Source organism: Nocardia harenae NBRC 108248 (assembly GCF_001612885.1).
Lineage (GTDB): Bacteria > Actinomycetota > Actinomycetes > Mycobacteriales > Mycobacteriaceae > Nocardia > Nocardia harenae.
The window spans coordinates 223365-338707 of sequence record NZ_BDBH01000002.1 but is presented as its reverse complement, the minus strand read 5'-3'; the positions used below and the strand labels follow the sequence as shown (position 1 = coordinate 338707).

Below are 115343 nucleotides of genomic sequence, written 5' to 3'. Positions count from 1 at the left end.
GAGCGGGTCCTGGAAGACCATGCTCACCGTGCTGCCGCGCAGCTTGGAGAGCTCGCGGTCGCCGAGGCCGAGCAGCTCCCGGCCGCGCAGCCGGATCGATCCGCGCACCCGCGCCTGGTCGGGCAGCAGGCCCATGACGGCCAGCGAGGAGACCGACTTGCCGGAGCCGGATTCGCCGACGATGGCGAGTACCTCGCCGTCGGAGACGGTGTAATCCACCCCGCGCACCGCGTCGATGCGCCCCTCTTCCCCGGGAAACGAGACCTGCAGATCCCGCACCTCGAGCAGCGGCTCACTCATGCTGTGCTCTCCGGGCATGGACGAGGGCCCTCCGTGGCTACGCTGCGCTCCCGCCTCCGGGCCTGACTCGCTCATGCTGTCTCCACTTGGCACGAGCGAGGGCCCTCCGTGGCTACGCTGCGCTCCCGCCTCCGGGCCTGACTCGCTCATGCTGTCTCCACTTGGCACGAGCGAGGGCCCTCCGTGGCTACGCTGCGCTCCCGCCTCCGGGCCTGACTCGCTCATGCCGCTTTCTCCGACTTCTTGGACCGCGCCCGCGCCGCGGTGGGATCGAAGGCGTCGCGGAGGCCGTCGCCGACCAGGTTGGCGCAGAGCACGACGAGGATCAGCAGCCCGCCGGCGAAGAGGAAGAGCCACGGGTAGGTGAGCGCGGAGCGAGTGCCCTCGGCGATCAGCGAGCCGAGCGAGACATCCGGCTTCTGCACGCCGAACCCGAGGAAGCTGAGCCCGGTCTCGGCCATGATCGCCGCGCCGACGCTGAGCGTGGTGTCGATGATCAGGATCGAGGCGATGTTCGGCACGATGTGGCTGATGATCACGGTCCAGGTGGAGGCGCCCATGTACCGTGCGGCCCTGACGAATTCGCGATCCCGCAGGCTCAGCGTGAGCCCGCGCACGATGCGCGCGCTGATCATCCAGCTGAACACCGCGAGCAAGACGATGAGCAGCACGATCGAGCCGCTGCCCTTGGTCCGCGGCGCGAAGATCGCGACGATGATGAAGCTCGGCACCACCAGCAGCAGGTCGACGAACCACATGATGGCCCGGTCGGTCCAGCCGCCGAGCAGCCCGGCCAGCGCCCCCGCGATGGCGGCGATGGCGGTGCTGAAGATCGCCACGAAGAAGCCGATGGTCAGCGATTTCTGCAAGCCGCGCAGGGTCTGCGCGAGCACGTCCTGGCCGATCTGGTTGGTGCCGAACGGGTGGCTCGGGCTCGGCGGCTGCAGCAGCGCGGTGTAATCGAGCTGCTGGTAGTCCCACTTCAGCAGCGGCGGCAGCGCGAAACTCGCGATCACCATGAGGATCAGCACGACTCCGCCGACCACCGCGGGCTTGTTCCGCAGGAAGCGGCGCAGCACCAGCTTCTTGCGCCCGGCCGCCGCGGCCGGCTCCGGCGCGCCCTGGACGATGAGCTCGGCTTCGGTCATCCCACACGCACCCGTGGATCGAGGACGGCGTACACGACGTCGGAGAGCAGCCCGGAGATCAGCACCACCAGCCCGGCGAAGGCGGTCACCGTCACCACTACGTACAGATCCTGGGCATTGATCGAGTCGACCAGCCACTCGCCCATGCCGTGCCAGCCGAAGATCTTCTCGGTGAAGGCGGCGCCGGTGATGAGCCCGCCGAAGCTGTAGGCGAAGAGCGTCGCCATCGGGATCAGCGCGGTGCGCAGCCCGTGCTTGTACAGCGCGCGGCTCCGGGTGAGCCCCTTGGCCCGCGCGGTCCTGATGAAATCGCTCTGCAGCACGTCGAGCATGGCATTGCGCTGGTAGCGGCTGTACCCCGCCATGCCGCCGAGCGCCAGTGCCAGCGTCGGCAGCACCAGGTGCTGCACCCGGTCCAGCAGCTGCGGCCCGAACCCGACGATGGCGTTCGCCGAGGTCTCGCCGGTGTAGAGGAAGATCTGCGTGCCGGTGGCCGTATTGATCTGTAGCGCACCGTACTTGAGCAGCGTCGCGAGCAGGAAGATCGGCGTGCTGAGGATGAGCAGCGAGACGATGGTGGTGAAGTAGTCGCTGAACTTGTACTGCCGGATCGCCCCCGCCGCGCCGATCAGCACGCCGAGCACGGTGCCGATGATCGAGCCGATGATCAGCAGCCGCAGGCTGACCAGCACCCGGCGGCCCAGCTCCTCGCTCACCGGCTGCCCGGTGAGGGTGGTGCCGAAATCGCCGTGCGCCACGCCTGCCACCCAGATGAGGTAGCGCTCCGGAATCGGGTCATTCAGATGGAGTTCCTCGGCCTTGGCGTCGATCACCGACTGCGGCGGCCGCGGATTGCGCTGCTCCAGGCTGTCCAGCGGGCGGAAGGTCAGCGAGGCGAGGCTGAAGGTGAGGAACGACGCGAGGATCAGCAGCACGACGTAGTTCAGCGCGCGTCGGAGCAGAAAGCCCGTCATCGGTCCCCTGGGTCACTCGTCGGCCGGATGTTGATCCCCGCATCATAGGGACGGCGGTCCCGGTCCCGCATGCTGTGTATCGGCGACCGCGGCTCCGCGCGATCCGGCAGGATGGGTGGGTGACCCGTCTGCACCTACCCAAGCCCGAGCTGGTGGCCTCCGATGTGGACGGCACGCTCATCGACCACGACGAGCGGGTGACCCCGCGGACCAAGGCCGCCGTCGGCGCGGTCGTCGCCGACGGCGTGCCGTTCGTGCTCGCCACCGGCCGCCCGCCGCGCTGGGTGCACCCGGTGATCGACGGCCTCGGCTTCGCGCCGCTCTGCGTCTGCGGCAACGGCGCGGTGGTCTACGACAGCGCGGCCGACCGGGTGCTGATCAGCCGCACCCTGGACGTCGAGACGCTGGCCTGGCTCGCCGACGTCGCCGAGCGCGCGCTGCCCGGCTGCGGCCTCGCCACCGAGCGGGTCGGGGAGAGCGCGCACGACGCGGTGACCCCGCAGTTCGTGAGCACCCCCTCCTACGAGCACGCCTGGCTGAACCCGGACGACACCGCGGTGGCGCGCACCGAGGTGATCGACACCCCCGCCATCAAGATGCTGATCCGGCTGGTCGGCGCGCGCAGCGGGGAGATGCGGGCGGCGCTGGCGGCCGAGGTGGGGGACGCCGTCGACATCACCTACTCCACCGACAACGGGCTGATCGAGCTCTCCGCGCCCGGGGTGACCAAGGCCTCCGGGCTGGCCGCGGTGGCCGAGCGGCTCGGCGTTGCGCCCGCGTCGGCGGTCGCCTTCGGCGACATGCCCAACGACGTCCCGATGCTGAGCATGGTCGGGCACGGCGTCGCCATGGGGAATGCGCACCCGGAGGCGCTGGCCGCGGCCGACGAGGTCACCGAGACCAATGCCGATGACGGTGTCGCCCTGGTGCTGGAGCGCTGGTGGAGCTGACCCCGGCCGGGGCCCTCGACCGGCCGGGGCCAGGTTCTCAACCCGCCGGTGCCGGTGCTGGTGCCGGGAGCGGCGCGGCGGCCGGGTCCTTGCGCATCTCTTCCTGGTACGTGTCGTTGTAGGTCTTCCAGATCGTCGTCACGATTCCGGTGATCTGGTTCAGGATGAGCGACCCGTGCTGGAAGTCGGCGCGCAGCCCGTCCGGCACCGGGTAGGCATTGGCCAGCGGCAGCCCGAGCACCCCGGCATCGGCCCCGAGTTGCAGAAAGCGGTCCAGGATTGCGCCGAGCACCTCGACCACCTGCCCGGTCGGCGCGGTGTAGACGTAGCCGTTGGTGAACCGGGCGTACTGCTGCCCCTGCGTCGCGGGCAGCGGCTCGGAGACGGCGTCGCCGAGCGGGCTCGCCGCGCCGCCCTTCTCCGCGTAGTACCTGGCGATGATGTTCTCGTTCACCATCTGCAGCAGCTTCCCGGTCAGGTTCGCGAGCGCGTTGAGATCGGCGCTGGAATTGCCCTGCGGCGTGCTCATCTCCGGACCGCCCGCGGCGATATCGCGGATCCGGTCCATCAGTTCGTAGGCGGCATCGCCGGGGCAGGTGGTGTGGCCGACGTCGCGGTGCGCGAAGACGATCGGCAGCGCCACCTCCTCGCCCTCGGCGTACGGGGTGAACTCGGTGCCCTCGGAGTACATGAGCGTCTCGCCCTTCGGGTCGAGCCCGGCGATCCTGGTGCGCCAGCCCACGTACTGCCCGACCGCGTTGATCGCCACGCTGGTCGGCGCCTCGGCCTCGTGGTTGCCCATCAGCGCGACCCCGGCGGTGTTCTCGTTGAAGCCGCCCGCGTGCGCGCCCTGCACCGGCCGCTCCAGCCCGCCGTACCGGCCCTCGAAGATCTGCCCGTACTTGTCGACCAGGGCGTTGTAGCCGATGTCGCACCACTCCAGGGTCTCCGCGTGGTAGGCGTAGATCGCCCGCACGATCCCCGCCGACTCGGCCCTGGTGTAGTCGTTGCGGCCCGCGGTGTGGTGCACGGTGACGCCGCCGAGCATGTCGTCGTAGGTGGGCTCGGAGCAGCGAATCGACTCGTCCGCGCCCCACTGCGCGCGGCCGATCACCCGCGGCCCGCCGTCCGGCAGTGCCCCGGCGATCTCGCTCAGCCCGCCGTCGATGTCGGCGCGGCCGGGGTCGATGAGCACGGCGGTGAGGTCGGGGGTGCCGTGCGCGGGGTCGATCTGCTCGGCGATCGGGGTGATCGACGGGCCTGGCTGCGCCGCCCTGGTGACCAGCACCTGCACCGCGTTGGTGCTGCCGACGTAGACCGGCTCAGTGCCCTCGGTGCGCGGCGGGCCGCTGTGGTCGGAGGCGCCGGTGTCCACCGGCTCGGCGTCGAACCACGGGCCCCAGCTGCCGTCCGGCGCCGCGGCGCGGACCAGGGCGCTGGTGCCCGACAGGTCGGCGGCGGTCAGCGCGACCATGCTGAACGGCTGCTCCCTGGAGATCTGCTTGACGCCTGCGCCGACCAGGTCGGCGTACTCGGCCGGGAGCGCGCCCGGCGTGAGCGCGGGGGTCGCCGGGGAGGTGCCCGGTTCCAGACGGCCGGGGTCGGCGATGAACCGGGTGCCGCCGAGCCGCGGCAGCGGGACCCGCGAGGGCAGCGCGACTCCCGGCGGCGCCGGAATTCCCGGCGGCACCGGGACCGACTCCGGCAGCGGCAGCATGCGCAAATCGGAGAGGCGCAGGTCGGGCAGGTCGAGCCCGGTCAGCTCGGCGAGCGGGAGCACCACGTCGGGGGCGGCGCTGAGCGCCGCCTCGGCCAATTGCGCTGGGATCGCGGCGAGTTCACTTTCGTTCGCTGCGTCGTAGCGGGCGGAATCGCTCAGGGTGAACGTCGCGAGGGGAGCTGCCACCGCCAGAATCGCCACAACCGGGAGAACGTAGGAGCGTTTCGGTTTGCGAGAGGGCACGAGCGTCTCCAATCAGGCGGAACGGTGGATCAAGCTGCGCAATTCGAGGGGTTGCGTGTCAGACGGTTCTGCTATCACACTAGTCACTATTGTCACATATCTAAACCTCTGGTCGAGGTTGAGGTGATTGCTCGAATGTAGCTTCCGATCTGCTAGTGCGGGCGCTACGACATGCCGTTCGAAGGGAGTTCGTCGTGCAGCGAATCCATCGACGCCGGGGGCGGCGCGGCAGCCGCAACCCGGACCCGGCGCTATTCCCGCGCCGGCTGCTGATCGCCTGCGGCGCGCTCGCACTCGCGGCGCTGGTGGCCACCCTCGCCTGGCCCGGCGCGCCCTACCGGGTGACCACCGGCGACGGTCACGGTCGCGGCCTGAGCCAGCACGGCGCCTTCGAGAGCGCGCAGGACGGCTGGAACGCGGAGCGCATCCTGGCGCACTACTACCCGGGCGCCGAACTCGGCCGGATCGCTCCGACGCTGCTCCGGGTCCGGCTGCAGACGCAGGACGATTCCTCGCTCGACACCTACGCCGACGCCGGCGCGATCGTGGCGGGCCGCGCGCTGGAGCCGGGGCAGGTCGCGCACCTCACGGCGCTGCCCGACGGCGGCGCGAACGTCCTGGTCACGCTCGGCTGCGACGGCGAGGTGGTGTGGCAGGGCGCCACCGACGACCCGTGGGTCTACCCGATCGACCTCGGCCCGAACCGGCCGCCCGCCGAGCACCTCAGGCTGTGCGGCGGCACCGGCTACCGCGGCGCGCTCGGCGTGGCGCTGGAGGACGGCGCGGCGCGCACCGTCAACGAGGTGGACGTCGAGGACTACCTGCTCGGCGTCGTCCCCACCGAGATGCAGGCGAACTGGGCGGACAAGGGGGCGGGCGAGGCGCTGCGCGCGCAGGCCGTCGCGGCCCGCTCGTACGCGCTCGCCGAGCAGCGCTACGACTACGCGCAGACCTGCGACAGCACCGACTGCCAGATGTACCCCGGCACCGAGCGGGAGGATCCGCGCGCCGCCGTCGCCGTCGCCTCGACCGCGGGCACCGTGCTGCTGCGCGACGGCCACCTGCTGCGCTCCGAGTACTCCGCCGCCCCCGACGGCGGCGAGCCCGCCGATATCGACACCTTCGAGATCGGCCCGCTCCCGGCCGACCTGCCCCCCAACCCCTACCTGCGTCCCGACCCCGTCCCGCAGGACCCGCGGGTCGACACCGCCATCGACGGCCCGACCGCCATCCAGGTCGAGTACCAGCGGATCGGCGGCGAGCAGAGCGCCGTCGGCGCCCCCGTCGGCCCCGAGCTCGACCTCCCGCTCGGCGCGGGCACCTACCAGCTCTTCGCCAACGGCGTCATCATCGCCACCGAAACCCTCGGCGCCCAGGTCGTCGACTTCGACACGCTGCTCTCGATGATCCCGGAGAATCCTTGACCTTGACGCTACGTCAACGCCCATCCTGATTTCACCGACGAGATCAGGGAGAGTCAGGGACATGGCAGCGGGCACGCGCGACGGCGAATGGTCCATCCAGGACCTGGCCAGGGCGGCCGGGACCACCAGCCGGACGCTGCGCCACTACGGGCAGCTCGGGCTGTTGCCGCCCACCAGGGTCGGGACCAACGGGTACCGCTACTACGACCAGGACTCCCTCCTGCGCCTCCAACGCATCCTGCTGCTCCGCGAACTCGGCATCGGCCTCCCGGTCATCGCCGAGGTGCTCGCGGGCGAGCAGCAACCCGCGGCGGCGCTGCGCACGCACCTGAACCTGCTGTGGCAGGAACAGGATCGGATCCGGCGCCTGATCGACTCGGTGACCACGACACTCGAGAAAACAGAGAGAGGTGAACGGCTCGTGGCATCCGAAGTATTCGACGGGTTCGACAACACGCAGTACCGGGACGAGGTCATCGACCGCTGGGGCAGGGACGCCTACGACAACGGCGACCACTGGTGGCGCTCGCTGACCGCCGAGCAGAAACAGCAGTTCCAGCAGACCCAGCTCGACATCGCCGCCGAGTACGGCCGCCTGCACGCCGCAGGCGCCGACCCCGCCGGCCCCGAGGCCAAGGCCCTCACCGCCAGGCTCCGCGACTGGGTCGCGCTCGGCTGGCAGGGCCGCCCGGTCACCCCGGAGGCCTTCGCCGGCCTCGGCGAGATGTACGTCGCCGACGACCGCTTCCGCGCCAACTACGACGTGCACGGAGCGGGCACCGCCGAGTTCGTCCGCGACGCCATGGCTGCCTTCGCGCTCGACATGTAGGTACCGCACGCCGGGCCAGTCCCTGCTGGTCCGGCGCCGGGACGCGGAGGACCCGGTGCTCACCGCCCCGAGGTCACCGACCGACCTTGCCGGAGGCGAGCAGGGCCGCGTCCAATTGTTCGGGGGTGAGCGGGAGCGCGGGGAGGGGGTGGGCGGCTTCGGCTCGCAGACCGTCCAGGAGCAGGCCGAGGTTGCGGCGCCAGGCTTCGGGGGCGATGCCCGCGGTGACGGCGAGGACGCGGGTGTGCGACCACATGACGAAGGCGAGGTCTTCGAGGGTCCAGTCGGTGCGGAGCACGCCGGCGCGGTGCGCGCGGGCGACGATGTCGCGCATGACGGCGTGGCCCGCCTCGCGGGCGGCGGCGATCTCGGTGCTGGGGGCGGCGCGGACCGCGAGGTCGCCGAGCAGGCGGTCGTCGGCCTGGAGCCGGCAGACACCCTCGACCAGGGCGACGAAGGAGTCCCACGGGTCGGCGACCGCGGCGGCGGCGCGCGCGACCTCGAGCCCGAGCTCCATGCGGTCCGCGACGGCGGCGGCGATCAGTGCGTCGCGGGTGGGGAAGCGGTTGTAGAGCGTGCCGATGGCGACGCCGGCGCGCGCGGCGATCTCCTTGAGCGGCGCGTCCAGGCCCTTCTCGTCGAAGACCGCGCGGGCGGCGGCCACCAGGGCGTCGCGGTTGCGCACGGCGTCGCGGCGGAGCGGCTTCTCGGTGGGCATCTCGCGATTCTACGAAGCGGGCTAGAAGTTGAGCTCGGGTTCAATTTGCTCTACCGTCGAGCAAGTTGAACCAATGCTCAATTTCTTCTGGAACAGGAGCTCCGGGATACCCCGGTGAACATCGGCCTGCTCAATATCGGCTCACTCATCGAGGGCAGTGCGGCCCAGATGATCGTCGACGCGCACCCGGAGGCGATCCCGCCCGGCCTCGAGCTGACCCGGATCAGCGGAGCCGAGCTGGGGGAACACGCCTGGCGGCTGCACACCGAGCGGGAGCTCGTCGAACTCGACGCCGGATTCCCGGCCTGATCGCACCCACCTGCGGTTCGGCGGGAGTTTCGACTGCGCCGGAAGCCGGGGATGGCGTCCGATACGCTGGGCCACCGTGACCGTCGCATCGTCCCCCGGTAACGCATCTGCCCCCTTCGATCTCATCGTCGTCGGCTCCGGTTTCTTCGGGCTGACCATCGCCGAACGCACCGCGAACCTGCTCGGTAAGCGGGTGCTCGTGCTCGATCGCCGCCCGCACATCGGCGGCAACGCCTACTCCGAACCGGAACCCGAGACCGGGATCGAGATCCACAAGTACGGTGCGCACCTCTTCCACACCTCCAACAAGCGGGTGTGGGATTACGTCACGCAGTTCACCGAGTTCACCGGCTACCAGCACCGCGTCTTCGCGCTGCACAAGGGGCAGGCCTACCAGTTCCCGATGGGGCTCGGGCTGATCTCGCAGTTCTTCGGCCGCTACTTCACGCCCGAGGAGGCGCGTCGGCTCATCGCCGAGCAGTCGGCGGAGATCGCGACCGGCGACGCGCAGAACCTCGAGGAGAAGGCGATCTCGCTGATCGGGCGCCCGCTCTACGAGGCGTTCATCCGCGACTACACCGCCAAGCAGTGGCAGACCGACCCCAAGGAACTGCCCGCGGGCAACATCACCCGGCTACCGGTGCGCTACACCTTCGACAACCGCTACTTCAACGACACCTACGAGGGGCTGCCCAAGCACGGGTACACGAAGTGGCTGGAGAACATGGCCGCCTCCGACCTCATCGAGGTCCGGCTGGACACCGACTGGTTCGACGTGCGCGACGAGCTGCGCGCGCAGAGCCCGGACGCCCCGGTCGTCTACACCGGCCCGCTGGACCGCTACTTCGACTTCGCCGAGGGCGAGCTCGGCTGGCGCACCATCGATTTCGAGACCGAGGTGCTTGCCACCGGCGACTTCCAGGGCACCTCGGTGATGAACTACAACGACGGCGACGTCTCCTACACCAGGATCATCGAGCCGCGCCACTTCCACCCCGAGCGCGACTACCCCACCGACAAGACCGTCATCATGCGCGAGTACTCCCGCTTCGCGCAGACCGGCGACGAGCCGTACTACCCGATCAACACCCCGGAGGACCGGGCCAAGGTCAAGGCCTACCGGGACCGGGCGAAGCGGGAGACCGCCGAGGCGAAGGTGATCTTCGGCGGCCGCCTCGGCACCTACCAGTACCTCGATATGCACATGGCGATCGGCAGCGCGCTGAGCAAGTTCGACAACGTGCTGCGCCCGCACCTGGAGAACGGCGCGCCGCTCGCCGACGACCAGGAGTCCTGAATGAGTCTGCTGCACAACGATTCGCACGCGCTGCTGGCGCGCGTCATCCTGCCGCGGCCGGGCGAGCCGCTCGACGTCCGCACCCTCTACCTGGAGGAATCGGCCACCAACGCGCGCCGCGCGCATGCCACCACCCGCACCTCGCTCGCGGTCGGCGCGGAATCCGAGGTCTCCTTCTGCACCTACTTCAACGCGCTGCCCGCCAGCTACTGGCGGCGCTGGAGCGTGCTGGACTCGGTGCTGCTGAAGCTGGAGCTCACCGGCCACGGCCGGGTGGATCTCTACCGCTCCAAGGCCGACGGCTCGCGCATCCACGTGCACGGCGAGGAGTTCTCCGGCAGCGAGCCGGTCGCGGTCATCTTCGAGGCCGACCTCGGCCCGTTCGAGGACGGCGGCTGGCTCTGGTTCGACATCACCACCGACACCGCGGTCGAGCTGCACGCGGGCGGCTGGTACGCGCCGATGGAGGCGCCCGGCCAGGGCACCATCGCCATCGGCATGCCCACCTTCAACCGCCCCACCGACGCGGTGAAGACGCTCGAGGCGCTCGGCTCCGACCCGCTGGTGCTCGAGCGCACCCGCGCGGTGATCATCCCGGACCAGGGCACCCGCAAGGTGGTCGACGAGCCCGGCTTCGCCGCGGCCGCCGCCGTGCTCGGCGACCGGCTCGCCATCCACGACCAGCCCAACCTCGGCGGCTCCGGCGGCTACAGCCGGGTCATGTACGAGGCGCTGAAGACCACCGACGCCGAGTTCATCGTCTACATGGACGACGACATCGAGATCGAGCCCGACTCCATCCTGCGCGCGCTGGCGTTCAGCCGCTTCGCCAAGTCCCCTGTCCTCACCGGCGGGCACATGCTCAACCTGCAGGAGCGCTCGCACCTGCACGTCATGGGCGAGGTCATCGACCGCGGCGTCTTCATGTGGACCGCGGCGCAGAACGTCGAGTACGACCACGACTTCGCCAAGTACCCGCTGCGCGACCGGGACAACTCCAAGCTGCTGCACCGCCGCATCGACGTCGACTTCAACGGCTGGTGGACCTGCGTCATCCCGCGCCGGGTGGCCGAGGAGCTCGGGCAGCCGCTTCCGCTCTTCCTGAAGTGGGACGACGCCGAGTACGGGCTGCGCGCCCGCGCCGCGGGCTACCCCACGGTCACGCTGCCCGGCGCGGCGGTGTGGCACATGGCGTGGAGCGACAAGGACGACGCCATCGACTGGCAGGCCTACTTCCACCTGCGCAACCGGCTGGTGGTGGCCTCGCTGCACCTGCCGGGCAACCCGCGCGCGATGGTGGTGAACACGGTCAAGGCGACGCTCAAGCACCTGCTCTGCCTGGAGTACTCCACGGTCGCCATCCAGAACCAGGCCATCCGCGACTTCCTGGCCGGCCCGGACAAGCTCTTCGAGCTGCTGCCGAGCGCGCTCGGCGCGGTGCACGCCATGCGCAAGAGCTACCCGGACGCGGTGGTGCTGCCCTCCTCGACCGCGCTGCCGCTGGCCAGCCACGCCGACGTCGGCGCGGTCGGCGAGCCGGGCAACCCGCTGGCCAAGGTGGCTCGGCTGGCGAAGGGGCTGGTGCACAGCGCTCGCCCGGCCCGCGCTCAGCACCACGAGACCCCGCAGCTGAACGTCCCGACGCTGGACGCCCGCTGGTTCCTGCTCTCCCAGGTGGACGGCGTCACCGTCACCACCGCGGACGGGCGCGGCGTGGTCTACCGCAAGCGCGACCCGCGCCAGGCGCTCGGGCTGTTCAAGGAGGCGATGCGGCTGCGCAGGGAGCTGCTCGCCCGCTTCCCGGAGATGCGGCAGCGCTACCGGGCCGCGCACCCGCGGCTCACCAGCACCGCCGCCTGGGAGCAGATCTTCGGCATCGGCGATGCGCCGAGCACCGTCCCCACCGTCGAGACCAGCGAGGCGGCGAAGTGAGTGCCGCGAACCCGGCCGAGCACGACGGTCCGGCCCCCGCGAGCGCCGCTGCCGGCGCCGGGCCCGCGTCTGCGGCCGATCGGGCAGCACCGGCCGACCCGGCGAATCGACAGCGGCCCGCGGATCCGGCCGGTCCGGCCCCGGCCGCCGCCCAGGCGAGCCCGCCGGAGGTGGCGATCATCACCGCGGTGCAGTCGGCGATCGGCGGCAACCCCGCGGTGATCTCCGCCGCCCGCGGCCTCTCGCACTTCGGCGAGCACGCACTCGGCTGGGTCGGCATCGCCGCCGCCGGTTGGCTGGTGGACAAGCCGCGGCGCAGGCAGTGGGCCGGGGTCGCGGTCGGTGCGGTGGGCGCGCACGCCGCCTCGATCGTGATCAAGCGGGTGGTGCGCAGGCCGCGCCCGCACGACCCGGCGGTGCGGATCAATGTGAGCACGCCGAGCAAGCTGAGTTTCCCCTCCTCGCACGCGACCTCCACCGCGGCGGCTGCGGTGTTGCTCGGAAAACTGACCGGGCTACCCTTGCCTGCGGTGCTCGTCCCCCCGATGCTGCTCTCGCGAGTCGTCCTCGGGGTGCACTACCCCTCCGACGTGCTCGCCGGGTCCGCGCTGGGCGCCGCGTCCGCCGCCGCCCTGCTCGCCGTCGAAAAGAGACTCGAGAGTGACCGCACGAGAAAGAGCAGTGATTCCAAGTGAGGAAGCGGCCGACATGAGCGAAGAGCCGACAGGCACCGACCTCGCGGAAGGCGTGACCAAGGGCCCGCCCAAGACGCTGGCCGGTGGGTTGATCAAGACCATGCGGCCACGCCAGTGGGTGAAGAACGTGCTGGTCCTCGCCGCCCCGCTGGCTGCGGGGTCGGCGACCGACATCGACGTGCTGATCCACGTCGCCATCGCCTTCGCGGTGTTCTGCCTCGCGGCCTCCGGGATCTACCTGGTGAACGACGCGATGGACGTCGAGGCCGACCGGGCGCACCCGACCAAGCGGTACCGGCCGATCGCCGCGGGCGTGGTCCCGGTGAACCTGGCCTATGTGCTCGCGGTCGTGCTGCTGGTCGCCTCGATCGCCATCTCCTTCGTGGCCGCCTGGCAGCTGGCCGTGGTGATGGCGGTCTACATCGGCATCCAGCTGGCCTACTGCTTCGGGCTCAAGCACCAGGCGGTGCTCGACATCTGCATCGTCTCCTCCGGCTTCCTGCTGCGCGCGGTGGCGGGCGGCGCGGCGGCGAATATCCCGCTCTCCCAGTGGTTCCTGCTGATCATGGCGTTCGGCTCGCTCTTCATGGCGGCGGGCAAGCGGTACGCGGAGCTGCAGATCGCGCTCGGCACCGGCGCCAAGATCCGCAAGTCGCTGGAGTACTACACCCCGACCTACCTGCGGTTCATCTGGACCCTGGCGGCGACGGCGGTGGTGGTGTTCTACGGCCTCTGGGCCTTCGAACAGGGCGACGCGAAGGACACGAACTGGTTCGCGATCTCCATGATTCCGTTTACCATCGCAATCCTGCGTTACGCGGTCGACGTCGACGGTGGCGAGGCCGGTGAACCCGAAGAGATCGCGCTGGGGGACCGCGTATTGCAGTTCCTCGCCATCGCCTGGATCGGAGCGGTAGGTGTCGCTGTCTATCTCGCCTGACGAGAGAGTGGCCGAGGGGGCCGGGACAACCGAAGACGAGCGCGAGCGGGCCGAGGACTCGGCCCGCTCCGCGCCGCGGTACACCCGGTTCTCCCGTCCCATCTTCGTCGGCGGGATCGCGGTGACCGTCGCGCTCTTCGCCATCGGCGGCTGGCAGCGCCGCTGGATCGCCGACGACGGCCTGATCGTGCTGCGCACCGTCCGCAACCTGCTCGCGGGCAACGGCCCGGTCTTCAACGCGGGCGAGCGTGTCGAGGCCAACACCAGCACCGCATGGACCTACCTGGTCTGGTTCTTCAGCTGGATTACCGGCGCCAGGCTGGAGTACGTGGTGCTCGCGCTCGCGCTGGTGCTCTCGCTCGGCGCCGTCGTCTTCGCCGTGCTCGGCACCGCCCGGCTCTGGGGCGGCCCGCGCGCGGCCTTCCTGCTGCCCGCGGGTGTGCTGGTCTACATCGCGGTGCCGCCGGCCCGCGACTACGTGACCTCCGGCCTGGAGAGCGGGCTGGTGATCTTCTGGCTCGGGCTGCTCTGGTGGGCCATGATCAGCTGGGCGAAGGCCGAGCGGGTCCGGGTGCCCGCGCTGCTCGGGCTGGTCTTCCTGGCCGGGCTGGCCCCGCTCATCCGCCCCGAGATGGCGGTGCTCGGCGCCGCCGCGCTCGGCATGATCTTCCTCGCGCCGCTGCCGGGCGAGCGCCCGGTGCTGCTCCGGCTGCTGATCGTCGCGGTGGCCGGGGTGCTCCCGCTCGGCTACCAGATCTGGCGGATGGGGTACTACGGCCTGCCCTATCCGAACACCGCGGTCGCCAAGGACGCGGGCGGCGCCAAGTGGGGCCAGGGCTTCACCTACCTCTGGAACCTGGTCGGGCCGTACTGGCTCTGGCTGCCGCTGCTCCTGCTGCTGCTGGCCGGCCTCGGCGCGCTGCGGCTGGCGAGCGAGTCCACCGCGCGCGGTGAGCGGGAGCGCGGCGAGCGGGTGCACCCGGTGACCCGGTTCCGGCGCTGGCTGCGCTCGCCGAGCGCGGTCGTCACGCTGGTGCTCGGCGGCGCGCTGCTGCTCACCGTCTACGCCCTGCGGGTCGGCGGCGACTTCATGCACGGCCGCATGCTGCTGCCGCAGCTCTTCCTCTTCCTGCTGCCGATCGCGGTGCTTCCCATCCGGGTGCCGCGCGGCGCCTTCCGGCCGTTCTCCCTGCGCGACGTGCGCTACCTGCTGGTCCCCGCGCTCTGGCTGGCCGTGATCGGCTGGGCCTTCTTCGCCGCGGGCACCACCGCCATCACCACCGGCACCAAGATCAGCTCGACCGGCATCGTGGACGAGCGGGTGTACTACGTGCTCAATACCGGGCACGACCACCCGATCCGGGCCGAGGACTACCTGGACTACCCGCGCATGCGGGCCATGGTCGACGGCATCGCCAACACCCCGGACGGCGGGCTGCTGCTGAACTCGCCCTCCTTCATGTTCTGGTACATCGCGCCGCCGCCGCAGCCCATCCCCGAAGGCGGCGCCGGGCACACCGTCTTCTTCCTGAACCTCGGCATGACCAGCATGAACGTCCCGCTGGATGTCAAGGTCGTCGACCCGATGGGGCTGGCCTACCCGCTCGCCGCGCACACCGACCGGCTGGCCGACGGCCGCATCGGCCACGATAAGAGCCTCTACCCGGACTGGGTGATCGTGGACGCGGGCATGGTGGACAGGAAGCCCTGGATGCCCTGGTACCTGGACGAAGAGTGGGTAGCCCAAGCCCGGGTCGCCCTGTCCTGCCCGGACACCCACGCGCTCATGCTCGCGCACCGCGACCCGCTCACCCTCGACCGGTTCAAGCACAACCTGCGCAATGCGCTGAACTTCGCCGCCTACCGGATCGAGCGGGTGCCGAAGTACGAGATCGAGCGCTGCGGTCTGGTGGACCCGTTCCCGCAGCCCCCGCGCTGATTTCTTGACCCTTTCCGACAGTCGCCGCCCGGTCCGCATCGGGCGGCGACGCTGCGTTGGACGGGGCCGCGCCGGACGGTCGTGATCGGGCACAAACAGCCCGCCGAATCTCTATTACATTTCGATAACGGCCACTCCCCGCTCCGCCGTTAGGCTCGGTGCGATTTCCGGACCAGGCACGCAGGAAGGCCCTTTGATGCGAGGCGTGAACATCCGAAGACGGAAGGGCGCCCGGCTCCGCCGGACCGCACTGCTGGCCCTGGCGGCGCTGCTGCCGGTCGGGACCGCGCTCGGCGCGGCCGCTCCGGCCTCGGCGGCATTCGACCCGGCAGGCATCGACGTCTGGGTCGACTCCCCGATGGGGCCGATCAAGTCGCGGGTCTTCCGCGCGGCCGACGGCAATACCGATCGCGTGGTCTACGCCCTGGACGGCATGCGCGCCAGGGAGGACCTGAGCGGCTGGGAGCTGCACACCGGGGTGCCGAGCCGGCTGGCCGCGGCGAATATCAATGTCGTCATGCCGATCGGCGGCCAGTCCAGCTTCTACGCCGACTGGGCGGCCCCGAGCTCGATGGCTGGGCTGCCGCCCGCCACCGGCTCGGCGGGCTCCGCCACCGGCTCCGGCGGGCTGCAGGCGCTCGACGCCGGCCCCGGTAAGAGTTACCGGTACCAGTGGGAAACCTTCCTCACCGGCGCGCTGCCGGACGCGCTGCGCGACCGGTACGGCTTCGCCACCGCGCGCAACGGCGTGATCGGGCTCTCCATGGGGGCGACCGCCGCGCTCGGGCTCGCCGCCTTCCACCCGGAGCGCTACTCCTACGCCGCCGCCTACAGCGGCATGCTCGATGTCAATGCCCCCGGCATGCGCGAGGCCATCCGGCTCGCCATGGTCGACGCGGGCGGGTACAACATCGATTCCATGGCCCCCGCGGCCAGCGAGCTGTGGCGGCGGTTCGATCCGTTCTCGTTCGCTCCGCTGTTGCGGGACAATGGGACACGGCTCTGGATCGCGGCCGCCGACGGCCGCCCGGTGCCCGCCGACGGCGCCGATTTCGACACCCTGAACGCCATCGTGCTGGAGAACCTGGCATCCGCCAACACCAGGTCGTTCCGGGCCCGGCTGGACGCGCTCGGGGTCTCCAACGTCACCTACGACTTCGCCAATGTCGGGGTGCACACCTGGCGGAATTGGGAGTCCGAGGTGGGCCGGATGCTGCCCGATCTCTCCGCCTCGATCGGCTGAGCGCGCGGAGCCGCTGATCGGGCCGGGTAGGCACGGGCCCGCCCGGCCGGGTACGGTCGGCGGTGGCGCCCGGTGGGCGTCCCCGGGACGGTCGGCAACGAATCGGTAGCGTCAGGGTGCGTCGGTTGTGGCTCGGATCACTATCCAGCAACATGGAGGCATGCGCTTCCGATGGATACAGCGGAAGCATGCGCCGAGGTCGCACATGTCCGTTATGCGAGGCAATGACGTGGCCTGGTGCCCGATGAGGGGCCGGTTTCGATAGCTTTCGATTTGCCAACCGGTCGCCAGAGCGAAAGGTTTCGACGAATGCGAAGTGCGCGCTGGAAACGCGGAGCCGGTGCGGGAGCACGCGGCTCCCGGCTCGGGCGGTGGAGTATGGCGCTGGCACTGGCGCTGCTCGCCCCGATGGGGATCGCGGTCACCGGGCCTGCGGCGCCGGCCGAGGCGGCGTTCAACCCCGCGGCCTTCGACTTCTGGGTCGACTCCGGGATGGGGCCGATCAAGTCGCGGGTGCTGCGCGCGGCCGACGGCAACCTCAACCGCGTGGTCTACGTGCTCGACGGCATGCGCGCCCCCGAGACGCTGAACGGCTGGGAGATCGAGACCCCCGTCGCCGAGATGCTGGCGGCCGCGAACATCAACGTCGTGATGCCGGTCGGCGGCATGTCCAGCTTCTACGCCGACTGGAATGCGCCGAGCACCTTCGTCGGTATTCCGGCCGGTACCGGCTCCAGCTCCGGCTCCGGCGCGCTGAACGCCTTCGCGGCCGGGCCGGGCAAGAGCTACCGCTACCAGTGGGAAACCTTCCTCACCAACGACCTGCGCAACGCGCTGCGCGACCGGCTCGGTTTCCGCTCGACCCGCAACGGCGTCTTCGGCCTCTCCATGGGCGGCAGCGCCGCGCTCACCCTGGCGGCCTACCACCCCGACCAGTTCAGCTTCGCCGGTTCGTACTCCGGCTACCTGAATATCTCCGCGCCCGGCATGCGCGAGGCCATCCGGGTCGCCATGCTGGACGCGGGCGGCTACAACGTCGACGCCATGGCGCCGCCGTGGGGCCCGCAGTGGCTGCGCATGGACCCCTTCGTCTTCGCGCCGCAGCTGGTCCGCAATGGCACCCGGCTCTACATCGCCGCCGGTAGCGGCCTGCCGACCGCGGTCGACGGCCCCAGCTTCAACACCCTCAACGCCATGGGGCTGGAGGCGATCGCGCTCGCCAACACCAGGGCTTTCCAGGTGCGGATGGCGACGCTGGGCGGCGGGAACACCACCTACTCGTTCCCGAGCTTCGGCGTGCACAACTGGATCAACTGGACCGAAGAGGCGAAGCGAATGCTGCCCGACCTCTCGGCGAATATCGGCTGACGCCGCCGTTCCCGGACCGCCCGGCACCGCCTACGGTGCCGGGCGGTCCGTCTTTTTCCGCCGTCCCGGAATTGGGGGTGATGCGGGATTCGTCACAGTGAAACCCCCGTATCCGCCCCCCGGTAACCGCGAATTCCGCTGGCGCGTGGCCGCATCTGTGGATAACGGAAACGAATCGGAACCAAGCGACGACATCAACCGGAGAACGCGATATGGTCTCCGCACGATCACAGCGCTCGCCGGTGGGTAAACGATCCCTCCGTCTTGCGAAGGAATCCGGGGTCGAATATCGTCCAGCGAGCGCGAGTGTGACCAGATCGTTGTAGTGCGCTCCGCAGGGCCGGTGGTCGGGATCCGGTCCTGCGGGGCCGCGCGTCTCGTAGGCAACACTGGTGCGGTCCCCGCCGGGGTGGGAGCCGCGCCACGACAGCAGGAAGAGAGCAGAATTCATGCGTTTCGGCAGGGCGGCCGCGCCGAAGAAGACGAAAACGGGATGGCGTGGCCGAATTCTGGCCGTCGGTGCTGCTGCGCTAGCGCTGCCGATCGCCGCCGGTATCGCGGCCCCGACCGCCGCCGTGGCGGCTCCCGCCCCGGCGCTTCGGGCGCCGGCGGGCGGGGTCGAGGACCTCATGGTTCCGTCCGGGATGGGCCCGATCAAGGTTCAGGTGCAGTGGGCGGCTCGCGGCGGTAACGCGGCGCTCTACCTGCTCGACGGCCTCCGGGCGCGGGACGACCGCAATGCCTGGTCGTTCGAGACCAATGCGCTCGAGCAGTTCAAGAACGACAACATCAGCCTGATCATGCCGGTCGGCGGGCAGTCGAGCTTCTACACCGACTGGTACGCCCCCAGCAACACCAACGGTCAGAAGTCCACCTACAAGTGGGAGACCTTCCTGACCAAGGAGTTGCCGGACTTCCTGGCGGGCTACGGCGTCTCCAAGACCAACAACGCGGTCGCCGGCCTCTCCATGGGTGGCAGCGCCGCCCTCGCGCTCGCCGCCTACCACCGCGATCAGTTCAAGTACGCCGCGTCCTACTCCGGCTACCTGAACATCTCGGCGCCGGGCATGCGCGAGGCCATCCGGGTCGCCATGCTGGACGCGGGCCGCTTCAACGTCGACTCGATGGCGGCCCCGTGGAGCCCGCAGTGGCTGCGCATGGACCCCTTCGTCTTCGCGCCGCAGCTGAAGGGGCTGCCGATGTACATCTCGGCCGCGTCCGGCCTGCCCGGCCAGCACGATCGCCCGAACTCGGCGATCGGCGTCTTCAACACCGGTAACGCGATGGCGCTCGAGGCGCTCTCGCTGGTGAACACCCGCGCGTTCCAGGTCCGGCTGAACTCGCTCAAGATCCCGGCCGCCTTCAACTTCCCGGCCGCGGGCACCCACTCGTGGAAGTACTGGGAGGGCGAGCTCTTCAACTCCCGCCAGGGCATCCTCGACGCCACCGGCGCTTGGTGACACCACCCCCGTTCGACGCCGCGGCGCCGTCAGCTTCCTCCGGGAAGCGGCGGCGCCGCTGCCGTTTCCGCGCTCCGCGCAAAGCGGGCAAATCTTGAGCATCGGCCTGCGGTTGGCGCGTCGCGCCGGGAAAAGCCTCGTGAGCAGGGTACAAACAGTGAATGGCAGGGAAGAGCGGGGGCGGTGACGAGCGACGACCGGGCCGTGCGGGCGCGCCGGCAACCAATGCGCGACCGCGCCGCCGCCTGCTGACGCTCGCCGCCGCCGCGGCCATGGCGCTCCTGCCCGCCGCCACCCCGGTCAGCACGGCCCAGCCCGCCACCGCGCCCGGCGGTGCCGCGGTGAGCAAGGTTGTCTGGCTGGACGACCGGCGGGTCGCGCTCTGGGTCGACTCGCCGTCCATGGGCGCGCCGACCCAGGTGCAGCTGCTGCTGGCCAGGGACTGGAACGCGCGCCCGGACGCCACCTTTCCGGTGCTCTTCATGCTGGACGGGCTGCGCGCCGCCGACAGCGAGTCCGGCTGGACCAAGGACGCGGGCGCGGAGAGCTTCTACGCCGACAAGAACGTCACCGTGGTGCTGCCGATCGGCGGCCAATCCAGCTTCTACGCCGACTGGGTGCGCCCGGACAACGGGCACAACTACCAGTGGGAGACGTTCCTCACCAGGGAGCTGCCCCCGCTGCTCGAGCAGCAGTGGCGGGCCACCGGTGCCCGCGCCGTCGCCGGGCTCTCCATGGGCGGCACCGCGGCCATGTTCCTGACCGCCCGCAACCCCGGCTTCGCGAAGTTCGCCGCCTCCTACTCCGGCTTCCTGACCACCACCACGCTCGGCATGCCGCAGGCCATCCAGTTCGCCATGCGGGACGCGGGCGGCTTCGACTCCAACGCCATGTGGGGCCCGCCGACCGATCCGGGCTGGCCGGAGCACGACCCGTACCTGCTCGCCGACAAGCTGCGCGGCGTCAGCCTGTACGTCTCCAGCGGCAGCGGCGCCACCGGCCCGCACGACCTGGCCTCCACCATCCCCGGCATCAGCACCAACTACGCGGGCACCGGGCTGGAGATCCTCTCCCGGCTCACCTCGCAGAACTTCGTCGGCAAGCTGGGCGAGCTGAATATCCCGGTGCAGGCCAACTACCGGGCCTCCGGCACGCACTCCTGGCCGTACTGGGACTTCGAGATGCGGCAGTCCTGGCCGCAGGTGGCCGCGGCGCTCGGGGTCGAGGCCGACAAGCCCGCCTGCGAGGTCGGCGGAGCCATCCAGCCGGTCACCGCGGTCAACCCCTGGCTCGGCGACTGCCTGACCAATGAGTACCCGGTGCCGGGCGGGGTGGCGCAGGACTTCCGCTCCGGCCGGGTGCTCTCCGCCGCCGACACCGGCGCGCACCCGGTGGCGGGCGCGCTGGCGGGCGGGTACATGGCCGCGGCGGCCGGTCCGGCGCCGCTCGGGCTGCCCACCGGCGACGAGGTGCTGCTGCCGGACGGCCGCGGCCGGTTCCAGAGCTTCCTGGACGGCTCGCTGTACTGGACCAGGGAGACCGGCGCGCAGGTGGTGCGCGGCGCCGTGCTCGGGGCCTGGGGCGCGCAGGGCTTCGAGCGCGGGCCGGCCGGCTACCCCGCAGGCCCCGAGGTCCGATTGCCCGATCGCGACGGAATGGTGCAGAGCTTCGAGCACGGCGCCTTCTACTACAGCCCGGCGACCGGGGCGCACCGGGTGCAGGGGCTGATCCTGGGCAAGTACGCGCAGCTCGGCTTCGAGAAGAGCCCGGTCGGGTTGCCGGTCGACGGGGAGCAGCCGGCCAGGGATCTCGGCCGGTACGCCCGGTTCGAGGGCGGCACGCTGTACTGGAGCCCGCTCTCCGGCGCCTGGGCGGTGCGCAACGGCCCGATCATGGACGCCTGGCGGGACGCGGGGTACGAGAACGGCAGGCTGGGCTACCCGATCAGCGACGAGTTCGCGGTGCCCGGCGGGGTGCAGCAGAACTTCCAGGCCGGGTTCGTCACGGTGCGCGACGGGAGGCAAGAGATCCACGGCATCTGAACGGCATCGGGGAGCGGCCCGCTAGCCTGGTGGGCGACCGACCCCCGAACGCCGACAAGCGAGGACAAGAATTCATGCATCGGACCCGTGGAAAGGTGATGGGCGTCGCCGTGGCGCTCGCCGCCACCGGCCTGCTCGCGGCCTGCGGTGACAACGACTCGACGGCGTCGAGCACCCCGTCGCTGAGCACCACCGCGTCGGCCGCGAGCCAGGCGCCCACCTCCGCCGCACAGGCGCCGGACCAGGGCGCGACCCCGTCGGCCGAGGTCTCGGCCCCGCCCGCCGCGGAGTCGCCGGAGCGCCCCGAGCCGGTGCCCACCGATGCCGTCCCGCCCGCGAACACCACGACGCTCGGCGACCGGGACCAGCAGTTCCTCGACGCGCTGGCCGCCAAGGGCGTCACCCCGTCCACCCCCGACATCGCGCTCAGCATCGGCGCCTACGTCTGCCAGGGCAGCGCGGCGGGCGCCTCGGATCAGGACCTGATGACCTTCGTCTCCGCGATGGCAGGCTCCGACCCGTCCTTCGACCCGGCCAAGATGCCGGTCGAGCAGGCCGGGAAGATCTACCTCGATACCGCCAAGCAGACCTACTGCTCGTGAGCGCACGCCGCGGTTCGTCGCCCCGCCGGTCCCGGCCGGCGGGGTGCCTGGTGTTCCTGCTGGTCGTCGCGCTGATCGTGATCGCGGCGCTGCTGCTCTGGTACCTGCTCGCCGGACGGCTGAAGGTGCCCGGCCCCGGCCCGACCCCGCCGGAGCCGCCCGCCTCGCAGCCGGCGGACTGCCCGGACGTGCAGTTCGTCTCGATCCCGGGCACCTGGGAGTCGAACAGCAACGACGACCCGCACAACCCGGTGGCGAACCCGGTGTCGCTCATGATCAATGTCTCCGCCCCCATCGCCGAGCGGTTCCCGGCCGAGCGGGTGGACGTCTACACCGTCCCGTACGTGGCGCAGTTCTCGAATCCCATCGCCATTCCGCCGGACGGCCAGCAGTCCTACAACAACAGCCGCTCCGAGGGCACCACCCGCGCCGTCGAGCTGCTCACCGAGGTGCACGAGCGCTGCCCGCTCACCTCGTACGTCATCGCCGGGTTCTCCCAGGGCGCGGTGATCGCCGGCGACATCGCCGCGCAGATCGGCGCGGGCGACGGCCCGGTCCCGGCGAAGCTGGTACTCGGCGTGACGCTCATCGCGGACGGCAGGCGGGCCCCCGGCACCGAGGGCGCGGCCATCACGATCGGGGCGGAACCGCCCGGCGTCGGCGCCGAGGTGGCGTTGAAGGGGCTGAACGTGCCCGGAATCACCATGACCGGCCCGCGAGAAGGCGGATTCGGCGAACTGGCGGGCCGCGTCTACACCATGTGCGCGCCCGGCGACCTCATCTGCGACGCCCCGCGCGACGCCCTGAGCCCGGCGAACATCATGGGCAGCGTGCTCACGCTGACCAGGGCCGTCGGCAACCCGGTGCACAGCCTCTACAACGGCTACGTCGTCGACGGGGCGGGGACGACCGCCACCGGCTGGACCCTCGACTGGGCGACGGGGTTGATCGAAGGTGCTCCGCGGCCACCTCATTCGTGAGGTCTCACAGCAGTGTGGCGCGCACGTTCGCGTGCTCGCCAGCGGTGCGGCCGCAACCGTTCTCGGGGGTTGCGGGACGCTGTAAAGTGCGCTGGTGATCGCACCTGGCCCCAGAGGAGCATGAGTTCATGACACACGCCGGAGCACCGGCCACCGCCGAGCCGAGCGCAGCGGCAGCCGAGCTGACCGCGCTGGGCACGCCGCTGCGCAGATTCCGGTTCGCGGCCGCGGGCGAGGGCAACAAGCAGGAGGGCGGCGCGCGCAAGTTCGTGCAGACCGCGCAGCAGGCCGAGGAGTACGGCTACGACACCTTCGTCGTGCCCGACCACCTCGGCGACCAGATCGGCCCGATCGCCGCGCTCGGCGCGCTGAGCCAGGCTACCGAACGCATCCGGCTCGGTACTTCGGTACTGGCCAACGGCTTCCGCCACCCCGTGGTGCTGGCCAAGGACCTGGCCACCATCGACGTGCTCTCCAGGGGCCGGCTCGAGGTCGGGCTCGGGGCGGGCTGGAAGCAGGACGAATTCCTCGCCGCCGGGCTGGAGTACGACTCCCCCGGCGTGCGGCTGGCCAAGCTCGACGAGGCACTCACCATCCTCGACGTGCTGCTGCGCGGAAGGGAGTGCACCTTCGAGGGCAAGTATTACCAGGTCAAGGGCATCAAGGGCACGCCGCGGCCGCGGCAGGGGCCCCGCCCGCCGATCTGCACCGGCGGCGGCGGACCGAAGATGCTCCGCCTGGCCGCCAAGCATGCCGACATCGTCTCGGTCGTTCCGGTCACCACCAAGAACGGCAAGGGTCTGCTCTCCGGGATCACCCTGGAGAAGACCGTCGAGAAGGTCGAGCTCATCCGGGAGGCGGCCGGTGACCGGTTCGGCGACATCGAGCTGAACTGGGCCATCACCGCCATCGTCATCACCGACGATCGGGAGAAGACCGCCGAGATGGCGCTCTCCGCCATCGAGCGCGGGCTGCACCCCGACCTCGAGGTGGACACCCAGCTCTCGGTCGAGGACATCCTGAACTCCCCGTACGTCGCCATCGGCTCGTTCGAGGAGATCGCGGAGCAGATTCGCCGGGTCCGGCAGCTCACCGGGCTGTCGTACGTGGGCATCTTTCCCACCCAGATGGATGCCTTCGCACCCGTGATTCCGCTGCTGCGGGAAGAGTGACCCGGTCTTCTCTGTAACATGACTCTGGTTTGAGTACATCTAGCCTTTAGCGGTCACCGCGCAGACCGCGACGAAATCTGCCGCGCCGGTGCTCGGACACGGAGTGCCCGCCCGGCGAAAGCGAGTCGGGGCCTCACAGGTATCAACGGCATCTCGCCGTCGGGCTGTTCGTGCCTCGGAGGAGAAGAAGGAATGGAAACGACTTTCGACGAGTACCTGGACGAGACCGGGAACATCCGTATTCCCGAGGATCACACCCTGGTCGACCACGTCGAGAAGCACACGCGGAACGACGCGAACACGCTCGCGTACCGCTACATCGACTACTCGCGCGAGCGGGACGGTGAGGCACTCGAGCTGACGTGGCGTGAGTTCGGTGTCCGGTTGCGCGCGGTGGCCGGCCGACTCCAGCAGGTGACCAACCCGGGCGATCGGGTCGCGATCCTGGCCCCGCAGGGGCTGGACTACGTGATCTCCTTCTTCGCCGCCATCTTCGCGGGGAACATCTCGGTGCCGCTCTTCGACCCGGACGAGCCGGGCCACACCGACCGGCTGCACGCGGTGCTCGGCGACTGCACGCCGTCGGCGATCCTGACCGCGAGCTCGTCGGCCGCGGGCGTGCGCCAGTTCTTCCGCTCGCTGCCCGCCGCCCAGCGGCCCCGGATCATCGCGGTGGACGCGATCCCGGACAGCGTCGGCGACACCTGGGTGCGGCCGGAGCTCGAGATCGACGACATCGCGTACCTGCAGTACACCTCCGGCTCCACCCGGACCCCGGCAGGCGTGGAGATCACGCACCGCGCGGTCGGCACGAATGTGCTGCAGATGGTGGACGCGCTGAAGATCGACATGAGCTCGCGCGGCGTCACCTGGCTGCCGCTCTTCCACGACATGGGGCTGCTGACGGTGATCCTGCCCGCGGTGGGCGGCAAGTTCATCACCATCATGTCGCCGAGCGCCTTCGTGCGCCGCCCGTACCGGTGGATCAAGGAGCTGGCCGCGGTCTCGGATGGTGCCGGTACTTTTGCTGCCGCCCCGAACTTCGCCTTCGAGCACGCCGCCGCCCGCGGCCTGCCCAAGAACGGTGAGTCGCTCGACCTCTCCAACGTGATCGGGCTGATCAACGGCAGCGAGCCGGTGACCACCTCGTCGATGAAGAAGTTCAACGAGGCCTTCGCCCCCTACGGCCTGCCCAAGACGGCGATCAAGCCCTGCTACGGCATGGCCGAGGCCACGCTCTTCGTCTCGGCGACCAAGCACGAGGACGAGGCCAAGGTCAACTACGTCGACCGCAACGAGCTGAACGCGGGCCGCATGGTCCGCGTCGACCCCACCCACGAGAACGCCATCGCCCAGGTGAGCTGCGGCTACGTCGCGCGCTCGCAGTGGGCCGTCATCGTGGACCCGGACACCGTGGAGAGCGGCGTCGGCACCGAGCTGCCGGACGGCCGGGTCGGCGAGATCTGGCTGCACGGCGAGAACATGGGCATCGGGTACTGGGGTCGCGACGAGGAGACCACCAAGACCTTCAAGAACCGGGTCGGCGAGCGGCAGCCCGGCGACAGCCGCGCCGAAGGCACCGAGAAGGACGCCGACTGGATGCGCACCGGCGACTACGGCGTGTACTTCGAGGGCGAGCTCTACATCACCGGCCGGGTCAAGGACCTGGTCATCGTGGACGGCCGCAACCACTACCCGCAGGACCTGGAGCACTCGGCGCAGGAGGCGAGCACCCAGCTGCGCCCCGGCTTCGTCGCCGCCTTCTCGGTGCCCGCGAACCAGCTTCCCGCCGTGGTCTTCGAGCAGAACTCCTCCGGGCTCCAGTTCGATGCCGACGACGGCTCCGAGCAGCTGGTGATCGTGGGCGAGCGCGGGCCGGGCGCGGGCAAGGCCGATCCGCAGCCGATCGCCGACGCGGTGCGCGCGGCGATCTCGCAGCGGCACGGCGTCACCGTGCGCGACGTGCTGCTCGTGCCCGCGGGCTCGATCCCGCGCACCTCCAGCGGCAAGATCGCCCGGCGCGCCTGCAAGGCCGCCTACCTGGAGGGAACGCTGCGGGGTGGCTACACCCAGCAGGCGTTCCCGGACGCACCCGACGAAGAGTGAGCACCGATTCCCGGCGCCCCGAGCGGCGCCGGGAATCGTCCCGTATGCCGGAGCCTCGGTGCACCGCTCGATTCCGGCGTTCGCCCGGTGCGACGCACGCACCCGAGTAGCTTGAGGAATTGATGGCTGACAACGAGGGCAACCCCACTTCGCCGTCCGGCGGCGCCGAGCGACCCGACATCTCCGTCGCCGAACTGCGGGAGTGGTTGCGCAACTGGGTCGCCGACGCCACCGGCCAGCAGCCCGACCAGATCACGGTCGACCGCCCGATGGAGGAGTTCGGCCTCGCCTCGCGCGACGCCATCGCGCTCGGCGGCGATATCGAGGAGCTGACCGGCGTCATGCTCACCGCCACCGTGGTCTACCAGCACCCGACCATCGCCTCGCTGGCCGAGCGGATCGTGAACGGCGAGCCGGAGGCGCCCGCCGAGACCACCGACGACGCCTTCTACACCTCCTACAGCCCCGGCGCGGCGCACGACATCGCGATCGTCGGGCTCAGCACCCGGCTCCCCGGAGCGGGCGACACCCCCGAGTCCACCTGGGACTTCCTCATCAACCGCGGCGACGGCATCCGCGAGCTGCCGGAGGGCCGCTGGTCCGAGTTCCTCGGCGAGCCGGAGGTGGCGCAGGCCGTCGCGGAGAGCAACAGCCTCGGCGGCTACCTCGATCAGGAGGTGGTGAAGGGCTTCGACGCGGAGTTCTTCGCCATGTCGCCGATCGAGGTCGAGCGGGTCGATCCGCAGCAGCGGCTCATGATGGAGCTCACCTGGGAGGCGCTGGAGCACGCCCGGATCCCGGCCAGCGAGCTGCGCGGCACCCCGGTCGGCGTCTTCATCGGCTCCTCCAGCAACGACTTTCAGCTCATCGCGGCGCTCGGGCTCGGCGCCGAGAAGGACCCGAACGTCCCGGCCTCGGCCGACGCCTACGCCATCATGGGCAGCGTCAGCAGCATCATCGCGAACCGCGTCTCCTACTTCTTCGACTTCACCGGCCCGTCCGTCACCATCGACACCGCCTGCTCGTCCACCCTGGTCGCGGTGCACCAGGCGGTGCGCGCGCTGCGCGAGGGCGACGCCGACCTGGCGCTGGCCGGCGGCGTGAACATGATCCTCGCGCCCTTCGCCAACCTCGGCTTCGACAAGAACGGCGCGGTGGCCAAGGACGGCCACATCAAGGCGTTCTCCTCGGATGCCGACGGCATGGTCCGCTCCGAGGGCGGCGGCCTGGTGGTGCTCAAGCGGCTCGCCGACGCCGAGCGCGACGGCGACCGCATCCTCGCCGTGGTCAAGGGCTCGGCCACCAACAACGACGGCCGCTCCAACGGGCTGCTCGCGCCGAACCCGGACGCCCAGGCCGAGGTGCTGCGCCGGGCCTACCGCGACGCGGGCATCGTGCCCTCCTCGGTCGACTACATCGAGGCGCACGGCACCGGAACCCTGCTCGGCGATCCCATCGAGGCGGATGCGCTCGGCCGGGTGGTCGGCCGCGGCCGGGACGACGACAAGCCCGCGCTGCTCGGCTCGGCGAAGACCAACTTCGGGCACCTGGAGTCGGGGGCGGGCGCGGCCAGCCTGGCCAAGGTGCTCATGGCCTTCCAGAACGACGTGCTTCCGCCGAATATCGGGTACGCCGGGCCGAACCCGTACATCCCGTTCGAGCAGGCGCACCTGAAGGTGGTGGACGAGCCGACGCCGTTCCCGCGGTACAGCGGGGTCGCCACCGTCGGCATCTCCGGGTTCGGCTTCGGCGGGACGAATGCGCACGTCGTGCTGCGGGAGTACACCGGGCCGGAGGGGGTGCCCGCCGCCGGGACCGCAGGCCCCGCGGTCGCCGCCGACTCCGCCGCGGTCGCGGCACAGCCCGCCGTCGCGGTCGGCTCCGCCGTCGCCGCGGACGAGCTGGTCGCCGATGCGACCGGCAACGCGGCCGACGACTCCGTTCTTCCGTCGGGCGGCACGATTGCGGCGCCGTCCGGCAACGGCGCCGTCGTGCCCGGCTCCGGCGACGCCGCCGGGCCGTCGAGCGCCGATGCCGCCGGTGCGATCGGCGCCGCGGCGGGCACCGGCGCTGATGTCGCCGGTGCCACCGGCAGCGATGTGGTCGCCGCCGCGACCGAGATCCTGGTCGAATCCGCCGAGCCCGCCGAGTGGACCGGCGAGCGCGCGGAGCCGCTCCCGGTGATCCTCCCGGTCTCCGCCTACCTCCCCTCCCGCCGCCGCCGCGCCGCCACCGAGCTGGCCGATTGGCTGGAGAGCCCGGCCGGGCAGGCCACCCCGCTCGCCGACGTGGCGCGGGCACTCGCCAAGCGCAGCCACTGGCGCTCGCGCGGCGTCGTGCTCGCCACGACGCACGAGGAGGCGATCGCCGGGCTGCGGCAGCTGGCCGCGAACAAGCCTGGCCCCGGCGTGTTCAGCGCCGACGCCCCGGCCGCGCAGGGCGCCGTGTGGGTGCTCTCCGGCTTCGGCGCCCAGCACCGCAAGATGGGCAAGCAGCTCTACGCCGAGAACGCCATCTTCCGCCGCACCGTCGACGAGGTCGACGAGCTGGTGCAGGACGAGGCGGGGTACTCGATCCGGGAGATGCTGCTCGACGACGGCCAGGATTACGACGTCGGCACCTCCCAGGTCGGCATCTTCACCATCCAGATCGGGCTCGCCGCGCTGCTGCGCGCGCACGGCGCCGAGCCCGCCGCCGTGGTCGGCCACTCCATGGGCGAGGTGGCAGGCGCCTATATCGCCGGTGGGCTCGCGCTGGCGGACGCCGTGCGGGTGATCTGCGCCCGCTCCCGCCTGATGGGCGAGGGCGAGGCCATGATCACCGACGACGACGTGCGCAATATGGCGCTCGTCGAGCTCAGCGCCGACGACGTGGCCGAGCTGCTGCACGACTACCCGGACGTCGAGGTCGCGGTCTACGCCGCGCCGACGAATACCGTGGTCGGCGGCCCGCAGGCGCAGGTCGCCGCGATCGTCGCCAAGGTCGAGGAGGCGGGCAAGTTCGCCCGGGTGCTGCCCACCCGCGGCGCGGGCCACACCTCGCAGATGGACCCGTTGCTCGGCGAGCTCGCCGCCGAGCTGGCCGGGCTGGAGCCGACCGCGCTGCGCGCCGGGCTCTACTCCACCGTGCACAGGGAGCAGTTCTTCAAGGCCGGGCACGATCCCGTGCACGACGAGGATTACTGGGTGAAGAACATGCGGCACAGCGTGTACTTCACCAATGCCGTCAAGCTCGCGGTCGACGCCGGGCACAGCACCTTCCTGGAGCTGGCGCCGAACTCGGTCGCGCTCATGCAGGTGCTCGGCACCACCTTCGCGGCCGGGCTGCACGATGCCCAGCTGATCCCGACGCTCAAGCGCAAGGAGGACGAGTCGGCGGGCGTGCTCGGCGCCTTCGCCCAGCTCTACGTGCACGGGCACCGGGTGAACCTCTCGACGCTGCTGCCCGCGGGCGGCTTCGGCGACATCCCGCGCACCTCGTTCCTGCGCAAGCAGTACTGGCCCAAGGCCGCCATCCGGGTCTCCGGCCCGGCCGGGGCGCCGGGCGCGCACGTCGCGCTGCCGGACGGCAGGCACGTCTGGGAGGTGCCCGCGGGCGCCGTCACCGATGCCGCCGCGCTGGTCACCGCGGCGGCCGCGCAGGTGCTGGCCGATCCGGCGCTCGGCGCGTCCCAGCTGCACGGCGCGCTGCCCGGGTCCGGGTCGCTCACCACCACGCTCACCCCGCACCCCGGCGGCGCCTCGGTGCAGGTGCACGCCAAGGAGGCGAGCGGTTTCCGGCTGGTGCTGGACGCGGTCGTGGTCTCCGGCGCGCCGCTGCCCGCGACCACGCTCGCGCCCGCTCCGGCCGCCGCGCCCACCGGCGATGCCGACATCGAGGTGGTCGAGAGCTTCGGCGACCGCTGGGACCCGAACGGCCCGCAGCCGCTCGAGGACCGGCTCGCCACCATCGTGGCGGAGTCCATGGGGTACGCGGTCGAGGACCTGCCCATGGAGATCCCGCTCATGGAGCTGGGGCTGGACTCGCTCATGGCCATGCGGATCAAGAACCGGGTGGAGTACGAGTTCGACATCCCGCAGCTGCAGATCGCCGCGGTGCGCGACGCCAGCCTGCGCGAGGTCGGCAAGGTGCTGCGCTACGCCATCGACCACCGCGAAGAGGTGCAGGCGATGGCCGACCGGCAGGCCGCGGGCGAGGGTGAGCTCGAGGTCGGCGGCGATTTCGTCGCGGCCGCGCGCGCCGCGCTGGAGGCGGGGGAGGATCCGCTGGCCGCGGCCGCGCAGACCGCGCCCACCGAGCTGTCGGACAGCACGCCGTCCCCCGAGGACACGGCGGCCCGACCCGCCGAACCCACCCCGGCGCAGGCCGCGGCGCCGGAGCCCGACTCCTCCTCGGACGAGGACGGCGTACCGCCACGTGACGCCGCCGAGCGGCTCACCTACGCCACCTGGGCCCTGGTCACCGGCAAGTCCCCCGGCGGCATCTTCGACACCCTGCCGATCCTCGACTCCGACACCGCCGAGAAGCTCGCCGCCCGGCTCACCGAGCGGGTCAAGGCCGAGGTCACGCTGGACGACGTGCTGGACTGCGAGAGCATCGAGCAGCTCGCCGACGTGGTCAGGAACCTGCAGGACAGCGGCGCCGACGTGGAGGGCTTCATCCGCCCGCTGCGCGCCAAGACCGACGGGTCGGTCCCGGTCTTCGTCTTCCACCCGTCCGGCGGCAACACCCTGGTCTACGAGCCGCTGCTCAAGCGGCTGCCCGCGGAGACGCCGATGTACGGCTTCGAGCGGGTCGAGGGAACCATCGAGGAGCGGGCGCGGCAGTACCTGCCCGAGCTGCGCAAGATCCAGGGCGACGGCCCCTACGTGCTGTACGGCTGGTCGCTGGGCGCCGTCTTCGCGCTGCAGGTGGCGCGGCTGCTGCGCGACGAGGGCGCCGACGTCCGGCTGGTCGGGCTGATCGACCTGGCCATCCCGGCCGAGCCCGAGGACAACAGCCCGGACGAGCGGCTGCGCCGCATCCAGCGCTACCAGGAGTTCGCCCGCAAGACCTACGGCGTCGAGGGCGACCTGCCGGAGGAGCAGCTGCGCGAGCTGGCCAATGCCTCGGACGACGAGCAGTACACCATCGTCAGCCAGCTGATCAAGCTGAGCGGCGCCAAGATCCCCGGCGGCGTGCTGGAGCACCAGCGCACCTCGTGGATCGAGGGCAGGCACCTGGCAGGCATGCAGCCCATCCGGTACGACGGCGACGTCGTGCTCTACCTCGCCGACCGCTACCACGACGGCATGATCGAGCTGGAGCCGCGCTACGCCGAGCGCAAGCCGAACGGCGGCTGGGGCGAGTACCTCTCGAACCTCGACGTCATCGAGATCCCCGGCGACCACCTGCAGATCATCGACGAGCCGCGGGTCGGCCGGATCGGTGCCGACCTCAGCGCCCGGCTCGACGTCATCGAAAAGTCGAAAGGGGACGCGTGACCAAAACCGCCGATAAACTCGCCGACCTGCGCAAGCGACTGGAGCTGGCGCAGGAGCCTGCGGGTGAAGCGGGCGTGGCCAAGCGCGCGACGAAGGGGATTCCGAGCGCGCGCGATCGCATCAATATGCTGGTCGATCCTGGCACCTTCGTGGAAATCGGTGCGCTGGTGCGCAAGCCGGGCGATCCGGCGGCGCTCTACGGCGACGGCGTCGTCACCGGGCACGGCCTGGTCGAGGGCAGGCCGGTCGCGGTGTTCTCGCACGACCAGACGGTGTACGGCGGGTCGGTCGGCGAGATGTTCGGCCGCAAGGTCACCCACCTCATGGAGTACGCGGCCAAGGTCGGCTGCCCGGTGGTCGGTATCAACGACTCCGGCGGGGCCAGGGTGCAGGAGGCGGTGACCTCGCTGGCCTGGTACGCCGAGCTGGGCCGCAGGCAGGAGCCGCTCTCCGGGCTGGTGCCGCAGGTCTCCATGATTCTCGGCAAGTGCGCGGGCGGTGCGGTGTACGCGCCGATCAATACCGACGTCGTGGTCGCCACCGAAGAGGCGTACATGTTCGTCACCGGGCCCAAGGTGATCCGCGAGGTCACCGGCGAGGACGTCAGCCTGGAGGAGCTCGGCGGGGCGCACAGCCAGGCCGAGTACGGCAATATTCATCACGTCGCGAAGGATGAGCCCTCCGCCTTCGAGTGGGTGCGCCGCTACCTCGCCTTCCTGCCGACCAGCTGCACCGAGCAGCCGCCGGTGGTGAACCCCGGCATAGAGCCCGAGGTCACCCCCAGCGACCTGGAGCTGGACGCGATCATGCCGGACTCCGACAATGCCGGCTACGACATGTACGACATCCTGCTCCGCATCTTCGACGACGGCGATTTCCACGAGTTCGGCGCCTCCGCCGGCCGCAATGTGATCACCGGCTTCGCCAGGGTGGACGGCCGCAGCGTCGGCGTGGTGGCGAACCAGCCCATGGTCTACGCAGGCGCGCTGGACGCCCGCGCCTCCGACAAGGCCGCGCACTTCGTCCGGATCTGCGACGCCTACGGCCTGCCACTGGTCTTCGTGGTCGACACCCCCGGCTTCCTGCCCGGCGTCGAGCAGGAGAAGATCGGCGTGATCAAGCGCGGCGGGCGCTTCCTCTTCTCCTTCGTCGAGGCCAGCGTGCCCAAGGTGACCGTGGTGATCCGCAAGGCATACGGCGGCGGGTACGCCGTGATGGGCTGCAAGCAGCTCGGCGCCGACGTCAACCTGGCCTGGCCGACCGCCCGGATCGCGGTCATGGGCGCGGAGAGCGCGGTCAGCCTGATCGGCGGCAAGCAGATCGCCGCCGCCCCCGAGGAGCAGCGCGCCGCCATCAGGCAGCAGATGATCGACTTCTACAACGCCACCATGGCGACCCCGTGGGTGGCCGCCGAGCGCGGCTACGTCGACGCCGTGATCGAGCCTTCGGCCACCCGGCTCGAGCTGCGCAAGGCGCTGAAGCTGCTGGCGGACAAGAAGGTCGCGCCGAGCCCGCGCAAGCACCACCTGCTCCCGCTCTGACGCGATCGGCCCGCCACCGGGGTCGGGGGCGGGCCGATTCGGGTTACCGGATCAGGCGAGCGTGGCCTTCTCGATGATCACGTCCGCCTTCGGCACATCCTGGTGCGGCCCCGCGCTCCCGGTCTGCACGCCCGCGATTTTGTCGACCACCTCGGTGCCCTCGACGACCCTGCCGAACACCGCGTAACCCCAGCCCTGACCGGCGGGCGCGGAGTGGTTCAGGAAGTCGTTGTCCGACACGTTCACGAAGAACTGCGCGGTGGCCGAGTGCGGATCGTTGGTCCGGGCCATGGCGACGGTGTACTTGAGGTTCTTCAGCCCATTGCCCGCCTCGTTCTGGATCGGGGCCTTGGTCGGCTTCTGCTGCAGACCCGGCTCGAACCCGCCGCCCTGGATCATGAAGCCCGGGATGACGCGGTGGAAAATGGTGCCGTCGTAGTGCCCGTCCTGCACGTACTCGACGAAGTTGCGCACGCTCTCCGGCGCCTTCGCCTCGTCCAGCTCCAGCACGATGGGCCCGTGGTTGGTCTCGAGATTCACCTTGGTCATACCCCCAGCTTTCCATCCGCGCGGCGCGAAGGGTGTATCCGGGGCCGTCATCGTCGCGGTGTCGCGCGGTAGCATCGGCAACTGGGGGTGGCGACGTCGCGGGTCGCGGTCGGATCGAGGGGGAATGGACGGCGAGCCGGATATCTACTACGAATGCAGTCGCCGATGTGTGCGCACGGCTGATCTGCTGGCGGGATATCTGCAGACACTGACGGCCGAGGTGGCCGAGTCCACTCGAGCCGCCGGTACCGACCCGGTGGGGTCGGAGTGGGGCAGACGTCACGACGCCCTGGCCGACGAACTCTTCGCGTTCCTGCACGGTTCGGTGATCCCCGCGCTCGATCACTATGCCGCGCTCCTCGTCGCGGTCGGCTACAACCAGGCACTCGCCGACCACCAGGCAACGCATCTGCCGAATTCGGCTGCACCGGCCCGACCCGAGTTCCCAGCCGAGCGACACCTGGTACCGCCCCGTTCGATCACCACCCGCATGCGCGACGGCAACGGCGTTATCGATAACGGTTTCAGCTTCGCGGATACGGTTGGTCCGGAGGTGAGCAACGCCCACAAAGATGAACTGGACCAGCTCGCCGGGGCATGGCGCGATGTGGATGCGGCCGCCTTGACCGCCGACCTCTTCGCGGCGGGCTCTCGGGTACAGGGGCTCAACGCCGACGATGCCGACGCCGTTGGCGACGACCTCGACGATCTCGTCGCCGTGATCGAAGGGTGCTGCCGTCGCCTCGCGCAACTCGCGAACTTCTGCGCGCAGCACTCGAAGGCGATCATCGCCCTTCGCGAGGAACGGCTACCCGCCTTGATCCTGGCGAACGCCGTCGCGCTCGGCGGCGTGGATATGTTCATGCACCAGACAGCGCTGGAGGTCCGTTTCCGGCCCGGAATCCTCTCGGCCACGGTAACCGCCCTCGCGAGGCTCGTTGTCGACGACGTGCGCGCGTGGGGTGCGGAGCGTCGTATCGCGATCGAGCGTTTCGCGGCCGAGGACCTCGGCGAAGCGCGGCGGATCACGGACGATATCAACGGGCGTCCGGTTGCCGATCTGGAGGATGGGAATTCCGGCGATTCCGCGGGGGCGACCGATGAGGGCGCCAAGGGCCCGCCGATGCATATCGACAAACGGCAGTTCGGTAAGAAGATCGGCAAGCATGCCGAAGACTTCGGGCTCGATCCGCGGGATCCATCGGCTCGGATCTGGTTGCGCCAGCACTTCGAGGAGGTCAGGAGCTCGCCCGATGAGGTGCGCAGCGGGCCGTACTATCCGGATTCCGGAGGCGGCAACGACTACTGGTTCTACCGTAAGGGGAACGACTTGCTGATAACCAAGGGTGATGGCGAATTCGTCACGTGCTTCCCGCTGACGGGCCCGAACGTGTGGTTCGAATCCGCGGTGCCCCAGTGAGTATCCGCGCGGGCGAGCTCGGTCCGCTGCTGGTCGGCAGAATCGTCACCGCGCTGCGACGCATTCACTATGTCTTCGAAGAAGCCGTCGACGCGGAGGAAGGCGCTATCGAGTTCACCTTCGAGGACGGCGACGTTTTTCTGTTCGACTCCGGTAGCGACGGGTCGGAGCTGCGCGTGCAGCGCGAGCGCTGGGTCGATCCCTTCGAGAGCCCGCTGCCACCCGAGAACGTCGAATACGTGGCGGAGTACGGAAAGTACACCGCGTTCGACGTGAGCTCCTCGACGCCCTACGCCGGGCTGATCGGGGCGTCGATAGACGCTGTGGACGAGATCCTGCTGCCGGACAGCCGGGTTTCCGGACTGGTGGTGACGGTAGGCGGATCGGTCGTGCGGTTCGAAACCCTCGCCGACGAACTGCGGGTGCAGATCACGTCCGGCGTGTGAGGTCGCTGGCTCGAATCTCGGCCTTCCCGATGGCGCGCGATAGCATTGCCTCGGGAGCGCGGAGGGGGATTGATGGCCGATCACGATGGGTTCGCGGTGGTGCCGGAAGAGGTGGCCGCCGTCGGCCGGTTCGCCTACCGCATCGCGAACGAGCTCCGCGACGGTGCGAATTCGCTGGACCGCGAGGTATCGATGCTGATGGATTCCTGGCGGGGTGCGGCAGCACAGTCCTACGGGGGTGGCTGGAACGAGATGCACTCGGGTGCCATGCGAGTGTGGGAGGAGCTACTGCAGCTGGCCGAGAAGCTCGGTGTCACGGCCGACAACTACCTGGCGCAGGAAGCGGAATCCGGAACGGCCGTGAGCCTGCTGAACATGGACCCTCCGCGATGACCGGAGGATATTCGGTCGACCCCGAGCAGCTTCGGAATCTCACGGCGAAACTTCACGGCTATCAGGATTTCCTCTCCGGCTACCTCGCGGAATTGGATCAGCAAGTCCAAGGGCTCTCGTCCAGCTGGTCCGGCGCAGCGGCCGATGCGTATGCGGAGGCGCATCGCGATTGGGCGACGGCATTGGACGATATTCGTGACGGTCTGAGCGCCCTCGAGCAAACGGCGGCTCGGGCGGCCGACAGCTATACGGCCGCGGTGACCGCGAATCTGCGGATGGTGGGGCGCAAACGCTGACCCAACCCACACCCCCTGTGCACAACCCCGGCCTATTGGGGGCGAGCGCCCGCCCGCGCCGACACGCGGGCGGTTAGCATTGCCAACCGTGCCCGACGCCGCTACCGCTGTCTTGACGAAGCCTCCGTCCGCGCCTCAGGTCGCGCCGCAGGATTACCGGATCGCGCGCCTGATCGCGCTGATCGCCGGTGTGCTCGGCGCGCTGCTGGCGCTGGCGACGCCGTTCCTGCCGGTCACGCAGACGACGGCGGCGCTGCAGTGGCCGCAGGGCGGCGTGCTGGAGAGCGTGCAGGCGCCGCTCATGTCGCAGGTGCCGCTGGAGCTGCGGGCCACGATTCCGTGCTCGGCGGTGGAGCAGCTGCCGCCGCAGGGCGGGATGCTGCTCGCCACCGCGCCGCCGCAGGGTACCGGCGCGGCGCTGGAGTCGCTCTTCGTCCGGGTCTCGGAGACCACGGTGGACGTGATCGACCGCAATGCGGTGGTCGCCACGGCGGAGCGGTCGCGGATGGCGGAGTGCGGCACCATCGTGATCGGCTCGGACAGCAGCGCCACCACGGCGGTGTTCGATGGGCTGCTCACCCCGGACGGCAGGCCGGTGGAGGGCACGCTCGTCGGCGACCTGCGCCCGCAGGTGGTCGGCGTCTTCACCGACCTGCGCGGCGACGTCCCGGCCGGGCTCTCCTTCGACATGGAGGTCGACACCAGGTTCAGCACCAGCCCCTCCTGGATCAAGCTGAGCGCGATGATCGGCGCGGTGCTGCTCACGCTGCTCGCGCTCGGCGCGCTGGCCAGGCTGGACGGCAGCGACGGCCGCGGCCACCGCCGCTTCCTGCCGCGCAACTGGCTGAAGCCGACCTTCGCCGACGGCGCCGTGATCGGCACCCTCGTGATCTGGCACTTCATCGGTGCCAACACCTCCGACGACGGCTACATCCTGAGCATGGTGCGGGTGGCCCCGCACGCCGGGTACATGGCCAACTACTTCCGCTGGTTCGGCGTCCCGGAGGCGCCGTTCGGCTGGTACTACTACGTCATCCAGGTCTTCTCCGAGATCTCGACGGCCAGCCCGTGGGTCCGGGTGCCCGCGCTGCTCTGCGCGATCCTCTGCTGGATGGTGATCAGCCGCGAGGTGGTGCCCCGGCTCGGCCGCGGGGTGCGCACCAGCCGGGTCGCGCTCTGGACCGGCGGCCTGGTCTTCCTCGCCTTCTGGCTGCCCTTCGACAACGGCCTGCGCTCGGAGCCGATCGTGGCGCTCGGCGCGCTGCTCACCTGGGTCTCGATCGAGCGCGCGGTGGCCACCGGCCGGCTGCTCCCCGCCGCGATCGCGATCCTGATCGCCGCCTTCACCCTGGCGGCCGCGCCGACCGGGCTCATGTGCGTGGCCGCGCTGCTCGCCGGAATCCGCCCCATGGTGCGGATCGCGGTGCGCACCAGGCGCAGGCTCGGCGGCAGCCTGGCCGCGACGGCCGCGCTGCTGGCGCCGATAGCGGCCTCCGGGCTGCTGGTGCTCACCGTGGTCTACAGCGACCAGACCTTCGCCGGCATCCAGGAGGCGAACCGGGTGCGCCAGGCCACCGGCCCCAACCTGGCCTGGTACGAGGACTACCTGCGCTACTACTACCTCTTCGTGGAGACGGTGGACGGCTCGCTCGCCCGCCGCTTCGCCTTCCTGGTGATGCTGCTCTGCCTCTTCACCACCATGCTGGTGCTGCTGCGCAGGCGCCGGGTGCCAGGCATCGCGGCCGCGCCGACCTGGCGGCTCATGGGCATCGTCTTCGGGACGATCTTCTTCATGATGTTCAACCCGACCAAGTGGACGCACCACTTCGGCGCGTACGCGGGGATCGCGGGCTCGCTGGCGGCGGTCACCGCGGTCGCGGTCTCGGCCTCGGCGCTGCGGGCGCGGAAGAACCGCGCCATCTTCCTGGCCGGGCTGCTCTTCGTGCTGGCGATCTCGTTCTCCGGGATCAACGGCTACTGGTACGTCTCCAGCTTCGGCGTGCCGTGGTTCGACAAGCGGATCTCGCTCTCCGGCTTCCAGTCCAACACGCTCATGCTGGTGCTCTTCGGCGCCGCGCTGGCGCTGGTGGCCTGGCTCTCGCTGCGCGAGGGGTACGCCAAGCCGCCGAGCTCGCCGCGCTCCGTGCGCGGGCAGCGGGTGCGCAGGTTCGCCGCCATCCCGCTCACCGTGGTCGCCGCGCTCATGGTGCTGCTCGAGGTGGCGTCGCTGGCCAAGGGCGCGGTCTCGCAGTACCCGGGGTACTCGCTGGCCCGCGGCAATATCGATGCGCTGAGCGGCGAGACCTGCGGCCTGGCGAACGACGTGCTGGTCGAGCCGGACCCGAACGGCGGCAGGCTGGAGCCGATCGCCGACCCGGCGAACCCGGCCGCCGACCCGCTGGCCGGGGCGAACCCGGTCGGCTTCGACCCGAACGGCGTCCCGGACGATCTCTCCGCGGACAGCGTCGAGGTCAAGCCGGGCACCGGCAATACCTCGACCCAGTCGGTCGGCGCCGCCTTCGCCGAGGGCGAGAGCGCGGGCACCGGCGGCGGCCAGGGCGCGCTCGGCGTGAACGGCAGCACCGTCGCGCTGCCCTACGGCCTCGATCCGGCGACCACCCCGGTGCTCGGCAGCTACCAGGAGGGCGTGCAGCAGCCCGCCAACCTGACCTCCAGCTGGTACCAGCTGGCGCCGCGCACGGCAGACCGCCCGCTGGTCGTGATCACCGCGGCGGGCCGCATCCTCTCGCACGACGACACCGGGGCCATGAAGTACGGCCAGCAGCTCCTGGTCGAGTACGGCACGCGGCAGCCGGACGGCAGCGTGCAGCGGCTCGGCACCTACGAGCCGCGCGACATCGGCCCCTTCCCGTCCTGGCGCAACCTGCGGGTCCCGCTGGACGAGATCGCGCCCGAGGCCGACGCGGTGCGGGTGGTGGCCAACGACCCGATCCTGATCGGCGACCAGTGGCTGGCCTTCACCCCGCCGCGCATGCCCGAGCTGCGCTCGCTCAACGGCTACCTGGGCCGCGAGCAGCCGATCCTGCTGGACTGGGCGGTCGGGCTGCAGTTCCCCTGCCAGCGCCCGTTCGATCACGAGTACGGCGTGGCCGAGGTGCCGAACTACCGCATCCTGCCGGACCGGCCGCTGGCGATCAGCTCGACCAATACCTGGCAGGCCCAGGAGTTCGGCGGCCCGCTCGGCTTCTCGCAGATGCTGGCCCGCTCCACCACGGTGCCCACGTACCTGGAGAACGACTGGGCCCGCGACTGGGGCTCGCTGGAGCGGTACGACCAGTACCGCTCCGCGGCTCCGGCACAGCTGCAGACCGGCACGGTGAGCCGGTCCGGGCTGTGGACGCCGGGTCCGCTGCGAGTGTTCGAGCAGTAGCCCGCCCGCGGGCAGGTACCGACAACGACGAAGGCCGTCGGGCGACGCTGGTTCAGCGCCTCCCCGACGGCCTTCGTCGGTTCATCCGTGCGCCCGGGCGACCCGGGCGTGCAGTCTCTAGACCTTGGTCAACCGCCGCCCCAATTCCCTGCGGAGCACCTCCTGGGGAGGAAGCTTGGACAGCATCCGCAGTACGGCAGGGCGCAGTTCCCGCTGCTCCTCCTCGTTCAGCAATCCGACGAGGTCGCGCAGCTCCATGTCATCGAATTCCGTGGTCATACCGGCCAGGGTACGTATCCATTCGGAAGTTCGCCGGGCATTCCGGCGGGCGGCTGCGAAGATGCGAAACCCTCCCCGGCGACCTGCCAGGACGGTAGCGGTCAGGTCGCCGGAGCCTTCGCACCCTGTGTGGAACGTTCGCTCCGGCAACGGTTTTGCCCCGCTACTTCACCCGGATCGGCGCCTCCAGCTCCAGCCCGGAGCGGGTCACCTCGGTGACCGAGACCACGGCCGGCGCCGCGCTCGGATCGAGCGGGGTGAAGCGCTCCAGCGCGCCCCAATCCCGGCCCCAGTCGTCGTCCAGGTAGGTCGGCACGGTCTGCGCGTCCAGCAGCAGCCCGGTCCAGCCGAGCGGGCCGCCGCCGATATCGTCCTGCCAGGCATTGGAGGCGTCCGAGCCGACCCGGTCCGGCAGGATGCGCCAGCGCGGCACCTCGGCCACCCCGTGCGCGTGGTCGAAGGGCCGCTGGCACGGGAACGCCAGCCCCACGTGCCAGTCCAGCAGCACCGGATCGGTCGTGCCGACCACGCTGCTCAGCGTGGCCAGCTGGGGCAGCCGCGGGGGAGTGACGGCGAGCCACTGCCGCGGCGTGATGTCGTTGTCCACCGCGACCAGCCGCACCGCGTTCGCCTCCGCCGGGATCTCCTCCAGCGGCACCCGCAGGTTCCGCCAGGACGGCGACGGCCCGATATCCAGCGGCAGCACCGAGCCGAGCACGCGCACCGATTCGCCGTCGCGCACCCCGTACTCGAGCTTCAGATCGGAGCCGTAGGTGGCGACGCCGTCGGCGTCGACCGAGCGGATCCGGCCCGCGGCGGTGATCACCAGCGTCCGGTAGGCGGGGTCGTGGCGCATGCTGTCGCCCAGGTTCAGGCCGTACCACTCGGTGGTCAGCGACGCCTGCTGCTGCACGCCATCCTGGAACGAGCCGAGCACCGGGGTGCGGGCGGGGTCGAGGCCGAAGGGCAGCGCGACCGTGCTGCCATTGATCCCGGCCTCGGCGGAGACGCCGCCGCCGGTGCCTGCCCCGGTGGTGTTGGTGGTCTTGTTCTCGGCGCCGCCGTCCACCGAGTTGGCGCCGCCGCTCGAGGTCTCCTCGGCATCGGCGGTCAGATCGGCCGCGACGCCGTCCGGGGTGAAGCCGGTGTTCGTCGCGGCGAGCCCGTCGGCGGGGGCGCCGGTGATCGGGAGCAGCACCGACCCGGCGGTATCGGTCTCCACCAGCACCTCGTCGGCGAGCGCGCAGGGCTGCCCGGCCAGCGCGCGGGCATTGGAGAGCGCGATGCTGTAGGCGGGCGCCTGCCCGGCCGCGCCCTTGAGCAGCGAGGCCACCTCGAAGAGCACGAGCAGCGCCGCCGCGATGGTGAGCGGCGCCGAGGCCGCCCGGTCGAAGCGGCCCGGCGCGGTGCTCGGGCGGAACGGCGCGCGGTAGTGCGCCCACGCCGCGACCAGCAGTGCCACCCCGGCCAGCCCGAGGAACAGCGTGGAGAGCCCGTTGCCCGCCACCAGCGGCGCCTTGTCCCACCACGGCACCCCGTAGCTGGAGACGTACCACCAGCCGTTCGAGCCGGTGAAGGTGATGGCGAGCACGAAGAGCACCGCCGCCGCGAAGAGCGCGCGGTTGCGGGTCTGTTTGATTCCCTGCGCGCCCACCGCGACGGCGGCGAGCGCGGCCAGCGAGGCGGCCAGCCCGGCGTAGACGCCGAAGTGGTGCGTCCACTTGGTCGGGGTGAACATCATGAGCAGCAGCGAGCCGAAGACGATGCCGAGAATCCGCACCGACGGTCCGCGCGAGGTGCCGGGAATACCGTTCTTGCGCAGCACCTGCAGCACGCAGACCAGCAGGCAGAGCAGCATGAGCAGGACGCCGAAGCGGCGCGCGAGCGAGCCGTCGGGTGCCAGCATGAGCAGCGAGTCCCAGCGGGTGCGCTCGTCGAACCAGGCCACATTGGGCCCGACCTCGGTGCGCACCCGGGTGGCCTCGCGCACCGTCGCCAGCGTCTGGTCGGCGAAGACCACCACCAGCACCGCGGTGCCCGCGGCCAGGATCGGCGCGCCGTAGGCCAGGTAGCGCAGCGCGGCGCCTGCCCGGCCGGTCGGGTTCGAGCCGCGCACCCTGCGCACCAGCACCACCAGCGTGGGGCGCGAACCGGCGAGCAGCGCGGCCAGGCAGATGAGCCCGGTCGGCCCGGCGGCCAGCGAGAAGGCGGCGATCAGCACGCCGAGCGCGGCCGGGAGCAGCCTCCCGGTGGCGATGGCGCGCTCGATCGAGCACCAGGTGAGCAGCGCGCCCGCGGCGATCAGCGGCTCCGGGCGCAGGCCGTTGTCGTAGGGCAGCCAGAAGGCGAGGAAGACCAGCCCGGCGGTCCAGAGCGCGATGCGGTTGCGCCGCACCCGCGCCCCGAGCCGGGGCAGCACCTCGCGGCTGATCACCAGCCAGCACACGATCCCGGCCAGTAGCGCGGGCAGCCGCATCCACGGGCTCGAGGTGGAGATCTTCGCCATCCACGCCAGCACCTCGTAGGACCAGCCGAACGGCGCCTCCGGCACCCCGAACCAGCGGTAGTAGTTCGCCAGGTACCCGGAGCGCTCCGAGACACGGGCCATATTCAGGATGTAGCCGTCGTCGGAGGTATTGGCGCCGATCACATGCCAGAGCGCCAGGGTGCCGAGCACCGCCGCGTCGGCGAGGGTGAACCGCCACCAGTGCGCCGGGAGGACGCGGCGCGCCCTGCGGCCGTCGGCCGTGTCCAAGAAGTGCAGCGCCACCAGCGCGATCAGGGTGGCGAGCAGGGCGAGCGCCATGACCGTCAGCTTGAGCGGGGAGGGGCTGGAGGTGAAGCGCGAATCCAGGTCGGCGCGCAGGGCGGCGCCGGTGAGCTGCTGTTCGCTCAGGTCGGTGAAGACGCCGACCAGCTGCGGGCGGATATCGCGGGTGACGGTGTTGCGGAACGGGGTCCCGTCAGCGCGCGTCGCGCCGGTGAACTCGACGGTGGCTGCCCGGTCGTCCGCCGTCAGGGTGATGGCGGTGCAGTTCCCGATCTCGGCCACCGGGGCCGCGAGCATGGGGACGTCGCGCAGCAGCACGGCGAGGGTGCCGTCGCGGACGGTGACGGTGAGCCCCTTTGCGCTCGCGTCCGGCGACTCTGGCGGAATCGTGGAGAGCAGCGTCGTGCCCCGCCCCGGCGCGGAGGTCGTGGTGGCACTGTCGCCCGCGCCGCTGTCGCCCGGTGTGCCCTGCTCGCGCGTGGCGCCGCCGCCGGTCGCCTCGGAACCGTTGGACGCGGCCGGGACGGCTTCCCCCACCCCGCCCGCGGCGGGGGTGCGATCGACCTCCGGCACCGCGCCGAGCAGCGCGCACGGCAGTGTGGCGTCCAGCCGGAGCGGGACGTAGGAGACGAGCGGCGCCTCCACCGAGGCCGTCCCGGCCTGCGGCCAGTCCAGCGCCGTCGCGTCCTGGCGCACCGGCAGCAGCGGTGTGAGCAGGGCGAGGACGAACCCGAGCAGCCCGGAGACGAGGGCGATCAGGCGGTAACGGGTGAACGCAGCGGTGGGTCGGTCCGGTCGCACGGTCGTTGATGCTATAGACCGGCCGCGGCGGCACCGAGCGCGCGCACGTCCCAGACCCACGCATCGGCCACCCGCACCGGCTCCGCGCCGACGAGCAGCGCGGTGGTGCCGCGCAGGACATCGGTACCGGCACCCCCCACCGGCAGCACCAGAACGTCGGCGCGCCAGTACCGCAGATCCGCCAGCGCCCGCTCGCGTGTCGCCGCATCGACCGCGGGCAGCCGCCCGGTCCGCTGCGCCTCGACCAGCAGCGCCGCCGTCGGCCGCGGCTGCGGGCCGTAGCTGCCCTTGCGATCGGCGCCGGTCGGCCCGACGAAATAGCCGTCCGCCAGCGGGAATTCGAACCCCGCGTCGGCCTGCCAGCGCAGCGCCCTCGCATCCGCAGGGCGTGGCGGCGGGAGCACCACCACCGAGCCGCCACGCAGGTACGGGTCGATGAGGTGCTCGGCGAAGATCCGCGGCGTCGGCTCCCGGTGCACCACCGGCAGCACCGTCGGCAGCAGCGGCAGCAGCGCCGCGACCAGCCCGAGCAGGAAGAAGGCGGGCCGCGGGTCGGTGCCGTCCGCCCGCGCGCGGGCCCCCATCCTGGTGCAGGCGAGCACCAGGATCACCGCGATTGCAGGCACCGCGGCGATGGTGACCCGGCTCTCCAGCACGGTGCCGAGCAGCGGCACCTCCTCGGCCCAGCGCCACGGCCCGGTGATGCCGGTCGGCTGCTTGCCGAGCATCACCTCCGACCCCAGCGAGAGCACCCCGAACACCACGATCACCGCGAGGGCGGCGCGCACCACCCGCTCCCGCCACAGCAGCGCCGCGGCCACCGCGGTGAAGAGCAGCAGCGGCCAGCCGAAGTAGGCATTCTGCTCGGTCGGGTTGATCGCGACATTCTGCCCCGGCGAGAGCACCCCGCCCAGCGACTCGGAGGGGAACTGGGTGAGCGCCTTCAGGTCATTGCCCATCGGCCCGTGATCGATGGAGCGGTAGCTCTGCGGCCCGAAGAACTGCCACCACAGCGGCACCGCACAGAGCAGCAGCGTGAGCACGGCCGCGGCGAGGACGGTCGGGGTGAGCGCCCGCAGCGCCCGCAGCCCGCGCCGCGGGTCGTGCAGGTGGTACACCACCCCGAAGAGCCCGAAGGCAAGCGCGAAAATGAGCAGCGGCTCCTCGCCGAGCGCGATCTGCGCGGCGACCAGCAGCCCGAGCGCACCGGCGGCCTTCCACCGCACACCGCGCGCCCGCCCGCGCCCGAGCCGGACGAGCAGCCCCGCGAGCACCGGGAGCAGCGGCAGCACCACGAAGTTCGGGTGCGCATTGGCGTGCGAGATCATGGCGGGCGCGAAGCCGCAGCACAGCCCGCCGAGAATCGCGGCGCCCCTGGAATCGGTGAGCTCGGCGGCGAAGAGCCGGTACCAGGCGTACGCGGTACCGGCGAGCCCGGCAGTGAGGACGAGCACGAAGGTGACCGTCGGCCCGAACAGCAGCGTGACCGGTGTGAGCGGCACCCCGACGCCGAACATCGCGGTATTGGCCATGAGGTTCACCCCGGCCGGGTAGTTCTGCAGGTCGGTGCCGAGCGGATTCTCCAGGTGCGCCACCGAGTGCGCGGTGACGGCGAAGAACCACTCCCACATGGTCTGGTCCTGGCCGCTCTTCACCAGGTACCCGTTGCCGGTGTCACGCCACTGCCCGGAGAGCACGGTGCAGGCGAGCGCCAGATACCCGGCGGCGACCGCGAGATCGGTGCGGTGTGCGCGCCTGAAGCGCCAGGCCCGCCGCCTGCGGGAGCCGGGACGACCGCGCTCGGGCGCGGCCGAGCCGGTGTGTGGCACATCGGCCGCGACGTCTCGCCCCTGTCGCACTCGGAAACCACTCCCCACACTCGCCGGTTACGGCCGCCCACCGTACCGGCTCCCGCCGCGGGCACGCAGTCGCCCGGAGCCGGGCGGCGCCTCAGCGCGCGACGGTGACCAGCGTGAACGGCCCGATATCGGTCACCGTGAAGGCCGGATCGGCGAAGAGCGCGGTGGGAAAGCTCACCGTGTAGCGGCGCACGTTCGGGTCGTTCGGGTAGACGTCGGCGGCCAGCCGCAGGGTGTAGCCGTCGCCGCCGCGCCGGAAGAGGAAGGCGTCCGGCGCGCGCCAGGGCGCGGCGTCCAGCGCGGCGAGCAGCTCGGCCGGGGTCTCCAGCTCGCTCCAGCCCTCGATGGTGGCGGCGCGGCCGGCGAAATCGGCGAGCGGATTGGCGTAGTGCGAGGTCAGCCCCTGGAAGCCGAAGTACGGGTAGTAGGCGAGGAAGCTGGTGTCGGCGGTGAGCAGCACGGTGTCGGCGGGCGCGCGGCCGGTCTGCGCGCGCAGCGTCTCGTCGATCTGCCGGTAGTACGAGACCGCCGAGGGGTTGCGCTTGTCGGCGCGGTTGCCGTCGCCGTCGGTGTCGGTGTACGCGGTGGTGATCTCGGCGGCGAGCACGTGCGGAATCTGCTGCGCGAAGGCGAGCGCGCCCGCCAGCGCCACCGCCACGGCGACCGCCCGGAACCGCTCCGGCTCGTTCAGCGCCTGGTAGATCGCGCGCGCCCCCTCCACGAACCCGAAGGCACCCGCCGCCGCGAGCAGCACGAGCAGGATCGGCTCCAGCCGGAAGGAGAGCAGGGTGGTGCCCGCCGCGGTCGCCAGCATGGAGAGCAGGGTCCACAGGTACACGGCGGCGACGCCGATCCCGAGCGCCTGCGCCCGCCGCGACGAGCCGATCCGGAGCACCAGCCAGACCAGGCCGAGCAGGCAGAGCGCGCCGCGCAGCGAGAACTCGGCCATCGGCAGCGGGAGTTCGGCGCCGGACTCCGGGAGGTAGTGGAAGGCGCCGCCGCCGAGCGCGACCTTCCCGGTCGCGGCCTCCAGCAGGTAGGGGGTCCAGACCAGCAGCGCCACCAGCGCGGAGATCCCGGCGATCACCGCGAGGCGGGCGAGCGGCGGCACCGCCGCCCGCCACGCGCCTCCCGCGGGAAGCCCGCGCGCCCCGGCCCCCGGGATGTCGGCGGGCTCCGCGCCCCCCGGCATGTCGGCCGGCTTCACGGCCCTCGAGGCGGCGGGTTTGAAGGCCCCCGGGATGTCGGCGGGCTCCTCGGCCCTTGAGACTTCGGCGGGCTCCGCGCCCCCCGAGGCGTCGGCCTGCGTCGCGGCCTCCGAGGTTCCAGCGGGCACCGGCCGTCCGTCGGCGGCGCTGCGCGCTACGGCGCTCCGGGCGCGCAACCCCTTGCGCCCCACCCGACGCGCCCGCACCGCGAGCCACGCCGCGATCGCCCCCATGAGCGCGACCGCGAAGGCCGCCAGCGCGGCGTACAGCGTGTAGAACGTCGCGCACAGCCCCAGGAACAACCCGGTGCCGAGCACCGCACCCCACCCGCCGGCGGACGAACCCCTCGGCCCCGGCCGGTGCAACGCACCCCACGCCAGCACCAGCGCGGGCGCGATGAGCACGACGAGCACGGCACTGTAGGCCTCCGGCGCGGCATACGCGAGCGTGAGCGCGACCGTCGCCGCCGTCACCGCCACCGCCCAGTCCGCCCGGATCAGCTCACTCCACAGCACCAGCGCGAGCACCGACGCCACCGCGAGCGCCACGATGGCGTACGGCTTGAACACCTCCCACCCGTCCATCCCGAGCAGGTTCGCGACCCGCCCGCCCAGCCAGAACCACCCCGCCGGGTAGAACGGCGGCAGGTCGGCATAGGTCATGTCGCGCAGCGCGGCGCTGTCGGTGAGCCGGGTCAGGTACTCGGTGCGAAACTCCTGGTCCACCGAGATCCCGAAGAGGTACAGCTTGGTGGCGGCCAGCGGCATCCCCAGCGTGACCGTGACGAAGGTCGAGATCCCCGCCCAGGAGAGCACCCGCGCCACCCACGGCAGCCGACGCCGCCGCAGCAGTACGATCGCGGCCACGAGCAGCACCGCCGCCCCGACCTGCCCCACCGTGGTGAGCGCCCGCGTCACATTGGACGAATTGAAGGCAGGCCATTCGACCAGCGAGAACGCCACGAGCAGCGCCGCGGCCACGGCGGCGGCCACCACCGCCGCGAGCAGCGCCACGCCCGCACCGGCCGTGGCGCGGCGGGACAGGATCGCCAGGGGGCTGGGGCGGCTGGTCAACGGTGCGGCTCCGTTCGGCGAGACAGTACGGCGACGCCGCACCGGCGCGGACGGGCGACGCGGCAGTGGTGCTCCGGCCGGCGCCCCTGGCCGGAGCTGCGCGCCGGGTTCCGCCCCCGGCGAACCGGGAAGCGGAACTAGATGGGCAGCTTGCGGAAGATCGGCCGCGGGATGTGCCGCAGCACCGACATCACGTAGCGGAAGGTGCCCGGCGCCCAGATGAGCTCCTTGCCCTTCTCCGAGGCGGCCACCGCGAGCACGGCCACCTCCTCCTTGTCCACGGTGAACGGCGCCTCCTTGGCCCCGGTCTCCGCCCAGTGGTTGACCGTGGTCGTGGTGCGCACCTGCCCGGGCCGGATCACGAGCACGCGCGGCCCGTACGGCCGCAGCGCCTCGCCGAGGCCGAGGTAGAAGCCGTCCAGCCCGGCCTTGGTGGAGCCGTAGACGAAGTTCGAGCGGCGCACCCGCTCACCGGCGGCCGAGGACATGGCGATGATCCGCCCGAACCCCTGCGCCTTCATCTTCTCGCCGAGCAGCACGCCGACCGAGACCGCGGCGGTGTAGTTGATGCCGGCGATCTGCACCGCCTTGCGCTGGTTCTGCCACAGCTCCTCGGCATTGCCGAGCAGCCCGAACGCCACGATCGCCACATCCACGTCGCCGCCGTCCCAGGCCGCGTCGATCACCTTGGGGTGGCTGTCGGTGTCGAGCGCGTCGAAGTCGACCACGTCGACCCGGCTCGCGCCCGCGGACTTCAGCTGGGCCACCGCGGAATCGCGCAGCGGGTCGTTCGGCAGCGCGGCCAGCACGATCCGCGCCTGCCCCTTCTTCAGGTACTCCGCGCAGATCGCGAGCCCGATCTCGGAGGTCCCGCCGAGCAGCAGGATGGTCTGCGGGTTGCCAACGGCATTGATCACTGGAGCTCCAGCCTTCTCGCCATGTCCGACATGAAAACGCCTGTGGGGTCGACGCTCCGGCGGACCTTGATCCACTCGTCGATCCGGGGGTACATCTGGTGGAAGGTCGCGGCGGAGGTCCGCGAGTCCTTGCCGGTGTAGAGCCGGCCGCCGAACTCCAGGACGCGGCGGTCCAGGTCGGTGACGAAGTCGTTGAGCCCGGCCGAGATCGGGAAGTCGACGCAGATGTTCCAGCCCGGCATCGGGAAGCTCAGCGGCGCCTGGTTGCCGGGGCCGAAGAGCTTGAACACATTGAGGAACGAGTAGAACCCCGACCGCTGGATATCGACGATGATCCGCTTGAACTCGTCCACCGACTCCGGCGGCACCACGAACTGGTACTGCAGGAAGCCGTTCGAGCCGTAGCCGCGGTTCCACTCCCCGAGCATGTCGAGCGGGTGATAGAACTGCGTCAGGTTCTGCACCTTGCCCCGGTAGGTGCCGGACTTGCGGTACCAGAGCTCGCCGATCGGGGTGAAGGTGTACTTGTTCGCCAGCCCGTTCGGGAAGACGTCGGGCAGCGTGAGGAAGGTCTTCCCGTTGAACTTCAGCGGGTCCTTCTGCAGCTTCTTCGGCAGCTGGTCCAGCGTGGCCAGGTTGCCGCGGGAGATCGCGGCCCGGCCCAGCTTGGGTGCGGGGCTGATCGCGTCGAACCAGGCCGAGCTGTACTCGTACCGGTCTTCCGAGCCGTCGCTGTGGAAAGCGATGGTCTCGTCCAGCGTGGGGGTCACGTCGCCGTCGGCGATGAAGTAGGCCGTCTCGGTCGGTGTCATCTCGATGCTCGCGCGCAGGATGATGCCGGTGAGGCCGCAGCCGCCGATGGTGGCCCAGAAGAGCTTGGGGTTCTTCTTCGGCGTGATGGTCTGCACCGTGCCGTCGGCGGTGAGCAGCTCCATCGAGCGCACGTGGTTGCCGAAGCTGCCCGCGCTGTGGTGGTTCTTGCCGTGGATATCGGAGCCGATGGCGCCGCCGATCGTCACCTGCCTGGTGCCGGGCAGCACCGGGACCCAGAGGCCGAACGGCAGCGCGGCCTTCATCAGCTGGTCCAGGTTCACGCCCGCGTCGACGTCGACCAGCCTGCTGTCGCGGTCGATGCGGTGGATCTTGTTCAGCGCGGTCATGTCGACGACGAGCCCGCCCGCGTTCTGTGCGTTGTCGCCGTAGGAGCGGCCGAGGCCGCGCGCGATCACGCCGCGGCGCAGGTGCGCGGGCTTGCCGTCGTTGTCCTCGGCGACCAGCGCCACGGCCTTGGCGATCACCTCGGGATCGCCCGTGGAGAGCACTTCGGAGGAGGTGGGCGCGGTGCGACCCCACCCGGTCAGCGAGCGGGTGCGCGTCGGCAGTTCGACGACGTCACCGGCGCTGCCGGTACCGGTGGACGGTGTGGTGGCGGTCGGAGCTTTCGTGGACATCGGCATAGAGGCTACAGGTAGCGCTCCGGGGTCGATCTGCGTCTGTCGTACTCCCCGGTACGGGGGGTTAGGCTCTCCCCGTGTCCGCCGAACCGCACCTCCCGCTGCCCGCCGAGCTGCCCCTGGTCGACGAGCCGGGCGGCACCGATGTTGTCCTGAAGACGCAGATCATCAGGTTCGTGCTCACCGGTGCGCTCTCCGCGGTGGTCGATTTCGGGCTCTACGTCCTGCTCTACAAGGCGGCCGGGCTGCCGCTGGACGCCGCCAAGGCCATCGGCTTCATCGCGGGCACCACCACCGCCTACCTGATCAACCGGCGCTGGACCTTCCAGGCCCCGCCCAGCCGCCTCCGCTTCCTCGCGGTCGTGCTGCTCTACGCCGTCACCTTCGCGGTGCAGGTGGGGATCAACTCGCTGATCAACCGCTGGCTGGACGACAACCTGGTCACCCTGGTGCTCGCCTTCGTCGTCGCCCAGGGCACCGCGACCGTGATCAACTTCGTCGTGCAGCGCGCGGTCATCTTCAAGATCCGCTGAGCGCGCCCCGGCTCGCCTTGGCGCCGAAGTAGTCGCCGCCCTTGGCCTTGACATTGTCGGTGCCCCAGTCGCGCAGCTCGCGCTCCGCCGGAACCAGGTGCGGGATGTGCTTGCGGCAGTGGATGTAGGCCTCCTCGACCTCGACCACCACCCAGCGCTCGGCCACCCGGCCGCGATGCTGCGCGGGCAGCCCCCGCACCCGCGGCCGGAGCACCTCGTCCTCCACGATGTGCGCGCTGCCATTGATGTGCAGCCCGATCAGATCGTCCACGAAATCGATCAGCAGGATGCCGACGTGCGGGTTCTCCAGGATATTGCCGAGGCTCGCCATGACCCCGTTGCCGCGATATTCGGGATAGGCGACGGTGCGCTCGTCCACCACGTGCAGGAATCCGGGCACCCCGGCGCGGAAACTGGAGTCGCATTCGCCTTTCCGGTCGGCGGTCGCGATGAAGGCCATATCCATCCTGGCGATGAACCCGATCATGGCCGGGTTGAGGTGGTCGAGCACCTGCTCGTCGTAGAAGCGCTCGGCCCTCGCGGTACTGCCGTACTGCTCCTGGAGGTCGCGCTCCCCGTCGCTGCCGTGTCGAGAACCAGGCATGGCGCCCCCTCCGGTCGTCGAACGAAAACGTCGACCAGTTTAGGGAGGCGCCCACCCGGCGTTCACCGGAATGCGAGGTATGCGTAGGGGAAAATGCTCGTGCACAAGGGTTTTCCGGGAATTTGCGGGTGCCGCGCAGGCGAATTCGCTATTTACTGGTGAACCGGTTGGTATGCGCCGGGCTCACGCGGGTGCGAGCGAGACCGGAACCCCGTTGAAGACGGCATTGCCGGACGGCACGTCCAGCACCGAATCGTCGGTGAGGATATTGGCGTTGACCCCGGCGTGCTCGCGCGCCACCTCCTGGCCGCTGCTGCCGTGGCCCCAGCCGTGCGGCAGGCTCACCACCCCCGGCATGATCGCCTCGGTCGGCTCCAGCGGCACCGTCACCGCGCCCGCCGCCGACTTCACCACCGCGTGCTCGCCGAGCCCGAGCCGGGCCACGTCGTCCGGGTGGATGTGCAGGGTGCAGCGGTTGCTTCCGCTCACCAGCCGGGGCAGATTGTGCATCCAGCTGTTGTTGGAGCGCAGGTGCCTGCGGCCGATCAGCACCACGTCCGGCGGGGCTGCGGTGAGCGCGGCGCGCAGCCGCTCGGTGTCGGCGAGCAGCGCCGGCGGTGCCAGCTCCACCCGCTTCGACGCGGTGCGCAGGTTGCCGGGGAGCCGCGGCCGCAGCGGCCCGAGGTCGATGCCGTTGGGCTGCTCGAGCAGCGAGTTCAGCTCCAGCGCTCCGCCGTTCCACGCCCCGTACGGGCCGAGCCGCAGCATGAGGTCGATGCGCTGCTCGGTGCTGGTCAGCCCCTGCAGCTCGGGCCGCCGCTCGTCCAGCCCGGCCCGGTGCAGCATGCCCGCGATCACGAACTCGTCCAGCGCGGCCAGCGCCCCTCGGTCGTGCGGCTGCCCGGAGACCGCCGCCGCCAGCCGGGCGACCACCTCGGATTCCGACGGCCGGTCGCCGAGCGGCACCAGCGGCCGCGAGTACCTGGTGTAGTTGCGCACCGCGAACTGCAGCAGCGCGAAGTCGTAGTGCGGCGACTGCAGGGTGCGCGGCGGCGGCAGGATCACGTCGGCGTGGCTGGTGGTCTCGTTCACGTAGCGGTCGACGCTCACCATGAACTCCAGCTCGGCGAAGGCCGCGTCCAGCCGCGGCCCGCTCGGCGCGGAGAGCACCGGGTTGCCCGCCACCGTCACCAGCGCCCTGATCCGCCCCTCGCCCGGGGTGCTGATCTCGTCGGCCAGCGTGGCCACCGGGAGCTCGCCCATGGCCTCGGGCAGCTCGCGCACCCGGCTGCGCCAGCGGCCGGGGCGGAACGGCTTGCTGCGCACGATGCCGAGTGCGGCGCCGGTGGCGAACATGGCGCCGCCGGGGGTGTCGAGGTTGCCGGTGAGCACGTTGATCACGTCCACCAGCCACTGGGTGAGCGTGCCGAACTCGGCGGTGCAGGTGCCGATGCGCGCGTACACCACGGCATTCGGCGCGGCGGCGAGTTCCCTGGCCAGCCGCTCGACGGTCGCCGCGGGGATGCCGGTGCGGCGCTGCACCGCCGCCGGGGTGAAGTCGGCGGCCGCCGCGCGCACCTCGTCCAGCCCGTTGACCGGCACCGTGACCTCGACGAGCCCCTCGGCGAAGAGCGTGTGCACGATGCCGAAGAGCAGGTAGGCATCGCTGCCGGGACGGATGAAGAGGTGCTCGTCGGCGATCTCGGCGGTCCTGGTGCGCCGCGGGTCGACCACGACCAGCCTGCCGCCGCGCTCGCGCAGCGCCCGGAGCCTGCCGGGGAAATCCGGTGCGGTGCAGACGGAGCCGTTGGACTCCAGCGGATTGGCGCCGAGCATCAGCAGGTAGCCGGTGCGGTCCAGGTCGGGCACCGCGACGGCGAGCGGGTCGCCGAAGAGCAACCCGCTGGCCAGCTGCTTCGGCATCTGGTCGGCGGTGCTCGCGGAGAAGAGGTTTTTGGTGCCGAGCGCCCGGATCAGCGCGGGGACGTAGAGCGCGCCCGCGACGGTGTGTGCGTTGGGGTTGCCGAGGTAGACCCCGACGGCCTGGCCGCCGTGCTCCGCCCGGATGGCGGGGATGCGCTCCGCGATCAGCGCGAAGGCCTCGTCCCAGGTGGCGGTGCGCCGGACCCCGGTCGCCCGATCCAGGATCAGCGGCTCGGTGACCCGATCGGGATGCTCGTCGAGCTGCCCGAGGCTGGCGCCCTTCGGGCAGATGAATCCCCGGCTGAACGGGTCGTCCCGATCGCCGCGGACCGCGACCACGTGGTCGTCGGCGTCGAGGGTGATCCGCAGACCGCACACCGCCTCGCAGAGCGGGCAGGTGCGCAGCAGGTTCCTGGTGTTCGAGCTCGCGGCCATACCCCCATCATCGTCCATTGTGAGAGGGACGACAGAAAAATCTCTCAATGCAGACGCGAACGACCGGTGCCCGCGGTGCCGGGGTGGGGAGTTCCTCGGCGGTGCGGACACCGGTCGTTGGTCGGTGGGGGTGCTACCCCTCGCTCAGCAGGCGACGCTGGTGAGCTGCGCGCGCCGGTTGGCCAGCGCGGCGCGGACGGCGGCGCCGATGGCGACCACCGGCGGAACCCAGCGGGCCTCGCCCGGCGCGACGCCCCAGGAGGCGGAGCCGGCGGAGAGCTGGGTGGGCGGCAGCGGGATGCCCGCGCCGTCGGTGTGCACGACCGCACCCGCCTCGCGCAGCGCCGCCAGCGCCATCTCGGCCTTGGCCACGCCGGTGACCAGGTGGATCTCGCGACGCTCGGCGCCGGGGATCTCGATCACCGGGCCGGTGAGGTTGTTGGCGCGGAGGAAGCGACGGACTTCGGCGGCGAGCTCGCCGGCGACCTCGATGCCGGCGACCGCCTCATCGGCGATCAGGCAGAGGCCGTTGGCCGTTTCGGCGACCGTCCATCCGCGCTGGGTGTAGTCCTGCGCGGCGGCGGTCATCGCGGCCGCCGAGACGGAAGTCGGAAACGTGGTACGCACTGTCTTTCTCCATTCCCCGGTCAGAGTCAGGTCCTGCATTCACGAGTGGTATCGGCGCGTGGTGTCCTCGGCGTTACGTGGTTCGCCGAAAAATTACGAACTGTCATGTTCGTCTCATTCCCGACCCGGACAGCCGATCTCTGGTAGTGCGCTCGGCGGCGTCCGGTGCCGGTGGCCCGAGCGATGATATACGGGGAGGATTCGGGCATGAGCAACGACTCCGACAGCACGCCGGTGCCGTCCGGCGAACCCCCGCTCAGCGCGGGATCGGACAGCGCGGAGGCGGTTTCGCCGCCGGGCGAGCCGCGGACCGCCGCCGACCCGGACCCCGTGCCTGGCGATCCGGACGCGGGCTCGCGCTGGGCGCTCTGGCGGGCGGCGGCGGCCAGGCGCTTCGCCCGCTCGGCCGCGGGCGAGCCGCGCGCCGCGCTGGAGCGCCGCGACCCCTTCGAGAGCAGGGCGGCGCTGCGCGCGTGGGTGGCCGACGCGGTGCGCGGGCTGCTCGATATCCGGTTCCGGCGCGAGGCCACGCTCACCCTGCTGCCGCTGGCCTACCTGCTCGGGCTGGTTTTCGCGTGCGCGGTGCCGATCGCGCTGACCGTCTCGCTGTGGCAGCTCTCCGCGGTGCTCGGGGTGCTGGCCGCGCTGGTGGCGGTGCCGCTCGGGCTGACCATCGCGGCGGCGGTCCGGCTGATGCTGGAGTTCCTGGTGAACGCGGCCAGGCTGGCGGGGCGGGTGGAGCACATCAGCGATCTCGCCGACGACCTCTTCCAGGTGCTCTCCGATGTCGCGGAGCCGGTGAACCAGCTCTCCGAAGACGTTCGCGCCGTGCAGTTCTGGCGCTTCCGGCGAGGATCACGGAAATGAGTACACCGGTGTCCGTCGATCGATCGACAGAAGCGGGCCGGGTGTACCAAGTGATCGTCATTGCCCGACTTACTGTGAAACAATGCCGTCCGAGTGCCCAGGTTTCGTAACCGGGTGTTCGTGATCGATCAACCCGCGTATCCGGCGCGGTCGTCGGCCAGAGGGGTGTGGCCGGCCACCCGCGGCTGCGGCGGGCAGTTGTGTACACAGGGGGGACGTGACGATGAACGCACGCCGGGTGACCGCCGGAGCAGGCGAACCGGGGGGAGTGACCGGCTCGACGCTGCCGCGCCGCCAGCTCGGCCGCCAACTGCGTGACCTGCGCAATCGCGCGGGGATGACGACCAGGGCGGCCGCTCGCCACCTGGAGTGGTCGGAGGCGAAGATCTGGCGGATCGAGACCGGCCAGACCTCGCTGCGCGGGCTGGACGTGGAGGCCATGTGCAAGGTCTACGCGGCGCCGGACGAGCTGGTCGAGCCGCTCACCGTGCTGGCGCGGCAGACCAAGGCGCGCGGCTGGTGGGCCGGGTACAGCGACGCCATCCCGGAGGGTTTCGAGGTCTTCCTCGGCCTGGAGGAGGCGGCGTCGGCGCTGCGCAGCTACGAGGTGGACACCGTTCCCGGGCTGCTGCAGACCGAGGCGTACACCCGCGCGTTGCTCGCGGGCGCCCGCCCCGGGCTCACCGCCGAGCAGGCCGAGCGCAGGCTGCGGCTGCGCGCGGTGCGGCAGGAGCAGCTCACCCGCTCGGCGGCGCCGCTGCGGCTGGATGTGCTGATCGCCGAGCCCATGCTGTGGCGCAGGCTCGGCGGCAGCGAGGTGGCGGGCGCGCAGCTGGACCGGCTGCGCGAACTGGCCGACCTGCCGAATATCCGAATCCGCGTGGTCCCCGCCGATTCCGGCTACCACCCGGGCATGGAGTCCGGCCGCTTCGTGGTGCTGGAGTTCGACCCCGGCGCCACCGCCGCCTACCCGGAGCCGCCGGTGGTCTACGTGGAGGCCTTCACCGGCCCGCTCTTCGTGGACAAGGAGCAGGAGGTCGCCCGGTACCGCGCCGCCTTCGCCGGGATCGAGTCGGTGGCGGTCGACGCCCGCCGCGGCATCGAGGACGCGCGCAACGCGCTGTGAAACCCGCTGCTAGACCAGCATTTCCGCGAGGACGGCGCGGTGCGCGGGCTTGGCCGCGTCGTACACTGCGCGGCCCTTCTCGGTGAGGCAGACCGTGACGGCCCTGCGATCGTCGGCGCACATGCTGCGCGAGACCAGGCCGTCGCGCTCCAGCCGGGCGACGGTGCGGGAGAGCGCGCTCTGGCTCAGGTGGCTGTCCTCGGCGAGCTCGCTCATCCGGTAGTCGCCGCAGGCCGCGTCGACCAGCCGATCCAGCGTCTCGAACTCGCTGAGCCCGATCCCGTGCGGCTGCAGCGCCTTCTCCAGCGCGCAGCTCACCGCCGCGTGGCGGTCGAGAAGCCGCCGCCACTCACCGAGCAGGTTGGACATGACCGCATTCTAGTGTCCACGGCAACCTCATGCAACGACATTTAATGTGTTGGAATCTAATGCATGTGCATGTAATGTTCCGGCTCATGACTTCCCCGGCAACGCAGCGCGCCGTCTCCGCGGCGACCGATCCGGCCCGATGGCCGGCACGGCTCTGGGCCATGCTGATCACCCTCTGCATCGTGCTGTTCCTCGACGGTCTCGACGTCTCCATGATCGGCGTCGCCCTGCCATCGATCGGCGCCGAGCTCGATCTCTCGACGGCCACGCTGCAGTGGCTGGTCAGTGGCTACGTGCTCGGCTACGGCGGGTTGCTGCTGCTCGGCGGCCGCACCGCCGACCTGCTCGGCAGGCGCCGGGTCTTCCTGATCGCGCTCGCGGTGTTCGCGGTGGCCTCGCTGACGGGCGGGCTGGTGAGCTCGGGTCCGCTGCTCATCCTGACCCGGTTCGTGAAGGGGCTGGCGGCGGCCTTCACCGCGCCGACCGGGCTCTCGATCATCACCACGAACTTCCCGGAGGGGCCCGCGCGTAACCGGGCGCTCTCCATCTACACCGTCTTCGGCGCGGGCGGCTACTCCTGCGGCCTGCTCTTCGGCGGGCTGATGACCGGCATCGGCTGGCGCTGGACCTTCCTGCTCCCGGTCCCGGTGGCGCTGGCCGCGCTCGCCGCCGCCCTGGTGCTGGTGCCGAAGGATCGCCCGGCCGACGAGGGCGGGCACGACCTGCTCGGCGCGCTCTTCTCCACCGCGGCCATGCTGCTGCTGGTCTACACCGTGGTCACCGCGCCCGAGGTGGGGTGGGCGACCGCGCGCACGCTCGGCTCGTTCGTCACGGTGGCGGTGCTCTTCGCGGCCTTCGTCGCGGTCGAGCGGCGGGTGCGGCACCCGCTGGTGCGGCTCGGCATCCTGCGCAAGCGCACCCTGGTCCGGGCCAGCCTGGCCGTGATCGCGCTCGCAGGCTCGTACTTCAGCTGGCAGTTCATCGTCACGCTGTACCTGCAGGACGGGCTGGGCTGGTCGCCGCTCACGCTGGCGCTGGCGCTGCTCCCGGTCGGGATCATGGTGACGCTCTCGGCGGTCTTCTCCGACCGGCTGGTCGACCGGGTCGGCACCGCGCCGGTGATCGCGGTGACGCTCACCGTGATGACCATCGGCTACCTGCTCTTCCTTCGCATCGACACGGCCCCGTCGTACCTCACCGTGCTGCTGCCCGCCGTGCTGCTCATCGGCGTCGGCTGGATCGGCTTCCCGGCCATCAATATTCAGGCCACCGCCGGGATCGACGACGACGAGCAGGGGCTCGCGGCCGGCGTGCTGCAGACCTCCATGCAGGTCGGCGCGGCCATCGTGCTCGCCGTGACGACCGCGCTCATCGCAGGCGGGGCGCACGACCACACCCCCGCCGCCATGCTCGACGCCTACCGGCCCGGGCTGGAGTTCGCCGCCGCGGTCACGGCGGTCGGCGCGGTGATCTCGCTGGCCGCGCTGGTGCGGCGGCGCGGGCGGCCGGTCGAGCCCGCCCTGGAGCCCGCGGGCTGAACCCCCGCCTACCCGACCGGGCGCCGCGAGGGGTGGCGCCCGGTCAGCGGGGTGTGAAGGGCGGCGCCGCCTCGTCCTTGGGCGAGCGCACCAGGGTGAGCGGCTGCCCGTCCCGGCCGACGCCCGGCCAGTCGATGCCGAGCGCGGGGTCGAGCGCGTCGATCTCGTGGTCGAACTCCGGGCTGTACTCCAGCGAGCAGAGGTAGGTCACCGTCGATTCGTCCTCGAGCGAGAGGATGGCGTGGCCGAGCCCCTCGGAGAGGAAGACCGAGCGCCGGTCCACGTCGTCGAGCAGCACGCTGTCCCACCGCCCGTAGCTCGGTGAGCCGGGGCGCAGGTCGACCACCACGTCGAGGAAGGCGCCGCGCACGCAGGTGACGTACTTGGCCTGGCCCGGCGGGTCCTCGGTGTAGTGGATGCCGCGCAGCACCCCGGCCGCGGAGACCGAGCAGTTCACCTGCTTCAGATCCAGTGGCCGCCCGGTCGCCTTCTCGAACTCCGAGGCCTTGAACTGCTCGAGGAAGACGCCGCGCTCATCGCGGAACTGCCGAGGTGTCAGCACCCAGGCGCCGGGGACCTCCAGCTCCCTGATCTCCATGCTCACCAGTCCCGTCCGCGCTCGAGCAGGTCGAGCAGGTAGCCGCCGTACCCCGACTTGACCAGCCCCTCGGCCGCGGCGCGCAGCCGGTCGTCATCGATATACCCCATCCGCCACGCCACCTCCTCCGGCACGCCGATCTTGAGGCCCTGCCGCTCCTCGATGGTGCGCACGTAGTTCGCCGCGTCCAGCAGCGAATCGAAGGTGCCGGTGTCCAGCCAGGCGGTGCCGCGGGCGAGCACATCCACCCGCAGCCGGTCCTGCTCCAGGTAGGCGCGGTTGATATCGGAGATCTCGTACTCGCCGCGCGCGGACGGCCGCAGCGAGCGGGCGATCTCCACCACGTCGTTGTCGTAGAAGTAGAGGCCGGGGATGGCGTAGTTGGAGCGCGGCGCCTTCGGCTTCTCCTCGATCGAGACCGCCCTGCCCTCGGTGAACTCCACCACGCCGTAGGCGGTCGGGTCGGAGACCCAGTAGGCGAAGACGGCGCCGCCGTCCAGCCCGTGGAAGCGGTTCAGGCTGGTGCCGAGCCCGGGGCCGTGGAAGATGTTGTCGCCGAGCACGAGCGCCGCGCACTCGGAGCCGATGTGGTCGGCGCCGAGGACGAAAGCCCTGGCCAAGCCGTCGGGTTCGGGCTGAACCACGTAGTCGATGGCGATCCCGAAGGCGCTGCCGTCGCCGAGCAGCCTGCGGAAGGCAGCGGCCTCCTCCGGCGTGGTGATCACCAGGATGTCGGTGATCCCGGCCAGCATCAGGGTGGAGAGCGGGTAGTAGATCATCGGCTTGTCGTAGACCGGGACGAGCTGCTTGCTCACCCCGCGCGTGATCGGGTGCAGGCGTGAGCCGGTGCCGCCCGCCAGGATGATTCCGCGCATGGCACGAGAGTCTGCCAGCTCGCCGGGGTGCCGGAGACGGGGAGGTTCCAGCCCGACCGCGAAATGGTCACGACGGGTTTGCCGAACAGGTCGGCCGGGGCATGGTTGTTGCACGGATCACACTTGTCGTGATCTTCTGGAGTGGGACGTCAGCGAGGATGTCCCGCCCGTGGGTGAGGTAGGTACCGCCATGACCGCGATCGATGACGCTCTCACGGGCCGGGTGATGAACCCGCACGGCCCGAGCCCGGCCGCCCGCCTGCTGCTCGCCACCTGCTCCGGCGTGGTCCGCCCGGTGCTGCGGCAGCTGCCGATCAACCGGCACACCATCCCGGTCGCCGCGGCCGCGGTGGACGGCCTCTCCCGGCTGCGCCGCGAGCCGCGCGGGGTGGAGCGCGAGCAGGTGCGGCTGCGCGGCTTCTCGCTGGAGATCCTGCGCCCGGCGGGCGGCTCCCGCGCGCTGCGCCACGGCGCGGTGCTCTATCTGCACGGCGGCGGCTTCGCGGTGTGCGGGCTGCGCACGCACCGGCCGATCGCCGCCAGCCTGGCCAGGCGCACCGGGCTCCCGGTGGTGAATGTCGACTACCGGCAGTTGCCCGGCACCTCGATCGTGCGGTCGGTGGACGACTGCCTGACCGCCTACCGCTGGCTGCTCGCCCACGGCGCCGACCCGTCGCGGGTGGTGATCGCCGGTGATTCGGCAGGCGGCTACCTGACCTTCGCCACCACGCTGAAGGCGCTGGAAGAGGGGTTGCCCGCGCCGGCCGGGCTGATCGGGCTCAGCCCGCTGCTCGACTTGGACCACGTGGCCAAGCGCGGCTACGTCAATGTCTCCAGGGACGCCTACATCCCGCTCTCCGCGCTGGCCGCGGTGGTGCGGCTGGGCGCCGAGATCGAGGGCGTGCTCGACCCGATCCTCTCGCCGGTCAACGGCAACCTGGCGGATCTCCCGCCGGTGCTGCTGGTCGCCGCGGAGGACGAGGTGCTGCGCTACGACAGCGAGCTGATGGCGGCCAGGCTGGCCGCCGCGGGCGTGCCGCACAGCCTGGAGCTGTGGCGCGGCCAGGTGCACGCCTTCATGAGCATTTTCCCCAGCCTGCCCGAGGGCAGGGCCGCGCTCGGCCGGGTCGCCCGCTTCGTGCGGGACCGGGTCGAGCACCAGGAGCGAGCTCGGACGGCCTGACGTCGATCGGCCGGACGAGTTCTGAACCTTGCCCCGCACCCGGTGCGGGGCAAGGTTCACCCGGAAACGACGGAACCCCGCCCCGGAACGCGATGTCCGGGGCGGGGTTCCGCGGTGCCGGATTACTTGGCCGGGGGCACGAACGGCTGGTTCAGGGTGCTCCAGTACTGGATGGCCGCACCGATCGCCACCGGGGCGGTGACCAGGATCTGGCCGGCCAGGGTGCCGAGCGCGCCGACGGCGAGGATGCCGCCGAGGCAGCCGATGGCGGCGGCCGGGATGAAGGGGCCGAAGAGGCCGACGATGGTCGCGGAGGCGACGGTGGCGCCTGCGATGCCGCCGAGCACGCAGCCGAGCGCGCCGCCGGACAGCCCGCCGATCAGGGTGCCGACGGTGGCGCCGACGGAGATGGTGTCCTTCAGCCGGTTGAACGCCGCGAGTTCACGGTCGTACTCGTTCTTCCAGGGCGCCTTGTCCTCGTAGGGCAGCGCGACCGGCTTGTAGACCGCCTTCTCCAGGTCGAGCTGCGGGGTGAGGGTCGCGTCGTTGCCGGAGATCTCGGCCGCGATCGGGAACTCGAACTCGTCGAGCCGGAAGCTCAGCGGGGTGCCCGCCAGCACGGTGCCATCGGCGGCGACGACCTTGAAGACGCCGTCCTCGGCGACCAGCTTGCCGGAGTCGGTGGAGATGAAGGTGGCGGTCTCGGTGGCGTGCGCGGTGAAGTTCACCGCGTCGGCCGGGGCTTCCGCCGGCGCCGCGTTCACGGTGCCCGCGGTGACGCCGAGCGCGGCGATCAGCAGAGCCGACGTCGCGGCGAATTTCTTGATGAACATGTGTTGTGAACCTCATCGAGCGGTCGGAGGGGGGACCCGATGATCGAAATCCAGGTCAGCTAACGAGTGATGAATGGGCTGTGACCGGGTGTTCAAATTACGTTCACCGAGCAGACCTGGCGGTTGGTGGGGTTATCGAAATCAAGGTTCTGATCAGGTGTTTTTGTGTGATTAAAACCGCCCGACATCGTCCTTTCCGGTCGGATTGTGATGCACATCACTGTTTCGGGAGAATCGAGGGGTGGGCAAATCGGACTGTTCGTCGGTGGCTGGGACTCCCGGACGTCTCCGCCCCGGCGGTAGAGTCGCGGAATGCGCTTGCTCGTCACCGGCGGAGCCGGGTTCATCGGTGCGAACTTCGTCCGGCAGACCGTGGCCGATCGCCCCGATGTCCGGGTAACGGTGCTCGACGCGCTCACCTACGCGGGAAATCGGGAATCGCTGGATTCCGTCGCCGACCGAATCGAATTCGTGAAGGGTGATATCGCCGATACCGCGCTCGTCGACGAGCTGACCGCGGAAACGGACGCGGTGGTGCACTTCGCCGCGGAATCGCACAACGACAATTCACTGGCCGACCCGTGGCCGTTCGTGCAGACGAACATCGTGGGAACCTTCGCGCTGCTGCAGGCGGTGCGCAGGCACGGCGTGCGCTTCCACCACGTCTCCACCGACGAGGTGTTCGGCGACCTGAACTCGGACGATCCGCCGTTCTCCGAGCTGACGCCGTACAACCCGTCGAGTCCGTACTCCGCGACCAAGGCATCCAGCGACCTGCTCGTCCGGGCCTGGGCGCGTTCTTTCGGCGTGCGTGCGACGCTGTCGAACTGCAGCAACAACTACGGCCCCTATCAGCACGTGGAGAAGTTCATCCCGCGGCAGATCACGAATCTCATCGACGGGCAGCGGCCGCGTTTGTACGGCGCCGGGCACCAGATCCGGGATTGGATTCACGTCGACGACCATAACCGCGCGGTCTGGGCCGTCCTGGAACGCGGCGAAGCGGGCCGGACGTATCTGATCGGCGCCGACGGTGAAACCGACAATCTGACCGTCATCCGAATGCTGCTCGCGGAATTCGGCCGCGATCCCGACGATTTCGACCACGTCACCGACCGCCCCGGCCACGACCAGCGCTACGCCATCGACGCGACCAGGCTCCGCACCGAACTCGGCTGGACCCCGCGGTACGCGAATTTCGGCGAGGGGCTGGCCGCGACCGTGCGCTGGTACCGGGAGAACGAGGCCTGGTGGCGGCCGTACAAGGAGCACACCGAGGCCGTCTACCGGAAGGCGGGCGAGCGAGTGCTTCCGCTGTAGCTCAGCCCCAGACCAGCACGTGGTATTTCACCGCGGCCGCGATCAGCGCGACCGCGGTGGCGCCGACGATGGTCAGCACCGCGCCCCGGCCCGGCGCCGCGCCGTCCGGCCGCGCCAGCCGCCAGGGCAGCCAGCGCAGCAGCACCGCGAAGGTGAGCACCGCCAGCGGCACGAAGTACCTGCCCTGCACGCCGTCGATGATGAAGTAGTCCACCGGCGTGAAGGACATGTAGAGCGTCACGTAGATCATGGCCACATTGGCGAGCAGCACCAGCGCCACGATCAGGGTGCGGCGGAAGGTCGCCGCGTCCGGGCGCAGCCGGTCGCCGATCCCGATGCCGAGCACGAAGGCGACCAGGCAGGCGAGCACGGCGAGCGCGGGCACGTCGATGTAGGCGAAGCCGAGCTCGCCGAAGAACTGGGTGAACCAGCGCTGGTCCCGGCGCGAAATGCTCTCACCGAAGACCTCGACGAAGCCGATCGGGTCGGTGAGGATGCCGCGCAGCTGGTCGTCCGGGCGGACGGTGCCCCACTGGTGCTCGGGGCGCATGAGGCTCATGCCGTCGCCGGTCGGCGCGGCCACCCTCATCCAGGCCGCGAAGAGCAGGCCGCCGACCGCCGCGAAGACCCAGTGCGTGTAGCGCCAGACGCCGCGGAAGCCGAGGCGCTCGCCGGGGATCACCACGACCAGCAGGGCGAGCAGGATGTACGCGGGCTTGCTCAGCGGGAGCGTGAGCGTGGCGGTGAGCAGGGCGGCGGTCTCGGCGCGGCGCAGGCCGTCGCCGAGGAAGAGCGCCTTCACCATGAGCGCGGAGATCAGGAAGGCGAGGGCGTTGGTCAGGGTGTCGGCGGTGACGGTGCCCGCCTGGAAGACCGCGATCGGCAGCACCGCGACGGCGAAGGCGAGCCACTGGATGCGGTGGGCGCGCAGGGACCACAGGGCGAAGCCGGTGATCGCCAGGTAGGCGGCCAAGCCGGCGAGCCTGGTCACCAGGGTGGTTGTGCCGACGTTCAGGTCGAGCGCTTCGGCCGCGCGCAGGCCGATGGCGCTCGGGATGTAGGGGACGGGGGAGTAGGCGGCGGTGTTGGTGAACCAGACCTGGTCCAGCTCCGCCGAGACCGGGGCATTCTTGTACCGGTCGTAGGCCGACGGGTCGGCGGCCATGGGGTTCTGCTCGTCGCCGTTGGTGGTGTAGTCGGTGAGGGCGTAGCCCATGAGGTCGGTGATGCTCTTCGGGACGTCGCCGCCGTAGGCGACGCCCCTGGTGTCCTCGATCTCCTGGGGGAGGAAGCCGCCGTGCGCCACCTGGTACGCGCGGCCGAACTGGGTGATCTCGTCGTGGCCCCAGAAGGGTGGGGTTATGACGGCGAAGACCGCGCCGAACAGTCCGGCGAGGATCAGGAACGCCGTGGTCGCAGGGCCCAGTTTCCGGACGAACCGGCTCGCGACGCCCGTGCGGGTCCGCACGGCCGTATCTCGCCCGGCCCGCGGCCGCTCGACTGGTTGGTCCACGGCGGACGTCGGCGCTGCGCCGACGCCTTCCGCCGGGTCCGGCTCGTCGCCGGATGGCGCCGCGGAGGTGCCGGTGGCCGACGCCGTCACCGCCGGGGTCCGTCGTCGGTGACGGCGCTGTAGCGCAGGTAGACGAGGCGCGCCGCCTCGTGGCGGGAGCGCCGGATGCCGTCCAGGATGAGCCCGGCGGTCCAGGCCAGGCTGCCGAGCAGCAGCAGGGTGAAGGCGAGGAAGAGGGTGGGGAAGCGCGGCACCTGGCCGATGTCGTAGTAGGTGATCGCGATCGGAATGCTGAGCACGAGCGCGATCGCCCAGGCCAGGGTGCCGAAGAGCCCGTAGAAGGCGACCGGCCGCTCGTGCCGCGCCAGCCCGGCGATCAGCTTCAGGATCTTGAACCCGTCGTGGTACGTGCGCAGCTTGGACTCGCTGCCCGCCGGGCGGTCGCGGAACCCGACCGGCACCGCGGTCCGCGGCACCCGGAGGTGCAGCGAGTGCACCGTCAGCTCGGTCTCGATCTCGAACTCGCGGGAGACCGCCGGGAAGCTCTTCACGAAGCGCCGGGAGAACACCCGGAACCCGCTCAGCATGTCCTCGACGTTCTCCCCGAACACCTTGCCGACCACGCCGTTGAGCACCTTGTTGCCGGTCTCGTGCCCGGCCCGGTACGCATTGCCGGACTCGTCCTGGCGGCGCACCCCGAGCACGTGGTCGTAGGGCCCGTCCAGCAGTGTCTTGATCATGAGCGGCGCGGCCGACGCCTCGTAGGTGTCGTCGCCGTCGATCATGAGGTAGACGTCGGCCTCGATATCGGCGAAGGCGCGGCGCACCACATTGCCCTTGCCCTTGACGTTCTCCCGGCGCACGATCGCGCCCGCTTCCCGCGCGCGCTCCGATGTCGCGTCGGTACTCAGGTTGTCGTAGACGTAGACCACGATCCCGGGCACGGCGGCCTGCAGGTCGGCGACGACCTTGGCGACCGAAGCCTCTTCGTTGTGGCACGGGACCACGGCGGCAATGCGAAGCTCGGAGGAGTCCACCCGGGTCAATCCTCGATCTCGGTGGGGTCGAACAGGGAACACGGGGAGGGTACAGGCCGGACGCGGCCCCCGCGTGCCCGGTGTACCGTCGGCGAGCGTGTCGTCCCGCGAGTCCGCCGAAACCGCTCCCGCACCCCTGAGCCGCCGCCTGCTGACCGCGCTGCGGCGGGGCGGCGCCTTCCTGGTGGTCGGGCTGATCGGCTTCGGAGTGGACGCCGGAACGTACAACCTGCTGGTGTTCTGGGGCGGCGAGGGCGTGCTGTACCACGCGCCGCTGCCCGCCAAGATCATCGCGATCGGGGTGGCGACGGTGGTCACCTACTTCGGCAACAAGTGGTGGACGTTCGCGCACAAGCAGGGCGGCAGCGCCGCACGGGAGTACCTGCTCTACGCGTTCTTCAATGTGATCGCGATCGGGCTGCAGCTCGGCTGCCTCGCCTTCTCCCGCTATGTGCTGGATCTCTCCTCGCCCCTCGCGGACAATATCTCCGGCACCCTGATCGGCCAGATCGTCGCGGTGCTCTTCCGCTACTGGGCCTACGACACCTTCGTCTTCACCGGCGCGCGGGCCGAGGTGGAGCACGAGATCGACGACGCGCTCGGCGACCGTGCTGAGCAAGCGCCCGGTTCGCCGCGTTGATATCCTCGGGCCCGCCGCGAAGGTATCCAGGGACGAGGGTGGAGATGGCACAGCTAGTCCCGTCGGCACGACACTGAATTTCGAGGACTTCATGGATCAGTCGGCTACGCAGGCCGTTACCGAAACGAACGACCGAGCTGTCGCCGAGGCGGCGCCCACCGCGCTGCGCTCCGATCACCGGGCTCCGGACCGCCTGGTGCTGCAGCGGGGAATCTTCACCGGGCCGTCGGCGAAGATCAACGACGAGCTCTACGCCGTCGTCACCAGGGGCCGCGCCCAGCGCGGTCGGCTCACGCTGCGCCTGGACAAGGGCGCGACGGTGCACACCAATACCTACTTCGGCCGGTTCGCGGCGGCCTACTGGCAGCGCTGGACCACCGTGACCGAGGTACAGGTCACGCTGGTGCTCGACGTCGCCGCCGCCGCCAGGCTGCGGCTGGTGGCCTCGGACATCGCCGGGCACCGCCGGATCGTCGACTCCATCGAGGTCTCCGCGAGCGGCCCGGTCAGCCTCGGCGCCAAGCTGGATCAGTACGTCGACGGCGGCGCGCTCTGGGTCGAGGCGGACGCGGTCGGCGGCGCGCTCGGCATCACCGAGCTCACCTGGTCGGCCGCCGCCCCGGAGCGGATGCGCCCGGTCGCCATCGCCATCTGCACCTTCAACCGCGCCGCCGACTGCGCCGAGACGGTCGCCGCGCTCGCCTCCGACCCGGCGGTGCTCGCCGCCATCGACGCGGTGTACGTGGTGGACCAGGGCACCGACCTGGTCGAGGAGCGGCCGCGGTACCGCGAGGTGCGGCCGGTGCTCGGCGAGAAGCTGCGCTACATCCGCCAGCCCAACCTGGGCGGCGCGGGCGGCTTCACCCGCGGGCTCTACGAGGTCTCGGCGGTGAACGAGCACGCCGACGTCATCCTGATGGACGACGACATCCTCTGCGAGCCGGAGACGGTGCTGCGGCTCAATGCCTTCGCCAACCTCACGGTGGAGCCGACGCTGGTCGGCGCGCAGATGCTCTTCCTGCTCAACCCGGACTACCTGAACGTCGGGGCCGAGGAGGTGCACCTGGACCGGCTCATGCACGGCCAGAAGGTCGCCAAGGCGCTGCGCAACACCAGCATGCTGAAGAAGAACCAGGAGCGCCGGGTCGACGCCGGGTACAACGCCTGGTGGACCTGTTTGATCCCGGCCGAGGTGGTCGCGAAGATCGGGCTGCCGCTGCCGATCTTCTTCCAGTGGGACGACGTCGAGTACGGCGTGCGCGCGCGGGAGCACGGTTTCGTCACCGTGACCCTGCCGAACGCCGCCGTCTGGCACGCCGACTTCTACTGGAAGGACTACGACGACTGGGCGCGCTACTTCAGCACCCGCAACTCGCTCATCGTCGGCGCGCTGCACACCGACCTGGACGGCAGGAAGATCGGCCGCCAGCTCTTCCGCAATATCGCCGAGCAGTTGGTGGCCATGCAGTACGGCCTGGTGCACACCACGCTGCAGGGCATCGAGGACTTCCTGCGCGGCCCGACGATCCTGCGGGACGGCGGAATCGAGGCGCTCGCCCAGGCCCGCGGCCAGCGCGCCGACTACCCGGAGACGATCAAGCACCCGGCCGCGACCCCGCCGGTGCCCGCGGCGCAGATCGCCGTGCAGCGCGCCTCCGGCGAGCCGAGCCGGGCGCTGCTCGTGCTGATCAAGCGGGCCATCGGGCAGTGGACCGGGCGCACCCGCCCCGGCCTGGTCGGCATTACCCGCGAGGACGCCTACTGGTGGCACGTCTCGCTCTTCGACCACGTGGTGGTGACCGATGCCTCGCAGTCCGGGGTGCGAATCCGGCAGCGGGACAAGGCCCGTGCCCGCGCGCTGCTGATCCGCACGCTCAGGGTGCTGCGCAGGCTGCGCCGCGAGCTGCCCGCGCTGCAGGAGCAGTACCGGGCCGCGGCGCCGGAGCTCACCAGCCGGGAGAACTGGGAAAGGCTCTACGGCATCCGTCGATGATTTCCGCCGGGGTGCTCCGTCTGATCCGGTAACCACACCGGATTGCCGAGGAGCACCCCATGCGCAAGGTCACCGCGAGTTTCTTCATCTCCCTGGACGGCGTCGTCGAGGACCCGCAGGACTGGCACTTCCCCTACTTCGACGACGCCATGGGCGCCGCCGTCGGCAAGCAGCTGGAGACCGCCGACACCCTGCTGCTCGGCCGCGTCACCTACGACAGCTTCGCCGGCGCCTGGCCGGACCGGGAGGCGGAGGGCGGCGAGGACGCGGTCTTCGCCAAGATCCTCGGCGATATGCGCAAGGTGGTCGTCTCGAGCAGCGAACTCGGCTTCACCTGGCGCAACTCCGAGCAACTGCGCGGTGACCTGGTGGCTGGCGCCCGCGCGCTCAAGGCCGAGCCGGGCGGCGATATCGCCATCAGTGGCTCGCCCTCGGTGGTGCGGCAGCTGCTCGACGCCGGGCTCGTCGACGAGCTGCACCTGCTGGTGCACCCGATCGCGGTGCGCAGGGGGCAGCGGCTCTTCGGCGCGGAGGAGAGCACACAGCCGCTGCGCCTGCTCTCCTCCACCGCCTTCGGCTCCGGTGTGCTGCACCTCGTCTACGGCCCCGATTCCGAAGCCCGCGCGGGCGGGTACGACGAGGCCAAAACGCACCTCTGATTCAGAGGAAGAGGTCCGTGGTGAGCGGGCCGTCGCCCGGCACCACCCGGTACTTCTCCAGGTCGGTGATGCCGTGCGCGGCGAGCACCTCGTCGTCGAGGAAGAAATTGCCGGTGGTCTCCTTGGCCGGCGAGGTGAGCACCAGGTAGGCGGCGTCGGCGTAGATGTCCGGGGTGCGCGAGGTGGCGACCATCTCCTCGCCGCCGAGCAGGTTCCGCACCGCCGCGGTGGCGATGGTGGTGCGCGGCCACAGCGAGTTCACCGCGATGCCCGCGTCCTTCAGCTCCTCGGCCAGCCCGAGCGTGGTGAGCGACATGCCGTACTTGGCGATGGTGTAGCCGAGCGAGCCGCCCGCCCACTTCGGGTCCAGGTTCAGCGGGGGCGAGAGCGTCAGGATGTGCGGGTTGCGCCCCGCCGCCGCGGACTCGCGCAGCGCGGCGATGCTCAGCTTGGAGAGCAGGAAGCTGCCGCGGCAGTTGATGTCCTGCATGAGGTCGTACTTCTTCATCGAGATCGCCTCGGTGGGCGAGAGGTCGATGGCGGAGGCATTGTTGACCACGATGTCGATGCCGCCGAAGCGCTCGACGGTCTGCCGCACCGCCTCGGCCACCTGCTCGTCCGCGCGCACGTCGCCGACGAACGGAAGCACCGTGCCGCCGGCCTCCTCCAGTTCGGCGGCGGCGGTGTGGATGGTGCCGGGCAGCTTGGGGTGCGGCTTGTCGGTCTTGGCGATGAGGGTGATGTTCGCGCCGTCGGCGGCGGCCCGCTTCGCGATCTCCAGCCCGATGCCGCGGCTGCCGCCGGACATGATGACCGTCCTGTTCGCGAGGGGCCTGGAAGCCTGATCCGTCATCGACTGCTCCTGTCGTGGGCGGGATGTGCCTGGACCAGGGTAGCGCGGTTATGCAATCAGTTGCATAGGGGGTGCGGAGAGAGGGCGCCCGCTCGCGGCGGACGCCCTGGTCGCGAGCTCAGGTGCTCGCGACTCCGACCAGAACGATCAGGTTGAGCAGGAAGACGAGGGCGACGAAGCCCCACGTGATGTAGAGGAAGAGCATGCCGGGGGCCTTCTGCGGCACCGGGCCGATCGCGCCGTTCAGCAGGATCACCACCGGGGCCTTGTAGTACACCCGGGTGCCCTGGCCCGGCTGCACCGGGACGGTTGCCGTCGCCGGGCCCATGTCGAAGAGCCACGGCGTGCTCACCCGCACGTGGTGCTGGCCGGGGCCGACCGGGATGTGGTTCGGGCCCCACCTGGTGACCGGCACCTGCTGCCCGTTGATCTGGATCTTGGGTTTGGTGATGGCGAGGAGGAAAGCGAAGGGGGAGTACGAGGCGTCGACCGTCAGTCCCGGTGGGTCCGGTTGCGGGAGTGATTGCTGCGGAAGTGCCTGCGTAGCAGGGTATCCCGGTTGCCCACCGGGGAACCCGCCCTGCTGCGCCCCCGGGTACCCCGGCACGCCCTGCTGCCCGCCGGGGTACCCGCCCGGCTGGGCATAGCCGGCCCCGCCCTGCTGCCCGCCGGGGTACCCGCCCGGCTGGGCATAGCCGGCCCCGCCCTGCTGCCCGCCGGGGTACCCGCCCGGCTGGGCATACCCCGCCCCGCTCTGCTGCCCCGCCACGGGAGCGCCCTGCTGCCCACCCGCGTATCCACCCTGCTGCGCATAGCCCGGCGAGCTCTGCTGCCCGGCAGGGGCCCACCCGACCTGCGGAACACCGGGAGAACTCTGCTGCCCGGCGGCGTAACCGCCCTGCTGCGGAATCCCCGGCGAGCTCTGCTGCCCACCGACATTCCCGCCCTGCTGCGGATAGCCCGGCGAGCTCTGCTGCCCTGCCGGAGCCCAACCGGCCTGCGAAGTTCCGGGCGAACTCTGCTGCCCGGCGGGAGCCCACCCCTGCTGCACGGGACCTGACCCCACCCCCTGCCCCGGCGAACCGAACGGTGGCGGAACGGAACCGGATGGTGGGTACCCCCCGGGCTGAGCCATATGAGCCTCCTGATAGACCGAATGTGCGAGCCGACCCTACAACGGCGAACGGAGTCTCACTTTCCGGAGCCTCGCTGCCGATACATCCGCCGCTGCTCTCGGCTGACCGTCCGCCACCCCCGCTCCCGCTCGGCAGCCAGCCGCTTGTCGGTCCGCGCCGCCATGTAGGCGTTCTCCCGCAGCAACTTGCGGTAGCTCGCCAGCCTGCGCTCGGTCAGCGCACCGGATTCCAGCGCCGCCCGCACCGCGCACCCCGGCTCACTCTCGTGCCCGCAGTCGTTGAACCGGCAGGCGGCCGCGAGGCTCTCGACATCGCTGAAGGTCTTCTCCAGCCCATCGGCGGCATCGAACAACCCGATCCCGCGCAACCCGGGCGTATCGATCAGCGTCCCGCCGTGCGGCAGCGGCCGCAGCTCCCGCTGCACGGTGGTGTGCCGCCCCTTGCCATCGACGGCCCGCACCGCCCCGGTCGCGAACGCCTCCTCGCCGAGCAGCGCATTCGCCAGCGTCGACTTACCCGCCCCCGACGGCCCGAGCAGGACAACGGTCCCGTCCAGCACCGCGGTCAGCACCTCGAGCCCGGCTCCGCTGCTCGCGCTCACCGCGAGCACCGCCGCCCCCGGCGCGACCGTGCGCACGGCATCAAGCGGAACCGATTCCGCCGCATCCACTTTGGTGAGCACCACCACCGGCTGCGCCCCGCTCTTCCAGGCCAGCGCGAGCAACCGCTCGATCCGCCCGAGATCCACATCGCCGTCCGCGGGCACGCAGATCAGCACGGTGTCCACATTCGCTGCGAGCACCTGCCCCGCGGAGCGCCCCGACACCGACGAGCGGCTGATCGCCCCGCGCCGCGGCAGCAGCGCCGTCACGGCGAGCGGAAGCAACCCGGTGGCGGGTTCGAGCAGCACCCAGTCACCGGTGCAGAACCCGGAATCGGCCCTGGGCAGCGCGGCCCTGGCGAGCCCGGAGGGCGTGGCGACATCGCATTCGCCCCGATCGGTCCGGATCACCCGACCGGGCACAGCGCCGTCCGGCACGGTGTACGAGGTGGTATTCCAGCCATACGGAATCAACAGGTCGTAATCGACCATGAGGGAAAATCCTTCGAGTGGGCGCCGAGCCCGACCCGGACTCAGCGAGAAATGAGTGAGGTGCGCGCGCGGCCGTACCCGGCCACGGCGACAAAGGCCGTAGTCACAGCGCACACCTCCATTCCTCGCGAGTTCGTCGCCGCCCACCTTGGCAGTCCACTCCGGCGGGCGCAACCGAATTAATCCGGCTTGCCGAACTGTTCGTTGCGCCCGAGCGAGCGCAGCCGGAACCACTCCTTCAACCCCGCCGGATCGCGCCTGGTCACCAGGAAGAACCAGGAGAACCGGATCCACTCCTGCGGCAGCAGCTTGCGCATGCCGGGCTGGGACATGAGGTAGCCGCGGTTGCGATAGGTGAAGTAGCGCTTCACCGGGTCGTCCGGGTACTGGGTGTGCATCCGCCCGCCCAGGATCGGCTTGAACTCCGACGCGCCGTTCGGGTGCAGATACGCGGTCTGCAGGCAGGTGCCGAAGGGCAGCCCGGAGCGCACCAGCCTGCGGTGCACCTCCACCTCGTCGCCGCGTACGAAGAGCCGCAGGTCGGGCACGCCGATCAGGTCGACCGCCTGGGCCGAGACCAGCGCGCCGTTGAAGAGCGAGGCGATGCCGGGCAGGAAGTCGTCGGCACCGAGCTCCGAGCGCAGCCGCCGCCAGACCACGCCGCGGCGCAGCGGGAAGGCCAGCCGGTCGGGGTCGTCGATGTCGCAGACCACCGGCGAGACCTCGGCGAGCCCGTGCTTGCCCGCGCAGGACAGCAGGGTGGAGAGCACCTCGGGCCCCTCCGGCCTGCCGTCGTCGTCGGCCAGCCAGACCCAGTCCGCGCCGAGCGTCAGCGCGTGCAGGATGCCGAGCGCGAAGCCGCCTGCGCCGCCGAGGTTGTGCCGCGACCCCAGGTAGGTCGCCTCCAGCGGCTGCTGCGCCACCAGCTCGGCGACCTCGTCCTCGTTGCCGTTGTCCACCACGATCAGGTGGTCGACCGGCCGGGACTGCGAGCCGACCGCCTTCAGCGACTCGGCGAGCAGCTCGCGCCGCTTGTGCGTGACCACGACCGCGATGATCCGCGCATCCGCCCCCGTGCCCGGCGGCACGAACTCCTCGAACTCCCCGACGCCTTCCGGTGACTCGCTCATGCTGTTCCCATTCGGCCTGAGCGAGGGCCCTGCGTGGCCACGCTCCGCTCCCGCCTTCGGGCCTGACTCGCTCATGCTGTTTGCATTCGGCCTGAGCGAGGGCCCTGCGTGGCCACGCTCCGCTCCCGCCTTCGGGCCTGACTCGCTCATGCTGTTTGCATTCGGCCTGAGCGAGGGCCCTGCGTGGCCACGCTCCGCTCCCGCCTTCGGGCCTGACTCGCTCATGCCTGGTTCGGCTCCAGTTCTCTGCCGCCGTCGGCGGCCAGCTCACGCAGCACCTGCGCCACGTGATTCCCCGCCTCCGGCCCCTCGTACGCCCGCACCACTTCCTCGATACCCCCGTGCTGCCGGATGCGCCCGTGATCGATCCAGAGCGCGGAATCGCAGAGCTGCGCGAGGAATTCATTGGAATGGCTGGCGAACACCAGAATCCCGGAACGCGACACCAATTCCTGCAGCCGCTTGCGCGCCTTCTTCATGAATTCCGCGTCCACCGCGCCGATGCCCTCGTCGAGCAGCAGGATCTCCGGGTCGATGGAGGTCACCACGCCCATGGCGAGCCGCACCCGCATCCCGGTGGAATAGGTGCGCAGCGGCATCGAGAGGTATTCGCCCAGCTCGGTGAAGTCCGCGATCTCGTCGATCTTGGCCATCATCTGCTTGCGCGTCTGGCCGAGGAAGAGGCCGCGGATGACAATGTTCTCGAACCCGGAGATCTCCGGATCCATGCCGACGCCGAGGTCGAAGACCGGGGCCACCCGGCCGCGGATCCGCGCGCTGCCGCGGGACGGCTCGTAGATGCCGGAGAGCAGCCGCAGCAGTGTGGACTTGCCCGCGCCGTTGTGCCCGACCAGCCCGATCCGATCGCCCTCCCGGAGCGACAGCGTGATGTCGCGCAGCGCCTCGACCACGACGACGTCGGACTGGTTGCGCCCGATCGCGCCGCCCGCCTTGCCCAGGAACGCCTTCTTCAGCGACCGCGACTTGGCGTCGAAGATCGGGAACTCGACCCACGCCTGGTGGGTCTCGATACTCACACGGTCGGTCATCGGGCTCCTATACCCAGTACGGGACGCGCGAACGGAACTGCTTCATCGCCAGGATCGCCACCACCCAGCCGACCAGCGTGATCACCCCGACGATCACCCAGTGCCGGAGCGCCTGCGGCTCCCCGAGCAGCGGTGCGCGCACGATCTCCAGGTAGTGGAAGGTGGGGACCAGCTCCACCAGCCGGGCCCGCTCGCTGCCCGCTCCCATCTGGTTCTCCAGGGTGGAGGTGGTCCACATGACCGGGGTCAGCACGAAGAGCATGAGCGTGGTGCTGCCGAGGATCGGCGCGATATCCCGGTAGCGAGTGCTGAAGATGCCGAAGACGATCGACACCCACATGGAGTTCAGGAAGAGCAGCAGGATCGCCGGGATGGCGAGCAGGCTGGCCCAGTTCACGTCCTCCCAGACTCCGAACGCAGCCAGCATCACCAGGTAGATCACCATATTGTGGGCGAAGAAGAGCAGCTGCCGCCACACCAGCCGGTAGATGTGCACGCTCAGCGCCGACGGCAGCTGTTTGATCAGCCCCTCGTTGGCGATGAAGACGTCGGCGCCCTCCAGGATGCTGGCGTTGATCACGTTCCAGACGATGAGCCCGACCGTCACGTACGGCAGGAACTCGCGCAGCGGCTGGTCGAGCAGCATCGAGTAGAGGATGCCCATGGCCGCGGCCTGCAGCCCGGTGGCGATGGTGATCCAGAACGGGCCGAGCACCGAGCGGCGGTAGCGCTGCTTGATGTCCTGCCAGCCCAGCGAGAGCCAGAGCTCGCGCTGCGAGAAGCCGGTGGCGAAGTCGCCGAAGGCGCGCGCGAAGGTCTGGGAGTCGGATTTCATCGGCGGCGCGGAGAGCAGGTCGCTCTCCGCGCCGGCGGCGGCTTGGGCTGCGGGGTCCGGTTCCGCGAGAGCGGTGTCGTTGTCCGCCGGCGCGACGGTGTCGTCGTCCGCTGGTGCGGAGTGGTCCGCCGTCGAGGCGGTGTTCTCCCGGTCCGAGTCGGGGCGAGCGGCAGCTGCGGGCACGGTGCCAGACACTACCCCGGTGGCCTCCTCGGCCGGGATGCCGCCGGGTGCATCGGGGCCCGCTGCCCGCGGGTGCTGATCGGTCTGTTTTTCAGAGATACTGTCCAGCACCCCCGGTGGCCTGGGTGTGCGGCCCGCCGCGCGGGTCGGCGACCGCGAGCCCGGGCGGCAGCGCCCCCTGGCGCATCTGCTCCAGCTGCGCCCGCGCCGCCATCTGCTGGGCGAAGAGCGCGGTCTGGATGCCGTGGAAGAGCCCCTCCAGCCAGCCGACCAGCTGCGCCTGCGCGATCCGCAGCTCGGCGTCGGTGGGCACGGTGTCGTCGGTGAAGGGCAGCGTCAGCCGCTCCAGCTCGTCCCGCAGCTCGGGGGCGAGCCCCTGCTCCAGCTCGCGCACCGAGGACTTGTGGATCTCCTTGAGCCGATTGCGGCTGGCATCGTCCAGCGGGGCGGCCCGCACCTCCTCCAGCAACTGCTTGATCATGGTGCCGATCCGCATCACCTTGGCGGGCTGCTCGACCATGTCCGCGAGCGATTCGCCCGGCTCGTCCTGCTGCTCCGGTTCGCCGGATTCCGGCGCGCCGGAAACCGCACCCGGCGCCCCGGCCTCAACGGGAATGCTCAGCGGCCGGCCGTCCGGACCGATCACGACGACGGAATTCGGGGTCTCGTCCGATGGCGTCATGGTCTCCATCATGTCGTGTGTCAGGCACCGTGACCACCTGACCTGTACCCGCCTCCGGCTACGGCCCGGCGTTCTATCCTGTTCGGGTGCTGATTCCCAGGTCGCCCTACTCCGCGGTACGGAAGCGGGGCAACGTGGTTACACAGCCTCGGTCGCTGCCCTTAGAGTGGCCGACATGACTTACGACGTCGCGAGGGTGCGGGGCCTCATTCCGTCCCTGGGCGACGGCTGGATTCACCTCGATCCGCAGATCGGAATGCTGGTGCCGGACTCGGTCTCGCGCGCGGTCTCGACCGGATTTCGAACGTCGTCCTTCTCGCACACCGGCAGGCATCCGGCGGCCGCGCGCAGCGCTCGAATCCTGGAGGCGGCGAAGGTCGCGGTGGCCGATCTGGTCGGTGGCGACCCGGCGGGCGTCGTGCTCGGCCCCGACCGCGCGGCGCTGCTCGCCTGGCTGGCCGAATCGCTCAGCTCCCGGCTCGGGCTCGGCACCGGCATCGTGCTCTCCCGCCTCGACGACGAGGCGAATGTCGCGCCCTGGCTGCGCATCGCCAACCGCTACGGCGCGCACGTGCGCTGGGCCGAGGTGGAGATCGAGACCTGCGAGATGCCCGCCTGGCAGTTCGAGGAGCTGATCGGGCCGACCGCGCGGCTGGTCGCGCTCACCGCCGCCTCGCCGATCGTCGGCTCGGCGCCGTCGGTGCGGGTCGCCGCCGACCGGGTGCACGAGGTGGGCGGGCTGCTGGTCGCCGATGCCTTCGGCGCCGCGCCCTACGCGCTCATCGATATCGAGGAGCTGAACGCCGACGTGGTCGCGCTGAGCGCGCCGTCGTGGGGCGGGCCGCAGGTCGGCGCGCTGGTCTTCCGCGACCCGGCCTTCCTGGACCGGATCCCCTCCATGTCGCTCAACCCCTACGCCAAGGGCTCCGAGCGGCTCGAGGTCGGCGGCCACCAATACGCGCTGCTCTCCGGGCTGACCACCTCCATCGACTTCCTGGCCGGGTTGGACGAGCGCGCCCGCGGCTCCCGCCGCGAGCGGCTGGAGCTCTCCATCACCTCGCTGCAGGACTACCACGACCAGCTCTTCGAGCACCTGATGGAGGTGCTCGACCGGGTCACCGGGCTCACCGTGATCGGCCGCGCCTCCACCCGCATTCCCACGGTGAGCTTCACCGTCGCCGGCATGCAGGCGGAGAAGGTCGCCGCCAAGCTGGCCGACGCCAGGATCGGCACCGTCAGCGGAATGCACGGCGGCAGCAGGCTGCTCGACGCGCTCGGGGTGAACGACGAGGGCGGCGCGGTGACCGTCGGTCTCGCCCCGTACACCACGAGGTGGGAGATCGACCAGCTCGGCCGGGCGCTCTCCGCGCTGGAGTAGTCAGCGCAGCGTGAGCAGCACCTTGCCGACGGTGTCCGCGCCGTCGAGCAGCCGGTGCGCCTCGGCCGGGTCGCTCACCTCGGCGTGGATCACCGGGACGATCGAGCCGTCCGCGACGAGCGGCCAGACTCGCTCCCGCACCCCCGCGATCACCTCGGCCTTGCCGCCCGGCCCGGTCGCGGGCCTGCCGCGCAGGTTGGTCGCGTGGATGGTGCCCCACTTGCGCAGCAGCGCACCGAGATTCAGCTCGGCCCTGACGCCACCCTGCATGCCGATCACCACGAGGTGGCCGTGCGGGGCAAGCGCCTCGATATTGCGGGGCAGGTAGGCCGCGCCCATATTGTCCAGGATGACGTCGGCCCCGCCGTGCTCGCGCAGCACCTCGACGAAGTCCTGGTTCTTGTAGTCGATCGCGATATCGGCACCGAGCTCGGTGCAGCGCGCGAGCTTTCCCGCCGACCCCGCGGTGACCGCGACCCGCGCCCCGAGCCGCTTCGCCAGCTGGATGGCGTGCGTGCCGATCCCGCCGCCGCCGCCGTGCACCAGCAGCAGCTGCCCCGCGCGCAGCCCCGCCGTGCTCACCAGGTTCGAGTACACCGTGGCCGCGACCTCGGGCAGCCCGGCCGCGGCGGCCAGATCCAGCCCCTCCGGCACCGGGAGCAGCTGGCCCGCGGGCACCGCGACCCGCTCGGCGTAGCCGCCGCCGGAGAGCAGCGCGCAGACCCGGTCGCCCACCGACCAGCCGGTCACGCCGTCACCGAGTCCGGCGATCACCCCCGAGCACTCCAGCCCGAGCGTCTCGCTCGCCCCCGGCGGCGGCGGATAGTTGCCCTGCCGTTGCAGCAGGTCGGCCCGGTTCACCCCGGCCGCGGCCACCTCAACCAGCACCTCACCGTGGGCCGGGGTGACGTCGGGCGCCTCGCCCCACGTCAGTACCTCGGGGCCACCGAATCCGTTCAATCGCACAGCGCGCACGGTTCCATCTTGCCCGCGGAGCGCCGGAACCGGCGATCACCCCGGCATTCGCGGCGCGCTCGCCGATCCCGGCGGGGGCTGCGCGAACCCCGCCGACGGACTAGCGTTCCCCGCGTGAGCAGCTTCGTCGACTTCCAGAACGAGATCTACCTGGGCGGAATGGGCGGGTTGCGCCCGGAGCTGCCGATGACGGCGGCGGGGCTTGCGGAGCGGGCGCGGCGCGAGCTGCCGCCGGAGGCGTACGCCTACGTGGCGGGCAGCGCGTCGGCCGAGCGCACCGCCGCGGCGAACGAGTCCGCCTTCGACCACTACCGGATCCTGCCCCGCATGCTGCGCGGCACCACCGCCCCCGGCGCCCGCGACCTCTCCGTCGAGGTGCTCGGCACCCGCCTGGCCGCCCCGGTGCTCACCGCCCCCGTCGGCGTCCTGGAGTTGCTGCACGAGCGCGGCGAGGTGCTGGTCGCCGAGGCGACGAAGGAACTCGGGCTCGGCATGGTGCTCTCCACCGCCTCCTCCTGCACCATCGAGGAGGTCGGCGCCGCCGCCGGCGACTGGTGGTACCAGCTCTACTGGCCCGCCGACGACGAACTCGCCCGCTCCTTCGTCACCCGCGCCGAGGCCGCGGGCGCCAAGGCCGTGATCGTCACCGCCGACACCCCCGCGCTCGGCTGGCGCCCGCGCGACCTCGAGCACGCGCACCTGCCCTTCCTGCTCGGCAAAGGCATCGCCAACTACCTCTCCGACCCGGTCTTCCGCGCTAAGCTCGGCACCCCGCCCGAGGAGAGCGAGGAGGCGCTGCGCATGGCCATCCTCACCTGGGTCGGGCTCTTCGGCAACCACTCCCTTCGCCCCGCCGACCTCGGCAAGCTGCGCGAATGGACCGACCTCCCGATCGCCGTCAAGGGGCTGCTGCACCCCGACGACGCCCGCCAAGTGGTGGACGCGGGCGCCGACGCGGTGATCGTCAGCAACCACGGCGGCCGCCAGGTGGACGGCGCCATCGCCGCCCTGGACGCGCTCCCCGCGGTCGTCGCCACCGTCGGCGACCGCGCCGACGTGCTCTTCGACTCCGGCATCCGCACCGGCTCCGACGCCCTCATCGCGCTCGCCCTCGGCGCCAAGGCCGTCCTCTACGGCCGCCCCTGGGCCTACGGCCTCGGCCTGGCCGGCCGCGACGGCGTCCGCCACGCCTTGCGCGTGCTCCTCGCCGACTTCGACTCCGCGCTCGGCCTTTCCGGCTCCGCCGCCGTCGCCGGGGTCGACCGGTCGCTGCTCTCCATCGTCCGCTGAGCGGGTCGTCCGCTACCATCGACGCACTGGAGACGTGGCAGAGCGGCCTAATGCACTCGCCTTGAAAGCGAGAGTCGCGAGAGCGACCGGGGGTTCAAATCCCTCCGTCTCCGCAAGAGCCAGCCACTCGAATTCAAGGATTCGCGCCCAACTCTGAAAAGTCGGCGACTGTTTTCGAGGTTGGGGCGGCAAGTTTGACTCGTTGTGCGCCGCGCCTCAGCCGCCATCCTGGTCACCGATGCCACCCAGCACCCCAACCGACTCCAGCGCTCGCACCCTTCACGAGGTCGGCTTGGGGGCACCTGCGCCGTCTTGACGGAGGCTTCGAATCTTCTGAGTAGGGGAGCTACCGGCTCCGTGCTCGAGTAGTCGCATGATCGGGACCCGTCATTCGCAGCGCGTAGCATTCTGTACACCGCGTAGCAGATCGGGTAACGTTGGGGCATGAGGACGATCCAGCAACGCGACCTCCGCAACGACAGCGGCAAAGTCCTCGCGGCGGTCGAAGCCGGTGAGAGCTTCACCATCACTCGCAATGGCAAACCTGTCGCCGAACTCAGGCCTCTGACACGGCGAACCTTCGTACCCATCACCGAACTCACTCGCACCAGCGCCCGCCTGCCGCGCATCGACTACAACGAGTGGCGCGCCGACATGGATGCGATGATCGACCAGGAGATCGCCGACGGTGAGTGAGCCCGCCATCCCCCGGCATGTGCTGCTGGACACTTCGGTTCTCATCGACTACTCCAATTTGCAGTCAGCACTGCCCGATGAAGCGGAAGCCGCCATCAGCGCGATAAGTCTCGCCGAGCTCGCTGCCGGACTTCACTCCACCAAAGACCCCATGAAGCAAGCTCAACGCCAACTCCAGTTCCAGTGGGTCGCGAGATCCTTCAACCCGCTCGCGTTCGACGGCGAGACGGCGAACGTGTACGGATCGTTGGCTTTTCTCCTCGAGCAGATCGGGCGCAAACCACGAGGACGAGTGGCTGACCTCCAGATAGCCGCCACAGCAGTCCAATACAGCTTGCCGCTGTACACCCGCAACCCAGACGACTTCAAGGGGCTCGGACCGCTACTGAACGTCATCGCCGTCTAGACGGGCGCGCTGAGGAAGGATAGAACTCGGCCCCGGAAACAGCTCACCCCGGTGCCGTGAACCGGCACCGGGGTGAACTTCTGTGCGCCCGAAGGGACTCGAACCCCTAACCTCTTGATCCGTAGTCAAGTGCTCTATCCATTGAGCTACGGGCGCATAGCCTGTTCAGTTGTACACCCGGGTGAACCCGGGCTTGGCGGAGGCGAGAGGATTTGAACCTCCGGTCCCCGTGAAGGGACAACTCATTAGCAGTGAGTCCCATTCGGCCGCTCTGGCACGCCTCCTGGAGCCTTCTCTTCGAGGGCACCGGCCCTTTCGGACCACCGAGCAGAAAGATTACAGCAGGCTACCTGCGGGCACCAAAACGGCTGGTCAGCGCAGATTGCTGTCGAACCAGTCGAAGATTCTGGTCTGCGCGTCGACGCGGACCGGATCGTCGTCCTCGTCTCCGGCGGGGCGGTCGGCGCGGTGCTTGGCGTCGGGGTAGGTCACCACGAGGGTGGCGACGGCGGCCGCGGCGCCGGCGTCGCGCAGCTTCTCGACCTCGTCGGCCGGGGCGTCGGCGCCGAAGAGGCCCAGCCAGGGGGCCTGGAGGCGGGGCGCGGCCTGGACCAGCGCCTCGGCCTCGGCGGTGAGCGGCTCGGTGAGCCCGCTCGCGCCGACGCTCACCGCGGCGCCGATGCGCCGGTTGGTGGCGACCAGGAAGGCCGCCGTGCCCGCGGTGTCGAAGCCGAGCACGCCGACGCAGTCCGGGAAGACGCCGTGCGCGGTGAGCCAGTCGAAGCAGGCGTCGAAGTCGTCGAAGAGCTCGTCGCCGAAGACCTCGCTCTCGCCGGTGCCGCGGTGGAAGAGGTCGGGGGTGACGACGGTCCAGCCCTCGGCGGCGAGCGCGGTCATGAGGTCGCGCAGGGCGCCGCCGCGCTCCCGTGATTCGTGCAGCAGCACGATGCCGCCCCTGGCATTGCCCTCGGGTTCGAGCACGGTGATGGGCACGCGGTCGGTACGCGAGGGGCTGCCGCCCGCTGTCGTCTGGTCGCCATCCGCCTCGTCGCCACGGCGTAGCGGGGCGATGTCGTCATAGGTGCCCGGCATGAAACCAGGGTAGGCGTACCCGTCGGTATCCGCGAGAATTTGCACGTGGGAGCACCGGACGCGCCGGATTTTTCCGGTTGCTCGGCGTTTCGGCCGTCGGGCGCGTGCGGGATGTCGGCGGGCGGTGTCCGCCGCCTAGGCTGGGAGGGTGACCGCGCACATCCGCCCCGACCTCGCCACCATCCCCGCCTACGTCCCCGGCCGGGATCATCCGGGCGCGACCAAGCTGGCCAGCAACGAGACCACGCTCGGTCCGCTGCCCGCGGCGGCGAAGGCGATCGCCGAGGCGGCCGAGCTGGCGAATCGCTACCCGGACAACCACGCCGTCGAGCTGCGCACCGCGCTGGCCGCGTTCCTCGGGGTGCCGGTGGAGCGGGTGGCGGCGGGCTGCGGCAGCGTCGCGCTCTGCCAGGAGCTGGTGCAGATCACCTGCGGCTCCCCGGCCGACGAGGTGATCTTCGCGTGGCGCTCGTTCGAGGCGTACCCGATCGTCACCCAGGTGGGCAATGCGACCGCGGTGCCGGTGCCGCTCACCCCCGGGCTCACGCACGACCTGGACGCCATGGCCGCGGCGATCACCGAGCACACCCGGCTGATCTTCGTCTGCAACCCGAACAACCCCACCGGCACCGCGCACGGCAGGGCCGCGCTGGAGCGCTTCCTGGACGCGGTGCCCGCGCACGTGCTCGTCGTGCTGGACGAGGCCTACTTCGAGTACCTGCGGCTGACCCCGGCGGAGCACCCGGACGGCGTCGAGCTCGCCCGCGACCGGCCGAACGTCGTGGTGCTCCGCACCTTCTCGAAGGCGTACGGGCTGGCCGGGCTGCGCGTCGGCTACGCCGTCGGCGATCCGGCGGTGATCACCGCGCTGATGAAGGTGCACATCCCGTTCAGCGTGAACCGGGTAGCGCAGGCGGCGGCCATCGCCTCGCTGGAGGCCCGCCCCGAGCTGCTCGACCGCACCGGCGCGCTGATCGCCGAGCGCGACCGGGTGCGCGCCGCCCTGGTCGCCGCCGGTTACCCGGTGCCGCCGAGCGAGGCGAACTTCGTCTGGCTGGCGCTCGGCGAGCACAATGTGGCGTTCGCCGAGGCGGCGGCCGCGGCCGGGGTGCTGGTGCGGCCGTACGGCGCCGACGGGGTCCGGGTGACCACCGGCGATCCGCACGAGAACGACCAGTTCCTGGCCTTCGCCACCAGCGCCGCGGTGCTCGCCCGCTTCGTCGGCTAGAGCCCGAGCCCGGCCGCGACGGTCGGCCAGGAGACCTCGAGCTCGTCGGCCCAGTACGGCCAGGAGTGCGTGCCGGTGGCGCGGAAGTGCGTGGTCACGCCGATGCCGAGCTCCTGCAGGCGGGCGGTGAGCCTGCGCGTGCAGTTGCCGGTGCCCGCCTCCAGCGGGCCGCCGAGACCGATATTGCCGGGGTAGTCGGGGTTGTCCGGGCCGTCGTAGACGCCGGGGATCCCGCTGCCCGCGGAGAGGTAGATGGCCTTGCCGCGCAGCGCCTCCGCGTGCAGCACCACGTCGTGCTGGAGCCAGTCGGGGTGCTCGGACGGGCCGAACATATTGTCCGGGTCGCCGCCGTAGGTCGCGATCACCGCGCGCGCCTCGGCCTGCCCGAGATCGGTGCCCATGCTGAAGCAGCCGCTGTACCCGGCCACCGACCGGTACAGCCCGGGGTGCCGGATCGCGAGCATCGTGGCCGCCTCGGCGCCCATGGAAACGCCGGAGACCGCGTTCCAGCCGTTCCCGTTGAACCTGGCGTCGATGGCGGGCGGCAGCTCCGCGGTGAGGAAGGTCTCCCAGCGGTTCAGCCCGAGCACCGGGTCCGGCTGCTGCCAGTCGGTGTAGAAGCTGGCCGGGCCGCCCACGGTGAAGACCACGTTCACCGGCTTGTCCTCGTAGAACTCCGCCGCGCGGCCCTTCTCCAGCCAGTTGTTGGTGTCCGGCTCGGCGCTGCGGCCGTCCAGCATGTAGACGGTGGGGCGGGGCTGCGAGCGGTCGCGCGGGAGCAGCACGATCACCTCGACCTCGCGCTGCATGGCGGGCGAGTCGACGAAGACCCGGACCCTGCGGTCGTCCACCGGCTCGATCCGGCGGATCGCCGGAGTGGTTGGCGGGGTCGCGGTGGACTGTTCGACGGGCTTGGGCGCGGGCGTCGCGGCGGAGCCGGAGTCCGGCGCGGCCTGCGCCACCGCCGCGCCGGTCGCGAGCGTGAGGGTGACGACGGCGCCGGCGCAACATCGCCGCAGAGCAGAACCACGCATAGCGGCAATCCTGCCAGAGCCCGCAAGACCCGACCGGTCACTCACGGCGTGTCGACATCGTTAGGGGTACGGACAGACCGGTACCATCCCGCGAACTCGCGCGACCCCGCTTATGGTGGTGGCTCCCTGTGCTCGATCTCGGTCAGTTCCCACCGCCGGAGACAACTGTGAGTTCAGCGTTACCCCTGTCGCCGCCCGAACCGCCGGTCGTCTCGGACCTGCCGCGCCGGCTGCGCGACTGCCTCGACTTCTTCCGCCTGCCCGAGCTGGCGCACCTCTCCTCGGAACGCGGCGTCGGCGCCGCCCTCGAGCTGCGCTTCAACGGCAGCTATATCCAGACTCCGGAGGAAGTGCTGATCGGCGCCCGCCTCGCCTGGCGCAACCACGCCCGCTGCGTCGGCCGGAAACATTGGCGCTCACTCAAACTCATCGACGCCAGGCAGGCGCGCACCGCCCGCGAACTGGCCGAGTTCTGCTTCCGGCACCTGCGCGAGGCCACCAATGGCGGCGCCATCCAGTCCACCATCACCGTCGGCCCGCCGCGCCGCGCCGACGGCGGTGAGTTCCGCATCCTGAATTCGCAACTCATCCGGTACGCCGGGTACCGCAACCCGGACGGCACCGTCACCGGCGACCCGGCCGGCCTGGAGATCACCGACCTGGCGCTGCGCACCGGCTGGCGCGGGGCGGGCACCCGCTTCGACATCCTCCCCCTGCTCATCAGCACCCCCGACGAGCCGCTCGCCCGCTTCGACATCCCCGCCGACCTGGTCCGCGAGGTGCGCATCGAGCACCCCGACCTCCCCTGGTTCGCCGATCTCGACCTGAAGTGGCACGCGCTCCCCGCCGTCGCCAACATGGATCTGGAGATCGGCGGCGTCACCTACCCCTTCGCCCCCTTCAACGGGTGGTACGTCGGGTACGAGATCGGGGCCCGCAACCTCGCCGACCCGGAGCGGTACGACATGCTCCCGGTCGTGGCCGCGCACCTCGGGCTCGATACCTCGCATCCGCGCACAATGTGGCGGGATCGGGCGCTCATCGAGTTGAATCGGGCTGTGCTGCATAGTTTTCGGGTGGCACGGGTGGCGATGGTCGATCACCACACGGTGGCGAAGCAGTTCTGTGAGCATGTGGAGAAGGAGGCGGCGGCGGGGCGGCGGTGTCCCACCGATTGGTCGTGGATCAATCCGCCGCTGTCGTCGGGGCTGGTGCCGACCTTCCATCGGTACTTCGACGAGCCCGAGCCGGAGTTGCGGCCGAATTTCGTGGTGCGGAGGTAGTCGGGTCTCGCGGTTTGCGCCCGATCTGCTCGAGCTGAAGACGCCGGGTATGCCGCAGCCCCCGGAAGCGAACTCCCGGGGGCCGCGAGAAACCCTGCGCATACGCCGATTACAGATCCTCCAACAGGATCAGCCCGTCCTGCAGCGCCCGGGCGAGCAGCGCGGCCTTGGTCTGGGCGGGCCGCCCGATGGCCTGGTACTTGTCCCGGATCCGGTTCAGGTGGGTGTTCACCGTGCCCATGGTGATGTAGAGCTCCTTGCAGGTCGCCGTCTTGGAGTCGTTGGCGAACCAGTGCAGCATCACCTCGATCTCGCGCGGGCTCAGCTTGGGCCTCGGCCGCTGCGGCGGTACGGGGGTGCCGGGGTGACGGTCGAGATGGATACCGGACAGAGCGCCCAGCGGCGCGGTGGCTGCATACATAGCGTCGTTCCTTTTGCGAGTGCGCGTGCTCATCTGAGAAGTAGTCGGACCCCGACAATCCGACGTTACTCAGTGTCGCAGGAAGAAAGACTCGCCGCGAGATACCAGAACTGGTACCACCGTTAGAACCCTGAATGAAACGCGTTCCGCCATCTCGGTGCAATTTGCCCGTAAACCTTGGTACCACTTTCAAATACCAGCAAAAACCCAGGTAGAAATGTGATTACCGACCTGTCGGTATAAATTCGGCACTCTCGGAGTGAACAGCGGGGAATTGCTGAGCCCTACCTTACCGGTGCGTACCCGGGGGCTCGCTCGGGGCATGATCCGCATGCGCTTCCGGATTCACTTCCCGGTAATTCCGGCGGCGAATGTGAGGACAAGGATATGTCCGTTCGGACGCGCTTTACGCCGTGTCCGCGCCGGACACGCTGAGCGTGTCGCAGTGCGCACGCGGAAATCGTGCGGCGCGGCCCGCCCTCGGCGACAATGGCCGCTCGGGGAGGAGGGGGTCACCAGGTGGCCGATCGGAGTGGTGGAGGACGATGTGGCGCGGCTGCCCGCGGCGGGGCTGAACGCGAACACCGGGGTCGAGCTGTACCAGCGGGCGCTGGCGGGCATCGTGCCCTACCCGCGCCGGTTCCGGGGACGCCCGCGATGAGCGCTGCGCTGCTCACCGAGACCGACTCCGCCGCCGAGCGGGTACTGCGCATCTTCGCCCGCTTCGTGGCCGCGGGGTACGTGTTCTACCTGGGGCTGCTGCTGCCGGATATCGCGCGCGGTACGCAGGTCACGGCATGGTGGTGGACGCCGGTCGCGCTGATCGCGGTGTACGGCACCGGGTTCGCGCTCGGGGTCGCGAGTTTCGGCGGCGCCGAGCGGCGGCTGCGGCTGCTGGCGAGCGCGGCCGCGGCCGGGTACCTGGTGGCGGTGCTGCTCTGGTGGCCCGCCTGGAACGGCGGGCAGCTGGCCGAGCTGCGCGGGATGTGGTTCTCGCAGTTCAACGGATTGGCCAGCCTCGCGGCGGCGGCGGCGTGGCGGCCGCGGTGGGCGGTGGCGCACCTGGTGGCGGGGGCGGTCGTGGTGCAGACCATCAATTACCTGGCGCGGTCGGGGCAGAGCGACCTGCTGCCGGAGATCGCGTGGAGCATCGGGTTCTGCCTGCTCCCGGTCTCGGCGGGGATCATGGCGGTGCGCACCGGCCGCATCCTCGACGAGACCAGGGCCGAGACCTACGCCGCCGCCGCGGCCGCCGCCGCCGCGACGGCACGGACGGTGGAGCGGGCCCGGTTCGACGCGCTCACCCACGACGGTGTGATGGCGACGCTGCTCTCCGCGGCGCGGCAGCCGATGAACCGGCTACTCAGCACCCAGGCCGCCAGCACCATGGCCAAGCTGGACACCTTCCGCGCGGGTGGCGACCCGGCCACCGAATTCGATGTGCCGGAGCTGGTCTCGCACCTCCGAGTCGCGGTGAACGAGGTGAACGACCGGGTCGGGGTGGAGTCGGTGATCGCGGGCGACGCGGGCGACGCCCGCTTTCCGGCGGAGGCGGCGCGGGCCGTTGCCGGGGGCATGGCCGAGGCGCTGCGCAACAGCTACCGGCACGCGGGGCCGGATGTCGAGCGCTGGGTGGTGCTGCACGTCACCGGGGACGGCTTCCGCGCCACGGTCGGCGACACCGGCTGCGGCTTCGAGCCTGCCGCGGTGCCCGCCAACCGGCTCGGCATCGCGGTGAGCATCGTCCGGCAGCTGAACGAGCTGCCCGGCGGCACCGCCGCCATCGAGACCGCGCCGGGCGCGGGCACCAGGGTGCACCTCTCCTGGAGCCGGGCCGCGTGAGCGACACCAAGGACATTCGCGACCTGCTCGGCATGCACACCGCAGGCGCGCGGGTGATGGTCGGCGCGTACGTGCTGCTCATCTCGGTGGTCACCGTCGCGATCTGGCCCGGGATGCGCACGGTCTGGCCGACGGTGCTGAGCCTGGTCGTGCTGGCCGCCGCCACCGTCGCGCTGATCGCGGTGCCGGGCGACCCGCTGCCGCTGCCGGCGACCGCGGCCATGACGCTGGCTGGGCCGGTGGCCTGCGCGATCACGCTGGCGGTTGTGCCGGTGCCGATGGTGACGCCGCTGCAGGCGTGGACGCACGGCGGGGCGACCACGGTGTACTGCTTCATGTGCGTGCGCGGGCGGGCGTGGTTCGCGTGGCTCGGCATCCTCGGGGTGGCGCTGGTGTACATGGCGTGGACCGGGCTCACCGGGCAGGGCGTGGTGGCCGGGTTCGGGCTGGTGGCGATCGAGATCGGGCCGCTCGGCATGGCGACGGTGCTCTCCTACACGCTGCGGCCGAATGCGCAGCTCACCTTCGAGCTGCGGGACGCGGCGCGGGATCGGTACGCGGAGGAGTCCGCGGCCGCGGCGACCCTGCAGGAGCGCGATCACCAGGTGACCCGGCTGGATCGGCTGACCAGGCCGCTGCTCACCCGGATCGCCGCAGGCACCCCGCTCACCGAGCGGGAGCGGCTGGACTGCGCGCTGCTCGAGGCGCATCTGCGGGACAGCCTGCGCGCGCCGGGGCTCAGCGACGAGCGCACCACCGCGCGGGTGCGGGCGGCGCGCAGCCGCGGGGTCGAGGTGGTGCTGATCGACGACCGGGGGATGGCGGAGTCGGCGCCGGAGGTCGGGGAGCGGCTGCGGGCCGCGGTGGTCGCGGCGCTGGACGGGACCACGGACGGGTCGGTGCGGATCCGGATCCTGCCGCCGGGGCGGCCGACGCTCGCCTCCATCCTGGTGCGGGCGGGCGCCGATGTGCGGCGGACCGAGTACGACCACGCCGGGCATCCGGCGGGATGACTTCCGCACGGCCGGACGAATGGGGCACGCCGGCGTCGGCTGCTCGGCGCGGCTCAGCGCCAGGTCGGAAGCTCGGGAAGCGCACCGGTGAGGCCATCGCGACCGCGGCCGATGAGCCAGGCGAGCAGGGCGTGCGCGGGGCCGGTGACGACGGTGCCCGGCGCGCCCGCGCCGATGGTGGCGCCGAAGCCGGTGTCGTCCGCCTTGACCTCGAAGGCCGGTCGATCACCCGCGTTCATCCCGTGCGCGGCGACCACTTCGGGCAGCAGCCGGGCGACGAAATCGGCGGGCCAGTCGGCCGCGGTGTACCCGGCGGCCAGGTCGACGTGGTGGATCTCGACCTCCTGCAACCGCATCCAGCCGATGGCGGTGGCGGCGAACTCCCGGCCCTGCCGGTTGCGCACCAGCGTGGCCCAAGCCGCGGACGGGACCCCGGCGGCCGCCTCGGCCCAGCGCGCGGCGGCGGTCTCGTTGTCCGGGTACTGCTCGGCGATCGGGCGGGCCGCGCCCGCGGCGATATCGGCGTCGCGGGCGCTCGGGTTCGGGTATTGCGGAGTCTCGATGCCAGTGCGCGCCCAGGTCAGCAGGTTCACCAGGCTGTCGGCATTGCGGGCGACGTGGGTCAGCAGGTGGCCGCGGGTCCAGCCGGGGAGCAGCGAGGGCGCGGCCAGGTCGGGGTCGGTGAGCCCGCGCGCGCTCGCCAGGAAGCGCTCGGTGGCGGCCGCGACGGCGGCCAGATCGGCGGGTACCGGCGGGGGTGCGGCGGCGTCGGTCACCCCATCGACCCTACCGCCGCGGCGGCGCCGCCCTGGCGACTTCGAGCGCGAGGGCGAGCAGCCACAGCGACATGGCGGTCACCTGGATGCGCTGCGCGACGCCGAGCAGGTAATCACCGGAGAGGTTGTCCGCCACCAGCATCCATACCGTCGCCGCGGAGCCGACGGCCAGCGCCACCGCACCGAACTCGCGCAGCGCGGGGCCGTAGCGGTAGCGGAAGGCGGCCAGGGTGAGGGCGAAGGCGGCGACGGCGATTCCGGTGACGGCGAGCGTGCTCGTCAGCGCGTGCGGCTGGCGCAGCTGCGGGAAGAGGCCGCCTGCCCCGCAGTCGGCGCAGTCGCGCAGCGGCACCCTGGCGTCGGCCACCGTCGCCGCGCCGAAGCAGAGCAGCGCGATCCAGCCTGCCACCGTGAGCGGCCTGCGCGGGAAGCGGGCCAGCGCCACCGCCGCGGCCAGCGCGGCGAGGACGCCCGCCACGGTGTCGGCGGTGGAGAAGACCCAGCGGTAGGGCTTGCCCTCGGCGTCCAGCTCGCTGAGAAAGGAGTGCACCGGGTCGGCGTGCAGCGGCAGCGCGAACTGCAGCACCCAGGCCGAGTAGCTCAGCCCGGCCACGGTCAGGGCGATGGCGACGAACCAGGTGGCGGGGCCGCGATCCGAGGTGAGCACGAGGTGCATTGTGGCCTGCGCGGCCGCTGTGCCGATGCACACCTGTTCCGGAGGGTGCACACAGGCTGGTGTCAGGTTCGGCGCGCAGGCTCGATGTCGACAAGGAGGTGAAGCGATGATCGCAATCGCGACCGCGGTGGCGGGCTGCGCGGTGATGGCGGCCATGGCCGTGTCCGGGTACCTGGCGCAGCAGGTGCCGAATACGGTGGTCAGGGCCAGGCGCTAGCGGATGGCGGCCTGGACGCGGTCGGCGGCGGCCGCCGGGTCCTCGTGCTCCCAGATCCGCACGACCTGCCAGCCCGCGGCCTCGAGTTCGGCGTCGGTGGCGCGGTCGCGGGCCACATTGCCCGCGAGCTTGGCCGCCCACCACTCGGCGTTGTTCTTGGGGTCGGTGGCGTGCTGCGGGCAGCGGTGCCAGAAGCAGCCGTCCACGTAGACGGCGATCCGGCGGCGCGGGAAGACCACGTCGGCGCGGCGCCGCTGGCCGCGCAGCGGCGCCCGGTCGACGAAGTAGCGCAGGCCGCGGCGGTGCAGTTCGCGGCGCAGCGCCAGCTCCGGCTTGGTGTGCGCGCGGCGCTGGCGGGACATGCGCGCGCTGGTCGCGGCGTCGGTGGCGGGGCGGGTCACGCGGCCCAGCCGCCCATGCGGTCCAGGTGCGTCTCGACGTCGTCGAGGAAGCCGGGCGGGAAGCGGAGCGTGCCCATGCCGGTGCGGCGCAGGAAGCCCGCGGTGGCGCGGGCGGAGAGCAGCCGGGAGCCGGTCAGGTAATCGGCGAGGCCCTCGTAGGGCTGGTGCACCGGCCAGGTGGAGACGGGGGCGCGGTAGGCGCGGCCGGCGCGGCCCCACGCGGCGCTCGGCCACGGCTGGCCGGTGGCCAGTTCGGTGCCGTCGGGAAGCGGGTCGGCGGTGCTGTCGAGGCGGCCGCCGACCCATTCGGCCATCCGGACGCTCACCGCGTTGCCGACCAGTTTCCAGCGGTGGCCCTGGCGGAAGCCGGGCACGGTCAGCGCGGGCTCGGTCCAGCCCGCGGTGAAGCCCTGCAGGCGCTCGCCGTCCTCGATGCCGGGCGTGACGATCTCGCCCGCGGGCAGCCGGACCGCGGGCGGGCTGGCGATGCCGAGCGCCGAGCCGCCCTTGAGGGTCGGGACCGCGTTCACCGCCCAGCCGAGGCCGCGGACGCCCTCGGTCCAGTAGAAGCCGCACGGGTCGAGCGCGGGGTCGCCCTGGTCCAGCGGTCCGGCGTCCTCGGCGAGCAGGACCCGGCGCGGGTCCTCGGTGCGCGAGGCCAGCAACAGAACCCGCTGCCTGCGCTGCGGCAGGCCGAAGGCGCGGGCGTCGACCACGCGGTAGGCCCAGGCGTAGCCGAGCTCGTCCAGTGCGCCGGTGATGTGCCGCATGGCGGCGCCGCGTCCTAGTTGCAGCATGAACGGGACGTTCTCCAGGAGCAGCCAGCGCGGGCCGCGGCGGCGGCGGACCAGGCGGAAGATCTCGTCCACCAGGCCGGAGCGGGTGCCGGAGATGCCTGCGGTGCGGCCGGCCTGGGAGAGATCCTGGCAGGGGAAACCCGCCGCTACCAGCTCGGTCGCCTGGGGGAGGGAGCGCAGCCGGGTGACGTCGGGGTGGACGGGGATATCGGGGAAGCGGGCCTCCAGCACGGCGCGGGCACCGGGATCGATCTCGCAGAGCAACTCGGTGTGCCAGCCACGCGCGGACAGTCCCAGCTCGAGTCCGCCGATTCCGGCGAAGAGCCCCACCATCCGCATGGGGATATATTGCCTGTGTTTGTTTGGCCCGGCTGCGCCGGGCGGGTTCGCCGCCCTTCGGGGGTCCCGTTGTTCAGCGCTCGAGACTCGCGCCTTCGGCGCATGCGCTTCGAGCGCTGAACAACGGGACGGGCGGCGAACCGGGGCTCGTAAGGCTCGCCCCCGGGGGGGTGGGTGGGGCAGAGGTGGTGCGGCGGAAATTCGGTTGGCGGGGGCGGTGTGCGGTGCCACTCTGGAGGGTCGGAGCCTGTGCCCGTCTTCCACCCGCCCATCCTGCCGTGACGGCGGCTGCCGTGGTGCGGGCCGCGAAAATCGAGGGGGAACCTTGTCCGTCGTGCTCGATCCCGCCGCCGAGCGAATACCCGCACCGCCTGCCCCGGCGAAACCGAGGGGCAGGACGGGTGCGCTGCGCCGGTTCCTGCCCTATCTGCGCCCGCACCGGAACCGGATCGCGGCGGCGACGGCGCTCGCCATCCTCGCCATGCTCACCGAGATCGTCATCCCGCTGCTGATCGCCCGGGTCATCGACGGGCCGATCGCGGGCGGCGACTACGGCTCGGCGATCCCGTTGATCGGGGTGGTGCTGCTGCTCGGGCTGCTGCAGGCGCTCGGCACCTGGGGCAGGCGGCGGATGGTGGCGCGGCCCGCCGCCGAGTTCGAGGTCGCCATGCGCGCCATGATCTTCGGCAAGCTGCAGCGGCTCGCCATCGGCAACCACGACTCCTGGGAGTCCGGCCAGCTGCTCTCCCGTGCGGTGGACGACCTCGGCACGCTGCGCCGCTTCGTCGGCTTCGCCGGGCCGTTCCTGGTGCTGCACGCGGTGATCGTGCCGGTGGGGCTGCTGGTGCTGTGGTTCCTGATCCCGCCGCTCGGCGCCGCCTTCACCGTGCTCGCCGTGCCGGTGGTCGCCGTCTGCTACCGCTTCGTGCAGCGCTACGAGGTGGCGTCGCGGCGCTCGCAGGACCAGACCGGCGATCTGGCCACCATCGCGGAGGAGTCGGCGCAGGGCATCCGGGTGCTCAAGGCATTCGGGCGCGGGCCGTTCCTGGCGACGCGGTTCGTGCGGCAGGCGCGGGAGCTGCGCGGCACCGAGATGGTCAAGGTGCGGCTGGACGCCACGCTGTGGTCGACCATGGTCGGGGTGCCGCAGCTCGCCATCGTCTTCGCGCTCGGCTACGGCGGGTACGCGGTGGTGCACGGCTCCATGTCGCTCGGCACGCTGGTCGCGGGCATCACGCTGGCCACCTTCCTGCAGTGGCCGATCATCTGGACCGGCTTCCTGCTCTCCGAGCTCAACCACGCGAGCACCGCATCGGACCGGTACTGGGAGATCCAGGACATCCCGCTGGACATCACCGACCCGCCCGATCCCGACCCGCTGCCCGCGCCGGTCCGCGGCGACCTGCGGCTTGACCACGTGCGGTTCGCCTTCCCCGGCGCGGGCACCGAGGTGCTGCGCGACGTCACGCTGCACGTGCGCCCCGGTGAGACGGTCGCGCTGGTCGGCGCCATCGGCAGCGGCAAGACCGCGCTGCTCAACCTGATTCCGCGGCTCTACGACGTCACCGGCGGAACGCTCACCGTCGACGGCGTCGAGGTCTCCCGGCTGCGCCTGGCCGACCTGCGCACCGTGGTCACCGCCGCCTTCGAGGAGCCGGTGCTCTTCTCCGCCAGCGTCAGGGAGAACGTGGCGCTCGGCGAGCCCGACGCCACCGACGCCGATGTGCGCGCCGCCCTGGAGATCGCCCAGGCCACCGAGTTCGTGGAGCGGCTGCCGTGGGGGCTCGACACCAGGATCGGCGAGCAGGGGCTCAGCCTCTCCGGCGGCCAGCGGCAGCGGCTGGCGCTGGCGCGGGCGGTGCTCGGCGCCCGCGCCGGGGGCAGCGCGGGCCGGGTGCTCGTGCTCGACGACCCGCTCTCCGCGCTGGACGTGGAGACCGAGGAGCGGGTGCAGGCCCGGCTGCGCAGCGTACTGGCCGGGGCGACCACCCTGCTGGTCGCGCACCGGCCCTCCACCGCGGCGCTGGCCGACCGGGTCGCGCTGCTCGCGGACGGCCGGATCGTCGCCGAGGGCAAACACGACCAGTTGCTGCGGACGAGCACCCGCTACCGCGAGCTGATGGGAGGGGCGTGATGGACACCACCACCGACGACCGCACGGACACCGACCCCGCCGACTGGCGCGGCATCGCCAACGAGGACGGCGAGGTCACCCAGACCGGCAACCTGGTGCTCGCCGCCCGCTCCCGCAGGCTGCTGCTCGACCTGGTCCGGCCGTACCGGGCACGGGCCGCCGTCGTGCTCGCGCTCATCGTGCTCGACAACGCGCTCAAGGTCTCCGGGCCGCTCTTCATTGCCTTCGGGCTGGACAGCGGACTGGCCGCGGCCCGGCGCGGCGACTGGCTGCCGCTCACCCTGACCGTGGCCGGCTTCGCCGCGGTGACCCTCGGCAGCATGCTGACCACGCTGGTCTTCCTGCGGATCTCCGGCACGCTCAGCCAGAGCGTGCTCTTCGACCTGCGCGGCAAGCTCTTCGCGCACGTGCAGCGGCTGAGCGTCGAGTTCCACGAGAAGTACACCTCGGGCAAGGTCATCTCCCGGCTCACCGGCGATATCGAGACGCTGCAGGAGCTGCTGGAGGGTGCGCTGAACCAGGCCCTCAGCGCCATGCTCTCGGTGGTCACCATCGCGGCGCTGCTCATCTACCTGGACGCCGGGCTGGCGGTGATCGTGCTGGCCGGTTTCGTGCCGCTGGCCCTGGTCACCCGGTGGGCGCAGCGCAGGCAGCGGGCCGGGTACCGGCGCACCAGGGTGGCGATCGCCCGGGTGGTCGTGCACTTCGTGGAGACCATGGGCGGGATCCGCGCGGTGCAGGCCTTCCGCCGGGAGGGGCGCAACCACGCGGTGCTCGCCGCCGAGGACAGCGAGTTCAGGGAGGCCAATGTCGCCGCCGCCTTCGGCATGAGCGACTACACCGGCCTGACCCGGCTGCTCGGCAACCTGACCACGGTGATCGTGCTCGCGGTCGGCGCCTGGCAGGTGATCGAGGGCAATCTCGCGGTCGGCGTGCTCGCCGCCTACCTGCTCTACCTCAACGAGTTCTACGGCCCGCTGGACGAGCTGGCCCAGGTGTTCAATGCCTACCAGTCGGCGGCGGCCGCGCTGGAGAAGATCTCCGGCGTGCTGGAGGAGGAGCCGTCGGTGCCGGAGCCGCGCGACCCGGTGCCGCTCGGGAAGCCGGCGGGCGCGCTGCGCATGGACGCGGTGTGGTTCGACTACGCCGGGAAGCGGGCGGGCGCGCCGGTGCTGCCCGAGTTCGACCTGGAGATCCCGGCCGGGCAGGTGATCGCGCTGGTCGGCGCGACGGGGGCGGGGAAGTCGACGCTGGTGAAGCTGCTCACCCGGTTCTACGACCCGAGCGGCGGCACGGTCCGGCTGGACGGCATCGATCTGCGCCGGATCGCCGATGCCGAGCTGCGCCGGGCCGTGGTCATGGTCACCCAGGAGGCGTACCTCTTCGCCGGCTCGATCGCGGACAATATCCGGCTGGGTAAACCCGAGGCCACCGACGCCGAGGTCGCGGCGGCCGCCGCGGCGGTTGGGCTCGATCCGTTCCTCGGCACGCTGCCGGACGGGCTCGGCACCGACGTGCGCAAGCGCGGCGGCAGGCTCTCCGCCGGGCAGCGGCAGCTGGTGGCCTTCGCCCGGGTGTTCCTCGCCGACCCCGCCGTCATCGTGCTGGACGAGGCCACCTCCAACCTGGACATCCCGAGCGAGCGGCTGGTGCAGGAGGCGCTGGAGCGGGTGCTGCGCGACCGCACCGCGGTGATCATCGCGCACCGGCTCTCCACGGTCTCGATCGCCGACCGGGTGCTGGTGCTGGAGGCGGGCCGGATCGTGGAGGACGGCGCCCCGGCTGAGCTGGTCGCGGGCGCCGGACGGTTCGCCGGGCTGCATGCGGCGTGGCGGGAGACGCTGGTGTGATGCGGCCGACGGCCCCGCGTCGCTTACCGTAGAAGGGTGACGAACCCAGGCCAAGGACCCGAAAGCCAACCGGAGGAATCCCGGTGGCCGGCGATTCTCACGTGGCGTGCCCACAACGGGATGCGCATGGAGTCGGTGCGCGCGACGCTCAATGGGAACCGCATCCGTGCCACCGGCCGCATGATCGGCGGCGCCTGCGCCGACCACCCGGCCTTCAGCGCCTCGTACGACCTGGTCACCGATGAGAACGGTGCCACCAAGCGGCTCTCACTGCGCACCACGACCAGTGTGGGCGAGCGGCACGCCTCGCTCGCGCGGGACAACGAGAACTACTGGCTCGTCGACGCGGGCGGCAGCCACGTGCGCGCCACCTTCGCCGGTGCGCTCGATGTGGATGTGGTGCTCAGCCCATTCTTCAACACACTGCCGATTCGCCGTTTCGGTCTGCAGCACGCGATGGAGGAGGTGCAGGTGCCGGTCGTGTACGTCCGGCTGCCCGACCTGCTGGTGCAGGAGGCGAATCTCGTCTACAGCAGCGCCGCCGACGGGATCAGCGTGCTGTCGCCGGTGTCGAGTGCCACCGTCACGGTGGACGAGGACGGATTCCTGCTGGATTACCCCGGGCTCGCGCAGCGGATCTGAGCTCCGGCCCGCACTTCCACCGTTGGCCGGCTCGCTCGAAACGCCGCCCGCGGCGGTCTGCCCACGCGTGCCCGCGGACCGGCCCGCCTCAGTCGATGGCGGTGATGACCGCGCCGCGGCGGCCCGCCGTGCGGAGCGTTTCCAGCCAGCCCGGTGCGCCGGGGACGATGCCGGCGATGGTCTCCGGGCGCTGGTCCTGGTAGCGGCGGCGGGCGGCGTGCCCGGCCTCGGCGAGCGCGGCCAGCGAGCCGCCGTCCAGGGCCCTGCGGGCCGCGGTGAGGACCTCGAGCGTCTCGTCCAGCACCGCGCGCAGCGCCTCGGCATTCGGCTCGCAGATGGCGCGCACCAGGTCCGGCGCGGTCCCGGCCACCCGCGTTCCGTCCCGGAACGACCCCGCCGCCAGCCCGAGCGCGAGCGCCCCGCCCTCGGCCCCGGCCTGCGCCAGCGCCTCGGCCAGCACGTGCGGCAGGTGCGAGATCCGGGCGACGGCGGCGTCGTGCTCGGCGGCCGTCACCGGCACCACCCGGGAACCGCAGTCCAGCGCGAGCCGCGCCACCCGCCGCCACACCGCGGGGTCGGTGCCGTCGTCGACGGTGACCGCCCACGCCGCGCCGCGGAAAAGAGCCGCGTCGGCGGCCGCCCACCCGGACTCGGCCGTCCCCGCCATGGGATGCCCGCCGACGAACCGCGCCGCCAGCCCGTGCGCCCGCACCGCCGCCGCCACCGGCGCCTTGACACTCACCACATCGGTCAGCGCACACCCGGGGGCATGCGCCGCCACCTGCGCGAGCACCGCGTCCAGCGCGGGCATCGGCACCGCGAGCACCACCAGCGCATCGGCCGCGGCCGCCCGTCGCAGCACCGCGGGGAGCTCGGTGCCGACGTCGAATCCGTCCGCGCGCGCGGCGATCTCGGACCGGTTGTAGCCGAAGGTCTCCCACCCGGCGGCGGCCGCCGCCCGGAGCAGGGAACCACCGATGAGCCCGGCGCCGAGCACACACACGGGCACGGGGCGGCTGGCGGTCATCGGTTCGGAGTTCTCCTACGACTTCAACAATTGAGCCCGGGCAGACTACCGTGGCGGCCATGGCAGCACAGCGCTCGGGCACGAACGGAGCGGCGTCGGACGATTACGACGACGTCGAGGGGTTCGCCGTGGCAGTTGTACGTGAAGAGGGTAAATGGCGGTGTAGCCCGCTGAGCAACGCCGCGCTCGGCGATCTCGTCGCTGCCGAGACCGAATTGAAGGCGCTGCGCAGCTCGGGCGCGGTGTTCGGGCTGCTGGACGTGGACGACGAATTCTTCGTCGTGGTGCGGCCCGCGCCGAGCGGCACCCGGCTGCTGGTCTCCGACGCCACCGCCGCCATCGACTACGACATCGCCGCCGATGTGCTCGAGGCGCTCAATGTCGAGGTCCCCGACATCGACCCGGACGACCTCGACGATGTGGAGCCGTGGGAGGAGGGCGATCTCGGCGTGCTCGCCGATCTCGGCCTGCCCGAGCCGGTGCTCAGCGTCATCCTGGCCGAGACCGACCTCTACCCGGACGAGCAGCTCGGCATGATCGCCCAGCGGCTCGGCTTCGCCGACGAGTTCGCCGCGGTGCTCGACAAACTGCCGCACTGAGGTGCCTGCCGACGCCGAGTTCATGCGGGCCGCGCTGGCCGCGGCGGGCGAAGCCGGGCCGCGCGACGTCCCCATCGGCGCCGTCGTCTTCGACGCCGACGGGCGGGAGCTGGCCCGCGCCGCCAATGCCCGCGAGGAACTCGGCGACCCCACCGCGCACGCCGAGATCCTCGCCCTGCGCCGGGCCGCCGCGGTGCACGGCGACGGCTGGCGGCTCGGCGGCGCCACGCTCGCCGTCACCGTCGAGCCGTGCACCATGTGCGCGGGCGCGCTCGTCCTCGCCCGGGTGGCCCGCGTCGTCTTCGGCGCCTGGGAGCCCAAGACCGGCGCCGTCGGCTCGCTCTGGGACGTCGTCCGCGACCGCCGCCTGAACCACCGCCCCGAGGTGCGCGGCGGCGTGCTCGAACCCGAGTGCGCCGCACTTCTCGACCGATTCTTTCGAGAACGCCGCTGACCAGCCGTTTCGGCGATCCGGAGCCGCCCGTGTATGGTTGTCGGCGGTGGCGTGTCCGAGCGGCCTAAGGAGCACGCCTCGAAAGCGTGTGAGGGGTAACCCCCCTCCGAGGGTTCAAATCCCTCCGCCACCGCCAGCGGCCCCTTACCTGATCTCAGCAGGTGAGGGGCTTTTTTTGGCCACGCGCTGCCCGGCGCTCGGGCCGCTGGGTCACAGTTCGGGCATCCCGCGCCTGGTCGCGGCCGCTCGGTGTCCACCCCCCTTACGCTGACACCCCCGGACATTGCTCCCGCCGCCGGATAGAACGCCGGACAGTGGGTATCCGCGCGGATAGATCTTGCGGGAAGGAAAGCGAAGCATGATGCGCCGCACGACTATCCGCACTGAGCGATGCGCGAGAGAAACATGAGAATCGGAAGTGTCATTGTCCTGGTCTGGCTGATCATCGGCATCATCGCCGCGGCTCAGCGCGACTACTTCGACAGCGGCCCGGTGAACTGCGCCGGGTTCGGCACGATCGCGGTCACCGTGATCGCAGGCCCGCTGAACTACCTGGGTGTGAACCCGAAGATCGATGACTGCAATGTGCCGCAGCCGAGCCCGTAGCGGGCAGGCGCTACCCATCGGGTAGCCGCGAGTCGGGGCCCTGGGTGTGGCGGCATCCGGGTTCTCGGGGAAGACAGCGCCCGGCAGGTGGAGAGCTCCTTCGGCAGCCACCGGCCGGGCGCTGTCATGTGCGCGGGCCCCGCACCCGGAAGGGTGCGGGGCCCGCCATTGCACGTCCGGGTCAGGAGACCGAGGCAGGCTCCTTCTCCTTCGCCTCGGTGCGGTTCTCGCGCAGCGCGACCAGCTTGGCGCCCTCGACATCGATGTCGGGCAGGATCCGGTCCAGCCAGGCGGGCATCCACCAAGCCCACTTGCCGAGCAAGGCGAGCAGGGACGGGATCAGGATCATCCGGACGATGAAGGCGTCGAACAGCACGCCAGCGGCCAGCGCGAAGCCCATCGACTTCACCACCGCGTTCGACTCGAGCATGAAGGAGCCGAAGACCGAGATCATGATGATCGCCGCGGCGATCACCACCCGGGCGCCGTGGTGGTAGCCGCTGATCATGGCGTCGACCGGCGACTTGCCGTGCACGTACTCCTCGCGCATCCGGGTCACCAGGAAGACCTGGTAGTCCATGGCGAGGCCGAAGACGAGGCCGATGAGCATGATCGGCAGGAAGCTGACGATCGGCCCCGGATCCTCGATCAGCCCGAGCGCGCCCTCCTGGAAGATCAGCACCGTGGCGCCGAAGGTGGCGGCCATGGAGAGCAGGAAGCCGAGCGCGGCGGTGAGCGGCACGAGGATCGAGCGGAACACCAGGATCAGCAGCACGAAGGCGGCGCCTGCCACGATCGCCAGGTACGGCGCGATCTTGCTGAGCAGCACATGGTCGATATCGGCGTAGATGGCGGTGGAGCCGGTGATGCCGTACTCCATGCCGTACTCGCTCTGCAGCTCGGCCTCGGCGTCCCTGGCCTCGGCGACCAGGTCCTTGGTGGCCTGGTCGTTCGGGCCCGCCTTCGGCACGCCGTCGATGAGCGCGCCGAGGCCGTCCTCGCTGCGCTGCGGCGCGGTCACGTAGTCCATGCCCGGGTAGGAGCCGAGCCGCTCCTGCAGCGCGGCCAGCGCGGCGTCGCGGCGCTCGGCCGGGACACCTTCCAGGTCGACGGCGACGTTGAGGATGCCGTTGCTGCCCTCGCCGAAGCCATCGGTGCGCAGCTCGTAGGCCTTCCGCACGGTGGTGTCGCGGGGCATGCTGTCCTCGCCGGGCAGCCCGAGCTGGAGCCCGGCCGCCGGTGCGGCGAGCGCGCCGAGCAGCACCACGCTGAGCAGCAGCGTCACCGCGGGCGCCTTGGCGATCACTCGCGCGATCCTGGTGCCGACGGTGACCACCGATTCGTCTTCGGTGTCGTGCTTGGCGATGAACGGGATCTTCGGCTTGAAGAGGAAACGGCCGAAGGCGCCGAGCAGCGCGGGCATCAGGGTGATGGCGGTGAGCACGGCGAACGCGGCGGCGACGGCGCCGCCGAGGCCCATGAAGGTCAGGAAGCGGACGCCGACGATGCTCAGCCCGGCCAGCGCGATGATCACGGTGAGCCCGGCGAAGACCACTGCGGAACCGGCGGTGCCGAGCGCGGTCCCGGCCGCGTCCTCCGGCGAATCGCCGACGCTGATCTCGTGTTTGTACCGGGAGACGATGAACAGCGCGTAGTCGATGGAGAGCGCGATGCCGATCATCGAGGCCAGGAAGACGGTGAAGGTCGGCATATTGATGAAGTTCGTGCCGACCATGATCAGCGACGTCGCGGCGCCGAGCCCGACGAGCGCGGTGAGGATCGGCACGAAGGCCGCCACGATCGCGCCGAAGGCCACGATCATCACCACCAGCGCCACCGCCATGCCGATCAGCTCGGACGTGCCGCTCGGCATCTCCGGCTCCTGCGCGATGGAGCCGCTCAGCTCGACCGTCAGCCCGGCGTTGCGCGCCTCGTCGGCCACGTCGTAGGCGGCCGCGCGGTCGTCGGCGGTGACGTCGGCGAACTTGGCGATGCCGAAGGGCACGCTCAGGATGGCGACCGAATCGGGGTTCGCCTCGTTGAGCACGTTCAGCGGCGCCGAGCTGCACGTCGACGGATCCCGGTCGGTGAGGCAGCCCAGCTGCTCGGTGGCCTCGATCGGGTCGGCCAGCGGCTTGGCGTGGTCGACGATGCCGAGCTCGTTCAGCTTGGCGATGAACGCCTCGACCGCGGCCCGGTTCGCCGGGTCGGTGAGCTTCTGCCCCGCGGGCGCGCCGATCACGTAGGTGCCGGTGACGGCGTCGAAGTCGAAGGCGGCCGAGGCGCCGGGGAAGTGCCTGTCCAGGATCTCGGTGGCTCGCTCCGAGGGGAGGCCGGGCAGGCTGAAGTCGTCGGTCATCGGTTTGCTCAGCGTGTTGCCGACCCCGGCGAGCAGGACGAGCAGTAAGAGCCAGACCGGAAGCACTATCCATTTACGGCGGAAAGCGAACTTTCCCCACCGGTAGAGAAGTACGGACACGAGAATCTCCTGACGATGACTGGGCGCGCTGAGTCGAGCGGTGGGAACAGCACCGGTGTAGACAGCACCCGCGGGGTCTTCGTCGGCCCCGCCTCCACAGATCGCTCTCTGCCTACCGTGCGGTAGGTAGACTAACCGCCGGACAGCGGCCGCGACAACACCGTTGCCGCGGGGTACAGGCACCGTGTACCCAAGCAGGAAAGGACCGAACATATGCCGAGCCGAAGCCCGGCTGCCGCCGTATCCGCAGGTGGCAGCACCAAAGACGCGATTCGCGATGCCGCGCTCGACCTCTTCGCGGTCAAGGGCTTCGAGCAGACGAGCCTGCGCGAGGTAGCCGATGTGGTGGGAATCACCAAGGCGTCCCTCTACTATCATTACGCCTCGAAACAGGATCTGCTAGGGGCGATCATCGATCCGATCGTCGATCACATGCGGTCGATAGCGACCGAGACCGACAGCGTCGTCTGGTCCGGCGCGAACGTGCGCACGGTCCTGCGCGACTATCTGCGCGGGATCGTGCGGCACCGGGACGCGGGTGTGCTGCTCCTGCGCGATACGGTCGCCATCATCAACGCGCTCAACGACCGCTACCCGGACTGGATAGACAGCAGCGAGCGGATCCGGTTGTGGCTGGCGGGGCCATCGCCGACCGACGAGTCCACGCTGCGCGCCGCCGCGGCGCTGGAGGTGATCACGGTGGCGCTGGTGAGCGCCGAGTACGTGCCCGGCGCACCGGAGGAGCTGGTGGAGCACCTCCTGCTGGACTGCGCCGTGACGGTGCTCGGTGGCCTCGCCGACCGGTGAGACGTTCCGGCGCGGGCGGATTCGGTCCGTGCGGCGCGTAGATTCTCCGGTGTCAACCGGGAGTCCTCCGATCGCCGAGTCCAGGAGCTTAGCCGTGCACATCACCGCGAGGGTCGACTACGCGGTACGAACGCTGCTCGAGATCGCGCGCGGCCAGGCGGCGGGCGCGGTGAAGGCGGACGCCATCGCCACCGCGCAGCAGATCCCGCCGAAGGTGCTGGAGACGGTGCTCGGCGAGCTGCGCCGCGGCACCCTGGTGACCAGCCGCCGCGGCCCGGACGGCGGGTACCGGCTGGCCCGCCCGGCCGCGGAGATCTCGGTGGCCGATGTCATCCGCGCGGTGGAGAGCCCGCTCGCCTCGGTGCGCGGGCAGCGCCCGGAGGACGTCAAGTACACGGGCGCGGCCGAGCCGCTGCAGCAGGTGTGGATCGCCTTGCGCGTCAACATCAGATCGGTGCTGGAGAACGTCTCGATCGCCGATATCGCCGCCGACGAGCTGCCCGGCTTCGTGGTTTCGCTGACGGCTGATCCCGGCGCATGGGCGCGGCGCTGAAAAGCCGGCGACGGCGTACCCGGCACCCGGTAGCCTCCCCCACATCATGTTGATCGGACTGCTCCGCACCCGTCTTTACCCCTACCGCAGGCAGCTCGCCGCGGTGGTGGCGCTCCAGCTGATCTCCGTCATCGCCATGCTCTACCTGCCGAGCCTGAACGCGGATCTGATCGACGACGGCGTCACCAAGGGCGATATCGGCTACATCTGGAGCACCGGCCTGTGGATGCTCGCCGTTTCCGGCGTGCAGATCCTGGCCTCGGCGACGTCGGTGTACTTCGCGGCGCAGGCGGCCATGGGGGCGGGCCGGGATATGCGCGGTGCGCTGCTGCACCGGGTCGGCACCTTCAGCGCGCGCGAGGTCGGGCAGTTCGGCGCGCCCTCGCTGATCACCAGGAACACCAACGACGTGCAGCAGGTGCAGCTGCTCGTGGTGATGTCGGCGACCATCCTGGTGATGGCGCCGATCATGTGCGTCGGCGGCATCATCATGGCGCTGCGCGAGGATCTCGGGCTCTCCTGGCTGCTGCTCGTCGCGGTGCCCGCGCTCGGCATCTCGATGGGCGTGATCGTGGCCTTCATGGTGCCCGGGTTCCGGCAGATGCAGGAGCGCATCGACCAGGTGAACCGGGTGCTGCGCGAGCAGATCACCGGGATCAGGGTGGTGCGCGCCTTCGTCAGGGAGCGGCAGGAGACGGCGCGCTTCGAGGTCGCCAACGACCTGCTCACCGCGGCTTCGCTGCGGGTGGGGCGGCTGATGGCGCTGATGTTCCCCACGGTCATGCTGATCAGCAATCTGACCGCGGTCGGGGTGATCTGGTTCGGCGGGCACGCGGTGGATTCCGGCGACATGCAGATCGGCTCGCTCACCGCGCTGCTCTCCTACGTCATGCAGATCCTGATGGCGGTCATGATGGCCTCGTTCCTGGCCATGATGGCGCCGCGCGCCGCGGTCTCGGCCGACCGCATCGGGGCGGTGCTCGGCACCGAGTCGTCGGTGCGGGAGCCGGCGGCGGCGGTGTCGTTCCGGGAGAGCCCGGCCACGATCGAGTTCCGCGGCGCCGAGTTCGCCTTCCCCGGCGCGGAGAAGCCGGTGCTCTGCGGGGTCCGGTTCCGGGTGGCGCCAGGCAGCACCACCGCCGTCGTCGGCTCCACCGGCGCGGGCAAGACCACGCTGGTCAACCTGATTCCGCGGCTCATCGACGTGACCGCGGGCGCGGTGCTGGTCGGCGGCACCGATGTCAGGGAGCTGGCGCTCGCCGAGCTGCGCGAGCGGATCGGGCTGGTGCCGCAGAAGGCCTACCTCTTCTCCGGCACGGTCGCGGAGAACCTGCGCTACGGCAAGCCGGACGCCACCGACGACGAGCTCTGGCACGCGCTCGAGGTGGCGCAGGCGGCCGGCTTCGTGCGCGAGATGCCGCAGGGGCTGGCGACGCCGATCGCGCAGGGCGGCACCACCGTCTCCGGCGGGCAGCGGCAGCGGCTCGCCATCGCGCGGGCGCTGGTGCGCAAGCCGGCGGTGTACCTCTTCGACGACTCGTTCTCCGCGCTCGACGTCGCCACCGACGCGCGGCTGCGCGCCGCGTTGCGCCCGGAGACCGCCGACGCCGCGGTGATCATCGTGGCCCAGCGGGTGACCACCATCCGCGACGCCGACCAGATCGTGGTGCTGGAGGACGGCGCGGTGGTCGGCATCGGCACGCACGAGGAGCTGCTCCGGGACTGCGCGGAGTACCGGGAGATCGTGGAGAGCCAGCTCTCCGCCCAGGAGGCGCTGTGAGGGACAATCGCGCACGCGCTCGCCGCGCCGACCGGGTGCGGGTGCCCCGCATGGCACAGGAGGCGCTGTGAGGGACAATCGCGCACGCGCTCGCCGCGCCGACCGGGTGCGGGTGCCCCGCATGGCACAGGAGGCGCTGTGACCAGGCCGATGGCGGTGCCCGGCGCGCCGGAGACCAAGCCGAAGTCGTTCAAGTCGTCGCTGAAGCGGCTGCTCGGGCGGCTCGGGCCGCACCGCGTGCTGGTCGGCACCATCGTGACGCTGGTGATCCTGTCGGTGGTGCTGAACACCCTCGGCCCGTACATCCTGGGCCGGGCCACCAACCTGATCTTCGACGGCGTTGTCGGCAAGAACCTGCCCTTTCCGCCAGGTACCACGCGGGACGAGGCGATCGCGGCGGTCAGGGCGAGCGGCCAGGGCACCTTCGCCGACATGCTCGGCGCGATGAACGCGGTGCCCGGCGTCGGCGTCGACTTCGAGGCCGTCGGCCGCGTGCTGATGCTGGTGCTGGTGCTGTACATCGGCGCGGCGGTCTTCGGCTGGCTGCAGGCCTTCCTGCTGAACCTGGTGATCAACCGGACCATCAAGCAGCTCAGGGCCGACGTGGAGGACAAGATCCACCGGCTCCCGCTGCGCTACTTCGACTCGGCGCCGCGCGGCGACGTGCTGAGCCGGGTCACCAATGACGTCGACAATGTCTCGCAGAGCCTGCAGCAGACCATGAGCCAGCTGCTCACCTCGGTCTTCTCGGTGCTCGGCATCCTGGTCGTGATGTTCTGGATCTCGCCGCTGCTCGCGGTGATCGCGCTGCTCACGGTGCCCGCCGCGATCGTGGTGACGGCGCAGATCGCGAAGCGCTCCAAGCCGCACTTCGTGGACCAGTGGAAGTTCACCGGCATGGTGAACGCGCAGGTCGAGGAGGCCTACACCGGCCACGAGATCGTCACCGCCTTCGGCCGGGTGGCCGAGGTGGGCGCGGAGTTCGACCGGCGCAACGAGCAGCTCTACCAGTCCAGCTTCAAGGCGCAGTTCATCTCCGGGCTGATCATGCCCGCGATCATGTTCCTCGGGAACCTCAACTTCGTGCTGGTCGCGCTGGTCGGCGGGGTGCGGGTGGCGACGGGCAACCTCTCGCTCGGCGACGTGCAGGCCTTCATCCAGTACTCGCGGCAGTTCAGCCAGCCGCTCACGCAGATCGGCGCCATGGCCAACCTGCTGCAGTCCGGGGTCGCCTCGGCGGAGCGGATCTTCGAGATCCTGGACGCGGAGGAGCAGGGCAAGGATCCGGTGGAGTTCGCGGAGCGGGGCGCGGGAAGGGGCCGGGTCGAGTTCGATCGGGTGTCCTTCGGCTACGACCCGGCGACGCCGGTGCTCGACGACCTCTCGCTGGTCGCCGAGCCGGGGCACGTGGTCGCCATCGTCGGCCCGACCGGCGCGGGCAAGACCACGCTGGTGAACCTGCTCATGCGGTTCTACGAGCTCGACTCCGGCGCCATCCGGATCGACGGCACCGACATCACCGCCATGACCAGGGACGCGCTGCGCGACCGGATGGGCATGGTGCTGCAGGACACCTGGCTCTTCCGCGGCACCATCAGGGAGAACATCGCCTACGGCAACGAGCACGCCACCGAGGACGAGATCCTCGCGGCCGCCCGCGACGCCTACGTGGACCGCTTCGTGCACGCGCTGCCGGAGGGGTACGACACCGTCATCGACGAGGAGGGGTCGGGGGTGAGCGCGGGCGAGAAGCAGCTCATCACCATCGCGCGGGCCTTCCTGGCCAAGCCATCCATCCTGATCCTGGACGAGGCGACCAGCTCGGTGGACACCCGCACCGAGCTGCTGGTGCAGCAGGCCACCGCGGCGCTGCGCCGGGACCGCACCAGCTTCGTCATCGCGCACCGGCTCTCCACCATCACCGGTGCCGATCTGATCGTGGTGATGGAGAAGGGCACCATCGTGGAGCAGGGCACGCACCACGAGCTGCTCGAACGCCGCGGCGCCTACTACCGGCTCTACAACGCCCAGTTCGCGGCGGCCACCGCGCAGGCGTGACCGGGGCGCCTGCGAGGATGGGCGGCGTGGCTGCCGACTTCTCGTTCCGCATCGATGCCAGGCTGCCGGGGCGGCACGGGCGCGCCGGGGTGATCACGACCCCGCACGGCGCGATCGCCACCCCCGCCTTCGTCCCGGTCGGCACCAAGGCGACGGTCAAGGCGGTGCTGCCGGAGACCATGGCCGAGCTGGGGTCGCAGGCGCTGCTGGCCAACGCGTACCACCTCTACCTGCAACCGGGCCCGGACATCGTGGACGAGGCGGGCGGGCTCGGCGCCTTCATGAACTGGCCCGGCCCCACCTTCACCGACAGCGGCGGGTTCCAGGTGATGTCGCTGGGCGCCGGGTTCAAGAAGGTGCTCGCCATGGAGGCGGTCACCGTGCAGAGCGACGACGTCATAGCGCCGGGCAAGGAGCGGCTCGCCACCGTGGACGAGGACGGCGTCACCTTCCGCTCGCACCTGGACGGCTCGGCGCACCGCTTCACCCCCGAGGTCTCCATGGGGATCCAGCATCAGCTCGGCGCGGACATCATGTTCGCCTTCGACGAGCTCACCACGCTGCTGAACACCCGCCGCTACCAGGAGCAGGCGCTGGCCCGCACGCACCGCTGGGCGCAGCGCTGCCTGGACGAGCACGAGAAGCTCACCGCGCAGCGCGCACACCGCCCCTACCAGGCGCTCTTCGGCGTCATCCAGGGTGCGCAGTACGAGGACCTGCGGCGCAAGGCGTGCCGCGAGCTGGCCGCGCTGCGCGGTGCGGAGGGGTCGGGGTTCGACGGGTACGGCATCGGCGGCGCGCTGGAGAAGGCGAAGCTCGGCGCCATCGTCGGCTGGTGCTGCGACGAGCTGCCCGAGGAGCGGCCGCGGCACATGCTCGGCATCAGCGAGCCGGAGGATCTCTTCGCGGCGGTCGAGAACGGCGCCGACACCTTCGACTGCGTGAACCCCTCGCGGGTGGCGCGCAATGCCGCCGTCTACCACCCGGACGGCCGCTACAACATCAACACCAGCCGCTTCCGCCGCGACTTCACCCCCATCGACGACGAGTGCGACTGCTACACCTGCGCGCACTACACCCGGGCGTACCTGCACCACCTGTTCAAGGCCAAGGAGATGCTGGCCGCCACGCTCTGCACCGTGCACAACGAGCGCTTCACCGTGCGGCTGCTGGACCGGATCCGGGCGAGCATCGTCGACGGCGGCTTCGACGCCTTCCGCGCGGAGACGCTGGGGCGCTGGGGTACCGGGAGGGCGGCCACGAACTGAGCCGCCCTCGCGCGGCTCACTCACTCCTCGACGGCGGGGCGCGGGCGGGGCTCGTAGTCCTCGTGCCGCTTCAGCCAGGCGATCACCCGGTAGGTGATGGGCAGGACGAGCACCTCGCACAGCGTCTTCCAGAGGAAGCCGACCACCAGGTAGTTCACGAATTGCTGCCAGGTGTCGATGCCGATGGCACCGGCCGCGATGGCACAGAAGAGCAGGGTGTCGGCGAACTCGCCGACCACGGTGGAGCCGATCAGCCGGGCCCACAGGAACCGCTCCTTGGTGCGCTCCTTGATCAGCACCAGCGTGACGGAGTTCAGCAGCTGCCCGACCAGGTACCCGGCCAGCCCGGCGAGCACCAGCCGCGGCGTGGTGCCGATGACGGTGCGGAACGCCTCCTGGTTCTCGTAGAACCCGGCGGCGGGCAGCCGGATGGCGATGGCGAAGCAGGCGACGGTGAGCAGCAGCGCGGCGAAGCCGTAGAGCACCGCGCGGCGGGTGGCGCGGAAGCCGTACACCTCGCTGAGCACGTCGCCGAGGATGTAGGCGAGCGGGAAGAGGAAGAAGGCGCCGTCGGTCGCGATCGGCAGGATCTGCACCGGTCCGAGCGTCAGCGACGAGCCGGCGAAGAACTCCACGCCCTTGGTGGCGCAGACATTGGAGATGATCAGGGTGGTGGCGAAGAGCGCCACGATCGGGGTGTAGTAGCCCCGTGCCGCCTGGGCGAATGCCGCATGGGCGGGCACGGGGCGTCCAGACCCGTCGTGGTCGTCGAGCTTGGTGGAATCGGTCACGCGCCTCATCAAACCAGGTCGTGGAATACGCTGTACCCATGACGAATCCCGGCGATTCCGACGAGTGGTGGAAGCAGTACGGCGGCCAAGGCGTGTCGCCGGATTCCGGCGCGCAGGGCTCGATGCCGCAGTACCCGACCTCCGACCAGCCCGGATACCCGTCGGCGCCACAGCAACCCGAGCAGCAGTACGGCCAGCAACAGCAGTACGGGCAGCCGCAGAGCCAGCCGCAGTACGGCCAGCAGTCCTATTCCAGCTACCCGCAGCAACCCGCCGCGCAGCCGTACGGCCAGCCGCAGCCGAACTACGGCAACCAGGGGTACGCGGGCGGCGCCTACCAGCCCTACGGCTACCCGCAGAACCAGGGCACGAACGGCCTCGCCATCGCCTCGCTGATCGTCTCGCTGGTCGGGCTCTGCACCTGCCTCGGCTCGATCGTCGGCATCGTGCTCGGCATCATGGCGCTGAACCAGATCAAGGAGCGCGGCGGCCAGGAGGGCCGCAATATGGCGCTGGCGGGCATCTGGATCGGCGCCGGCGGCATCGCGCTGACCATCGTGTACTTCGTGATCGTGCTCGTCGGCTCGGCCTGACCTTCGTCGAACGCGCGAGGGGCGCCCCCACCATCGGTGGGAGCGCCCCTCGTTCGTCGCGCTGTGGCCTACTGCCCGGCCTTGACGACCTGGGTGCCGCCGGCGAACTTGTCGTGCCAGCCCTGCCGGTTCGGGTCGTTCGAGATGGTGATCATGATGTAGATGATAAGGCCGAGCGAGATCAGCCCGCCGACGCAGGGGATCACGTTGGCGAGCATGAACAGGTTGCGCTTGACCGAGGTCTGCGGGTCGATCTTGGCCGCGCCGCCGGGGGCGAGCACCTTGAGGCCGAAGATCTTCTTGCCGAGCGTCGCGCCCTGCGAGGTCTCCAGCGCGACGAAGTAGGCGATGCCCGCGAGCGAGATCAGCAGGCCCGCGATGAACTGCCCGACGAAGTTGTCGTAGCCGATGAGCGCGGCGACGATGGCGACCGGGATGCCGACGATCAGGTTGTCGATGATCCGGGCCACGATGCGGATGCCGAGGTCGCCCGGCTGGCCGGGGCCGGTGTAGCCCGGCTGCTGGCCGTACTGCTGGCCGGTCTGCGGGTACGGCTGCTGCTGGCCGTACGGATCCTGGCCGTACTGCGGCTGCTGCCCGTACTGGGGCTGCTGGCCGTACTGGGGCTGCTGCTGGCCGTACGGATCCTGCCCGTACTGGGGCTGCTGGCCGTACTGCTGGCCGCCCTGCTGGGGGTATTGCTGGCCGCCGCCCTGCGGGTACTGCTGCCCGCCCTGCGGATACTGGTTGGGGTCGTACCCACCGCTCGTCATATGTATGTCCTCGTCCGTGATCAGTCGATCGGGTCGGGTGCTAACTTACGGACATTCCTTCGCTGGCGACAACCTATTCGGGTGCAGTGTCCAGGGATCGTGCGGCAACCGCGCTGGATCGAATCCGCCCAGCACAGCGGCGGGCGTGCGCCCGGTGAGACCGAGCGAACCCACCAGGAGCGCGAAAACCCGCTCCGCCGAATCGCCGAGGGCCAGGCGATCGGCGAGCGTCACCGCCCCGTCGCGCTTGGCCAGCCGCTGCCCCGCCTGGTTGAGCACCAGCGGAACGTGGGCGTAGCGCGGCACCGGGAGCCCGAGCAGGGTGGCGAGATACGCCTGCCGCGGCGCCGAGGCGAGCAGATCGTCGCCGCGCACCACCTGGTCGATTTCCTGCGCGCCGTCGTCGAGCACCACCGCGAGGTTGTAGGCGGGCACGCCGTCGCCGCGCAGCAGCACCACGTCGTCCACCGCACCCCGGTAGCGGCCGTGCAGCTCGTCCACGATCTCGAACTCGGTGACATCGGCGCGCAGCCGGACCGCGGCGGGCCGGCCGGCCGCCAGGAACTCGCCGCGCTGTGCCGGGGTGAGCGTGCGGCAGGTGCCGGGGTAGGCGCCCTGCGGGGCGTGCGGCGCGGTCGCCGCCTGCTGGATCTCCCTGCGGGTGCAGAAGCATTCGTAGGTGCGCCCGGCGGCGGTGAGCCGCTCGACGGCGGCGCGGTACCGCGGCAGCCGCTCCGACTGCCTGATCACCTCGCCGTCCCAGTCGAGGCCGATGGCGCGCAGATCCGCCAGCTGGCGCTCGGCGGCGCCGGGGCGCACCCGGTCCAGATCCTCCATGCGCAGCAGGAAGCGGCGACCGGTGGAGCGGGCGAAGAGCCAGGCCAGGATGGCGGTCCGGAGATTGCCGAGGTGCAGGTCGCCGGAGGGGCTCGGGGCGTAGCGCCCGGCGCCGGGGTCCGGTACGCCGACCGGCCGCGCGGTGCCGGGTGCGTGCTCGGCGGCCTGCCCCGCGGTGCCCGCCTCCGGCGCGCTCATCGGCGCAGCGCGGGCCGCAGGTCGCCGGGGGCGATCTCGGCGTCCGGTGCCAGCCGGGCGACCAGCGCGCGGGCGTATTCGATCAGCCCGGCGCGGTCGACGCCGTGATCGCCGCCCGGCTCCGGTTCGTACATCGCCAGCCGCTCGGCGGCGCGCAGCAGCAGGGTGCGCGCGCCCTTGGCGTTGCCGCGCTGGATGTGCGTGAGCCCCACCGCGAGCTGCGCCAGCCCCTGCCAGAGCTGCCGCTCGGCGAACGGCCCGTTCTTCCAGGCCGCCTCCAGCACCTCGTGCGCGTTGAAGGCGAGACCGTCGTCGAGCAGCTCCTGGGCGTAGCCGAGCGTGCGGTCCGGCGGGAGCTCCAGGTCGTCCGGGATCCGCGGCACCCCGATGCTGCCCGGCGGCAGCGGCCGCCCGAAGCCGTCGCGGGGCCTGGTGCTGCGTGCCCTGCCCTCGGCATCTCGTTCGCGGTCCTGCATCCGTCCATCATCCACGCCGGCGCCCATGCCCGGTTCGGCCACCCGACCGGATTAAAAATGAACGATCACGAACAAATCACGCCGGGTTGGAATGTAGACTTCAACTGTGGCCCGGTAATGGCCCGAGGTGCCCGGCAATGGTCGCGCAACATCCCGAACTCCACCGCTCGGCGCAGGAACGGAGTCGAATAGGTAAGCAGTGAGCAATTTTTCGGCGGACCTGCTACTGTCTAGCACGGGGCCGGCCCCGATCGAGGTGGTTCTCACCTAGGCGAACAGTGCGCTCGCGACGCACTGGGGATGTTCCACACCATCAACTCATTGACGTACCTGGGTTTCGCCTGCGCGAAGCCCGGTGCCGTGAACGAACTCTGAATTGTCGTTCTCGACGCAGCAAAGGAGCTAGTGCCGTGGAGGTTGATACAACCGGCGCTGTGTGGCGGAAGAGTAGTTACAGTGGGCCCGACGGGAACTGCGTGGAAGTCGCATTCCTGGTCGACGGCAACGTAGCGGTCCAGGACAGCAAGGCCGGTGGGCGTGGCCCGGTACTGGCCTTCGCCCAGAGCGAATGGAACACGTTCCTATCCGGGCTATCCGGTGCGGAATTCCGCCGCAGCTGATCCGGACGGATTCGCGAGCGGAATGATCGGCCCCGAGCCGGCGGGCTCGGGGCCTTCGCGCGTCCGGGTGTCATAGCCCGCACCGGCACTCCGTACCGCGCCGGTAGCCTGTTCGGCGATGGAAGCGCTGGCGGCACAGGACGCGACGATGTACTGGCTCGCGGCGCGCGGGCCCACCGATCTCTTCCTGCTCTACTGTTTCGCCGATACCGGACGTCCCGGCGCGGAACTGCGCGAATTCATCGCCCGGCGCAGCGCGCGCATCCCGGAACTGTCGGTCCGCCTCCGCCGGACCCCCGCCGACCTCGACCAGCCCTTCTGGACGCCCTCACAATTCCATTCAGAACAATTCCGGCAACATGAGATTCCCGATTCCGATTGGCACGCGGTGTCGCGGGCGCTCGGAGTGCTCCTCGATAGCCGGGTAGCGGCCGCGGAGTTTCCCTGGCGGCTGCATGTCTTCCGCGGGGTACGCAATGTCCCCGGGGCGGATGGCACCGGTGATCCCGCGCTCGTCGCGGTGCTGCAGGTGTCGCACGCGCTGGCCGATGGCCGGGGTGCGGCGCGCATCGCGCGGGCGCTGTTCGGGGCCGGAGAGCCCGAGGATCCCGGGCGCGCGGGAGCGGATCGGGGCGGAGTGAAAGCATGCTCGCCCGGTGCTTGCCGACCCGATCGTCTTTCCGGTGCACGTACGGATGTGCGTGCGGCAGGGGCGCTGCGGGCGGTGGCGGGCGCCGCGCTCTTCCCCTGGCGGATGGGGGCGACGGTGCTGCGCGGGGTCGCGGCGGCACGGGCGGCGCGCGAGCTGGCGGCGCGCACCGCGGCCGGGGAGATCCCGCCACCGGGGCCAGGATTCCCGCCGGGGCCGCTGAATCCCGCGGCGCCGCCCGCCGGGCACGTCGCGCGGGTGCTGGTGCTGCCCGCCGAGCGGCTGCGCGCCCCCGGCCGCACCGTGACCGTGCTGGCGCTGACCGTCGTCTCGGTGGCGATGGAGCGGTACCTCGCCGAGCGCGGACACCCGGCGGAGCGGCTCGGCGCGCAGGTGCCGGTGGCGATCGCGGCGGGCGAGGGCGGGCACCCGGTGCGGCGGTTCGGCGCGCGGGCGCCGGTGGCGGGTGCGGGCGGGCGGAACAACTACCGCAGCGTCGGAGTCGAGCTGCACACCGGGGTGCCGGAGCTGCGGGAGCGCTCGGCGCTGATCGCGGCCGAGCTGGCCGCGCGCCGCACCCGCGCGGCGCACCCGCTGCTCCGGGCGCAGGACCGGGTGACCGCGGTGCTGCCCGCGGCGGTGCTGCGCCGGGATCTGGAGCGGTACCCGGTGGATGCGGTGCCGGACCAGATCGCCGGGCACACCGTGCTCTCCAGCGTGCACCGGGGTCCGGCGGATCTCGCCTTCGGCGGGGGAGCGGTGCGCTGGTCCTGCGGCTTTCCCGCGCTGGGCAGCGTCATGCACCTGACGCACGGCGTGACCGGCCTCGGCGACACCCTGACGCTCTCGGTGCACGCCGACCCCGCGGTGCTGCCCGACCCGGATCGGTATCTGGAGCTGCTGGCCGCCGCGGTGGCCGAAGTCGGCGCCGCGCACCGGGATTGATCAGCGCAGGAGCCGGGCGCCGTGCCCGTCGGCTCCGTCGACGTGGACCACCGCGCTGTCCATTCCGGTGACCCGGCGCCGGTGCGGCGAGCGGATTTACCAGACGCTCGGCACGCACGGGTTGGGCAGGCTGGAGCCCGCGGCCAGATCGCAGACGCCGCTGGTGAAGATCTTGAACGGGGTGGTGACCAGCAGCACGAGGACGCCGATCACATTGCCCTGCTGGACCAGGTACTGCCCGGTGCGCAGCGCGTCGCCCGCGTGGTCCGCCCCCGAGGAGCCGGTGCTGTAGCTGTCGGCGACCGGCGCCGGGGCGGGCTCGATCGGCTGGGCCAGCGCGCCGGAGGCGGTGGCGACCAGGGCGGCCGCCGCGACCGAGGCGGCGGTGAGACGAAGGCTTGTACGCATCGATGCGCTCCTCTACTCGAAGAATTGCAATTAACTTATCAGCTTGGGAGCGCGGTGTAAGCCTGAATCGAGAGGGAATTCGTGGTCACTTAGGGGGCCGGCCGGTGGCACGGAAAAGGCCCCGGCCGGGAAGCGATGTTCCCGGCCGGGGCCGCTGCGGAGGATAGGGGATTTGAACCCCTGAGGGCGTTAACCCAACCCGCGTTCCAGGCGAGCGCCATAGGCCACTAGGCGAATCCTCCGTGCAGCAGCATAGCGAACCGGGCGCCGACGACCCAAACCGCCCCGAATTGGGCTACGGCGGGGGCAGGCCGCTACACTGGCCGACGGATCCCGCGCGGCGCGCATCCTGTGAACTCCCCCAGGGCCGGAAGGCAGCAAGGGTCAACGGGCTCTGCCGGGTGCGCGGGGTCCCCTACAACCTCTCCGGGTGCGGCGCTCGGCCGCCCGTATCTTCACGTCCCGGCCGTGCCAACGGCACCCCGCTCGGCGCCGGTCTCGAGTAACCTGGGCGGCGCTTCCACCCCCCCACGCCGCTTGAAAGGCTATTCAGGATGTCCCGGCAAACGCAGATCGGTTTGATGAGCCACGAGGAACTGGTGTCCGAGCACGAGACCCAGGCCACGAACTACGCGAAGCTCCAGACCGAGAAGCTCACGCTGGACCTCACCCGTGGCAAGCCGGCGCCGGAGCAGCTCGATCTCTCCGCGCGGCTGCTCACGCTGCCCGGCGATGGCGACTACCGGGACGGCTCCGGCACCGACTGCCGCAACTACGGCGGCCAGCACGGCGTGCCCGAGCTGCGCGCCATCTTCGGTGAGCTGCTCGGCATTCCGGTCGCGAACCTGATCGCGGGCAACAACGCCAGCCTGGAGATCATGCACGACGTGCTGGTCTTTGCCATGCTCTACGGCACCCCGGATTCCGAGCGGCGCTGGGCGGCCGAGCCGGTGGTCAAGTTCCTCTGTCCGAGCCCGGGTTACGACCGGCACTTCGCCATCACCGAGAGCCTCGGCGTCGAGATGAT

The 115343-nt window shown here is 71.0% G+C and carries 100 protein-coding genes, 5 tRNA genes and 1 other RNA gene (2 of these 106 cut by a window edge); 60 read left to right on the top strand and 46 right to left on the bottom strand.

Annotated elements, in window-relative coordinates; genetic code table 11:
- The 3 genes from NH2_RS04465 to NH2_RS04455 all read right to left on the bottom strand — a co-directional run.
- Nucleotides 1-300 carry the beginning of an ABC transporter ATP-binding protein gene (locus tag NH2_RS04465; RefSeq protein ID WP_067648512.1) on the bottom strand. The gene continues 1539 nt to the left of window position 1, outside the view, so the window shows 300 of its 1839 coding nt (coding positions 1-300); its start codon is at nucleotides 298-300; its stop codon lies off the left edge, out of view.
- Nucleotides 301-521: 221 nt separating this feature from the next.
- On the bottom strand, nucleotides 522-1448 hold the full coding sequence (locus NH2_RS04460) for an ABC transporter permease (RefSeq protein WP_067648509.1): 927 nt from the start codon (nucleotides 1446-1448) through the stop codon (nucleotides 522-524).
- A complete protein-coding gene (locus NH2_RS04455) occupies nucleotides 1445-2422 on the bottom strand; it encodes an ABC transporter permease (protein ID WP_067648506.1) in 978 nt (325 codons plus the stop codon). Before NH2_RS04455 ends, NH2_RS04460 begins: the two co-directional genes overlap by 4 nt.
- 119 nt (nucleotides 2423-2541) lie before the next feature.
- On the opposite strand from NH2_RS04455, the gene NH2_RS04450 reads away from it, so the two are divergent.
- Complete coding sequence (locus NH2_RS04450) at nucleotides 2542-3372, top strand: Cof-type HAD-IIB family hydrolase (protein WP_084505210.1); 831 nt, start codon at nucleotides 2542-2544, stop codon at nucleotides 3370-3372.
- Between the two features lie 37 nt (nucleotides 3373-3409).
- On the opposite strand, the gene NH2_RS04445 is transcribed toward NH2_RS04450, so the two are convergent.
- Nucleotides 3410-5278, bottom strand: coding sequence for an N-acetylmuramoyl-L-alanine amidase (locus NH2_RS04445; protein WP_439951731.1), 1869 nt, complete (start codon nucleotides 5276-5278; stop codon nucleotides 3410-3412).
- Nucleotides 5279-5529: 251 nt separating this feature from the next.
- On the opposite strand from NH2_RS04445, the gene NH2_RS04440 reads away from it, so the two are divergent.
- Both NH2_RS04440 and NH2_RS04435 read left to right on the top strand, forming a co-directional pair.
- On the top strand, nucleotides 5530-6759 hold the full coding sequence (locus NH2_RS04440) for a SpoIID/LytB domain-containing protein (protein ID WP_157103597.1): 1230 nt from the start codon (nucleotides 5530-5532) through the stop codon (nucleotides 6757-6759).
- Nucleotides 6760-6820: 61 nt separating this feature from the next.
- The gene (locus NH2_RS04435; RefSeq protein WP_067648503.1) at nucleotides 6821-7588 is read left to right on the top strand and encodes a MerR family transcriptional regulator; all 768 of its coding nucleotides are present in this window, start codon (nucleotides 6821-6823) and stop codon (nucleotides 7586-7588) included.
- Between the two features lie 73 nt (nucleotides 7589-7661).
- Here NH2_RS04435 and NH2_RS04430 read toward each other — a convergent pair whose 3' ends face one another.
- Nucleotides 7662-8306 carry a TetR/AcrR family transcriptional regulator gene (locus tag NH2_RS04430; RefSeq protein ID WP_067648500.1) on the bottom strand — a complete coding sequence of 215 codons (645 nt, stop codon included), beginning with the start codon at nucleotides 8304-8306 and terminating at the stop codon, nucleotides 7662-7664.
- A 114-nt stretch (nucleotides 8307-8420) separates the two neighbouring features.
- Here NH2_RS04430 and NH2_RS04425 point away from each other — a divergent pair, with 114 nt between their 5' ends.
- The 16 genes from NH2_RS04425 to NH2_RS04350 all read left to right on the top strand — a co-directional run bounded on the left by NH2_RS04425 (nucleotide 8421) and on the right by NH2_RS04350 (nucleotide 33415).
- Nucleotides 8421-8615: a hypothetical protein gene (locus NH2_RS04425; protein WP_067648497.1), complete on the top strand. Its 195-nt coding sequence runs from the start codon at nucleotides 8421-8423 to the stop codon at nucleotides 8613-8615.
- A 76-nt stretch (nucleotides 8616-8691) separates the two neighbouring features.
- The gene (gene glf, locus NH2_RS04420) at nucleotides 8692-9912 is read left to right on the top strand and encodes a UDP-galactopyranose mutase (protein ID WP_067648494.1); all 1221 of its coding nucleotides are present in this window, start codon (nucleotides 8692-8694) and stop codon (nucleotides 9910-9912) included.
- Nucleotides 9913-11844 carry a glycosyltransferase gene (locus NH2_RS04415; protein WP_067648492.1) on the top strand — a complete coding sequence of 644 codons (1932 nt, stop codon included), beginning with the start codon at nucleotides 9913-9915 and terminating at the stop codon, nucleotides 11842-11844.
- Nucleotides 11845-12014: 170 nt separating this feature from the next.
- Nucleotides 12015-12539 carry a phosphatase PAP2 family protein gene (locus tag NH2_RS04410; RefSeq protein WP_067649306.1) on the top strand — a complete coding sequence of 175 codons (525 nt, stop codon included), beginning with the start codon at nucleotides 12015-12017 and terminating at the stop codon, nucleotides 12537-12539.
- Between the two features lie 13 nt (nucleotides 12540-12552).
- Entirely contained in the window at nucleotides 12553-13479 is a 927-nt protein-coding gene (locus NH2_RS04405; RefSeq protein WP_067648489.1) for a decaprenyl-phosphate phosphoribosyltransferase, read from the top strand.
- A gap of 7 nt (nucleotides 13480-13486) precedes the next feature.
- The gene (locus NH2_RS04400) at nucleotides 13487-15418 is read left to right on the top strand and encodes an arabinofuranosyltransferase AftB family protein (protein WP_067648486.1); all 1932 of its coding nucleotides are present in this window, start codon (nucleotides 13487-13489) and stop codon (nucleotides 15416-15418) included.
- A 196-nt stretch (nucleotides 15419-15614) separates the two neighbouring features.
- Nucleotides 15615-16661, top strand: a complete 1047-nt coding sequence (locus NH2_RS04395; RefSeq protein ID WP_067648483.1) for an alpha/beta hydrolase — start codon at nucleotides 15615-15617, stop codon at nucleotides 16659-16661.
- Nucleotides 16662-16970: 309 nt separating this feature from the next.
- Complete coding sequence (locus NH2_RS04390) at nucleotides 16971-18029, top strand: alpha/beta hydrolase (protein ID WP_084505209.1); 1059 nt, start codon at nucleotides 16971-16973, stop codon at nucleotides 18027-18029.
- A 449-nt stretch (nucleotides 18030-18478) separates the two neighbouring features.
- On the top strand, nucleotides 18479-19489 hold the full coding sequence (locus NH2_RS04385; RefSeq protein ID WP_067648476.1) for an alpha/beta hydrolase: 1011 nt from the start codon (nucleotides 18479-18481) through the stop codon (nucleotides 19487-19489).
- Between the two features lie 161 nt (nucleotides 19490-19650).
- Entirely contained in the window at nucleotides 19651-21531 is a 1881-nt protein-coding gene (locus NH2_RS04380; protein WP_084505208.1) for an alpha/beta hydrolase-fold protein, read from the top strand.
- A 74-nt stretch (nucleotides 21532-21605) separates the two neighbouring features.
- Nucleotides 21606-22133, top strand: a complete 528-nt coding sequence (locus tag NH2_RS04375) for a DUF732 domain-containing protein (RefSeq protein WP_067648470.1) — start codon at nucleotides 21606-21608, stop codon at nucleotides 22131-22133.
- Complete coding sequence (locus tag NH2_RS04370) at nucleotides 22130-23113, top strand: cutinase family protein (RefSeq protein WP_084505207.1); 984 nt, start codon at nucleotides 22130-22132, stop codon at nucleotides 23111-23113. Before NH2_RS04375 ends, NH2_RS04370 begins: the two co-directional genes overlap by 4 nt.
- Before the next feature lie 182 nt (nucleotides 23114-23295).
- The gene (locus tag NH2_RS04365) at nucleotides 23296-24285 is read left to right on the top strand and encodes an LLM class F420-dependent oxidoreductase (RefSeq protein WP_174552804.1); all 990 of its coding nucleotides are present in this window, start codon (nucleotides 23296-23298) and stop codon (nucleotides 24283-24285) included.
- Nucleotides 24286-24477: 192 nt separating this feature from the next.
- Nucleotides 24478-26391, top strand: a complete 1914-nt coding sequence (gene fadD32, locus NH2_RS04360; RefSeq protein WP_067648461.1) for a long-chain-fatty-acid--AMP ligase FadD32 — start codon at nucleotides 24478-24480, stop codon at nucleotides 26389-26391.
- 122 nt (nucleotides 26392-26513) lie between these two features.
- On the top strand, nucleotides 26514-31874 hold the full coding sequence (gene pks13 / locus NH2_RS04355) for a polyketide synthase Pks13 (protein ID WP_067648459.1): 5361 nt from the start codon (nucleotides 26514-26516) through the stop codon (nucleotides 31872-31874).
- A complete protein-coding gene (locus NH2_RS04350; protein WP_067648454.1) occupies nucleotides 31871-33415 on the top strand; it encodes an acyl-CoA carboxylase subunit beta in 1545 nt (514 codons plus the stop codon). The genes pks13 and NH2_RS04350 overlap by 4 nt, the downstream gene beginning before the upstream one ends.
- Nucleotides 33416-33466: 51 nt before the next feature.
- On the opposite strand, the gene NH2_RS04345 is transcribed toward NH2_RS04350, so the two are convergent.
- Entirely contained in the window at nucleotides 33467-33964 is a 498-nt protein-coding gene (locus NH2_RS04345) for a peptidylprolyl isomerase (protein ID WP_067648451.1), read from the bottom strand.
- 124 nt (nucleotides 33965-34088) lie between these two features.
- On the opposite strand from NH2_RS04345, the gene NH2_RS04340 reads away from it, so the two are divergent.
- The 5 genes from NH2_RS04340 (at nucleotide 34089) to NH2_RS04320 (ending at nucleotide 39910) form a co-directional block, all read left to right on the top strand.
- Nucleotides 34089-35384 carry a hypothetical protein gene (locus tag NH2_RS04340; RefSeq protein ID WP_067648448.1) on the top strand — a complete coding sequence of 432 codons (1296 nt, stop codon included), beginning with the start codon at nucleotides 34089-34091 and terminating at the stop codon, nucleotides 35382-35384.
- Entirely contained in the window at nucleotides 35381-35830 is a 450-nt protein-coding gene (locus tag NH2_RS04335) for a hypothetical protein (protein WP_067648446.1), read from the top strand. Before NH2_RS04340 ends, NH2_RS04335 begins: the two co-directional genes overlap by 4 nt.
- Nucleotides 35831-35902: 72 nt before the next feature.
- Nucleotides 35903-36223 (top strand): WXG100 family type VII secretion target, encoded by a 321-nt coding sequence (locus NH2_RS04330; RefSeq protein ID WP_067648443.1) that lies wholly within the window; start codon nucleotides 35903-35905, stop codon nucleotides 36221-36223.
- A complete protein-coding gene (locus NH2_RS04325; protein ID WP_067648441.1) occupies nucleotides 36220-36519 on the top strand; it encodes a WXG100 family type VII secretion target in 300 nt (99 codons plus the stop codon). Before NH2_RS04330 ends, NH2_RS04325 begins: the two co-directional genes overlap by 4 nt.
- Before the next feature lie 88 nt (nucleotides 36520-36607).
- Nucleotides 36608-39910, top strand: coding sequence for an arabinosyltransferase domain-containing protein (locus NH2_RS04320; RefSeq protein ID WP_067648439.1), 3303 nt, complete (start codon nucleotides 36608-36610; stop codon nucleotides 39908-39910).
- Nucleotides 39911-40027: 117 nt separating this feature from the next.
- Here the strand turns inward: NH2_RS04320 and NH2_RS29155 are convergent, their stop codons facing one another.
- The 6 genes from NH2_RS29155 to dprE1 all read right to left on the bottom strand — a co-directional run bounded on the left by NH2_RS29155 (nucleotide 40028) and on the right by dprE1 (nucleotide 50268).
- Complete coding sequence (locus NH2_RS29155; RefSeq protein ID WP_169811444.1) at nucleotides 40028-40189, bottom strand: hypothetical protein; 162 nt, start codon at nucleotides 40187-40189, stop codon at nucleotides 40028-40030.
- A gap of 163 nt (nucleotides 40190-40352) precedes the next feature.
- Nucleotides 40353-43760: an arabinosyltransferase domain-containing protein gene (locus tag NH2_RS04315; protein ID WP_067648436.1), complete on the bottom strand. Its 3408-nt coding sequence runs from the start codon at nucleotides 43758-43760 to the stop codon at nucleotides 40353-40355.
- Between the two features lie 11 nt (nucleotides 43761-43771).
- The gene (locus NH2_RS04310) at nucleotides 43772-45619 is read right to left on the bottom strand and encodes a glycosyl transferase (protein WP_067648434.1); all 1848 of its coding nucleotides are present in this window, start codon (nucleotides 45617-45619) and stop codon (nucleotides 43772-43774) included.
- A gap of 91 nt (nucleotides 45620-45710) precedes the next feature.
- Nucleotides 45711-47900, bottom strand: a complete 2190-nt coding sequence (locus tag NH2_RS04305; protein WP_067648432.1) for an arabinofuranosyltransferase — start codon at nucleotides 47898-47900, stop codon at nucleotides 45711-45713.
- Nucleotides 47901-48037: 137 nt separating this feature from the next.
- On the bottom strand, nucleotides 48038-48817 hold the full coding sequence (dprE2, locus tag NH2_RS04300; RefSeq protein WP_067648429.1) for a decaprenylphospho-beta-D-erythro-pentofuranosid-2-ulose 2-reductase: 780 nt from the start codon (nucleotides 48815-48817) through the stop codon (nucleotides 48038-48040).
- Nucleotides 48814-50268, bottom strand: a complete 1455-nt coding sequence (gene dprE1, locus NH2_RS04295; RefSeq protein ID WP_067648427.1) for a decaprenylphosphoryl-beta-D-ribose oxidase — start codon at nucleotides 50266-50268, stop codon at nucleotides 48814-48816. The genes dprE2 and dprE1 overlap by 4 nt, the downstream gene beginning before the upstream one ends.
- 80 nt (nucleotides 50269-50348) lie before the next feature.
- On the opposite strand from dprE1, the gene NH2_RS04290 reads away from it, so the two are divergent.
- Nucleotides 50349-50804 (top strand): GtrA family protein, encoded by a 456-nt coding sequence (locus NH2_RS04290; RefSeq protein WP_084505206.1) that lies wholly within the window; start codon nucleotides 50349-50351, stop codon nucleotides 50802-50804.
- Here NH2_RS04290 and NH2_RS04285 read toward each other — a convergent pair.
- From NH2_RS04285 to NH2_RS04275, 3 genes are all read right to left on the bottom strand, one after another.
- Nucleotides 50791-51408 carry a pyridoxamine 5'-phosphate oxidase family protein gene (locus tag NH2_RS04285; RefSeq protein WP_067648424.1) on the bottom strand — a complete coding sequence of 206 codons (618 nt, stop codon included), beginning with the start codon at nucleotides 51406-51408 and terminating at the stop codon, nucleotides 50791-50793. The two genes, NH2_RS04290 and NH2_RS04285, sit on opposite strands and share 14 nt — an antisense overlap.
- Nucleotides 51409-51591: 183 nt before the next feature.
- Complete coding sequence (locus NH2_RS04280) at nucleotides 51592-53766, bottom strand: molybdopterin oxidoreductase family protein (protein WP_067648417.1); 2175 nt, start codon at nucleotides 53764-53766, stop codon at nucleotides 51592-51594.
- A gap of 144 nt (nucleotides 53767-53910) precedes the next feature.
- On the bottom strand, nucleotides 53911-54393 hold the full coding sequence (locus NH2_RS04275) for a hypothetical protein (protein ID WP_067648413.1): 483 nt from the start codon (nucleotides 54391-54393) through the stop codon (nucleotides 53911-53913).
- Nucleotides 54394-54600: 207 nt separating this feature from the next.
- On the opposite strand from NH2_RS04275, the gene NH2_RS04270 reads away from it, so the two are divergent.
- Nucleotides 54601-55260, top strand: coding sequence for a DUF4282 domain-containing protein (locus NH2_RS04270; RefSeq protein ID WP_084505205.1), 660 nt, complete (start codon nucleotides 54601-54603; stop codon nucleotides 55258-55260).
- A gap of 223 nt (nucleotides 55261-55483) precedes the next feature.
- Nucleotides 55484-56386, top strand: a complete 903-nt coding sequence (locus NH2_RS04265) for a helix-turn-helix domain-containing protein (protein ID WP_067648409.1) — start codon at nucleotides 55484-55486, stop codon at nucleotides 56384-56386.
- A gap of 9 nt (nucleotides 56387-56395) precedes the next feature.
- Here the strand turns inward: NH2_RS04265 and NH2_RS04260 are convergent, their stop codons facing one another.
- Nucleotides 56396-56755, bottom strand: a complete 360-nt coding sequence (locus tag NH2_RS04260; protein WP_067648406.1) for a MarR family winged helix-turn-helix transcriptional regulator — start codon at nucleotides 56753-56755, stop codon at nucleotides 56396-56398.
- A gap of 86 nt (nucleotides 56756-56841) precedes the next feature.
- Between NH2_RS04260 and NH2_RS04255 the strand changes: the two genes are divergently transcribed.
- A complete protein-coding gene (locus NH2_RS04255) occupies nucleotides 56842-58293 on the top strand; it encodes an MFS transporter (RefSeq protein WP_067649294.1) in 1452 nt (483 codons plus the stop codon).
- A 43-nt stretch (nucleotides 58294-58336) separates the two neighbouring features.
- On the opposite strand, the gene NH2_RS04250 is transcribed toward NH2_RS04255, so the two are convergent.
- Both NH2_RS04250 and rfbA read right to left on the bottom strand, forming a co-directional pair.
- Entirely contained in the window at nucleotides 58337-58891 is a 555-nt protein-coding gene (locus NH2_RS04250; RefSeq protein ID WP_067648403.1) for a dTDP-4-dehydrorhamnose 3,5-epimerase family protein, read from the bottom strand.
- A 2-nt stretch (nucleotides 58892-58893) separates the two neighbouring features.
- Complete coding sequence (gene rfbA, locus NH2_RS04245) at nucleotides 58894-59766, bottom strand: glucose-1-phosphate thymidylyltransferase RfbA (protein WP_067648401.1); 873 nt, start codon at nucleotides 59764-59766, stop codon at nucleotides 58894-58896.
- Nucleotides 59767-59956: 190 nt separating this feature from the next.
- Here rfbA and NH2_RS04240 point away from each other — a divergent pair, with 190 nt between their 5' ends.
- Nucleotides 59957-60949 (top strand): alpha/beta hydrolase, encoded by a 993-nt coding sequence (locus NH2_RS04240; protein ID WP_067648398.1) that lies wholly within the window; start codon nucleotides 59957-59959, stop codon nucleotides 60947-60949.
- A gap of 122 nt (nucleotides 60950-61071) precedes the next feature.
- On the opposite strand, the gene NH2_RS04235 is transcribed toward NH2_RS04240, so the two are convergent.
- The gene (locus tag NH2_RS04235; protein WP_067648395.1) at nucleotides 61072-61782 is read right to left on the bottom strand and encodes a DUF8020 domain-containing protein; all 711 of its coding nucleotides are present in this window, start codon (nucleotides 61780-61782) and stop codon (nucleotides 61072-61074) included.
- Between the two features lie 312 nt (nucleotides 61783-62094).
- On the opposite strand from NH2_RS04235, the gene rfbB reads away from it, so the two are divergent.
- Entirely contained in the window at nucleotides 62095-63102 is a 1008-nt protein-coding gene (rfbB, locus tag NH2_RS04230; protein ID WP_067648390.1) for a dTDP-glucose 4,6-dehydratase, read from the top strand.
- Between the two features lies 1 nt (nucleotide 63103).
- Here the strand turns inward: rfbB and NH2_RS04225 are convergent, their stop codons facing one another.
- Together NH2_RS04225 and NH2_RS04220 are read right to left on the bottom strand one after the other, a co-directional pair.
- A complete protein-coding gene (locus tag NH2_RS04225) occupies nucleotides 63104-64570 on the bottom strand; it encodes a DUF2142 domain-containing protein (RefSeq protein ID WP_245650419.1) in 1467 nt (488 codons plus the stop codon).
- A gap of 131 nt (nucleotides 64571-64701) precedes the next feature.
- Nucleotides 64702-65652: a glycosyltransferase gene (locus tag NH2_RS04220; RefSeq protein WP_067648384.1), complete on the bottom strand. Its 951-nt coding sequence runs from the start codon at nucleotides 65650-65652 to the stop codon at nucleotides 64702-64704.
- Nucleotides 65653-65749: 97 nt separating this feature from the next.
- Between NH2_RS04220 and NH2_RS04215 the strand changes: the two genes are divergently transcribed.
- From NH2_RS04215 to NH2_RS04205, 3 genes are all read left to right on the top strand, one after another.
- Nucleotides 65750-66292, top strand: a complete 543-nt coding sequence (locus NH2_RS04215; protein WP_245650418.1) for a GtrA family protein — start codon at nucleotides 65750-65752, stop codon at nucleotides 66290-66292.
- 91 nt (nucleotides 66293-66383) lie between these two features.
- Nucleotides 66384-68285 carry a glycosyltransferase gene (locus NH2_RS04210; RefSeq protein WP_067648381.1) on the top strand — a complete coding sequence of 634 codons (1902 nt, stop codon included), beginning with the start codon at nucleotides 66384-66386 and terminating at the stop codon, nucleotides 68283-68285.
- A gap of 59 nt (nucleotides 68286-68344) precedes the next feature.
- Nucleotides 68345-68944 (top strand): dihydrofolate reductase family protein, encoded by a 600-nt coding sequence (locus NH2_RS04205; protein WP_067648378.1) that lies wholly within the window; start codon nucleotides 68345-68347, stop codon nucleotides 68942-68944.
- A gap of 1 nt (nucleotide 68945) precedes the next feature.
- On the opposite strand, the gene NH2_RS04200 is transcribed toward NH2_RS04205, so the two are convergent.
- The 7 genes from NH2_RS04200 to NH2_RS04170 form a co-directional block, all read right to left on the bottom strand.
- Entirely contained in the window at nucleotides 68946-69797 is an 852-nt protein-coding gene (locus NH2_RS04200; protein WP_067648376.1) for an SDR family oxidoreductase, read from the bottom strand.
- 118 nt (nucleotides 69798-69915) lie between these two features.
- Entirely contained in the window at nucleotides 69916-70566 is a 651-nt protein-coding gene (locus tag NH2_RS29360) for a hypothetical protein (RefSeq protein ID WP_174552795.1), read from the bottom strand.
- A 422-nt stretch (nucleotides 70567-70988) separates the two neighbouring features.
- Entirely contained in the window at nucleotides 70989-72026 is a 1038-nt protein-coding gene (gene rsgA, locus NH2_RS04190) for a ribosome small subunit-dependent GTPase A (RefSeq protein ID WP_067648373.1), read from the bottom strand.
- Between the two features lie 179 nt (nucleotides 72027-72205).
- A complete protein-coding gene (gene glfT1 / locus NH2_RS04185) occupies nucleotides 72206-73156 on the bottom strand; it encodes a galactofuranosyltransferase GlfT1 (protein WP_067648370.1) in 951 nt (316 codons plus the stop codon).
- Nucleotides 73157-73377: 221 nt separating this feature from the next.
- The gene (gene wzt, locus NH2_RS04180) at nucleotides 73378-74205 is read right to left on the bottom strand and encodes a galactan export ABC transporter ATP-binding subunit Wzt/RfbE (protein ID WP_067648367.1); all 828 of its coding nucleotides are present in this window, start codon (nucleotides 74203-74205) and stop codon (nucleotides 73378-73380) included.
- Nucleotides 74206-74212: 7 nt separating this feature from the next.
- A complete protein-coding gene (gene wzm, locus NH2_RS04175) occupies nucleotides 74213-75040 on the bottom strand; it encodes a galactan export ABC transporter permease subunit Wzm/RfbD (RefSeq protein ID WP_067649288.1) in 828 nt (275 codons plus the stop codon).
- Nucleotides 75041-75314: 274 nt separating this feature from the next.
- Nucleotides 75315-75905, bottom strand: coding sequence for a bacterial proteasome activator family protein (locus tag NH2_RS04170; RefSeq protein WP_067649284.1), 591 nt, complete (start codon nucleotides 75903-75905; stop codon nucleotides 75315-75317).
- A gap of 175 nt (nucleotides 75906-76080) precedes the next feature.
- Here NH2_RS04170 and NH2_RS04165 point away from each other — a divergent pair, with 175 nt between their 5' ends.
- Nucleotides 76081-77283, top strand: coding sequence for a cysteine desulfurase-like protein (locus tag NH2_RS04165; RefSeq protein ID WP_067649281.1), 1203 nt, complete (start codon nucleotides 76081-76083; stop codon nucleotides 77281-77283).
- On the opposite strand, the gene NH2_RS04160 is transcribed toward NH2_RS04165, so the two are convergent.
- Complete coding sequence (locus NH2_RS04160) at nucleotides 77284-78258, bottom strand: NAD(P)H-quinone oxidoreductase (RefSeq protein ID WP_067648362.1); 975 nt, start codon at nucleotides 78256-78258, stop codon at nucleotides 77284-77286.
- Between the two features lie 114 nt (nucleotides 78259-78372).
- On the opposite strand from NH2_RS04160, the gene NH2_RS04155 reads away from it, so the two are divergent.
- The 4 genes from NH2_RS04155 to NH2_RS04140 all read left to right on the top strand — a co-directional run bounded on the left by NH2_RS04155 (nucleotide 78373) and on the right by NH2_RS04140 (nucleotide 80650).
- Entirely contained in the window at nucleotides 78373-79548 is a 1176-nt protein-coding gene (locus tag NH2_RS04155; RefSeq protein WP_245650417.1) for an alpha-hydroxy-acid oxidizing protein, read from the top strand.
- 28 nt (nucleotides 79549-79576) lie between these two features.
- Nucleotides 79577-79661: transfer RNA gene (locus NH2_RS04150), tRNA-Ser, on the top strand.
- Between the two features lie 331 nt (nucleotides 79662-79992).
- The gene (locus tag NH2_RS04145; protein WP_067648359.1) at nucleotides 79993-80244 is read left to right on the top strand and encodes a type II toxin-antitoxin system Phd/YefM family antitoxin; all 252 of its coding nucleotides are present in this window, start codon (nucleotides 79993-79995) and stop codon (nucleotides 80242-80244) included.
- Entirely contained in the window at nucleotides 80237-80650 is a 414-nt protein-coding gene (locus NH2_RS04140) for a type II toxin-antitoxin system VapC family toxin (RefSeq protein ID WP_084505203.1), read from the top strand. The genes NH2_RS04145 and NH2_RS04140 overlap by 8 nt, the downstream gene beginning before the upstream one ends.
- Before the next feature lie 83 nt (nucleotides 80651-80733).
- Here the strand turns inward: NH2_RS04140 and NH2_RS04135 are convergent.
- The 3 genes from NH2_RS04135 to NH2_RS04125 all read right to left on the bottom strand — a co-directional run bounded on the left by NH2_RS04135 (nucleotide 80734) and on the right by NH2_RS04125 (nucleotide 81742).
- A tRNA-Arg gene (locus NH2_RS04135) sits at nucleotides 80734-80806 on the bottom strand.
- A gap of 38 nt (nucleotides 80807-80844) precedes the next feature.
- Nucleotides 80845-80934: transfer RNA gene (locus NH2_RS04130), tRNA-Ser, on the bottom strand.
- A gap of 88 nt (nucleotides 80935-81022) precedes the next feature.
- Nucleotides 81023-81742 carry a dienelactone hydrolase family protein gene (locus NH2_RS04125; protein WP_067649271.1) on the bottom strand — a complete coding sequence of 240 codons (720 nt, stop codon included), beginning with the start codon at nucleotides 81740-81742 and terminating at the stop codon, nucleotides 81023-81025.
- A gap of 148 nt (nucleotides 81743-81890) precedes the next feature.
- On the opposite strand from NH2_RS04125, the gene hisC reads away from it, so the two are divergent.
- A complete protein-coding gene (hisC, locus tag NH2_RS04120) occupies nucleotides 81891-82970 on the top strand; it encodes a histidinol-phosphate transaminase (RefSeq protein WP_067648357.1) in 1080 nt (359 codons plus the stop codon).
- Here hisC and NH2_RS04115 read toward each other — a convergent pair.
- Nucleotides 82967-84004 (bottom strand): alpha/beta hydrolase, encoded by a 1038-nt coding sequence (locus NH2_RS04115; protein WP_157103596.1) that lies wholly within the window; start codon nucleotides 84002-84004, stop codon nucleotides 82967-82969. The two genes, hisC and NH2_RS04115, sit on opposite strands and share 4 nt — an antisense overlap.
- A gap of 167 nt (nucleotides 84005-84171) precedes the next feature.
- On the opposite strand from NH2_RS04115, the gene NH2_RS04110 reads away from it, so the two are divergent.
- Nucleotides 84172-85287: a nitric oxide synthase oxygenase gene (locus NH2_RS04110; protein WP_067648355.1), complete on the top strand. Its 1116-nt coding sequence runs from the start codon at nucleotides 84172-84174 to the stop codon at nucleotides 85285-85287.
- Nucleotides 85288-85396: 109 nt separating this feature from the next.
- Here the strand turns inward: NH2_RS04110 and NH2_RS04105 are convergent, their stop codons facing one another.
- Complete coding sequence (locus tag NH2_RS04105; RefSeq protein ID WP_157103595.1) at nucleotides 85397-85708, bottom strand: helix-turn-helix transcriptional regulator; 312 nt, start codon at nucleotides 85706-85708, stop codon at nucleotides 85397-85399.
- A gap of 532 nt (nucleotides 85709-86240) precedes the next feature.
- Between NH2_RS04105 and NH2_RS30080 the strand changes: the two genes are divergently transcribed.
- The 3 genes from NH2_RS30080 to NH2_RS04095 are packed head-to-tail and all read left to right on the top strand — an operon-like array spanning nucleotide 86241 to nucleotide 88563.
- The gene (locus tag NH2_RS30080; protein ID WP_281202008.1) at nucleotides 86241-86369 is read left to right on the top strand and encodes a hypothetical protein; all 129 of its coding nucleotides are present in this window, start codon (nucleotides 86241-86243) and stop codon (nucleotides 86367-86369) included.
- Nucleotides 86366-87550: a sensor histidine kinase gene (locus NH2_RS04100; RefSeq protein WP_067648348.1), complete on the top strand. Its 1185-nt coding sequence runs from the start codon at nucleotides 86366-86368 to the stop codon at nucleotides 87548-87550. Before NH2_RS30080 ends, NH2_RS04100 begins: the two co-directional genes overlap by 4 nt.
- On the top strand, nucleotides 87547-88563 hold the full coding sequence (locus NH2_RS04095) for a DUF8320 family protein (RefSeq protein WP_067648346.1): 1017 nt from the start codon (nucleotides 87547-87549) through the stop codon (nucleotides 88561-88563). Before NH2_RS04100 ends, NH2_RS04095 begins: the two co-directional genes overlap by 4 nt.
- A gap of 53 nt (nucleotides 88564-88616) precedes the next feature.
- Here the strand turns inward: NH2_RS04095 and NH2_RS04090 are convergent, their stop codons facing one another.
- From NH2_RS04090 to NH2_RS04075, 4 genes are all read right to left on the bottom strand, one after another.
- Complete coding sequence (locus NH2_RS04090; protein ID WP_067648343.1) at nucleotides 88617-89339, bottom strand: maleylpyruvate isomerase family mycothiol-dependent enzyme; 723 nt, start codon at nucleotides 89337-89339, stop codon at nucleotides 88617-88619.
- Between the two features lie 10 nt (nucleotides 89340-89349).
- The gene (locus NH2_RS04085) at nucleotides 89350-90006 is read right to left on the bottom strand and encodes a DUF998 domain-containing protein (protein WP_245650416.1); all 657 of its coding nucleotides are present in this window, start codon (nucleotides 90004-90006) and stop codon (nucleotides 89350-89352) included.
- 222 nt (nucleotides 90007-90228) lie between these two features.
- Nucleotides 90229-90633, bottom strand: coding sequence for a very short patch repair endonuclease (locus NH2_RS04080; protein WP_084505202.1), 405 nt, complete (start codon nucleotides 90631-90633; stop codon nucleotides 90229-90231).
- The gene (locus tag NH2_RS04075; RefSeq protein WP_067649257.1) at nucleotides 90630-91763 is read right to left on the bottom strand and encodes a DNA cytosine methyltransferase; all 1134 of its coding nucleotides are present in this window, start codon (nucleotides 91761-91763) and stop codon (nucleotides 90630-90632) included. Before NH2_RS04075 ends, NH2_RS04080 begins: the two co-directional genes overlap by 4 nt.
- A 340-nt stretch (nucleotides 91764-92103) precedes the next feature.
- On the opposite strand from NH2_RS04075, the gene NH2_RS04070 reads away from it, so the two are divergent.
- Genes NH2_RS04070 through NH2_RS04060 form a run of 3 tightly spaced genes read left to right on the top strand, consistent with a single transcriptional unit; the run spans nucleotide 92104 to nucleotide 96395 of the window.
- Entirely contained in the window at nucleotides 92104-93903 is a 1800-nt protein-coding gene (locus NH2_RS04070) for an ABC transporter ATP-binding protein (protein ID WP_369690028.1), read from the top strand.
- Nucleotides 93903-95753, top strand: coding sequence for an ABC transporter ATP-binding protein (locus tag NH2_RS04065; protein ID WP_067648340.1), 1851 nt, complete (start codon nucleotides 93903-93905; stop codon nucleotides 95751-95753). The genes NH2_RS04070 and NH2_RS04065 overlap by 1 nt, the downstream gene beginning before the upstream one ends.
- A gap of 36 nt (nucleotides 95754-95789) precedes the next feature.
- The gene (locus NH2_RS04060) at nucleotides 95790-96395 is read left to right on the top strand and encodes a putative glycolipid-binding domain-containing protein (RefSeq protein ID WP_084505200.1); all 606 of its coding nucleotides are present in this window, start codon (nucleotides 95790-95792) and stop codon (nucleotides 96393-96395) included.
- A gap of 88 nt (nucleotides 96396-96483) precedes the next feature.
- On the opposite strand, the gene NH2_RS04055 is transcribed toward NH2_RS04060, so the two are convergent.
- Nucleotides 96484-97422 carry a prephenate dehydrogenase gene (locus NH2_RS04055; RefSeq protein WP_067648337.1) on the bottom strand — a complete coding sequence of 313 codons (939 nt, stop codon included), beginning with the start codon at nucleotides 97420-97422 and terminating at the stop codon, nucleotides 96484-96486.
- A 59-nt stretch (nucleotides 97423-97481) separates the two neighbouring features.
- Between NH2_RS04055 and NH2_RS04050 the strand changes: the two genes are divergently transcribed.
- The 4 genes from NH2_RS04050 to NH2_RS04035 all read left to right on the top strand — a co-directional run bounded on the left by NH2_RS04050 (nucleotide 97482) and on the right by NH2_RS04035 (nucleotide 99081).
- Nucleotides 97482-98021: a tRNA adenosine deaminase-associated protein gene (locus NH2_RS04050; RefSeq protein ID WP_067649247.1), complete on the top strand. Its 540-nt coding sequence runs from the start codon at nucleotides 97482-97484 to the stop codon at nucleotides 98019-98021.
- A 22-nt stretch (nucleotides 98022-98043) separates the two neighbouring features.
- On the top strand, nucleotides 98044-98475 hold the full coding sequence (locus tag NH2_RS04045; protein WP_067649244.1) for a nucleoside deaminase: 432 nt from the start codon (nucleotides 98044-98046) through the stop codon (nucleotides 98473-98475).
- A 45-nt stretch (nucleotides 98476-98520) separates the two neighbouring features.
- Nucleotides 98521-98611, top strand: a tRNA-Ser gene (locus NH2_RS04040).
- A gap of 269 nt (nucleotides 98612-98880) precedes the next feature.
- Nucleotides 98881-99081, top strand: a complete 201-nt coding sequence (locus NH2_RS04035) for a hypothetical protein (protein ID WP_067648335.1) — start codon at nucleotides 98881-98883, stop codon at nucleotides 99079-99081.
- Between the two features lie 181 nt (nucleotides 99082-99262).
- Here NH2_RS04035 and NH2_RS04030 read toward each other — a convergent pair whose 3' ends face one another.
- Nucleotides 99263-101560 (bottom strand): MMPL family transporter, encoded by a 2298-nt coding sequence (locus tag NH2_RS04030; RefSeq protein WP_067648332.1) that lies wholly within the window; start codon nucleotides 101558-101560, stop codon nucleotides 99263-99265.
- 213 nt (nucleotides 101561-101773) lie between these two features.
- On the opposite strand from NH2_RS04030, the gene NH2_RS04025 reads away from it, so the two are divergent.
- From NH2_RS04025 to tgt, 5 genes are all read left to right on the top strand, one after another.
- Nucleotides 101774-102367 (top strand): TetR/AcrR family transcriptional regulator, encoded by a 594-nt coding sequence (locus NH2_RS04025; protein ID WP_067648331.1) that lies wholly within the window; start codon nucleotides 101774-101776, stop codon nucleotides 102365-102367.
- 94 nt (nucleotides 102368-102461) lie between these two features.
- Nucleotides 102462-102920 (top strand): RrF2 family transcriptional regulator, encoded by a 459-nt coding sequence (locus NH2_RS04020; protein ID WP_067648328.1) that lies wholly within the window; start codon nucleotides 102462-102464, stop codon nucleotides 102918-102920.
- A gap of 46 nt (nucleotides 102921-102966) precedes the next feature.
- Nucleotides 102967-104700 (top strand): ABC transporter ATP-binding protein, encoded by a 1734-nt coding sequence (locus NH2_RS04015; RefSeq protein ID WP_067648326.1) that lies wholly within the window; start codon nucleotides 102967-102969, stop codon nucleotides 104698-104700.
- Nucleotides 104701-104850: 150 nt separating this feature from the next.
- On the top strand, nucleotides 104851-106758 hold the full coding sequence (locus NH2_RS04010) for an ABC transporter ATP-binding protein (protein WP_084505199.1): 1908 nt from the start codon (nucleotides 104851-104853) through the stop codon (nucleotides 106756-106758).
- Between the two features lie 26 nt (nucleotides 106759-106784).
- Complete coding sequence (tgt, locus tag NH2_RS04005) at nucleotides 106785-108026, top strand: tRNA guanosine(34) transglycosylase Tgt (RefSeq protein WP_439951730.1); 1242 nt, start codon at nucleotides 106785-106787, stop codon at nucleotides 108024-108026.
- A gap of 20 nt (nucleotides 108027-108046) precedes the next feature.
- Here the strand turns inward: tgt and NH2_RS04000 are convergent, their stop codons facing one another.
- Nucleotides 108047-108826 carry a queuosine precursor transporter gene (locus NH2_RS04000; protein ID WP_067648316.1) on the bottom strand — a complete coding sequence of 260 codons (780 nt, stop codon included), beginning with the start codon at nucleotides 108824-108826 and terminating at the stop codon, nucleotides 108047-108049.
- Between the two features lie 29 nt (nucleotides 108827-108855).
- Here NH2_RS04000 and NH2_RS03995 point away from each other — a divergent pair, with 29 nt between their 5' ends.
- Nucleotides 108856-109410, top strand: a complete 555-nt coding sequence (locus NH2_RS03995) for a DUF4190 domain-containing protein (protein WP_067648313.1) — start codon at nucleotides 108856-108858, stop codon at nucleotides 109408-109410.
- A gap of 68 nt (nucleotides 109411-109478) precedes the next feature.
- Here the strand turns inward: NH2_RS03995 and NH2_RS03990 are convergent, their stop codons facing one another.
- The 3 genes from NH2_RS03990 to NH2_RS03980 are packed head-to-tail and all read right to left on the bottom strand — an operon-like array spanning nucleotide 109479 to nucleotide 111694.
- Nucleotides 109479-110183, bottom strand: a complete 705-nt coding sequence (locus NH2_RS03990; RefSeq protein ID WP_067648310.1) for an RDD family protein — start codon at nucleotides 110181-110183, stop codon at nucleotides 109479-109481.
- Between the two features lie 45 nt (nucleotides 110184-110228).
- A complete protein-coding gene (gene gluQRS, locus NH2_RS03985; protein ID WP_084505198.1) occupies nucleotides 110229-111218 on the bottom strand; it encodes a tRNA glutamyl-Q(34) synthetase GluQRS in 990 nt (329 codons plus the stop codon).
- A complete protein-coding gene (locus tag NH2_RS03980) occupies nucleotides 111215-111694 on the bottom strand; it encodes a DUF309 domain-containing protein (protein WP_067648308.1) in 480 nt (159 codons plus the stop codon). Before NH2_RS03980 ends, gluQRS begins: the two co-directional genes overlap by 4 nt.
- 278 nt (nucleotides 111695-111972) lie before the next feature.
- Here NH2_RS03980 and NH2_RS30270 point away from each other — a divergent pair, with 278 nt between their 5' ends.
- A complete protein-coding gene (locus tag NH2_RS30270; RefSeq protein WP_369690024.1) occupies nucleotides 111973-112314 on the top strand; it encodes a DUF397 domain-containing protein in 342 nt (113 codons plus the stop codon).
- Nucleotides 112315-113011: 697 nt separating this feature from the next.
- Nucleotides 113012-113908 (top strand): WS/DGAT domain-containing protein, encoded by an 897-nt coding sequence (locus NH2_RS03970; protein WP_157103593.1) that lies wholly within the window; start codon nucleotides 113012-113014, stop codon nucleotides 113906-113908.
- Between the two features lie 96 nt (nucleotides 113909-114004).
- Here the strand turns inward: NH2_RS03970 and NH2_RS03965 are convergent, their stop codons facing one another.
- Both NH2_RS03965 and NH2_RS03960 read right to left on the bottom strand, forming a co-directional pair.
- Nucleotides 114005-114316 carry a hypothetical protein gene (locus NH2_RS03965; RefSeq protein ID WP_067648296.1) on the bottom strand — a complete coding sequence of 104 codons (312 nt, stop codon included), beginning with the start codon at nucleotides 114314-114316 and terminating at the stop codon, nucleotides 114005-114007.
- Nucleotides 114317-114473: 157 nt separating this feature from the next.
- Nucleotides 114474-114558, bottom strand: a tRNA-Ser gene (locus NH2_RS03960).
- An 83-nt stretch (nucleotides 114559-114641) separates the two neighbouring features.
- On the opposite strand from NH2_RS03960, the gene ffs reads away from it, so the two are divergent.
- Together ffs and NH2_RS03950 are read left to right on the top strand one after the other, a co-directional pair.
- Nucleotides 114642-114736, top strand: an RNA gene (gene ffs, locus NH2_RS03955) — signal recognition particle sRNA small type.
- Between the two features lie 134 nt (nucleotides 114737-114870).
- Nucleotides 114871-115343, top strand: the 5' portion of a protein-coding gene (locus NH2_RS03950) for an aspartate aminotransferase type Ic (protein WP_067648293.1). The gene runs 817 nt beyond the window's last position; the window shows 473 of its 1290 coding nt (coding positions 1-473); the start codon lies at nucleotides 114871-114873; the stop codon falls past the right edge of the window.

Bases quoted from the DNA above. Each gene is read 5' to 3' on its own strand.
- NH2_RS04460 (WP_067648509.1), bottom strand. From the start codon at position 1,448: ATGACCGAAGCCGAGCTCATCGTCCAGGGCGCGCCGGAGCCGGCCGCG.
- NH2_RS04455 (WP_067648506.1), bottom strand. From the start codon at position 2,422: ATGACGGGCTTTCTGCTCCGACGCGCGCTGAACTACGTCGTGCTGCTG.
- NH2_RS04435 (WP_067648503.1), top strand. From the start codon at position 6,821: ATGGCAGCGGGCACGCGCGACGGCGAATGGTCCATCCAGGACCTGGCC.
- NH2_RS04430 (WP_067648500.1), bottom strand. From the start codon at position 8,306: ATGCCCACCGAGAAGCCGCTCCGCCGCGACGCCGTGCGCAACCGCGAC.
- NH2_RS04415 (WP_067648492.1), top strand. From the start codon at position 9,913: ATGAGTCTGCTGCACAACGATTCGCACGCGCTGCTGGCGCGCGTCATC.
- NH2_RS04405 (WP_067648489.1), top strand. From the start codon at position 12,553: ATGAGCGAAGAGCCGACAGGCACCGACCTCGCGGAAGGCGTGACCAAG.
- NH2_RS04395 (WP_067648483.1), top strand. From the start codon at position 15,615: ATGCGAGGCGTGAACATCCGAAGACGGAAGGGCGCCCGGCTCCGCCGG.
- NH2_RS04390 (WP_084505209.1), top strand. From the start codon at position 16,971: ATGCGAAGTGCGCGCTGGAAACGCGGAGCCGGTGCGGGAGCACGCGGC.
- NH2_RS04385 (WP_067648476.1), top strand. From the start codon at position 18,479: ATGCGTTTCGGCAGGGCGGCCGCGCCGAAGAAGACGAAAACGGGATGG.
- NH2_RS04380 (WP_084505208.1), top strand. From the start codon at position 19,651: ATGGCAGGGAAGAGCGGGGGCGGTGACGAGCGACGACCGGGCCGTGCG.
- NH2_RS04375 (WP_067648470.1), top strand. From the start codon at position 21,606: ATGCATCGGACCCGTGGAAAGGTGATGGGCGTCGCCGTGGCGCTCGCC.
- fadD32 (WP_067648461.1), top strand. From the start codon at position 24,478: ATGGAAACGACTTTCGACGAGTACCTGGACGAGACCGGGAACATCCGT.
- pks13 (WP_067648459.1), top strand. From the start codon at position 26,514: ATGGCTGACAACGAGGGCAACCCCACTTCGCCGTCCGGCGGCGCCGAG.
- NH2_RS04345 (WP_067648451.1), bottom strand. From the start codon at position 33,964: ATGACCAAGGTGAATCTCGAGACCAACCACGGGCCCATCGTGCTGGAG.
- NH2_RS04340 (WP_067648448.1), top strand. From the start codon at position 34,089: ATGGACGGCGAGCCGGATATCTACTACGAATGCAGTCGCCGATGTGTG.
- NH2_RS04330 (WP_067648443.1), top strand. From the start codon at position 35,903: ATGGCCGATCACGATGGGTTCGCGGTGGTGCCGGAAGAGGTGGCCGCC.
- NH2_RS04325 (WP_067648441.1), top strand. From the start codon at position 36,220: ATGACCGGAGGATATTCGGTCGACCCCGAGCAGCTTCGGAATCTCACG.
- NH2_RS29155 (WP_169811444.1), bottom strand. From the start codon at position 40,189: ATGACCACGGAATTCGATGACATGGAGCTGCGCGACCTCGTCGGATTG.
- dprE1 (WP_067648427.1), bottom strand. From the start codon at position 50,268: ATGTCCACGAAAGCTCCGACCGCCACCACACCGTCCACCGGTACCGGC.
- NH2_RS04285 (WP_067648424.1), bottom strand. From the start codon at position 51,408: ATGCCTGGTTCTCGACACGGCAGCGACGGGGAGCGCGACCTCCAGGAG.
- NH2_RS04280 (WP_067648417.1), bottom strand. From the start codon at position 53,766: ATGGCCGCGAGCTCGAACACCAGGAACCTGCTGCGCACCTGCCCGCTC.
- NH2_RS04270 (WP_084505205.1), top strand. From the start codon at position 54,601: ATGAGCAACGACTCCGACAGCACGCCGGTGCCGTCCGGCGAACCCCCG.
- NH2_RS04265 (WP_067648409.1), top strand. From the start codon at position 55,484: ATGAACGCACGCCGGGTGACCGCCGGAGCAGGCGAACCGGGGGGAGTG.
- NH2_RS04260 (WP_067648406.1), bottom strand. From the start codon at position 56,755: ATGTCCAACCTGCTCGGTGAGTGGCGGCGGCTTCTCGACCGCCACGCG.
- NH2_RS04255 (WP_067649294.1), top strand. From the start codon at position 56,842: ATGACTTCCCCGGCAACGCAGCGCGCCGTCTCCGCGGCGACCGATCCG.
- NH2_RS04250 (WP_067648403.1), bottom strand. From the start codon at position 58,891: ATGGAGATCAGGGAGCTGGAGGTCCCCGGCGCCTGGGTGCTGACACCT.
- rfbA (WP_067648401.1), bottom strand. From the start codon at position 59,766: ATGCGCGGAATCATCCTGGCGGGCGGCACCGGCTCACGCCTGCACCCG.
- NH2_RS04240 (WP_067648398.1), top strand. From the start codon at position 59,957: ATGACCGCGATCGATGACGCTCTCACGGGCCGGGTGATGAACCCGCAC.
- NH2_RS04235 (WP_067648395.1), bottom strand. From the start codon at position 61,782: ATGTTCATCAAGAAATTCGCCGCGACGTCGGCTCTGCTGATCGCCGCG.
- rfbB (WP_067648390.1), top strand. From the start codon at position 62,095: ATGCGCTTGCTCGTCACCGGCGGAGCCGGGTTCATCGGTGCGAACTTC.
- NH2_RS04210 (WP_067648381.1), top strand. From the start codon at position 66,384: ATGGATCAGTCGGCTACGCAGGCCGTTACCGAAACGAACGACCGAGCT.
- NH2_RS04205 (WP_067648378.1), top strand. From the start codon at position 68,345: ATGCGCAAGGTCACCGCGAGTTTCTTCATCTCCCTGGACGGCGTCGTC.
- NH2_RS04200 (WP_067648376.1), bottom strand. From the start codon at position 69,797: ATGACGGATCAGGCTTCCAGGCCCCTCGCGAACAGGACGGTCATCATG.
- rsgA (WP_067648373.1), bottom strand. From the start codon at position 72,026: ATGGTCGATTACGACCTGTTGATTCCGTATGGCTGGAATACCACCTCG.
- glfT1 (WP_067648370.1), bottom strand. From the start codon at position 73,156: ATGAGCGAGTCACCGGAAGGCGTCGGGGAGTTCGAGGAGTTCGTGCCG.
- wzt (WP_067648367.1), bottom strand. From the start codon at position 74,205: ATGACCGACCGTGTGAGTATCGAGACCCACCAGGCGTGGGTCGAGTTC.
- wzm (WP_067649288.1), bottom strand. From the start codon at position 75,040: ATGAAATCCGACTCCCAGACCTTCGCGCGCGCCTTCGGCGACTTCGCC.
- NH2_RS04170 (WP_067649284.1), bottom strand. From the start codon at position 75,905: ATGACGCCATCGGACGAGACCCCGAATTCCGTCGTCGTGATCGGTCCG.
- NH2_RS04165 (WP_067649281.1), top strand. From the start codon at position 76,081: ATGACTTACGACGTCGCGAGGGTGCGGGGCCTCATTCCGTCCCTGGGC.
- NH2_RS04145 (WP_067648359.1), top strand. From the start codon at position 79,993: ATGAGGACGATCCAGCAACGCGACCTCCGCAACGACAGCGGCAAAGTC.
- NH2_RS04125 (WP_067649271.1), bottom strand. From the start codon at position 81,742: ATGCCGGGCACCTATGACGACATCGCCCCGCTACGCCGTGGCGACGAG.
- NH2_RS04115 (WP_157103596.1), bottom strand. From the start codon at position 84,004: ATGCGTGGTTCTGCTCTGCGGCGATGTTGCGCCGGCGCCGTCGTCACC.
- NH2_RS04105 (WP_157103595.1), bottom strand. From the start codon at position 85,708: ATGTATGCAGCCACCGCGCCGCTGGGCGCTCTGTCCGGTATCCATCTC.
- NH2_RS04100 (WP_067648348.1), top strand. From the start codon at position 86,366: ATGAGCGCTGCGCTGCTCACCGAGACCGACTCCGCCGCCGAGCGGGTA.
- NH2_RS04075 (WP_067649257.1), bottom strand. From the start codon at position 91,763: ATGGTGGGGCTCTTCGCCGGAATCGGCGGACTCGAGCTGGGACTGTCC.
- NH2_RS04065 (WP_067648340.1), top strand. From the start codon at position 93,903: ATGGACACCACCACCGACGACCGCACGGACACCGACCCCGCCGACTGG.
- NH2_RS04055 (WP_067648337.1), bottom strand. From the start codon at position 97,422: ATGACCGCCAGCCGCCCCGTGCCCGTGTGTGTGCTCGGCGCCGGGCTC.
- NH2_RS04050 (WP_067649247.1), top strand. From the start codon at position 97,482: ATGGCAGCACAGCGCTCGGGCACGAACGGAGCGGCGTCGGACGATTAC.
- NH2_RS04045 (WP_067649244.1), top strand. From the start codon at position 98,044: ATGCGGGCCGCGCTGGCCGCGGCGGGCGAAGCCGGGCCGCGCGACGTC.
- NH2_RS04035 (WP_067648335.1), top strand. From the start codon at position 98,881: ATGAGAATCGGAAGTGTCATTGTCCTGGTCTGGCTGATCATCGGCATC.
- NH2_RS04025 (WP_067648331.1), top strand. From the start codon at position 101,774: ATGCCGAGCCGAAGCCCGGCTGCCGCCGTATCCGCAGGTGGCAGCACC.
- NH2_RS04015 (WP_067648326.1), top strand. From the start codon at position 102,967: ATGTTGATCGGACTGCTCCGCACCCGTCTTTACCCCTACCGCAGGCAG.
- NH2_RS04010 (WP_084505199.1), top strand. From the start codon at position 104,851: ATGGCGGTGCCCGGCGCGCCGGAGACCAAGCCGAAGTCGTTCAAGTCG.
- NH2_RS04000 (WP_067648316.1), bottom strand. From the start codon at position 108,826: ATGAGGCGCGTGACCGATTCCACCAAGCTCGACGACCACGACGGGTCT.
- NH2_RS03995 (WP_067648313.1), top strand. From the start codon at position 108,856: ATGACGAATCCCGGCGATTCCGACGAGTGGTGGAAGCAGTACGGCGGC.
- NH2_RS03990 (WP_067648310.1), bottom strand. From the start codon at position 110,183: ATGACGAGCGGTGGGTACGACCCCAACCAGTATCCGCAGGGCGGGCAG.
- gluQRS (WP_084505198.1), bottom strand. From the start codon at position 111,218: ATGAGCGCGCCGGAGGCGGGCACCGCGGGGCAGGCCGCCGAGCACGCA.
- NH2_RS03980 (WP_067648308.1), bottom strand. From the start codon at position 111,694: ATGCAGGACCGCGAACGAGATGCCGAGGGCAGGGCACGCAGCACCAGG.
- NH2_RS03965 (WP_067648296.1), bottom strand. From the start codon at position 114,316: ATGCGTACAAGCCTTCGTCTCACCGCCGCCTCGGTCGCGGCGGCCGCC.